The 109,805-nt window shown below is 70.7% G+C and carries 104 protein-coding genes, 1 tRNA gene and 1 pseudogene; 51 read left to right on the top strand and 55 right to left on the bottom strand.

Annotated features, from left to right (window positions below):
• Positions 1–220: 220 nt before the first annotated feature.
• Positions 221–751 carry a cytochrome P450 gene (locus ACYVOM_RS21930; RefSeq protein WP_460305323.1) on the bottom strand — a complete coding sequence of 177 codons (531 nt, stop codon included), beginning with the start codon at positions 749–751 and terminating at the stop codon, positions 221–223.
• On the opposite strand from ACYVOM_RS21930, the gene ACYVOM_RS21935 reads away from it, so the two are divergent.
• On the top strand, positions 741–1,178 hold the full coding sequence (locus ACYVOM_RS21935) for a C1 family peptidase (RefSeq protein ID WP_460305324.1): 438 nt from the start codon (positions 741–743) through the stop codon (positions 1,176–1,178). The two genes, ACYVOM_RS21930 and ACYVOM_RS21935, sit on opposite strands and share 11 nt — an antisense overlap.
• A gap of 5 nt (positions 1,179–1,183) precedes the next feature.
• Positions 1,184–2,020, top strand: coding sequence for a hypothetical protein (locus tag ACYVOM_RS21940; protein ID WP_460305325.1), 837 nt, complete (start codon positions 1,184–1,186; stop codon positions 2,018–2,020).
• On the opposite strand, the gene ACYVOM_RS21945 is transcribed toward ACYVOM_RS21940, so the two are convergent.
• Positions 2,021–2,689, bottom strand: a complete 669-nt coding sequence (locus ACYVOM_RS21945; protein WP_460305326.1) for a LuxR C-terminal-related transcriptional regulator — start codon at positions 2,687–2,689, stop codon at positions 2,021–2,023.
• A 454-nt stretch (positions 2,690–3,143) separates the two neighbouring features.
• Between ACYVOM_RS21945 and ACYVOM_RS21950 the strand changes: the two genes are divergently transcribed.
• Positions 3,144–3,860, top strand: a complete 717-nt coding sequence (locus ACYVOM_RS21950; RefSeq protein WP_460305327.1) for an AfsR/SARP family transcriptional regulator — start codon at positions 3,144–3,146, stop codon at positions 3,858–3,860.
• A gap of 393 nt (positions 3,861–4,253) precedes the next feature.
• Here the strand turns inward: ACYVOM_RS21950 and ACYVOM_RS21955 are convergent, their stop codons facing one another.
• The 3 genes from ACYVOM_RS21955 to ACYVOM_RS21965 form a co-directional block, all read right to left on the bottom strand.
• The gene (locus tag ACYVOM_RS21955; RefSeq protein WP_460305328.1) at positions 4,254–5,582 is read right to left on the bottom strand and encodes a vWA domain-containing protein; all 1,329 of its coding nucleotides are present in this window, start codon (positions 5,580–5,582) and stop codon (positions 4,254–4,256) included.
• Positions 5,579–6,862 carry an AAA family ATPase gene (locus tag ACYVOM_RS21960; RefSeq protein ID WP_460305329.1) on the bottom strand — a complete coding sequence of 428 codons (1,284 nt, stop codon included), beginning with the start codon at positions 6,860–6,862 and terminating at the stop codon, positions 5,579–5,581. The genes ACYVOM_RS21955 and ACYVOM_RS21960 overlap by 4 nt, the downstream gene beginning before the upstream one ends.
• Positions 6,863–6,952: 90 nt before the next feature.
• Positions 6,953–8,368, bottom strand: coding sequence for a hypothetical protein (locus tag ACYVOM_RS21965; protein WP_460305330.1), 1,416 nt, complete (start codon positions 8,366–8,368; stop codon positions 6,953–6,955).
• A 333-nt stretch (positions 8,369–8,701) separates the two neighbouring features.
• On the opposite strand from ACYVOM_RS21965, the gene ACYVOM_RS21970 reads away from it, so the two are divergent.
• Both ACYVOM_RS21970 and ACYVOM_RS21975 read left to right on the top strand, forming a co-directional pair.
• Positions 8,702–9,100 (top strand): hypothetical protein, encoded by a 399-nt coding sequence (locus tag ACYVOM_RS21970; protein ID WP_460305331.1) that lies wholly within the window; start codon positions 8,702–8,704, stop codon positions 9,098–9,100.
• On the top strand, positions 9,097–12,732 hold the full coding sequence (locus tag ACYVOM_RS21975) for a tetratricopeptide repeat protein (protein ID WP_460305332.1): 3,636 nt from the start codon (positions 9,097–9,099) through the stop codon (positions 12,730–12,732). The genes ACYVOM_RS21970 and ACYVOM_RS21975 overlap by 4 nt, the downstream gene beginning before the upstream one ends.
• Before the next feature lie 68 nt (positions 12,733–12,800).
• Here the strand turns inward: ACYVOM_RS21975 and ACYVOM_RS21980 are convergent, their stop codons facing one another.
• Positions 12,801–13,187 carry a hypothetical protein gene (locus ACYVOM_RS21980; protein WP_460305333.1) on the bottom strand — a complete coding sequence of 129 codons (387 nt, stop codon included), beginning with the start codon at positions 13,185–13,187 and terminating at the stop codon, positions 12,801–12,803.
• 42 nt (positions 13,188–13,229) lie between these two features.
• Here ACYVOM_RS21980 and ACYVOM_RS21985 point away from each other — a divergent pair, with 42 nt between their 5' ends.
• Entirely contained in the window at positions 13,230–14,213 is a 984-nt protein-coding gene (locus tag ACYVOM_RS21985) for a hypothetical protein (protein ID WP_460305334.1), read from the top strand.
• Positions 14,213–14,746: a hypothetical protein gene (locus ACYVOM_RS21990; protein WP_460305335.1), complete on the top strand. Its 534-nt coding sequence runs from the start codon at positions 14,213–14,215 to the stop codon at positions 14,744–14,746. The genes ACYVOM_RS21985 and ACYVOM_RS21990 overlap by 1 nt, the downstream gene beginning before the upstream one ends.
• 16 nt (positions 14,747–14,762) lie before the next feature.
• Here the strand turns inward: ACYVOM_RS21990 and ACYVOM_RS21995 are convergent, their stop codons facing one another.
• From ACYVOM_RS21995 to ACYVOM_RS22015, 5 genes are all read right to left on the bottom strand, one after another.
• Positions 14,763–17,765, bottom strand: a complete 3,003-nt coding sequence (locus ACYVOM_RS21995; RefSeq protein ID WP_460305336.1) for a hypothetical protein — start codon at positions 17,763–17,765, stop codon at positions 14,763–14,765.
• Positions 17,762–19,831, bottom strand: a complete 2,070-nt coding sequence (locus tag ACYVOM_RS22000) for an Hsp70 family protein (protein WP_460305337.1) — start codon at positions 19,829–19,831, stop codon at positions 17,762–17,764. Before ACYVOM_RS22000 ends, ACYVOM_RS21995 begins: the two co-directional genes overlap by 4 nt.
• Before the next feature lie 44 nt (positions 19,832–19,875).
• Complete coding sequence (locus ACYVOM_RS22005; RefSeq protein ID WP_460305338.1) at positions 19,876–21,552, bottom strand: Hsp70 family protein; 1,677 nt, start codon at positions 21,550–21,552, stop codon at positions 19,876–19,878.
• On the bottom strand, positions 21,549–22,142 hold the full coding sequence (locus ACYVOM_RS22010; protein WP_460305339.1) for a nucleotide exchange factor GrpE: 594 nt from the start codon (positions 22,140–22,142) through the stop codon (positions 21,549–21,551). The genes ACYVOM_RS22005 and ACYVOM_RS22010 overlap by 4 nt, the downstream gene beginning before the upstream one ends.
• 386 nt (positions 22,143–22,528) lie before the next feature.
• Entirely contained in the window at positions 22,529–24,058 is a 1,530-nt protein-coding gene (locus ACYVOM_RS22015; RefSeq protein WP_460305340.1) for an MDR family MFS transporter, read from the bottom strand.
• A 104-nt stretch (positions 24,059–24,162) separates the two neighbouring features.
• Between ACYVOM_RS22015 and ACYVOM_RS22020 the strand changes: the two genes are divergently transcribed.
• Entirely contained in the window at positions 24,163–24,912 is a 750-nt protein-coding gene (locus ACYVOM_RS22020) for a TetR/AcrR family transcriptional regulator (protein WP_460305341.1), read from the top strand.
• Between the two features lie 40 nt (positions 24,913–24,952).
• On the opposite strand, the gene ACYVOM_RS22025 is transcribed toward ACYVOM_RS22020, so the two are convergent.
• Entirely contained in the window at positions 24,953–26,008 is a 1,056-nt protein-coding gene (locus ACYVOM_RS22025) for an NAD(P)H-dependent amine dehydrogenase family protein (protein WP_460305342.1), read from the bottom strand.
• A gap of 293 nt (positions 26,009–26,301) precedes the next feature.
• Here ACYVOM_RS22025 and ACYVOM_RS22030 point away from each other — a divergent pair, with 293 nt between their 5' ends.
• Complete coding sequence (locus ACYVOM_RS22030; RefSeq protein ID WP_460305343.1) at positions 26,302–28,239, top strand: WD40 repeat domain-containing serine/threonine protein kinase; 1,938 nt, start codon at positions 26,302–26,304, stop codon at positions 28,237–28,239.
• A gap of 153 nt (positions 28,240–28,392) precedes the next feature.
• Here the strand turns inward: ACYVOM_RS22030 and ACYVOM_RS22035 are convergent, their stop codons facing one another.
• Positions 28,393–28,716 (bottom strand): hypothetical protein, encoded by a 324-nt coding sequence (locus ACYVOM_RS22035; protein ID WP_460305344.1) that lies wholly within the window; start codon positions 28,714–28,716, stop codon positions 28,393–28,395.
• Between the two features lie 357 nt (positions 28,717–29,073).
• On the opposite strand from ACYVOM_RS22035, the gene ACYVOM_RS22040 reads away from it, so the two are divergent.
• On the top strand, positions 29,074–30,474 hold the full coding sequence (locus tag ACYVOM_RS22040; RefSeq protein ID WP_460305345.1) for an FAD/NAD(P)-binding protein: 1,401 nt from the start codon (positions 29,074–29,076) through the stop codon (positions 30,472–30,474).
• Between the two features lie 15 nt (positions 30,475–30,489).
• On the opposite strand, the gene mftF is transcribed toward ACYVOM_RS22040, so the two are convergent.
• The 7 genes from mftF to mftA all read right to left on the bottom strand — a co-directional run bounded on the left by mftF (position 30,490) and on the right by mftA (position 37,202).
• Positions 30,490–31,962 (bottom strand): mycofactocin biosynthesis glycosyltransferase MftF, encoded by a 1,473-nt coding sequence (mftF, locus tag ACYVOM_RS22045; RefSeq protein ID WP_460305346.1) that lies wholly within the window; start codon positions 31,960–31,962, stop codon positions 30,490–30,492.
• A 243-nt stretch (positions 31,963–32,205) separates the two neighbouring features.
• A complete protein-coding gene (locus ACYVOM_RS22050; protein ID WP_460305347.1) occupies positions 32,206–33,321 on the bottom strand; it encodes an NDMA-dependent alcohol dehydrogenase in 1,116 nt (371 codons plus the stop codon).
• 189 nt (positions 33,322–33,510) lie between these two features.
• The gene (gene mftE / locus ACYVOM_RS22055; RefSeq protein WP_460305348.1) at positions 33,511–34,239 is read right to left on the bottom strand and encodes a mycofactocin biosynthesis peptidyl-dipeptidase MftE; all 729 of its coding nucleotides are present in this window, start codon (positions 34,237–34,239) and stop codon (positions 33,511–33,513) included.
• A 19-nt stretch (positions 34,240–34,258) separates the two neighbouring features.
• A complete protein-coding gene (mftD, locus tag ACYVOM_RS22060) occupies positions 34,259–35,449 on the bottom strand; it encodes a pre-mycofactocin synthase MftD (protein WP_460305349.1) in 1,191 nt (396 codons plus the stop codon).
• Positions 35,450–35,565: 116 nt separating this feature from the next.
• Positions 35,566–36,807, bottom strand: a complete 1,242-nt coding sequence (mftC, locus tag ACYVOM_RS22065) for a mycofactocin radical SAM maturase (RefSeq protein ID WP_460305350.1) — start codon at positions 36,805–36,807, stop codon at positions 35,566–35,568.
• Entirely contained in the window at positions 36,804–37,082 is a 279-nt protein-coding gene (mftB, locus tag ACYVOM_RS22070) for a mycofactocin biosynthesis chaperone MftB (protein WP_460305351.1), read from the bottom strand. Before mftB ends, mftC begins: the two co-directional genes overlap by 4 nt.
• Before the next feature lie 6 nt (positions 37,083–37,088).
• Entirely contained in the window at positions 37,089–37,202 is a 114-nt protein-coding gene (gene mftA, locus ACYVOM_RS22075; protein WP_460305352.1) for a mycofactocin precursor MftA, read from the bottom strand.
• A 129-nt stretch (positions 37,203–37,331) separates the two neighbouring features.
• Here mftA and mftG point away from each other — a divergent pair, with 129 nt between their 5' ends.
• Positions 37,332–38,858, top strand: a complete 1,527-nt coding sequence (mftG, locus tag ACYVOM_RS22080; RefSeq protein ID WP_460305353.1) for a mycofactocin dehydrogenase MftG — start codon at positions 37,332–37,334, stop codon at positions 38,856–38,858.
• Positions 38,859–39,066: 208 nt separating this feature from the next.
• On the opposite strand, the gene mftR is transcribed toward mftG, so the two are convergent.
• Positions 39,067–39,711, bottom strand: a complete 645-nt coding sequence (gene mftR / locus ACYVOM_RS22085) for a mycofactocin system transcriptional regulator (protein WP_460305354.1) — start codon at positions 39,709–39,711, stop codon at positions 39,067–39,069.
• Between the two features lie 249 nt (positions 39,712–39,960).
• On the opposite strand from mftR, the gene ACYVOM_RS22090 reads away from it, so the two are divergent.
• The 9 genes from ACYVOM_RS22090 to ACYVOM_RS22130 all read left to right on the top strand — a co-directional run bounded on the left by ACYVOM_RS22090 (position 39,961) and on the right by ACYVOM_RS22130 (position 50,697).
• Complete coding sequence (locus tag ACYVOM_RS22090) at positions 39,961–40,500, top strand: RNA polymerase sigma factor (RefSeq protein ID WP_460305355.1); 540 nt, start codon at positions 39,961–39,963, stop codon at positions 40,498–40,500.
• The gene (locus ACYVOM_RS22095; protein ID WP_460305356.1) at positions 40,497–41,675 is read left to right on the top strand and encodes a CU044_5270 family protein; all 1,179 of its coding nucleotides are present in this window, start codon (positions 40,497–40,499) and stop codon (positions 41,673–41,675) included. Before ACYVOM_RS22090 ends, ACYVOM_RS22095 begins: the two co-directional genes overlap by 4 nt.
• Before the next feature lie 632 nt (positions 41,676–42,307).
• Positions 42,308–42,919, top strand: a complete 612-nt coding sequence (locus ACYVOM_RS22100; RefSeq protein ID WP_460305357.1) for a fasciclin domain-containing protein — start codon at positions 42,308–42,310, stop codon at positions 42,917–42,919.
• Positions 42,920–42,963: 44 nt separating this feature from the next.
• Positions 42,964–44,436 carry a hypothetical protein gene (locus ACYVOM_RS22105; RefSeq protein WP_460305358.1) on the top strand — a complete coding sequence of 491 codons (1,473 nt, stop codon included), beginning with the start codon at positions 42,964–42,966 and terminating at the stop codon, positions 44,434–44,436.
• A gap of 267 nt (positions 44,437–44,703) precedes the next feature.
• The gene (locus tag ACYVOM_RS22110) at positions 44,704–46,284 is read left to right on the top strand and encodes an ABC transporter substrate-binding protein (protein ID WP_460305359.1); all 1,581 of its coding nucleotides are present in this window, start codon (positions 44,704–44,706) and stop codon (positions 46,282–46,284) included.
• Between the two features lie 611 nt (positions 46,285–46,895).
• Complete coding sequence (locus ACYVOM_RS22115) at positions 46,896–47,855, top strand: ABC transporter permease (protein ID WP_460305360.1); 960 nt, start codon at positions 46,896–46,898, stop codon at positions 47,853–47,855.
• A 247-nt stretch (positions 47,856–48,102) separates the two neighbouring features.
• Complete coding sequence (locus ACYVOM_RS22120) at positions 48,103–48,894, top strand: ABC transporter permease (RefSeq protein ID WP_460305361.1); 792 nt, start codon at positions 48,103–48,105, stop codon at positions 48,892–48,894.
• Entirely contained in the window at positions 48,891–50,009 is a 1,119-nt protein-coding gene (locus ACYVOM_RS22125; RefSeq protein ID WP_460305362.1) for an ABC transporter ATP-binding protein, read from the top strand. Before ACYVOM_RS22120 ends, ACYVOM_RS22125 begins: the two co-directional genes overlap by 4 nt.
• Positions 49,996–50,697, top strand: coding sequence for an ABC transporter ATP-binding protein (locus tag ACYVOM_RS22130; protein WP_460305363.1), 702 nt, complete (start codon positions 49,996–49,998; stop codon positions 50,695–50,697). Before ACYVOM_RS22125 ends, ACYVOM_RS22130 begins: the two co-directional genes overlap by 14 nt.
• Here the strand turns inward: ACYVOM_RS22130 and ACYVOM_RS22135 are convergent.
• Together ACYVOM_RS22135 and ACYVOM_RS22140 are read right to left on the bottom strand one after the other, a co-directional pair.
• Positions 50,605–51,861 (bottom strand): sensor histidine kinase, encoded by a 1,257-nt coding sequence (locus tag ACYVOM_RS22135; protein WP_460305364.1) that lies wholly within the window; start codon positions 51,859–51,861, stop codon positions 50,605–50,607. The two genes, ACYVOM_RS22130 and ACYVOM_RS22135, sit on opposite strands and share 93 nt — an antisense overlap.
• The gene (locus ACYVOM_RS22140) at positions 51,858–52,508 is read right to left on the bottom strand and encodes a response regulator transcription factor (protein WP_460305365.1); all 651 of its coding nucleotides are present in this window, start codon (positions 52,506–52,508) and stop codon (positions 51,858–51,860) included. Before ACYVOM_RS22140 ends, ACYVOM_RS22135 begins: the two co-directional genes overlap by 4 nt.
• Before the next feature lie 132 nt (positions 52,509–52,640).
• On the opposite strand from ACYVOM_RS22140, the gene ACYVOM_RS22145 reads away from it, so the two are divergent.
• The 7 genes from ACYVOM_RS22145 to ACYVOM_RS22175 all read left to right on the top strand — a co-directional run bounded on the left by ACYVOM_RS22145 (position 52,641) and on the right by ACYVOM_RS22175 (position 58,647).
• Positions 52,641–53,156, top strand: coding sequence for a hypothetical protein (locus tag ACYVOM_RS22145; protein ID WP_460305366.1), 516 nt, complete (start codon positions 52,641–52,643; stop codon positions 53,154–53,156).
• Positions 53,156–54,211, top strand: coding sequence for an efflux RND transporter periplasmic adaptor subunit (locus ACYVOM_RS22150; RefSeq protein ID WP_460305367.1), 1,056 nt, complete (start codon positions 53,156–53,158; stop codon positions 54,209–54,211). Before ACYVOM_RS22145 ends, ACYVOM_RS22150 begins: the two co-directional genes overlap by 1 nt.
• Complete coding sequence (locus tag ACYVOM_RS22155; protein WP_460305368.1) at positions 54,208–54,870, top strand: ABC transporter ATP-binding protein; 663 nt, start codon at positions 54,208–54,210, stop codon at positions 54,868–54,870. The genes ACYVOM_RS22150 and ACYVOM_RS22155 overlap by 4 nt, the downstream gene beginning before the upstream one ends.
• Complete coding sequence (locus ACYVOM_RS22160) at positions 54,867–56,066, top strand: ABC transporter permease (protein WP_460305369.1); 1,200 nt, start codon at positions 54,867–54,869, stop codon at positions 56,064–56,066. The genes ACYVOM_RS22155 and ACYVOM_RS22160 overlap by 4 nt, the downstream gene beginning before the upstream one ends.
• 118 nt (positions 56,067–56,184) lie before the next feature.
• The gene (gene ypfJ / locus ACYVOM_RS22165) at positions 56,185–57,063 is read left to right on the top strand and encodes a KPN_02809 family neutral zinc metallopeptidase (protein WP_460305370.1); all 879 of its coding nucleotides are present in this window, start codon (positions 56,185–56,187) and stop codon (positions 57,061–57,063) included.
• 49 nt (positions 57,064–57,112) lie between these two features.
• Positions 57,113–57,403, top strand: coding sequence for a type II toxin-antitoxin system VapB family antitoxin (locus tag ACYVOM_RS22170; protein WP_460305371.1), 291 nt, complete (start codon positions 57,113–57,115; stop codon positions 57,401–57,403).
• A gap of 137 nt (positions 57,404–57,540) precedes the next feature.
• Positions 57,541–58,647 (top strand): carboxypeptidase-like regulatory domain-containing protein, encoded by a 1,107-nt coding sequence (locus ACYVOM_RS22175; protein ID WP_460305372.1) that lies wholly within the window; start codon positions 57,541–57,543, stop codon positions 58,645–58,647.
• Between the two features lie 154 nt (positions 58,648–58,801).
• Here the strand turns inward: ACYVOM_RS22175 and ACYVOM_RS22180 are convergent, their stop codons facing one another.
• Positions 58,802–59,344 (bottom strand): hypothetical protein, encoded by a 543-nt coding sequence (locus ACYVOM_RS22180; RefSeq protein ID WP_460305373.1) that lies wholly within the window; start codon positions 59,342–59,344, stop codon positions 58,802–58,804.
• Positions 59,345–59,467: 123 nt separating this feature from the next.
• Positions 59,468–59,845, bottom strand: a complete 378-nt coding sequence (locus ACYVOM_RS22185; protein WP_460305374.1) for an ATP-binding protein — start codon at positions 59,843–59,845, stop codon at positions 59,468–59,470.
• Positions 59,846–60,053: 208 nt separating this feature from the next.
• On the opposite strand from ACYVOM_RS22185, the gene ACYVOM_RS22190 reads away from it, so the two are divergent.
• Positions 60,054–60,893: a helix-turn-helix domain-containing protein gene (locus tag ACYVOM_RS22190; protein WP_460305375.1), complete on the top strand. Its 840-nt coding sequence runs from the start codon at positions 60,054–60,056 to the stop codon at positions 60,891–60,893.
• Positions 60,894–60,904: 11 nt separating this feature from the next.
• Positions 60,905–61,090 carry a DUF397 domain-containing protein gene (locus tag ACYVOM_RS22195; RefSeq protein WP_460305376.1) on the top strand — a complete coding sequence of 62 codons (186 nt, stop codon included), beginning with the start codon at positions 60,905–60,907 and terminating at the stop codon, positions 61,088–61,090.
• A 63-nt stretch (positions 61,091–61,153) separates the two neighbouring features.
• Here the strand turns inward: ACYVOM_RS22195 and ACYVOM_RS22200 are convergent, their stop codons facing one another.
• The 5 genes from ACYVOM_RS22200 to ACYVOM_RS22220 form a co-directional block, all read right to left on the bottom strand.
• Positions 61,154–62,221, bottom strand: a complete 1,068-nt coding sequence (locus ACYVOM_RS22200; RefSeq protein ID WP_460305377.1) for a hypothetical protein — start codon at positions 62,219–62,221, stop codon at positions 61,154–61,156.
• A gap of 132 nt (positions 62,222–62,353) precedes the next feature.
• A tRNA-Ser gene (locus tag ACYVOM_RS22205) sits at positions 62,354–62,443 on the bottom strand.
• Between the two features lie 10 nt (positions 62,444–62,453).
• Positions 62,454–62,885: a nucleoside deaminase gene (locus ACYVOM_RS22210; RefSeq protein ID WP_460305424.1), complete on the bottom strand. Its 432-nt coding sequence runs from the start codon at positions 62,883–62,885 to the stop codon at positions 62,454–62,456.
• A gap of 25 nt (positions 62,886–62,910) precedes the next feature.
• Positions 62,911–63,369, bottom strand: coding sequence for a tRNA adenosine deaminase-associated protein (locus tag ACYVOM_RS22215; protein ID WP_460305378.1), 459 nt, complete (start codon positions 63,367–63,369; stop codon positions 62,911–62,913).
• Between the two features lie 20 nt (positions 63,370–63,389).
• Positions 63,390–63,878 (bottom strand): tRNA adenosine deaminase-associated protein, encoded by a 489-nt coding sequence (locus ACYVOM_RS22220; RefSeq protein WP_460305379.1) that lies wholly within the window; start codon positions 63,876–63,878, stop codon positions 63,390–63,392.
• A 316-nt stretch (positions 63,879–64,194) separates the two neighbouring features.
• Between ACYVOM_RS22220 and upp the strand changes: the two genes are divergently transcribed.
• From upp to ACYVOM_RS22245, 5 genes and pseudogenes are all read left to right on the top strand, one after another.
• Positions 64,195–64,830, top strand: coding sequence for a uracil phosphoribosyltransferase (gene upp / locus ACYVOM_RS22225; protein ID WP_460305380.1), 636 nt, complete (start codon positions 64,195–64,197; stop codon positions 64,828–64,830).
• Positions 64,831–64,987: 157 nt separating this feature from the next.
• On the top strand, positions 64,988–65,215 hold the full coding sequence (locus ACYVOM_RS22230) for a three-helix bundle dimerization domain-containing protein (RefSeq protein ID WP_123669672.1): 228 nt from the start codon (positions 64,988–64,990) through the stop codon (positions 65,213–65,215).
• Between the two features lie 89 nt (positions 65,216–65,304).
• Complete coding sequence (locus ACYVOM_RS22235) at positions 65,305–65,463, top strand: hypothetical protein (protein WP_460305381.1); 159 nt, start codon at positions 65,305–65,307, stop codon at positions 65,461–65,463.
• Positions 65,463–65,972, top strand: a pseudogene (locus ACYVOM_RS22240) (PH domain-containing protein); the annotation flags it as partial. The gene ACYVOM_RS22235 and the pseudogene ACYVOM_RS22240, both read left to right, overlap by 1 nt.
• 512 nt (positions 65,973–66,484) lie before the next feature.
• Positions 66,485–67,777, top strand: a complete 1,293-nt coding sequence (locus ACYVOM_RS22245; RefSeq protein ID WP_460305382.1) for a helix-turn-helix domain-containing protein — start codon at positions 66,485–66,487, stop codon at positions 67,775–67,777.
• A 3-nt stretch (positions 67,778–67,780) separates the two neighbouring features.
• Here ACYVOM_RS22245 and ACYVOM_RS22250 read toward each other — a convergent pair whose 3' ends face one another.
• From ACYVOM_RS22250 to dnaB, 6 genes are all read right to left on the bottom strand, one after another.
• Positions 67,781–68,419 (bottom strand): B3/B4 domain-containing protein, encoded by a 639-nt coding sequence (locus ACYVOM_RS22250; protein ID WP_460305383.1) that lies wholly within the window; start codon positions 68,417–68,419, stop codon positions 67,781–67,783.
• A gap of 4 nt (positions 68,420–68,423) precedes the next feature.
• Complete coding sequence (locus ACYVOM_RS22255; RefSeq protein ID WP_460305384.1) at positions 68,424–68,858, bottom strand: ATP-binding protein; 435 nt, start codon at positions 68,856–68,858, stop codon at positions 68,424–68,426.
• Positions 68,859–69,055: 197 nt separating this feature from the next.
• Positions 69,056–69,895: an aldo/keto reductase gene (locus ACYVOM_RS22260; RefSeq protein WP_460305385.1), complete on the bottom strand. Its 840-nt coding sequence runs from the start codon at positions 69,893–69,895 to the stop codon at positions 69,056–69,058.
• Between the two features lie 310 nt (positions 69,896–70,205).
• Complete coding sequence (locus tag ACYVOM_RS22265; protein ID WP_460305386.1) at positions 70,206–70,382, bottom strand: hypothetical protein; 177 nt, start codon at positions 70,380–70,382, stop codon at positions 70,206–70,208.
• A complete protein-coding gene (locus ACYVOM_RS22270; protein ID WP_460305387.1) occupies positions 70,360–70,740 on the bottom strand; it encodes a hypothetical protein in 381 nt (126 codons plus the stop codon). The genes ACYVOM_RS22265 and ACYVOM_RS22270 overlap by 23 nt, the downstream gene beginning before the upstream one ends.
• A 91-nt stretch (positions 70,741–70,831) precedes the next feature.
• On the bottom strand, positions 70,832–73,138 hold the full coding sequence (dnaB, locus tag ACYVOM_RS22275) for a replicative DNA helicase (protein WP_460305388.1): 2,307 nt from the start codon (positions 73,136–73,138) through the stop codon (positions 70,832–70,834).
• Positions 73,139–73,366: 228 nt separating this feature from the next.
• Here dnaB and ACYVOM_RS22280 point away from each other — a divergent pair, with 228 nt between their 5' ends.
• Complete coding sequence (locus tag ACYVOM_RS22280) at positions 73,367–74,695, top strand: MATE family efflux transporter (RefSeq protein WP_460305389.1); 1,329 nt, start codon at positions 73,367–73,369, stop codon at positions 74,693–74,695.
• Positions 74,696–74,762: 67 nt separating this feature from the next.
• Positions 74,763–74,951: a hypothetical protein gene (locus ACYVOM_RS22285; RefSeq protein WP_460305390.1), complete on the top strand. Its 189-nt coding sequence runs from the start codon at positions 74,763–74,765 to the stop codon at positions 74,949–74,951.
• A 9-nt stretch (positions 74,952–74,960) separates the two neighbouring features.
• On the opposite strand, the gene ACYVOM_RS22290 is transcribed toward ACYVOM_RS22285, so the two are convergent.
• The 6 genes from ACYVOM_RS22290 to ACYVOM_RS22315 all read right to left on the bottom strand — a co-directional run bounded on the left by ACYVOM_RS22290 (position 74,961) and on the right by ACYVOM_RS22315 (position 77,381).
• A complete protein-coding gene (locus ACYVOM_RS22290; RefSeq protein WP_460305391.1) occupies positions 74,961–75,209 on the bottom strand; it encodes a DUF4190 domain-containing protein in 249 nt (82 codons plus the stop codon).
• A 189-nt stretch (positions 75,210–75,398) separates the two neighbouring features.
• A complete protein-coding gene (rplI, locus tag ACYVOM_RS22295; RefSeq protein WP_460305392.1) occupies positions 75,399–75,839 on the bottom strand; it encodes a 50S ribosomal protein L9 in 441 nt (146 codons plus the stop codon).
• 16 nt (positions 75,840–75,855) lie between these two features.
• Complete coding sequence (rpsR, locus tag ACYVOM_RS22300; RefSeq protein ID WP_460305393.1) at positions 75,856–76,092, bottom strand: 30S ribosomal protein S18; 237 nt, start codon at positions 76,090–76,092, stop codon at positions 75,856–75,858.
• Between the two features lie 66 nt (positions 76,093–76,158).
• Complete coding sequence (locus ACYVOM_RS22305) at positions 76,159–76,728, bottom strand: single-stranded DNA-binding protein (RefSeq protein WP_460305394.1); 570 nt, start codon at positions 76,726–76,728, stop codon at positions 76,159–76,161.
• A gap of 44 nt (positions 76,729–76,772) precedes the next feature.
• A complete protein-coding gene (gene rpsF / locus ACYVOM_RS22310; RefSeq protein WP_460305395.1) occupies positions 76,773–77,063 on the bottom strand; it encodes a 30S ribosomal protein S6 in 291 nt (96 codons plus the stop codon).
• Between the two features lie 126 nt (positions 77,064–77,189).
• Positions 77,190–77,381 (bottom strand): hypothetical protein, encoded by a 192-nt coding sequence (locus tag ACYVOM_RS22315; RefSeq protein WP_460305396.1) that lies wholly within the window; start codon positions 77,379–77,381, stop codon positions 77,190–77,192.
• A gap of 91 nt (positions 77,382–77,472) precedes the next feature.
• Here ACYVOM_RS22315 and ACYVOM_RS22320 point away from each other — a divergent pair, with 91 nt between their 5' ends.
• Positions 77,473–78,258 carry a deoxyribonuclease IV gene (locus ACYVOM_RS22320; protein WP_460305397.1) on the top strand — a complete coding sequence of 262 codons (786 nt, stop codon included), beginning with the start codon at positions 77,473–77,475 and terminating at the stop codon, positions 78,256–78,258.
• Here ACYVOM_RS22320 and ACYVOM_RS22325 read toward each other — a convergent pair.
• From ACYVOM_RS22325 to ACYVOM_RS22335, 3 genes are read right to left on the bottom strand one after another with little or no spacing between them, the layout of a single operon-like run.
• Complete coding sequence (locus ACYVOM_RS22325; RefSeq protein ID WP_460305398.1) at positions 78,255–78,809, bottom strand: barstar family protein; 555 nt, start codon at positions 78,807–78,809, stop codon at positions 78,255–78,257. The genes ACYVOM_RS22320 and ACYVOM_RS22325 overlap by 4 nt on opposite strands.
• Positions 78,810–78,816: 7 nt before the next feature.
• A complete protein-coding gene (locus ACYVOM_RS22330) occupies positions 78,817–79,200 on the bottom strand; it encodes a guanyl-specific ribonuclease (RefSeq protein ID WP_460305399.1) in 384 nt (127 codons plus the stop codon).
• Positions 79,201–79,229: 29 nt separating this feature from the next.
• Positions 79,230–80,072 (bottom strand): D-alanyl-D-alanine carboxypeptidase family protein, encoded by an 843-nt coding sequence (locus ACYVOM_RS22335; RefSeq protein ID WP_460305400.1) that lies wholly within the window; start codon positions 80,070–80,072, stop codon positions 79,230–79,232.
• A 145-nt stretch (positions 80,073–80,217) separates the two neighbouring features.
• On the opposite strand from ACYVOM_RS22335, the gene ACYVOM_RS22340 reads away from it, so the two are divergent.
• The gene (locus ACYVOM_RS22340) at positions 80,218–81,108 is read left to right on the top strand and encodes a hypothetical protein (protein ID WP_460305401.1); all 891 of its coding nucleotides are present in this window, start codon (positions 80,218–80,220) and stop codon (positions 81,106–81,108) included.
• 94 nt (positions 81,109–81,202) lie between these two features.
• Here ACYVOM_RS22340 and ACYVOM_RS22345 read toward each other — a convergent pair whose 3' ends face one another.
• Both ACYVOM_RS22345 and ACYVOM_RS22350 read right to left on the bottom strand, forming a co-directional pair.
• A complete protein-coding gene (locus tag ACYVOM_RS22345) occupies positions 81,203–82,750 on the bottom strand; it encodes a hypothetical protein (RefSeq protein WP_460305402.1) in 1,548 nt (515 codons plus the stop codon).
• 151 nt (positions 82,751–82,901) lie between these two features.
• Entirely contained in the window at positions 82,902–85,790 is a 2,889-nt protein-coding gene (locus ACYVOM_RS22350; RefSeq protein ID WP_460305403.1) for a transglycosylase domain-containing protein, read from the bottom strand.
• A gap of 276 nt (positions 85,791–86,066) precedes the next feature.
• On the opposite strand from ACYVOM_RS22350, the gene ACYVOM_RS22355 reads away from it, so the two are divergent.
• On the top strand, positions 86,067–86,705 hold the full coding sequence (locus tag ACYVOM_RS22355) for a PadR family transcriptional regulator (RefSeq protein WP_460305404.1): 639 nt from the start codon (positions 86,067–86,069) through the stop codon (positions 86,703–86,705).
• Between the two features lie 52 nt (positions 86,706–86,757).
• Positions 86,758–87,837 carry an inositol-3-phosphate synthase gene (locus ACYVOM_RS22360; protein WP_123669651.1) on the top strand — a complete coding sequence of 360 codons (1,080 nt, stop codon included), beginning with the start codon at positions 86,758–86,760 and terminating at the stop codon, positions 87,835–87,837.
• A gap of 147 nt (positions 87,838–87,984) precedes the next feature.
• Here the strand turns inward: ACYVOM_RS22360 and ACYVOM_RS22365 are convergent, their stop codons facing one another.
• From ACYVOM_RS22365 to ACYVOM_RS22375, 3 genes are all read right to left on the bottom strand, one after another.
• Positions 87,985–88,947 (bottom strand): alpha/beta hydrolase, encoded by a 963-nt coding sequence (locus ACYVOM_RS22365; RefSeq protein ID WP_460305405.1) that lies wholly within the window; start codon positions 88,945–88,947, stop codon positions 87,985–87,987.
• Positions 88,948–88,980: 33 nt separating this feature from the next.
• Positions 88,981–89,694, bottom strand: coding sequence for an alpha/beta fold hydrolase (locus ACYVOM_RS22370; RefSeq protein ID WP_460305406.1), 714 nt, complete (start codon positions 89,692–89,694; stop codon positions 88,981–88,983).
• A gap of 108 nt (positions 89,695–89,802) precedes the next feature.
• Positions 89,803–90,765 (bottom strand): GlxA family transcriptional regulator, encoded by a 963-nt coding sequence (locus tag ACYVOM_RS22375; protein WP_460305407.1) that lies wholly within the window; start codon positions 90,763–90,765, stop codon positions 89,803–89,805.
• Positions 90,766–90,880: 115 nt separating this feature from the next.
• On the opposite strand from ACYVOM_RS22375, the gene ACYVOM_RS22380 reads away from it, so the two are divergent.
• Both ACYVOM_RS22380 and ACYVOM_RS22385 read left to right on the top strand, forming a co-directional pair.
• Complete coding sequence (locus ACYVOM_RS22380) at positions 90,881–91,108, top strand: hypothetical protein (protein WP_460305408.1); 228 nt, start codon at positions 90,881–90,883, stop codon at positions 91,106–91,108.
• Between the two features lie 176 nt (positions 91,109–91,284).
• Complete coding sequence (locus tag ACYVOM_RS22385; protein ID WP_460305409.1) at positions 91,285–92,511, top strand: MFS transporter; 1,227 nt, start codon at positions 91,285–91,287, stop codon at positions 92,509–92,511.
• Here the strand turns inward: ACYVOM_RS22385 and ACYVOM_RS22390 are convergent.
• Entirely contained in the window at positions 92,495–93,142 is a 648-nt protein-coding gene (locus tag ACYVOM_RS22390; protein ID WP_460305410.1) for a hypothetical protein, read from the bottom strand. The genes ACYVOM_RS22385 and ACYVOM_RS22390 overlap by 17 nt on opposite strands.
• 175 nt (positions 93,143–93,317) lie before the next feature.
• On the opposite strand from ACYVOM_RS22390, the gene ACYVOM_RS22395 reads away from it, so the two are divergent.
• Positions 93,318–94,583 carry an adenosylmethionine--8-amino-7-oxononanoate transaminase gene (locus ACYVOM_RS22395; RefSeq protein WP_460305411.1) on the top strand — a complete coding sequence of 422 codons (1,266 nt, stop codon included), beginning with the start codon at positions 93,318–93,320 and terminating at the stop codon, positions 94,581–94,583.
• A 22-nt stretch (positions 94,584–94,605) separates the two neighbouring features.
• On the opposite strand, the gene ACYVOM_RS22400 is transcribed toward ACYVOM_RS22395, so the two are convergent.
• Positions 94,606–96,030: a CCA tRNA nucleotidyltransferase gene (locus ACYVOM_RS22400; protein ID WP_460305412.1), complete on the bottom strand. Its 1,425-nt coding sequence runs from the start codon at positions 96,028–96,030 to the stop codon at positions 94,606–94,608.
• Positions 96,031–96,154: 124 nt separating this feature from the next.
• Here ACYVOM_RS22400 and ACYVOM_RS22405 point away from each other — a divergent pair, with 124 nt between their 5' ends.
• The 5 genes from ACYVOM_RS22405 (at position 96,155) to ACYVOM_RS22425 (ending at position 103,079) form a co-directional block, all read left to right on the top strand.
• Entirely contained in the window at positions 96,155–98,350 is a 2,196-nt protein-coding gene (locus ACYVOM_RS22405; protein WP_460305413.1) for a DUF6049 family protein, read from the top strand.
• Positions 98,325–100,016, top strand: a complete 1,692-nt coding sequence (gene murJ, locus ACYVOM_RS22410; protein ID WP_460305414.1) for a murein biosynthesis integral membrane protein MurJ — start codon at positions 98,325–98,327, stop codon at positions 100,014–100,016. Before ACYVOM_RS22405 ends, murJ begins: the two co-directional genes overlap by 26 nt.
• Before the next feature lie 86 nt (positions 100,017–100,102).
• On the top strand, positions 100,103–101,692 hold the full coding sequence (locus ACYVOM_RS22415) for a protein kinase family protein (RefSeq protein WP_460305415.1): 1,590 nt from the start codon (positions 100,103–100,105) through the stop codon (positions 101,690–101,692).
• Positions 101,692–102,372, top strand: coding sequence for an RNA polymerase sigma factor SigM (gene sigM / locus ACYVOM_RS22420; RefSeq protein WP_460305416.1), 681 nt, complete (start codon positions 101,692–101,694; stop codon positions 102,370–102,372). The genes ACYVOM_RS22415 and sigM overlap by 1 nt, the downstream gene beginning before the upstream one ends.
• On the top strand, positions 102,369–103,079 hold the full coding sequence (locus ACYVOM_RS22425) for a hypothetical protein (RefSeq protein WP_460305417.1): 711 nt from the start codon (positions 102,369–102,371) through the stop codon (positions 103,077–103,079). Before sigM ends, ACYVOM_RS22425 begins: the two co-directional genes overlap by 4 nt.
• 77 nt (positions 103,080–103,156) lie before the next feature.
• Here ACYVOM_RS22425 and ACYVOM_RS22430 read toward each other — a convergent pair whose 3' ends face one another.
• Positions 103,157–103,717, bottom strand: a complete 561-nt coding sequence (locus tag ACYVOM_RS22430; RefSeq protein WP_460305418.1) for a dienelactone hydrolase family protein — start codon at positions 103,715–103,717, stop codon at positions 103,157–103,159.
• Between the two features lie 130 nt (positions 103,718–103,847).
• Here ACYVOM_RS22430 and trxB point away from each other — a divergent pair, with 130 nt between their 5' ends.
• Both trxB and trxA read left to right on the top strand, forming a co-directional pair.
• A complete protein-coding gene (trxB, locus tag ACYVOM_RS22435) occupies positions 103,848–104,774 on the top strand; it encodes a thioredoxin-disulfide reductase (RefSeq protein WP_460305419.1) in 927 nt (308 codons plus the stop codon).
• Between the two features lie 3 nt (positions 104,775–104,777).
• Positions 104,778–105,092 carry a thioredoxin gene (gene trxA, locus ACYVOM_RS22440; protein ID WP_460305420.1) on the top strand — a complete coding sequence of 105 codons (315 nt, stop codon included), beginning with the start codon at positions 104,778–104,780 and terminating at the stop codon, positions 105,090–105,092.
• 218 nt (positions 105,093–105,310) lie between these two features.
• Here the strand turns inward: trxA and ACYVOM_RS22445 are convergent, their stop codons facing one another.
• Both ACYVOM_RS22445 and ACYVOM_RS22450 read right to left on the bottom strand, forming a co-directional pair.
• Complete coding sequence (locus ACYVOM_RS22445; RefSeq protein WP_460305421.1) at positions 105,311–106,429, bottom strand: hypothetical protein; 1,119 nt, start codon at positions 106,427–106,429, stop codon at positions 105,311–105,313.
• A 166-nt stretch (positions 106,430–106,595) separates the two neighbouring features.
• A complete protein-coding gene (locus tag ACYVOM_RS22450; protein ID WP_460305422.1) occupies positions 106,596–107,198 on the bottom strand; it encodes a GNAT family N-acetyltransferase in 603 nt (200 codons plus the stop codon).
• 184 nt (positions 107,199–107,382) lie between these two features.
• On the opposite strand from ACYVOM_RS22450, the gene ACYVOM_RS22455 reads away from it, so the two are divergent.
• The gene (locus ACYVOM_RS22455; protein WP_460305423.1) at positions 107,383–108,618 is read left to right on the top strand and encodes an aminotransferase-like domain-containing protein; all 1,236 of its coding nucleotides are present in this window, start codon (positions 107,383–107,385) and stop codon (positions 108,616–108,618) included.
• Positions 108,619–109,805 lie beyond the last annotated feature (1,187 nt).

The raw sequence follows: 109,805 nt of genomic DNA on the forward strand, positions 1-109,805 counted from the left end.
GAACCGGAAACCGCGGCCATGCTGTGATCAGCCCACCCGAACCAGGGATGAAAAAGGCTCACGGCATGAGCGGACGTCTCTCACGTCCGGAACCTTCCGGGGCGCGCCTCAGGGGTCAATACAGCGGGTCATTCGGGTCATTCGGGTCGTGGGCGGGTATCGGGCGGGAGATGTCTTTCCGAAGAAGAGGCGGCCATACGGGGCTGTCGGGGCGAGACCCTCACTGCCTCTCAAGTCGCACCGGCATCCGCGCGAACCCGCGTACTCCGTAACCGCCGCCTCGCTCGAACGGGGCGGCGGCGGCTATGCGCAGGCCGCGTCCGAGCAGACGCGCGAAGAACGTCCTGATGCTCAGGCGGGCGAGGTGCGCGCCGAGGCAGTAGTGCGGGCCTGCCGCGAATGACAGATGAGGGTTGTCGTGGCGTGTGAAGTCGAGCCTGTCGGGGTCGGTGAAGCGCTCCGGGTCGCGGTTCGCCGCGCCGAGCACCGTGATCACCATCTGACCGGGGCGAAGGTCCGCGCCAGCAAGCCGCACCGGGCTCAGGACGGTGCGCGCGTCGAACTGCAGAGGCGGGTCGAAGCGGATCAGCTCCTCGACCGCTGTGTCCAGATCCGTGCGACCGGTTCTCAGCAGTCCGGCGATCTCGTCCTGCCCGTCCGGTTCCGCCCTGAGGAGTGCCGAGACGCTGTTCGCCAGCTGGTTCGCCGTCGTGTCGATTCCTCCACCGAGAATGATCTGAGTGGTCGCCACGAGTTCGGTCGGAGACAGCGCGGTGTCGAGCGCCAGGCGGGTCAGCAGGTCCTTGCCCGGGCGGCGGCGACTGAGCAGGGAAGTCCCGGCCGAGGACTACCTCGCCGCGTTGAAGTCCCAGCTCGCGGTCGGCGTTCCCGTCATCATTGAGGTGGCATTGCACCTGTCGGTGGGGCGGTCGTTCAAGGACGGCGTCATCCCGCGTCCCCACCCGCGCGAGCGCCTACTCGGCGATCACGTGGCGCTTCTCGTCGGCTACGACGAGAATGTGAATTGCGGCCATGAGCGCACAGGTGCCTTCCGGGTGCGCAACAGTTGGGGCTGCACGTGGGGCGAGGACGGGTACGGGTGGCTTCCGTTCGATCACGTGCGCGAGGGCTGGGCTTTCGACAGCTGGATCGCCGTGGACAGCGACTGGAGAATGTGAGGCCGATGAAGGGACGCGGGAGCCGATTGCTGAAGTGGGTAGCCGCGCTGGTGGTCCTGGTGGAGGCGGTCCTCGTCTGGGGCGGTGTGGTGGACTTCGCGAAGGCAGCGGCGGTGGTGATCGCCGTCGAGGCGGCGCTGGCGCTCGTCGCCGCCGTCGGCGCGTGGCGCATCAGAGCCGAGTATCGCACCCGCCTGCCCGGTGCCCCCGACCGGTTCACGGCGTTCGTCGGTGCGATCAAAGCGGTGCTGCCGCATCCGCTGGGAGGGCTGCTGGCCTTCGAGCTCTCCCTCCAACGAGCTGTCCTCTTGTGGACACGCCGCCGCCGCGACGTTCCAGCGGACGCGGTCGGCATCGCCTACCACGGTCAGCTCGGCACCATGCTCGGCATCCTCGCGGGTGTGACGGTCGTCGAGGCCGTCGTCGTGCACCTGGCGTTGCCCTGGGAGACATTTCGCTGGATTCTGCTGGCCTTCTCATTGATCGGGTTGTGGTGGCTCGCCGCCTTCGCCATGTCTCTCGTGGTCTACCCGACCACGGTGGGGCCCGACTTGATGCGCATCAGGTTCTCCGCGTGGGTGGACATCCTGCTGCCGCTCGGTGAGATCGAGGATGTGGCAGTAGTCAACCGCTCGCGGTCCCAGCGGCGGACCGCGATGTTCCACGGTGATGCGCTCGTCGTGGAGGTGTTCAATTGCACGAACATCAAGGTGCTGCTTGCCACGCCGGTGACGGTGAAACTGCCCAAGGAAGGATCGCGGGACATCCGCGAAATCCACCTGTGGGCAGATGATCCGCGCGAGTGCGTGCGCCTGCTGAACGGTGTGTCCGATGCGCGCTGATCAGCGCGAATCGGGACCGGGACCGCTGCCGAGCAGCGGTCCAGGATCCTGCTCGGTGTAACGGCGCCCGATGTGGGCGAACACGGCAAGCTCCACCCTACTGTGGCAACCCAGCTTCCTCATCAGGCTCTGAACGTGTCCTTTCACCGTTGCCTCCGCGATGCCCCTGACCCGCGCGATCCTTGCGTTCGTCAGGGACTTCGCGACCATGTCGAGGACCTCAATCTCAACGGGAGTCAGGCGTCTCGTCCAGGGACGTCCGGTGCTCCCCGACGAAGGCCGCGCAAGCGCTCTGCAGAGTTCGGGCACCAGATGCGGCGACACCCATCCTGAACCCGCGGCTATCGAGCGGACCGCTGCTCCGAGCACGTTGTCGGAGTCATCGCGGTCGACGACAGCGTGGGCAGCGCGAGAGGCAAGCGCCTGAATGAGGTCGGCGCCGGCGTTCCTCAGGCGTTCAGGATCAACGACGACCACACAAGGCGCCGATGATCTTCCCGTCGAGCAACGCGATAGCCGAAAGTTATCCAAGCAAAATACGCCAATCTCGGAAGATGACAAATCGCAGTCTTCATCGTGCATCTTCACTGACCACCCGTTTCCTCCGATGGCCTTAGCGATACGGGTGGCGAGCACCTTCGAACCAATAGAGATGACGACGTCAGGCACCCATTGCCTCCTGTTGCCTCAGTAAGCGGCGATAGGCCTAAGACCTAACCACGTGACACCATAACGGATGCGAGAATCCATGTTCTGCCCATCTCGACCATCTCGGAAGCCGATGAACTTCTGCGGGAACCAGGCTCGTAGGGAGATCGTTGAGCATGCCCGACCCGCCGGGGTCCGAGCGGTTAAGAGCGGCACTCGTCAACCCTACGAAAGTAGGGCACGAGGCCAAAACCTTCGTTGGATCCATTAAATGGAATTAATTGATAATGTCACCCTATGCCTTGCGAGAGGACGGGGTGGAACCGAGTTGCGACGGCATAATAATGTTGCGAACGCACCGCATGCCGATACTCTATATTTTCAGGTTCTCGGGCCGGTTGAGGTCATCGACACCAGGTTGGGAGATCGAAGCAGTTCGCCAAAATGGACTTCTGAACACCGGGTGCGCGGGGTCTTGGCGGCGCTGGCGCTTCGCCCCAATACCTTTGTGACCTCCGCTGAGCTGGCCGACCTTCTCTGGGACGAGCCGCCGAAGCATTATCGGTCCAATATCCGCACCTATGTATCGCGGCTACGCCGCCATCTTGACCGGATCGACGGGGCAGAGGCCCGGATCGCTTCCTCAAGAGGAGGACCTCGGCAACATGGAGGCGCCGCCTACGCGCTGCGACTGAGGGAGCTCGAACTCGACGCGGACATCTTCGTTCGGTTCGTCACCCGGGCTCGTGCCGAAGCCAGGCGGTCCGACGTTGCGGCGGAGGAGCATTACCTCCGCGAGGCCCTCGGCCTATGGCGCGGTGTGGCGGGTGGGCCCGACGTCAGCGGTTCCCGCCGGCTCTTGTCCCAGCTCGACGCGTTCAACACTCTGCGCATCTCCGCTCAGGAGGATCTCTTGACCGCGCGCCTTCGGCAGGGCGAGCACGGTCTCCTCGTGCCGGAACTGCGAGCACTCCTTACCGAATACCCATACCGAGAGACCCTGTGGATACAGCTGATCTATGCCCATCACCGGTCTCGTGACGTGGAGACCGCCCTGTCGGTGTACCGCGAGCTGCAGGGGCTGCTGGACACCGAGTTGGGCGTCGAACCCGGGGAGCAGGTTCGACGCATGCATCATGCCGTGCTGGCCCGAGACGACAATGCGGCCACCCGAACGCTGCTTACCCGATAACCGTTACCGTTGTGCATAACGGTAGGAATGGGTGAGGGTGGCGCGCTGGCAGGGGTTGAGCTGGCACCGGTGCCCGTCTCACGAGATCCTCCACCCCATCACCCCTTCGCGGTTGCGGTTCCGGTTGCATTCGCAAGCGTTCAGAGGCGTTCAGGAGGGTCCACCGAGACAATGATCCCCAGGTCACCAGGGGTTCCGGCCGTCCATGAACACCAACGTGCAGACTTGGAAAGCGTGTTGGGTGCAAGCCCTCACGAGTTCGAATCTCGTATCCTCCGCCAAGTGCCTCGCCGGGCACTGAAACGAAGGCCCCGCGCGGGAAACCGCAGCTGGGGCCTTTGTTTGTTTCCGGCTGACAGCCCCGGCCCCTTGAAGGGGCCGGGGCTTCGTCGTCTAGGCGATGGTGACGACGCGGGCCCAAGGCGGCGGCCTGTCCGGGGTGTAGTCGGGGTCGTCCTCGTCCGTCGGGTCTGCCGGGCGCGGGAAGAGGCCCACCACGGTGCGGCAGGGGGGCTCCTCGGAGGGCCAGGGGGTCTGGCCGTCCGTCAGGGCGACGATCACGTCAGGGCGGGGCCGGGAGCGGAGCGCCCGGGTGAAACCCGAGCGCAGATCCGTGCCTCCGCCGCCGATCAGTTCGAGGTTCTCGGCTCGGCAGAGCGGGACGGCGATCCCGGCCGCCGCGTCGCAGGAGATCACCGACACCAGGTCGCGCCGGCCGCCCACCGCCCGCGAGATCGCCGCCACCTCCAGCAGGGCGCTGCCCAGTTCGGCGTCGCTCACTGAGCCGGAGGTGTCGATCACCACGCAGACCTGGGGTGACCTACGGCGCAGGCTCGGCAGGACCGCACCGGGGACGGCGGCTGCGCGCCGGGACGGACGCCGATAACTGTGGTCTTCTCCTGCCCCCGGGGCTCCCGCCGCCGAGCGGACCGCCGCCCCCAGCAGCTGCCGCCACGGCTGAGCCGGATGGAACGCCTCGTCCGCCCAGCGGCGCCAGCCTTCCGGCGCGTCGCCGGGCCGACCCTTGATCCCCTCGGCGACCCTGAAGCGCACCGCGTCCCGCTGCTGTCTGCTCAGACCGTGCGCCCCGTCGGGCCCCAGCTCCCACGGACGGTCCTGACCGTCGGCACCACTGCCGCAGTCCAGCCAGGCCAGGTCCGGGGTGAGCCCGGACAGAGAAGCCGTTCGCAGGTACTCCTCCATGAGCAACCCGCCGGGCAGCCGCAGCATCGACGGCAGGACCGCCCCCGCGGGCAGGGGAAGACCGTCACCGTAGATGTCGTCGTTGATCTCGAAGTCGGCGGCGATGTTCCGCCTCAGCCGCTCGCCCGGTCCGTACTCCCCCTGCTCTTTCGCGTACCGCTCCCCCCGCCCGTGATGGTCTCGCAGCAGATGGGACACCTCGTGCACCCAGACGCCCGCCAACTCCTCCACCGGGGTGCGCGCGACGAAGCCGGGGGAGACATAGCAGCGCCAGTGCGCGTCCACCGCCATCGTCGGCACCGAACGGTCCTCCACGACGTGCAGCGCGAAGAGCGCGCTCGCCAGGTAGGGACGGACCTTCACCGCGTGCAGTCGAGCGGCCAGCAACTTCTCCAGGTCCAGGGGGAGGCCGGGCGGCCCGTACGGCTCGCCGGGGCCGGTCGGGCGTCCCGGAACGGCGGCCCGCGCCCGGCGCGGCGGTGCAGGCCGGGCCGTCGGAGGCTTCGAGGTCTCCGTCATCGGCCCGCCCCCGCCGCACGCCCGACGTCGGCCGACCCCGTGGCCCGCCGGACCGACTGGTCCGCCCGCCGGGCGAGGCCGATCATTCCGGCCAGCCGTTCCACCGACTCCGGCACCTCCCAGTCGTCCCGCCGCAGCGAGGCCAGGACCGTCGCCGGGGCGACCAGCAGGTCCGCGGCGCCGGTCTCCAGCGCCCGAACCAGTACCGCCCAGCCCGCCTCCCAGCGCTCCCGCTGCGGCCGTGCGCCCACGGCGGCCACCACCGCCTCCAACGTCGCCTGGCGTAGATCTCCCCGGATCGGCAGCTCGGCGGATGCCGGATCGGCCAGCAGCGACTCAGGGTCCGGCAGCTCCATCCGGTCCAGATGGGCGAGGAGTTCGAGCCCCGGCCCGTCCCCCACCGCACCCCGTACCAGCAGCGCCAGCACCTCCCGCGAGACGGACGCCGCCGTGCCGAAGGCCAGCAGCGTCAGCGCGGCCTCCCAGCTCCGGGGTGAGGGCCAGGCGCCGCCGCGTCGTGTCTCGGTGCTCGGCAGCCGGTGGATGAGCGTCGGCCGCGCCTGCAGGAATCCGCAGACCGCGCGCCGGGCGTACGCCACAGCCTCCGGCAGCTTCTCCGGCACCAGTCGGGGCAACTGCGCCCGGGGCCAGACCCCGCCCAGCCCGCGCACCACGGTGTCCCGGTCGTGGACCCGGTACAGGTGCACGAACCGGTTGGCCAGCGGCGGGCTCAGCTCCCACCCGTCCGCCGCCGAGGCGCGCGGATTGGCGGCGGCGACGATCCGCACCGCGGGCGGCAGTCGCAGCACACCGACCCTCCGCTCCAGGACGACCCTGAGCAGCGCGGCCTGAACCGCAGGAGTGGCGGTGGAGAGTTCGTCCAGGAAGAGCAGTCCCCGTCCGGCGCGTACCAGGTCCACTGCCCACTGCGGCGGTGCCATGGGCACTCCTTGCGTCGCCGGGTCATCGCCGACGATGGGCAGCCCGGAGAAGTCCGTCGGCTCGTGGACGCTGGCGATCACCGTCGTCAGCGGCAGGTCGAGCGAGGCGGCGAGCTGCGTCAGCGCCGCGGTCTTGCCGATGCCCGGTTCGCCCCACAGCAGCACGGGCAGGTCTGCCGCCACAGCCAGGGTGAGCGCTTCGAGCTGCTCGTCGGGGCGCGTCTCGGTGGTGGTGGTTCGCAGCAGGGTCAGGAGGTCGTCGGCGACGCCGAGTCGCGGGTCGGTTCCGGAGGCGTCGGCGGTCAGGACCGGGGTGGGCTGGAGGGCACGGGAGATCATGGGCATCACCTTGGGGGTAGCGGAAGGGACGGCATGGCCGGCACCGGAGGGGCCATGCTCGTGCGGAATGGGTGGTGCGAGGCGGGACGGTTAACTTGCCCGTGCCGGGCCGGTACGGAGTCGCACCCGGCTGCGCCGTTCGGGGCGCGTCGCGGCGGGATGGACGGGGCGCAGCCCGGAGCGGAAGAGTCCGTGGTCGAGACGGCGGGCCGCAGCCGACTCCAGGGCCTCCCGTAGCGGCCCGTCGCGCAGGACCGCACCGGGACCGAGCATGCTCTCGACCACGGCCAGCGCCCCGGAGACATCGCCGTGGGCGAGCCGCTCCCGGACGGCGGGCAGCGCCTGCGGGTCGCGGTGCACCGCGTCGATCGCCCGAAGGCACGGCAGCGCGGGGCCGCCGAGCGCCACCAGCAGCTCTTCCCGGCGCAGCTCTGCCGCGTCGTGGTCGATCGCCGTCAGCACCCCGTCACGCAGCGCGATCCGGTGGACGTCGCCCCGGCACTCCACTCTGTGGGGGTCGCCGGGCAGCGGCTCAGGGCCAGGCGTGGATTCCGCTCCGGCCGCCGACAACGCCTCGGCCACGAGCGGATGCAGGCGATCGGCGGCGACCAGCCCGGCACGCAGCAACGCCAGATCCGGAAGAACCCGGACCGCCGCTTCCGGCAGCACCGGCAGCGCCGCGACCACCTGAGGCGGCAGCACCTCTCGAAGCGGTCGGAATGTCGGGACATGGCTGTCATCGGGGGCGACGAGTTCGAGCACCCTGCGGTCACGTGCGCCGAGCCGGACGGTGAAAGCCCCGCGAGTGCGGCCCTCCGCCCCCAGCAGCAGCTCGGCCTCGGCGGCCCACTGCGCCGACGCCCACGAGTGATCATCGACGTTGGAGGAATCGGGCTGCATCGAACCGTTCAGCCAAGCGGGCGGGTGCGGCCGGTCGGGAGGCGCCGGGACCGGCGCGGCGTCCGCACCGCAGCGCCGCCCCAGTTCACCGCACCGGCTGGAGTCCCAGAGATGCCGGTGCAGGTCGAGCCGAAAGCGCCGGGCGGGACGTGGGTGCGGATGGCGCCTCGGGACGTCGCCGCTCCCGCGCTCCTCCCAGAGCGCCAGGGACATCCGTTGGCCTGCGTCCGCCCAGGCCGGCGGTGTCCGCACCACGAGCTGCACCGGCATGGTGCCGGAACCGCCGTAACGGCTGAGGGAGATGGTCAGGCCTGGCCTGATCCGCCCGTCGGGAGCGATGCGGGGCATGTGCCAGCGGAGCAGATCCGGTGCCAGCCGACGCAGATCCGCTCTGAGGCGGGTGACGAACTCGGTGCCGTGGCGGTCGCGCACGGCGCGCAGATCGAGATCGATGTCGATCCGGGCGGCGGCGCAGGCCCCCGCCCAGTCACCGACCGCACGCCGTGCGGTCGCGGTTTCGATCATGGACAGTGGTACGGCGTACTCACGCACGCGCTGCCACATCAACACAGGGGCGGGAATCGTGTTCGCGAAGCGGGGTGCCATCAGCACTCACCTTGCGCGAACGATTCCCCCGATCCATACGAGGAGTTGTTCTTCATCCCGAACATCATAAGCACCTGAACGCGGATCTGTCAGTCCCGCCTTTTCGGGGACCAACTCAGCGACCGGAGGCTGGTGCCTCGGCCTCGAAGCTCCTGATGCCCCGGTGGATGCCGTCCGTGTGAACGGCATTCGGGATAAATGTCTGCTTCGGTGGGTCGATCGGGGCTGCCGCAAAGCGAGGAACTGTGGCGGGATGCCATGAAATGCCATGGGAACGACAGGCGTGTCGGTAGCGTCCAAGAGAGTGGTGGATTCACGACCTGAGGAGAGCCCATGGTGGCCGATCTCGTGACGGGGCTTGAGCCTTTCGTGGTGTCAGCGGTGGCCGCCTACGGTGGCGCCGTGCTCGCGCGCGGCCAGGAGATGGCGGCCGACGCGACGATCGGCGTGGGACGGCGCGCGCTGCAGCGCATCTTCGGCGAGCGCGAGGATTCCGAGCTTCCCGAGGCGCTCGCCGACCTCGCCGAGGACCCTGCGGACGAGGAGCGCCGCGCGGCGCTGCGGCTGCGGATCCGCAAGATCCTGGCCGCGGACGCCGACCTCGCGCAGGAGATCCAGGCGATGCTGCCGGTCCGGTCCGGCGAGCACGACGCGGCCGGCACCAGGTCGGTCGTCGCGCAGACGATCTCCGGCGTCGTCGTCACCGGCGACGGCAACCAGATCACGCGGTGACCTCTGCGGCGGCTTCGGGCGACAGGTCGATCGCGGTCGGCAGTCTCACCGGGACTGCCATCAGCGGCGACTACAACCGCGTCTACCGGTTCGACGCGGCGCTGCCCGACGTGCGGGACTTCGCCCCGGCCCAGGTGTGGAACGTCCGGCTGCGGCCGTCCAAGGTCTTCGTGGGACGCGAGGAGGCGCTGCGGGAGCTCTCCGACGTCATGTCGCTCGGCGCGGGCCTGGTCGGGCAGACGGTCGCCGGGCTGGGCGGGGTCGGCAAGACCGAGCTCGCGCTGCACTATGCCTCCCGCAACCGCGACCGGTACCGGTCGATCTGGTGGATCACCGCCGACAGCGGCGAGAACATCACCCAGGGCCTCATCGGGATCGCCGCGAGCCTGAACCCGACCCTGCGCTCGGTCGATCCCGACGCCGCCCGGCAGTGGGCGCTCAACTGGCTGATGGTTCACCGGGACTGGCTGCTGATCCTGGACAACGTCGAGGATCCGGACGCCGTGGCGGAGTTCCTCGGCGACGGCCACGGCGGCCGCGTCCTGGTCACCACGCGACGGGACGTCGACTGGATCCGGCGTGGGCTGCGCCCTGTCCGGCTGGAGACCCTCGGCCTGGACGACGCGGTCGACCTGCTCTGCGAGCGCACCGGGCGGAACGGGCGGCGCGACCGCGAAGCCGCCCGCCTCATCGCCCAGGCCCTCGGTCGCCTCCCGCTCGCGCTGGAGCAGGCGGCGGCCTACATCTCCTGCGCCGACGAGACCCTGGCCGACTACGCGGCGCGGCTGCACGGACGTTTCGGCGACCTGCTCGCCGAGGTCGCCCCCGACATCGCGCAGGAACGAGCCATCACCCGCGTCTGGGACATCACGCTGGACGCCTTGAGCGCCAGGGACAAGCGCGCGGTGGCGCTCCTGCACGTCCTTGCCTGGCTCGGCCCCGACCACCTGCCGCGCGACCTCGTCCTCGCCCATCTGAACGGCGACGAGATCTCGGCGAACCGGCTGCTGTCCCTGCTCAGGTCGTACAGCATGGTCACGGTCACCAAGACGACGGTCAACGTGCACCGGCTGGTGCAGGCGGTACTGCGGATCGGCGAGAGCGGCGAGCCGCTCACGGACACGGGCCTGACCTCCGCGGCCGCCTCGGCGATCCGCCTGCTGGAGGCCGCCCTGCCGGACGATCCGGTCGGCGACATGGCGGGCTGGGCGCGGTGGTGGGACCTGCTCCCCCATGTGGACGCGCTCGCCGACCACGTCGGCGACGGCAGCTCCGACTGGCCGTTCTGCCACCTGATGAACCAGGCCGGGCTCTTCGCGTCCGCGCAGGGCCTCTACCCGGTCTCCGCGAAGTTCTGCGAACTCGCGTTGTCCATCGGCAGGAAGGTGCTGGTCTCCGGGGACCCCGTGCTGTCCACCCTCCAGGGCAATCTGGGCGTCTCCTACCACGCGCTCGGCCGTCACCAGGAGGCCGAGGAACTGGAGCGGGACTCACTGGCACTGCTGGAGCGGGTGAGCGCGGCCGACGACGTGGCCCTGGTGATCCCGCTGACCAACCTCGCGAGCACGCTCAGTTCGCTCGGCCGCAACGACCAGGCCGTCGACCTCCAGACCCGCGCGCTGGCGATCGCCGAGAGCGACTCCGCGTGCCCCGACGAGTTGCGGGCCTGGGTGCTGGGGGGCCTGGCGACGCTCTACCGCGTGCTCGGGCAGGCCGCCGAAGCCGTCGGGCACCAGGAGCGGGCCCTGGCGCTGGTGCGGGCGGCGCGGGGCGGGGAGCACATCAGTGTGGCCTCCCACGCCACGGACCTCGCGACCACCTACCGCGATCTCTACCGGCTGGACGAGGCGCTCGCGCTGGCCGAGGAGGCGCTGGCCATCGCGGAGCGCAATCTGCGCCCCGACAACCCGGACCTCGCCGGCTACGTGGGCGGGGTCGCGCTGTGCCACGCGGCCCTGGACGACCACGCCCGGGCGCTGGAGCTCGAACTGCGCGCCATGGCCATCGCCGAGGAGGCGCTGGAGCCCGACCACCCGACCCTCGGGGCCAGGGCGCAGCACGTCGCGACCGCCTACCGCCGGCTCGGCATGCTCGACGAGGCGCTCTCGGCCGCGCAGCGCGCGCTGCGGATCACCGAGGCCTCCGACGGGCCCGACCACGAGAACGTCTCCTACCGCCTGAACGCCTTGGCCGCGATCCTCCGCAACAGGGGCGAGTACGAACTCGCCCTGCGCGCCGGACGCCGGGCGCAGTCGATCATCGAGCGGGTCTACGAGTTCCCGCATCCGGACGTCGCGGACATGCTGGTAGGGATCGCGCAGACGCTGAGCGCGCTCGGCCGATACCCCGAGGCGGCACCGCGCTTCCGCCGGGCGTACGAGATCGCGCGGCAGCTGTACGGTCCCCACCATCCCGAAGTCGCGGGCTACGCCACCCAGCTCGCCGACGCCTACGAGAAGCTCGACCTTCCCCGGCTGGACGACGCGCTCGCGTTCCGCACCGCCGCGTTGCAGGCCGCCGAGGCGACACACGGCGCCGACTCCCTCGACGTCGTCCTCCTCCTCACCGACCTGGCCGAGACGCACGCCCTGCGTTCCGAGGAGGACGAGGCGGCCGCCGCCGCGGAGCGCGCGGAGCGGATCGTGGAGGCCGCGGATCCCGGGCACCCCGACCTCCTGCTCTGCCTGGGCAGGCTCGCCCGCTGCCACACGGACGCGGGACGCCACGAGAAGGCGCTACCGCTGCGGCGGCGGGCCCTCGGCCTGGCCGAGGACAGGTACGGCCGGGACGATCCGCGCACAGCCGACGAACTCGGCGCTCTCGGCACCCTCTTCTACCGGTTGGGCAGATACGCGGCGGCGGCACCGCTGGAAGAGCGGGCGCTCGCGCTGACCCAGGCGCAGGGCGACGGCCATCCGGACCTGCCGCTGCGCCTGTCGAACCTCGCCGCCACCTATCTGGAACTGGACAGGCGCCTCGAAGCGGCGCCGCTCCTCGCCCACGAGCTCGCACTGCGCGAGGCCACCGAGGACGGAGCCGATCTCCTGCCCCTGCTGGACAAGATCATCGACGTCCACTACGACACCGCGGACCATGGGCTCGAGGCCGAGTACCGGCAGCGTTCCTACCGCATCGCCAGGAACCTGCACGGAACCGACGACCATCCCGACATCGTCTGGCGGCTCAGAGGCCTCGGGCACTGCCACTTCGTGATGTCCCGGTTCACGGAGTCCGCCGCTTTCGAGCGGCGGGCCCTCGCCTCGGCCGAGCGCGTCTACGGCATGGAGGACCCCCTTCTGGTGCCGTTCCTGCGGAACCTCGCCGCGAGCCTGCACCAGTTGGACGATTTCGCCGGCGCGCTGCTCCTGCTCCTGCGCGCGGTGCTCCTCCTTCAGGGCACCGGGACCGGCGATCCCGCCGAGGACGACGAGGAGACCGCCGACGTCCTGCGCCACCTCGCGGACGTGCTGCCCGGGATGCCGGATCTACTGGCGGGCCCGGAAGCCGAGCGCGCGAGAAGCCTCGCGGAGACGGCCTGGCAGGCCGCCGAACGGCTCCTGCCCGACGACGCGCTGACGGGGGCGATGCGCGACGCGCTCGACGACCCGGACACAATTTTCCGGATCGACTAATACATAGCGGAAATTTCTCGCTAGAGTAGACACCGGCGCCATTTTGCGCACCCCCGGAGGATCGTGTGTCATCTGACCAGTCCGCCTTCCCGCACATTTATGCGCTGGGAGCATTCGGCCCGAAAGCCGCGCATGAACTGACAGAGCTGCGGACGGAACTGCTCGCCATCGGCGCCCGCAGTGACGCCGATCGCCTCGCCGCCCTCGATACCGCAGCCGCCGAGCAGCGGGACCTCCCCCTTCTCCAGCAGCTCGTCAACACGGGAATTCAGCTGAGCGAGGCCGAAGACGTCCTCCAGGTCCCGGTCCGCCGCTTGGTCGGGCTGCGCAATGCGGTGGCGATCCTTCCGCTGATTCTCACCTGGTTCATGCTGGCCTGGGGAAGCTGGGCTTACCAGGCGCAGATCCACCGCAGTCCTGAACTCATCATCGAACCGTTCCTTGTCCTCTGGCAACGACGATTCGATACGTTCATCCCGACTTTCGCCGAAACAGCGGTGGGATCCTTCCTGCTCCTGTCGACCGTCCTCGTGCTCACGTTGGTCGGCCACCGCAGGGAGAGCGCGGCGAACCGCGAGCTGGCCCACCTGCACAGCCTCGCCGACAACGCGGTCAGCACGCTCAGCCTCGCGATCGAGAACAGCGACATCACGCCGCCGGACAACGCCAAGGAGTGGGCGGAGGCCGCCCAGCGCGTCCTCAGCGAGACCCAGACCCTCATCAAGACGGCGGTCTCCGATACCCAGAAGCTCGCCGAGACCAACGCGCGGATCGCCAAGGACGCCACCGAGACCCTCGAACGGCTCCAGCAGCACGCCGAGAGCCTTCTCGTCGAGATCGCCCGGGAAGCGGGCGAGGTGATCAAAGCGCTCGAACTCCAGGCCGAGCAGACCACCACCCGTGTGGGCTCCGAAGCCGTCGCGCTGCTCACGCAGACCGCCGACGCCCACCGCCAGGTCGTCGAGCAGCAGATGGTCCCGCTCTTCGACGGGTTCAAGACCTCCCTCGCCGAGTACCGCAAGGACCAGGCCGTCTACAGCGCGAGCGCGGCCTCCCTCTCGGGCGGCGTCAAGGATCTGACGACGGCGGCTTCCGGCCTGGCCTCCGGCGTCGAGTCCTACAGCGGGATCGGTTCCGACATCGACGCGAAGCTGGGGCTGATCGAGGCAGCGCAGACGAAGCTGTCCGCCGAGGTCGCCGTGCACGCCAAGGCCCTCTCCGGGACCTCGTCGAGCGTGCTCGAAGTGGTCAAGCTGGTGAGCGGGCCGATGCGCACCGACCTGGAGGGGCTCAGCCGCAGCGCCACCGACACCGCCGCCTCCCTTGAGGCGGCACTGCGCCAGCTCGGCCCGACCACCGCGGCACTCCAGGGCGTCTCCGCCGATGTGGGCGCGGCGGCCCGGGAGCTGCGGCTCGCCACGGCCGAACTCGCCCGGGTGACCGGCGGTTCGTGGCTGCGCCGGATGTTCGGCGGGCGCTGATGCCGCGTCGGCGCAGCCCCGCGCGCAAGGATCCCGGCAACGTCGTCTTCGGCACCATCGGCTGGCTGTTCGCCGACCTCATGGTCGCGCTCGCCATGGCGTTCCTCGTCGCGACGACCGTGGGCATGCCCGCGCCCGACCCTGAGCCGACCGCCGAGCCGACGCCCACCGAGACGCCGAGCCGGGTCCTCGGCCTGGAGAATCAGCCGGTCGAGATCCACGTGACCGTCAACTACCAGGGCCTGCTGAACGGCGGCGGACCGGCCCGTCACGCGCTGTTCCGCCAGGTCAGGGACGACAAGCGGCTGCAAGGACGCGAGGCCGGGCTCGTGCTCGCCTTCGGCGGCGCGGGCGGCAGCGAGGCCGGGATCCCCCGCGCCATGCGGATCGCGGCGAGCGCGAACGACGCGCTCAAGGACCTCGGCGTGGAACAGTCGTTCGTCTTCTCCACGACCACCGCGTTCACGCCGTACATCGGCTACGGTTCGGACCCCTCGGTGCTGGAGCTGGACATCTATCTGTTCAAGCAGTAGGAGACGACGGCACCGGTCAGACTGCGCCCTTGCGCAGCTCCACGCGCTCGGCGTCGGAGGGATCGGCCGTGAACAGCCTGTGGTGCAGGCCCGGGGAGCGCGGCAGGGCATACCGGGTTCGAACGGCCGCGCGGCTCGGCGGGAGCGCGAGCACGACCTCGCCGTCCGCCCGGGTCGCCGGTTCCCGATCAGGGCGGGCGACGAGCGTCAGCGCGGGCAGATCGAGCGGCGCGTCCGCGACCAGGACGAGTTCGGCCCTGCGCCTGGCGGCGGTCACTTCGTACCGGATCCCCTCCGCGGGACGGGCCGCGGCCGCGGAGACCCCGGAGGTCGCGAACTCGGTCTGCGCGTGCGCGACGGTCAGCGCCACCATGACGTGGAGTCGCGCGGTGTCCGCGGGGACACGGAGGAAGCAGCCCCCATGGGCCTCTCCTTCCGAACGCGGGACGACCTGGGTGTTCTGGCAAGCCATGATGTCGGCGATGGCGCCCTCCGCGCTCCAGCCGACGAGGGCCCGCCGGCCGCCCGACGGCCAGGTCCAGCCCAGCAGGGCCCGGTCCCCGTCGAACTCGACCGCCAGGCCCGCGACGTCGGGATCGGTGACGTACCGGCGGACCTTCCCGACATGGACGCGGCCGTCCACGATGAGGACGGGGACGTAGGTGAAGAAACGGTCGTCGGGCGACGTGACGAGGTCGACGAAGGGCGACGACGTCCCTGGCAGGATCCGGCCTCCCGGCTGGAAGCCCGCCTCGTCCGCGGCGTCGCCCTCGCGCAGTGATCCCGCCCCGCTCTGGGAGATGATCCGGACCACGCCCCGGTCGGGCTCCGGGACACGCAGCTCGACCCGGTGGCTGTAGAGGTAGGCCCCGGCCGCTCCGGTCACGGCGAGCGGCCCGGGCGGCGTCGGCCGACTGCGCGGCGAGATCTCGACCATTCGCCCTTGCGACCAGACGGGCGCTCCGCCGTACCCCGCGAACCGCGCGCGGGCGGTGTAGCGGTAGACGGCGCCGTTCACGAGATCCCTGTCGACGTGCCCCACTCCCTCCGAAGGCAGCCTGACGGGTGGATCCGCCGAGCCGACCCGCTCCCTGACGATCTCCATCCGGTCGCAGCGGCGCGGTGGTCGCCAACTCACCTCCACCTCCCCCTCGCCCGCCCGGCAGGTGAGCTCGGGGTCCGCGGTGACCAGCACGGGCGCGGCGACGGCGGGAGCGGAGAAGGCGCCGAAGCGGACGGCGAACACCGCGTACGTCAGGGGAACGCCGACCGACTCGTCGTCGGGCCTGTCGCGCCAGGACCCTCCGTCCGTCTTGGCGACCCGCCTCCGCCCCGGGAGGTCCTCGGGAGTGTTCGGAGGCTCCGGCCCGGTCCCGCGGACGATGACGTAGGAGACCCCCGACTCACCGGTCTCCGTCCACGTCACGAGGACGCCCGTCTCCACGTCCTCCGCGGCCGCGCGTGCGACGCGCGGCGGCTCCGGCGGGATCCGCATGAGATCGCTCCTGGCGGGAGCGTAGTCCTCGCACAGGCTCAGCGCCTCGGAGAGCAGGTCGACCCGCCGGACCCGGTCGAGGCCCGGGCGTCGGGCCTGCTCGCTGAGCCGCCGCACGCGGGCGAGGATCTCCTCTGCTCGGGCCAGCGACGCGTCCCGGTCCGGCAGCCCGACGGGCGCCGTCTGGAGCATCCTGCTGACCTCGACGAACCTGCGGGCCTCCGAAAGGACGGCGATGTCCGCGGCCAGACGGGAGAGCCGCTCGGCCCCCTGGGCCAGCCGGAGCCGCGCGTCCCTGAGCCGCGCCGCCAGCGGGTCGGCGCTGGTGGCGGGCAGCCTCCAGATCCGGGCGGCCCGGTCCAGCAGGGCCGCGGCCTCCTCCCCCCGCCCGGCGTCCGCCGCCTCGGCCGCCTCGGTCAGCAGGTCCTCGACCCGCTCCCGCAGCCCCACCGGGAACCCGCAGCGGCAGCCGCCGCGCCTCGGCTCGACGCGGCCGCACGCCGGACAGGGATCTCGCAGAGAGAAGGCGCAGTGGGCGCACACCGAAGCCTCGGGTTCGTTCAGCTCTCCGCACCGGGGGCAGTGCACGAGGCGGTCGACCTCCTCGGCTGCTTTCGGCCCGGGCAGCTCCAGAGCCCAACGCCGGGCCGTCAGGTCGTCGCGGAGGAAACCGAGCGCGAGGTCGAGGTCGCGCACGCCGCGCCGCTTCGCCTTGACCAGGAAGTCCTCGACCTGCGCGGCGGTCATCGCGCGGGCCGTGCCGAGCACCTCGGTGTACCAGGCGACGAGTTCGCGCAGGCTCTCCAGCCGCATGGAGGCATCGTGCCTGCGACGCCCCTCCTCGGTGGCGAAGTGCTTCTTGGCATGGCCGCTGAGGTCCTCGCGCGCCTTGACGGCAGGGTCCGACTTGTTCTTGCGCTGGTGCTCGCGCAGGTAGAGCCGCTCGGCGGCGGCGACGAGAACGGTGACCGGACTGCGCTCGGTGACGCTCTCGTCCACGGTCTTGAGCACCTCGTAGAGGCTGCTGAGCTGGGCGGTGCGCAGCAGTTCCCGCAACTGCCGTTCGGCGTGCTCGTCCAGGCGGTCGGCCGGGACCGCGGGACCCGGGTCCTTCACCTCGACGGCGTCCAGCCGCCGAGCGAGCGCGGGTGAGGAGGCGAGGACCTCGGCGAAGTCGTCACGCAGCCCGTCGCGCTCGGAGAGAAGGAGGTGGCCGCGCAGCTCAAGAAGGTCGAGCCTGTCCTTCAGCTCCCGCCGGGCCGCCTCCAGGGCGGCCCGCTTCTCCTTCTCCGCCCCCTTGCGCTCCGCCTCCCGTGCCTCGGCGTCACCCATCACCCGGGTGATCTCACGCAGAAGGTTCAGGTTGCGCTTCGCCTCGACCGTCCCCGCCAGGGTCTTCGGGCCCGTCGCCGCACGCGTCCAGGCGTTGCGCCGGGCGGCGAACGCGTGCTGGAAGGCCTCCTCGCTCCAACGCGCGGCGGGGTCGAGCTCCAACAGGAGGAAGAAGTTGACCCTCCCGGTCATTTCCCGGACTCGGTGATCTCACGGGCGATCGTGCCGAAGACCGCGCTCAGCTCGCCCTCGCGGGTGAAGAGCGCCTGCTCGTCGGAGGAGGCTATGGCCTGGAGGAACCTTCGGTCGGCGCCACCGAACCCGACCGCGACGACCTCGATCCCGGCGGCGTGGCAGGCCTTGGCCCGGGAGATCGCCTTCCCCTGGTGGCTCCAGACTCCGTCCGCCAGCACCACCGCGAACCTGCGGTGCTGATCCTTCTTGAGGAGCTCCCTGATCTTGTCGAAGGGGTCGGTGTCGTTGCCGTATCCGGTCGCGCCGACGCTGAGCCGGTGCACCGCCCTGTCGATGGACGCGCCGTTGTTCGTCGCCTTCAGCGCCACCTTGACCGAGTCCGAGAAGCCGATCAGGCCGACGGCGGTCGTCGTCAGGTCGAGTTGGCCGACGAACGTCCGGGCTGCGTCCTTGGCCGCCCTGAGCGGGCCTCCGGACATGCTCCCGGACAGGTCGAAGGCCAGGTAGACGGTCATCGGCTCACGTCCGGCGTCGGCCTCGGGCGGCAGCAGGAACCGGGCGGGGACGTCCTCGGGGAGCTGCTCCACCTTGACGTCCAGGCGGGTGCCGCTGGTCCGGTCCACGGCCTCGACGCCGACCAGCGCGTTGTCGTCGTAGGCGTAGGTGACATCGACGACGGTCTCGCGCCGCCCGCCCTTCTTCGGGAACCCGGTCACGAGGTAGCGCCCCAGGTAGGCGCAGTCCTCCACGTCCTCGGTCTCTCCCTGCGTGAGGAAGACCTCCATCTCGTCCGAGGCGTCGCCCTTGATCCGGAACTTGTACGGGCGGGTCGCCGCCGACGGGATCCGGGTGTTGCGCGGGAGCAGGACGCTGTTGACGTAGCGCGCGCCGTCCGCGCTCTCGGCGATCATGCCGAGGCTGTGCGCCACGACGTTGCCGACCTTGCGCGGCCCGCCGAGCCGCAGGATGGGCTCGGCCGCCGCGGCGCCGGGCAGCCGGAGGGTCTCCGCCTCGGCCTCCAGCAGCAGGGCCGCCTGCGCCGCCGCGCCGAGCGCGACCGCGTGATCGGGATGAATGCCCGCCATAGGCGGCTTGCCCGACATCTCCTCGATGAACTCGCGGATCATCGGCATCCGGGTCGAGCCGCCGACCGGCAGGACGCCCGCGACGTCCTCCCAGGCCGCGTCCGCCTCCTGGAGCAGCTTGCGGGTGAGGTGGCCGGTCATCTCCACGAGGTCCCGGGTCGCCGCGGCGAAGTCCTCGCGCGTCACCGCGGCCCGGATCGTCCGGCCCCCCAGAGCGACGCGCAGCTCCGCCGAGCGGCGCGCGGACAGCGTGTGCTTGATGCGCTCGGTCTCGACGAGCAGGACTCCCGGGTGGGCGGAGAGCAGCTCGCTCTCCTCTGTGGTGAGCCGCCGCATCACCTCTCCCGCGAGCCGGTCGTCCCAGTCCCGGCCGCCCAGTTCGTGATCGCCCTCGGCGGCGACCACCTGGAGGGTCTCGGCGCCGATCTCCACGAGGGAGATGTCGAAGGTGCCGCCGCCGAGGTCGTAGACGAGCACCCGGCGGGTCTCCTCAGCCGGCCGCAGCCCGTAGGCGAGCGCGGCGGCCGTCGGCTCGCTCATCAGCCGGAACACGTCCAGGCCCGCGAGCCGGCCCGCCCTGAGCGTCGCCTCCCGCTGCGGGTGGGTGAAGTACTCCGGCACCGTGATCACGGCCCGGCGCACAGGCACTCCCAGCGCTTCCTCGGCCTGCCGCTTGAGGTGCGCGAGGACCTCGGCCGACAGCTCCGGCGGCGTCCAGTCCCTCCCTCCGCCGGGGAAGGCGAAGGACGCGTCGCCCATCCAGCGCTTGAACAGGTGCGCGACCTCGCCGTCACCTTCGCCCTGAGCGGCCTTGGCCCCCGCCCCGACGACCGGGTCCCCCGAGGCGCCGAACCCGACGACGGACGGGGTCAGCGCCTCTCCCAGCGGATTCGGAATGATCTCCGGGACTCCGTCGCCGTTCACCCAGGCGACGGCCGAGTAGGTGGTGCCGAGGTCGATGCCGACGGCAGGTTCCATGGGGGATTCCCTCCTCAAGGCTGCGGACCGGACGCGCCGTCGCCCTAGCCGACGACGCGCAGAGCGCTCGCCCGGGTCCTGGCCTGCTCCTCCTCCTCGCCGGACAGCACCCGGTCGGTCTGGAAGAGCGCCTCGACGGTCCTGCCCCCTTCCGCGAGGTCCTTGCCGGTGATGTGCAGCCTGCCCTGGTGGTCGAGGCGGAACGTGACCTCGATCGGCGAGCCCGCGGGAAGGTTCTCGGTCATCTCCAGGACCGCCGTGGTCACCTCCTCGCCGAGGTCCAGGTCCCTGACGATCCCGTCCCTGGAGGTGTTCTCCATGATCTTGATCTCGACCTGGGCGAGTCGGTCGTCGCGGGTGCCGAACCTCCGCGTCGCCTCGGCCGGCAGCGCCTGCTGCGCCAGGACGAGGTTGGCGATGACCTCGCTGTCGTCGCGCGTCAGCGCGAGCACCCCGAAGCTGTGGCTCGCCACGTTGGTGACCTTCATCTGCGAGAACTTCTGCACCGTGCCGAGGCGCAGCCCCAGATCGTCGGCGACCGCCTCCTCCGCCGCCGCGCGCACCTCCGCGGTCGCGGCCGAGACGTCGACGTCCTCGCGCTTCTGCGCGGTGTCGCGGACGATCCGTTCGATGATCTTCTCGGCGATCTTCTCGTCCACTTCGAGCTTCTGGCCGTAGATCGCCGCGCCCTTCGCCACCGAGAAGTCGGGCTCGAACGACTCGATCTCGAAGCCGAACTCCTTGCGCAGCCGCGCGGTGACCTGCGGCATCTTGGTCGATCCGCCCACCAGCAGCAGCCGGTCGACCACCGGCGACCCCAGCTGCGCGGCGGTCTCGATGACGTTCTTGGTGAACGTGATCGTGTTCTCCAGGAGGGACGCGGTCAGTTCCTCGAACTTCTCGCGGCTGAGCGCCACCGCGGTCTGCTTGCCCTGGTGGACGACCTGGATCTTCGTCTGGGGAATGGCCGTCAGCGTCTTCTTGGCGCTCTCGGCGCGCACCCAGAGGTCCTGGAGCGTGTCCGGGGCGCTCATGATCTCCTCGGCGCCGTGCTCGGCCTCCCACAGAGCCGCGCAGTACTTGACGATCTCCTCGTCCCAGTCGCGCCCGCCGAGCTCGTCGTTGCCCCCGGTGGCGACGACGCGGATGGTGCCGCCCTTGACCTCGATGACCGTGATGTCGAAGGTGCCGCCGCCGAGGTCGTAGACGAGGACCGTCTGGTCGCCCTTGTCGAGCATCCCGTAGGTGATCGCGGCAGCCGTCGGCTCATTGATGATCTCGAGCACGTCGAGGCCCGCGATGCGCCCTGCCGCGGCCGTCGCCTCGCGCTGCGGCACGTCGAAGTAGGCGGGGCAGGTGATGACCACCTTGCCGGGACGGACCCCGTCGTTCTGCTCCGCGTCGCCGACGACCTTGCGCAGGATGTAGGAGGAGATCTCCTCGGGGGAGATCTCCTTGCCGAAGAACTCCCGGCGGAACCCGGGCTTGCCTATCTCCCGCTTGATCATCTCGACCACGTTGTCGGCTTCGAGGACCGCGGCGTTCTTGGCCTCGCGGCCCACCACCCGCGTGTCCTCGTCGTCGAAGAGCACGACCGAGGGCGTCGTGTTCTCCCCTTCGAGGTTCGAGACCACCACGGGCTTCCCGCTCGCCTCGTCCACATAGGAGATACAGGTGTAGGTGGTACCCAGGTCGATTCCGTACACGCGGTCGGCGGTCATCGGGGGGCTCCTTCCTGGGACGCGTCGGCGGGCGCGTCGGCTTCCGGTTCCACGGCGGACTGAACTCGGGTGAAGCGATAGGCGCTCACCCATTCCGGGCGCAGCACGCGGTCCCCGTCGGCGAACCCCGCGCGCAGCCGGACGGCGACCTTGCGGTCGAGCGCTTCGTCGGTGGTGTCGATCCGGCTGAGGACCCGCTGACGGGCCCTGTCCACCGCGTCCCCTTCGACGGTGAACCGCTGGACGCCGTTCCTTTCCAGGATCTGCTCGACCGAGTCCCGGAACATGGCGAGGTCCGTGGCAGGACCCGCCGGATCGGCGGCCTCGACGACCTGGAAGAGGTCGTCGTAGAGGGTGACGAGATCCAGGAGCACGGGGCGCAGGATGCTGCGGTGGAGGTCCTGCCGATGCCGGGCGAGCTCCTCGCTCATCGCCTCGACGTGCCGCTCCCGGACCTCGTCGTAGCGGATCTTGGCGTCGAAGACCTCCTGCAGCCTGCGCAGCTCCGCCACGACCTGTCCGAACTCCGCGGTCGGGTGCCCGGCCTCCGCCTCTCCACCGGCCTCCTCGGCAGAAGCATCCTCATTCATACAGTCCGTCCCGGATATCCGTTAAGTCCGTCTCGCACCCATGACTCAACTGACACTTCATCACAGATACTGAGAAATCCGCCCAGTCATCCGACACAAACCAACGATCAATACTTCTCCTATCGGGACGAACTCTCCTAATCTCGTCACAAGAAAGGCCAAGCCCCAAGCTCCGCTCAGTCCCAAGGGATCGATGCGGCACCTCGGTCGGTGCGGGTCGCGGAGATTCCGAATTCCGGGGCGTTGTCGCGTTCCGACCGGCAATCAGGGCGAGCCTCCAAAAGGCATACGCCTCTGCCATCGCCATCCTGCGATTTCGGGAGGATCCGGATTTCCCGACCCGCACGCGGTGATCGAGTCCAGCGCGCTTGAGGTGCTCGGTCGGGTCAGCGGGCGGGTTCCTTGGAGGTCTCCTCCGTGGCCTCGGGGTCCTTGGTCGGCTCCTGGTCAGGGGCCGCGGCCGGGGCGGGGAAGGAGCGGGGGATGAGGAGGATGGGGAGGATCGCGGCGGCGGCTATGGCCAAGGCCCACCAGTAGGTGTGGGTGAAGGCCGAGGTGAGGAGTTCGGCGACGGCGTGGGGGAGCTCGCCGGGGCCGGAGGAGAGGGTGCCGTCGCTGCCGGGGACGCGGTCGGTGATGGCGAGCTGGAGCAGGACGGCCATCGCGGCGACGCCCAGGGAACTGCCGACCCGCATGCCGATGTTGCTCGCGGCGGTCGCGGACGGGACCTGGGCGGGCGAGAGGGTGCGGTACATGCCGCCCATGAGGGCGGGCATCATCGAGCCGTGGCCGACGCCGATGAGCAGCAGGATGCCGAGCAGCACCGGGATCGGCGTGTCGTAGCCGATCTGGGTGTAGCAGAAGATGCCGAGCAGCACGACCGGCAGACCGGTGAGCGCGAGGCGGCGTGAGCCGAGCCGGTCCACGAGCCGCCCGGACAGCGCCATGGTGATCATCGCGCCGATGCCCATCGGGGCCGTCATGAGGCCGGACTTCAGCGGCGAGAAGCCGTGCACCACCTGGTAGTAGAGCGGGAAGAGCACCAGCATGCCGAAGAGCGCCGCGACGTAGATGAAGAACGCAAGGTTGACGACGCTGAACGTGCGGTCGCGGTAGAGCCGGACGTCGACGAGCGCCTTGTCGCCGCGCCGCGCCGCGTGCGCCACGAAGACGGCGACGAGCACGAGGCCGAGCAGCGCGCTGCCGAGGACCTTCAGGCTGACCAGTTCCTCGCCGTTGCCTGCTTCGGCCATGCCGTAGACGACGAGGGCGAGTCCGGGCGACAGCAGCAGGAGGCCGAGCCAGTCGAGTTTGGCGGCGGCGGCCTGGCGGACGTCGGGTTCCAGGAACCGGACGGCGGCGACGAGCGCGACGACGCAGAACGGCACGTTGATGAAGAACAGCCAGCGCCAGCTCAGGTGGTCCAGCAGGAAGCCGCCGAACACCGGGCCGAGGACGGGCGCGAGCATCGCCGGCACGGCGATGACCGCCATGACGCGGCCCATCCGGTGCGGGCCGGCCTTCTGCGCGAGCATCGTCTGCCCGATCGGCATGATCATGCCCGCGGCGAGGCCCTGCAGGACGCGGAAGACGATCAGGCTGGTGACGTCCCAGGCCAGTCCGCACAGCGCGGAAGCCGAGACGAACCCGATGAGCGACAGGATCCACATCCGCTTCGCCCCGAACCGGGCGACGGCCCAGCCCGTGATGGGGATGCTCATCGAGAGGGCGAGCGTGTAGCCGGTGAGCACCCATTGGATCGTCGTCAGGGAGGCTTCGAAGGCCTCCGCGAAGGACTTCACCGCGACGTTGACGATCGTGGTGTCGAGGATCGTCATGACCGCGCCCAGGAGCACGACGATGGCGAGCCTGCGGAGTTCGGGGTCGAGACCCTCGTCTTGTGTCTTTGTTGCCATGGAACGTCCTAAACGCATGAGGGGGTTTCGCAGGATGCTCTGGGGGGTGGCTTCGCTACACTGTAGCGCTTAGCGATACGCCGTACGAGATCTATCATGGTGACATGCGCTCGAACGTCGATCCCCCGGACACCGGGGCAGGGGCGGGCCCTGTGTGGACCCGCGGCCGCGCGCGCCAGCGCCGTCCGCTCTGCCGCGCCGACATCGTCCGGGCGGCCATGGAGATCGGCGACGCCGAAGGACTCGCCGCGGTGTCGATCCGCCGGATAGCCACGCACCTCGGCGCCCGCGCGATGAGCCTGTACAGCCACATCGACAAGAAGCAGGACCTCTTCGAGCTGATGATCGACGAGCTCCTCGCCGAGATCCTCATCCCCGACGGGGAGATGCCGAAGGACTGGCGCGCCGCGATCAGCGAGATCGCCCGCCGCGAGCGCGCGATGATGCTGCGGCACCCGTGGGCGGTCAAGCTCGTCAACCAGCACACCACGATCGGCCCGAACCGGCTGCGTCATCTGGAGCAGTCCCTGGAGGCACTGGACGAGCTGGGCCTCCCGGCGGAGAAGGCGGTCCAGATCGTGCACCACGTCGACGCCTACATGGTCGGCTGCGCCATGCGCGAGCTCACCGACCTCGAGATGTTCCGCCGCTACGGCGTCACCAAGGCCGACGCCAAGTCCGCCGCCCTCCCCTACCTCCGCGAACTCGTCGCCGAGGGCGACTTCCCCCGCCTGGCCCCCCTCATCGACCGGGCTCCCCACCACCCCGACCCCCAGGAGCGCTTCGAACGCGGCCTGTCCTGGCTCCTGGACGGCATAGAGCACACCTTCGCCCCCCGAACGAACAAGCCCTGAGAGGGCTGCGGGACGCGGCGTCCGCCGGGGGCGCGCGGCGTCAGGAGGTCAGGCGGGAGGATTGGGTGGGGAGGTCGGCGTAGGTGATGATGCCGGGGCGGGCGGCCACCACGTCGGAGATGGCGTTCACCGGGGGCATCGCGGTGATGACGGAGCCTATGGCGAGCATTTCCTCCAGGGACATGGCGGACATGTCCTGGGGAAGGACCTCGACGCGGAGGTTGACCTGCGGGTGGCCGCGGACCTCGATGAGGTAGGCCATGGCGACGTCCCAGGCCGGGTCCAGGTCGGGCGTGATGGTCCAGCGGACGCGGGCCGTCACGAGGTCGGCGCCCCCGCGGGCGCCGATCCAGCGGACGTCGAGGCCCGCGACGGTTCCGGCGGCGACGGTGCGGCCCGGGATGTCCAGGTCCTTGGCGGCGTGCGCGAAGGAGACCTCGCAGCGGATGTCGTCGAGGACCGCGCCGAGGAGTTCCGCGGTGGCCTCGACGGCGTCGGCGAAGGGCGCGGTCGCCTCCCGGACGGCGTCGGCGTGGCCGGGGTCGCCGGCGGGACGGCCCCAGCCGAGTCCGTCCTGGTTGGCGTCGGCCGCCCACAGCCCGATGTCGAACGACTCGAAGATCTCGACGTGGTCGACGGTGCGGCAGACCCCGGAGGCGACCGCGGCGAGCTGGTCGGCCCATCCGGGGTTGACGCCGCTGCCGAACAGGCTGGCTCCGCCCGTCAAGGCGGCCTCCTCCAGGGCGGCGCGCACGGCGGGGCCGTAAGCGCGACCGGTGAGGAACGACGCGGTGGTGACGACGTTGACACCGGCGCTCAGGAGCCGCGTCAGGTGATCGGTGTCGGGGTGGAGCGGCATGTAGAGGACGCAGTCGGGGGCCAGCGCGATGATCTCGTCGAGATCGCCGGTGGCGCGCACGCCGAGCGGGCGGCCGAGCCTCGCGAGTTCGCCGGCGTCCTTGCCCGCCTTGTCCTTGCTGTGCGCGAAGACGCCGACGAGTTCGAGGTCGGGGCGTTCGGCCACGGCGGCGAGCGCCTGCCGCGCGATGTTCCCGGTCGTCCACTGGACGACGCGGATGGGACGGCTCGCTGCCACGGTGCCTCCTTGCCCGGCCGGCGGGCCGTCCGACGGCGGGACCGCGAGCGTAGGATTTTTTTCTGACCACGGTCAACATTTCGGTGGCCCCTCTGACCACTGACTGGCCGGTAGCGGACGCGCCCTTGAAATTCCGACCCTGGTCAGCTTTCACGGCCCACGCGCAGGGCAGCGCCCCGCAAGTGACCGCAGGACGACCTTCAGCCCAAGAACCGGTGAACAGCCGATGAGGCTCTGGCCGAAGCCGTCCGGGCGACCCTAGGGTCGGGGGCGTCTCGGAGAGGGGGCCCGCGGTGGCGGAGATCGGCGGCTACCGTCTCGCCCGCCTGCTCGGCACGGGCGGGCAGGGCTCGGTCTACCTCGGCGAAGGCGACGCCGGGCTCGTCGCGGTGAAGGTGCTGCACGAAGGCTCCGCCAGAGACGGCGACGCGATGCGCCGCTTCCTTCGCGAGGCGGAGATAGCGCAAAGGGTGGCGCCGTTCTCCACCGCGAGGGTGCTCGGCGCGGGCGTGCACGAAGGCAGGCCGTACATCATCAGCGAGTACGTGCCGGGGCCTTCCCTCGACCTCCTCGTCCGCCAGGAGGGGCCGCGCACCGGCAGCGCCCTGCAACGTCTCGCCGCGACGACGCTCAGCGCGCTCGCCGCGATCCACAGGGCGGGGATCGTGCACCGGGACTTCAAGCCCGCCAACGTCATCCTCGGGCCCGAGGGCCCCGTCGTCATCGACTTCGGCATCGCCCGCGCCGTCGACCAGGCGGGGACGCGCACCGGCTCGCTCGGCACCCCCGCCTACATGGCGCCGGAGCAGTTCGGGCAGGGGGCCGTCGGGCAGGCCGCCGACGTGTTCGCGTGGGCAGGGACGATGGTCTTCGCCGCGACCGGGCACCGGCCCTTCCCCGGCGAGACCATGCCCGCGCTGCTGAACGCCGTCCTGAACGCCGCGCCGGACGTCTCCGGGGTGCCCGAGCCGCTGCTCGGCGCTGTCCTGCGCTGCCTCGACAAGGATCCGCGGGCGCGTCCTACGGCGGACGGGCTCTACGCGCTGTTCACCGGCCACTCGGCGCCTCCCGCGCCCCGGCCGGCTCCTGAGACGGTGCCCGTGGTGCCGCCGCCGATGGGTCCCCCCGAGACCGTCGCACTGCTTCCGCCGCGCCGCTCCCGCACCGTCGTCTGGCTCGCGCCTGTGGCCGTCGGGCTCGTCGCGGCGGCCGTTGCCGCGTTCGTCTTCTGGCCCGAAGGCACCGGCGGACCTTCCGAGGCGGGCACACCCTCCGTGTCCGTGTCAGCATTCGGCGCGCCGGTGGGCGCCCCACTCCTCGACCACGGCAACGACATCCGCGCCATCGCCGTCGGCACGGTCGACGGCGCCGCGGTGGCCGCCAGCGGCTCGGACGACCAGACCGTCCGGCTGTGGCGGCTGGGCGACGGGGCGGCCGAGAGCCGGGTGCTGAAGGGGCACACCGGCTGGGTGCGCGGGGTCGCGTTCGGCTCCCTGCAGAGCGCCCCGGTGGTCGTGAGCGCCTCCGACGACGACACGGTAAGGATCTGGGACGCCTCCGACGGCTCAGAACTCGGCGTCTTCACCGGACATACCGGCGACGTGAAGGCGGTCGCCGTAGGAGACGTCTCAAGGAAGGCCGTCGCGGTGAGCGGAGGCGCCGACGGCGTCCTGCGCGTCTGGAACCTCGCCGACCAGGTCGAGACGGCCCGGCTGTCCGGCCATGCCGGGACCATCTGGTCCGTCGCCCTGACCGAGCTCGACGGCGTCCCCGTCGCGGTCTCGGCGGGCGAGGACGGCACGGTGCGCGTCTGGGACCTCGGCACCGGCGCCCAGCGCGCTGTGCTCACCGGCCACAGCGGCCCGGTCCTCTCCGTCGCCGTGCTGCGCGTCGGCGGCCGTGCCCTGGCCGCCACCGGCGGCGACGACGGCACGATCCGGTTCTGGGACCTCGGAGCGGGTACCGAGGACGGCGGCCCGATCAACGCCGGAGAGGGCCCGATCTGGGCGGTGGCGGCGGGCACGTCCGGCGGCGCGCCCGTGGTGGTCTCCGGCGGCGAGGACCAGACCGTCCGCGTGTGGGACGCCGTGTCGCGCGCCGAGATCGGCGAACCGTTCGCCGGGCACACCGACCGCGTCTGGTCCGTCGCCTTCACCGACCGCACGGGCTCGCCGCTCGCGCTCAGCGGCTCCCGCGACAACACCCTGCGCGTGTGGAGCCTGGCGCGCTAGAGCGGGACGGGGCTCTGCCGGTCAGGGTGCCTTCGCCGCCGCGGCCGGCTGGCAGCGGGCCGGGTTGTCCAGGTTCGGTGCAGGGGTGGTGGCCGTGGGCGCGGACGATGTCGACGCCCTGCTCGTTGGTGAGGAAGCGCAGGAAGCCCGCGGTCAGCGAGGCGGCGGCCGGCCTGCCGAACGTGTAGGCGTACTCGGTCTCCCAGAAGGGGTAGGTGCCGGCCTCGGAGTCGTGCTCCCGGTCGACGAGCCGGATGGGAGGAAGCCTTCGCGGCCCGCGGCCGGGGCCCAGTCGTCGTACTCGCCGCCGTAGATCTCCCGGATGCGTTCGCGGTCGATCGTCTGGACCCCCAGGTCCGGGTGGCCGACGAGGGTGAACAGCGTGAAGGCGACGTGCCGCGGCACCGCGTTCGCGTGGGTCTCGACCTTCTCGCCGTCGGAGAAGGCGATCTGGTCGGGCCGGGCGAGGTCGTCCACTCCCGCGCCGCTGCCCTCGAAGGAGTAGGTGAAGCGCGCGTCGGGGCACAGGTCCGCGCTGCCTGGGCGCCCGTTCCGTCGCGTTCGAGGACCACGAGGACCTTGTAGTGGTCGGTCCGGTTCAGGGCGACCCGCGGTAGAATGAGTTCGCCGCCCTCGGCGGACAGGCCGGTGCGGAAGTAGCGGCGCAGGTTCTGGTTGCTCAGTTCGGTGACGAGCATCCCGGCGACGCGCCGCCCCGGGAAGGTGAAGGTGAGCCCCGCCGGTCCTCCGTCCGGATGGCAAGGCTAAGTCGATCCTCCGGCGGGACAGAGATTGTCTATCTATCCTCTGGGAAATATGGGTTATTCTCTGGTCATGAGCGAGAGCAGGCAGAACGCGGGTCCGGTGATCGTCATGGTCGGTGGGGGAGCGAGTGCGGCGCTCACCGCAATCCATCTCCTCCTCGGCGAACGGGAGGCCGAGCCCGCCCGGGTCGTCATCGTCGACCGGGAGGGAAGGCACGGCCTCGGCCAGGCCTACTCGACCACCGATCCCGCGCACCTGCTCAACGCGCCCGTCGCGAAGATGAGCGCGCTCGCCGAGGACCCCGACCATCTCCTGCGCTGGGCGCGCGCCCAAGGGATCACCGCCGAGGGCTCGGACTTCCTGCCCCGCCGTACGTACGGGCGGTATCTGCGCGACCTCCTCGACGAGGCCGGACGGCGTCGTCCCGGTCGGCTCACCGAGATCACCGGCGAAGTGACGGACGTCTCCCCCAGTGGCTCCCGCTGGAGGGTGTCCCTCGCGGACGGCGCCGTCTTCGACGCCGACGCCGTTGTCCTGTCCACAGGCAACCGGGCGCCTACGGCATGGCCGTGGGAGCCCGAAGGAGACCCCCGATACGTCGCCGACCCCTGGGCTCCCGGCGCGCTCGACCGGATCGACGCCTCCGGCGACGTCCTCGTCGTCGGGACCGGCCTCACCATGGTCGACCTCGCCACGACCCTGACCTCGCGCGACCCCGACCGGGTCGTCTACGCGGTGTCGCGCCACGGGCTGCTCCCCCGCCCGCACCGATGTCCCAGCCCGCCCGCGGTGCCGTTCAGCCCGCCCTCCGGCGACATCACCGTCGCCGACCTGCACCGGATCTACCACGAGGCGGTCGAGCGGGGCGACGGCGAGTGGCGCGGGGTCGTCGACGGGTTCCGCCCGCACGTCCCTGAGCTGTGGGGGCGCCTCAGCCTCCAGGAGAAGCAGCGGTTCCTCACGTTCTTCGCGCGCGGCTGGGAGGTGCGCCGGCACCGCGTCCCGCCGGCGTCCGTCGCCCGGATCGACGATCTGCGCGCCACCGGCAGGCTCCGCATCGTCAAGGGCTTCCTGGACGCCGTCACGGCAGGTCCGGACGGCCTGGCCGTCGCCGTCGACACCGACGGCCTCCGCCGCGAGTTCCCGGTCGGCTGGGTGGTCAACAGCACCGGACCGGCCGCCGACCCGCGCACCGACCCGCTCCTGCGCGGCCTCATCGACGCGGGCACCCTCGCCGCCGACCCCTTGGGCCTCGGCCTTTCCGCGGACGGTTGCGGCTGCCTCCTCGGGCCGGAGGGCGAATCCCGTCCGGGCCTGTACACGCTCGGCCCGACGCTGCGGGGCCTGCGCTACGAGACCACGGCCGTCCCGGAGATCCGCGCCCAGGCGGCGCACCTCGCGGCCGTGCACCTCGCCGAGTACGACGTGCCCGCCGTCCGTTCGTCCGCCGGACGGACCGTCACGACCTGAGCGGGGCCGCCGCCATCAACCGGGCTTCTTGCGCTCCGCGAACGGCATCCGTATGCGCGGCAGTAGGGGCGCGAGCGTACGCGCACGCCAGGCCGACGCCGTGACGCCCGAACCGTAGGAGACGTCCTCCACCAGGCGCAGGGCCGTGTACCGCACCGGGTCCACAGCCGGGCGCTCGGTGATCCACTCCAGGGCGATGGGGGCGAGCATCGCCGCGGAGGCCGCGCGCGCCAGGCGGCTTCTGGGCGATGCGGCCAGGCACGCGAGCCCGAGCGGCCACCACTCGCGCCGCAACGCGTGCCCCAAGGCGGCGGCGTCCGCCGTGACGCCCTTGGCGACGATGACGGTGCTCAGCTTCCAGTCGTCGGACGTGCCCTTCAACGACCGGCGAAGGAGGAACGTCGTAGCGGCGACGCTCACAGCCGCCGAGATGGGCCGCCCGTACGTCGCCAGGCCGAGCGTCGCAAGGTTCCAGGCGGAAGGACGGGCGGGGACGAGCCGTCCAGGGTGGCGGCTCTCAAGATCGGGTGCAGAGGTCCCGTACTCGTGCCTTCTCCTGGCCCAAGCCGTCGGGTCGAGCCTCGGCGTGTGCGCCACCCGCGCCTCCGGCTGGTACCTGACGTGCCAGCCGAGATCGGCGGTCCGCCAAATGAAGTCGACGTCCTCGCCCAGCCTGAGGTCCGCGTCGAACGCGGGGGCGCCGAGGGCCGCGTTGCGGACGAGGAGCGTCGCGCTCGGCACGAAGCCGAGCTTCGCGCCGGGCCTGACCAGCGCGGGCTTCGGGCCCATGTCCAGCGCCGACCGGGCCGCCTCGTAGCGCGCGAGCAGCCCGCCGTCGGCCGCGTCGGGCACGACCCGTGGGGCCACGACGGCGACCTTCGGGTCGGTGAAGTACGGCATGAGGACGTCCAGCCAGCCGGGCTCGGGGCGGCAGTCGGAGTCCACGAACGCGGTGAACGCGGTGCGGACGAGGCGCAGCCCGGTGTCGCGCGCGGCGGCCGGGCCCTGGTTCTCGGCGTGCCTGACGAGTCTTGCCCCGTAGGCCTCGGCGACGCGGCGCAGCGGCTCCGGATCGGGTGAGGCGTCGTCCACGACGATCACCGGAAGGCCGCGGACCGCCTTGAGCGTCCCTTCCAGCTCGTCCGGCCGACCGTAGGCGGGGACCACAACGGTGACGTCATGGGGGCCGGGCGCAGGCACCGGGATAGGGCGCGCGAAACCGTGATCCAGAAGCTGACGCGCCAGAGCGCGCCCCAACGGCGAGCGGAAGACGACCCCCTGCCTACCCGCCGCGCGCAACTCGGCGAGCAGCGGCACCGCGGCGGCGCCCATGCGAACGACCTTCCACGGCGAGCCTCCTGTCGCCACCCTGTCGCCGGACCACAGGGACGTGCCTTGGTCCAGCGCGATGCCGAAACCCTCCGGGAGGGCTGCTTCGGCCCCGGAAGGCGGCCGGCTCGGTTCGGCGGGCAAAGGCGGGTTCGTCATCGGAGATCCTGAGGAGATGGGAGAGGGACCGCGACCCATCCCGCCGCGGTCCCCGGGGAGAGCGGTGTCCCGTGTGCCTCCCCGCCCGGGGCGACGGGCGGGAAGGCACACGTTCGACCGCCGTCCGCCGGACGGACGCGGCGCGCCCGTCCGGCGGTCGACGCCCGGCAGGTTACCGCCGAAGGATCATCGTGGACCGTGCTTCTCCACGAGGATTCCGGACGGATCGGCCGGGAGGGCGGATCAGGACTGGAAGTCGATCACGCCGCGGATGTTCACGCCCGCGTGCATGTCGGCGTAGGCCTGGTTGATGTCCTCCAGCCGGTACCGGCGGGTGACCAGTTCGTCCAGCTTGAGGGCGCCCTGGACGTACATCTCCAGGAGCTGCGGGACCGCGGCGCGCGGGGAGTGCATGCCGTACAGGACGCCCTGGATGCGCTTCTCGCTCATGGCGATGTCCATGAGGTTGAGCGGCACGTCCACGGTGTCCGCGGGACCCTGGGCGGTGACGACGACGGTGCCGCCCTTGCTGATCGTGGTGAAGGCGTCGCCGACGTTCTGGCCGTTGATGATGCCGACGGTCACGATCGCGGAGTCGGCGCCCTGCCCGTTGGTGATGCTCCGGGCGAACTCGCCGGCCTCGTGGATGTCGGCGAACGCCTCCGTGGCGCCGAGCTTCAGCGCCGTCTCGCGCTTGAACTCGACCGGGTCGACCGCGATGATGCGGCCCGCGCCCGCGTGCTTGGCGCCCTGGACCGCGTTGATCCCGATGCCGCCGATGCCCATGACGATCACGACGTCGCCGGGCTTGACCTGGCCGCCGTTCACCGAGGAGCCCCAACCGGTCGGGACACCGCAGGCGACGAGGCACGCCACGTTCAGCGGCACGTCCTCGCGGATCTTGATGACCGACAGCTGGTCGTAGACCTGCCAGTTCGCGAAGGTGCCGAGCAGGCCGCCGGTGGCGACGTCCTTGCCGTCGTAGTGCATGCGGAAGGTGCCGTCCATCTGGCTGCCTTCGAGCATCTTGGCGCCGTTGTCGCACAGCACCTGGATGCCCTTGGCGCACCACTTGCACCGGCCGCAGGCGGGGACGAAGGAGGTGATGACGTGGTCGCCCTCCTTCAGGTCGGTGACGCCGGGGCCGACCTGGCGGACGATGCCGGAGCCCTCGTGGCCGCCGCAGAACGGCAGGTGGGCGACCGGGATGTCGTTGACGGCCATGTGGTCGTCGGAGTGGCACAGGCCGGTGGACACCATCTCCACCAGCACCTCGCCGAATCCGGGCTCGTCGAGTTCGACGTCCCGGACCTGCCACTTGCCTGGCTGCTCCAGCAGCATGGCGGCGCGTGCCTTCATTTCCATCTCCTTCGATGAGTTCTCTTCGGCGGACGTGCATCCGCCGAAGAGCGGGGGGAACCTCGGAACCCGTGCGTCCGAGGCCCTGTCTCCGCGGCGCGCCTTCGCGGGCGGCCCCTCCGTCAGCGGGGGCGGGACGGGGTCTGCCGTTCGAGGGCATGCCGAAGAGAAGTCTTGGCGGGGGCTGGATCAGGGGCCGTGCGGCTCAAGGAGGCGGCCCCGCTTGTCGGCGCGGCCTTCCCGGACCCGTCGGACGACCGCGGCGACCATCTGCGCGACGATGCGCTCGCCGGCCTCGGCCGTCGCGCCGGTCGGGTCGCCGAGCACGCCGGACGGCGAGACCGCGCGCACTCCGCCCGCGAGCAGTTCGGGCATCAGCTCCACGAGCGGCCGGGTGTCGCCCGCGACGGCGTCGGCGAGCCGCACCTTCCCGGGGTCGAGGTGCAGCATCACCGACGTCTCGGTGAAACCCGCGTGCGGATCGGCGCCGGGCGCACCGCAGGGCGCCCAGGCGACGTCGTGGCCTTCGACGCGCATCTGGGCGAGCGCGTCGTCCAGCGTGGGAACGTTCCCGCCGTGCCCGTTGACGAACACGACGCGCCCGGCCCACAGGGCGAGCGACCGGACGGTCTCGACGATCACCGCGCGCAGCGCCGTGTGGCCGATGGAGACCGTCCCGGGGAAGCCGGCGTGTTCGCCGCTTGCTCCGAACGCGATCGCCGGAGCGACCAGGACGGGGCCGGGCAGCTCACGCGCGGCGCGGACGGCCACCGCCTCGGCGATCACGGTGTCGGTCGAGAGCGGCAGGTGCGGCCCGTGCTGCTCGGTCGCGCCGACCGGGACGAGCACGAGCGCGCCGTCGGGAATCCCCGGCCACACCGCGCCGCCTAGCGCGCGGGTGGCCGGGTCGTCGTCCATCTCGGTGTCCCGCGCCGGATCAGGACTCGGCGAGCCCGGAACCGCCGAGGGTCACCTTGAAGTCGCGCGGGATGTGCAGGTCGGCGGGCGACAGGTCCTTGACCGAGGAGTGGCCGAGGCCGAGGACCGCGGAGTCGAGACCGCCGCGCAGGATGTCGAGGACGTTCTCCACGCCGGCGGTGCCGTTCGCGGCGAGGCCCCACAGGTAGGCGCGGCCGATGAGGACGGCCCGCGCGCCGAGGGCGAGGGCCTTGGCGACGTCGCCGCCACGCCGCACGCCGCCGTCGAGGAGGACCTCGATCTGGTCGCCGACGGCGTCGGCGACGCTCGGCAGCAGGCGGATCGTCGCCGGGGTGGTGTCGAGGTTGTTGCCGCCGTGGTTGGACACGGAGATCGCGGTGACGCCCGCGTCGACCGCGCGCTTGGCGTCGTCCACCCGGGTCACGCCCTTGAGCAGGAAGGGGCCGCCCCACTCCTTGCGCATCCACTCGACGTCCTCCCAGCTGGGGGGAGGGGTCTGCATCCACTCGTAGTAGGCGCCGAAGAACGTCGGGGCCTGGCCGCCGGGAGGCTGGAGGTTGGGGGCGGTGAGGTCCGGGATCTTGCCGGTCTTGCCGAAGCGCCACAGCCAGCCGGGCCGGTTGACGACCTTCGGGGCCAGCTTGACCATGGTCTTGAGGTCGATCTTCTCGGGGATCTGGGGGCTGCCCCAGTCGCGGCCGTTGGAGAACGACCAGTCGAGGGTCGCGATGAGGGCCTTCGCGCCGGCCTCCTTCGCGCGCTCCATGCGCTGCACCATCGCCTCGCGGCTGCCGGTCCAGTACATCTGGTAGAAGACGTTCTGGTTGACCGCGCAGACGTCCTCGACCGAGCGGCTCGCGAACGAGGACAGGCCCATGATGATGCCCCGGTTGGCGGCGGCACGGGCGACGGCCACCTCGCCCTCGGGGTCGACGGCCTGCACGCCGGTCGGCGAGATCAGCACGGGGAACGACGACTCCACGCCCATGATCGTGGTGCTCAGGTCACGTTCGTTCTTGTGGCCCGCGACCTTCGGCGCGAACCCGAGCTGCGCGAACGCGTCGAGGTTGTCGTCGATCGTGCGGCCGCGCTCGGACCCGGCGACGAGCGCGCCGTAGACCATGCCGGGGAGCCGCTTCTTGGCCCGGCGCTGCGCTTCGGCGACCGTTTCGAACCAGGCGTTGCCCATGGGTGTTTCTCCTTGCCGAGAGCGCGGCGGCAGGGGTGGGGCTGCCGTGCTCGAAAAAAGATGTGGGGTGTGGCGGCGGGCGCTCTCGGGGGTGCCAAGCGCCCGCCCGGTGGGTGTCAGAGGGTGAGACCGGCCAAGGGGTTCTCTTCGCACGCGCTCACGGGGCGGCGGTCGGGCTCGGGGCGGGTCAGCGAGAGCTTCACCGGGACCGGGCGGGAGCGCGGCTTGGCCTTGCGCGAGTGGTCGGCGGACGGCTTGGGGATCTCCGAGCGGTCCTCGGGGCGGCCGGCCAGGAGCTGTTCGCCGTGGCCGACGACGCACTCCGGGTCGGGCCCGTCCAGCGGAAGGCCGGTGAAGAACTTCGCGGCCATGCAGCCGCCCTTGCAGGTGCTGTAGTGCGAGCAGGAGCTGCACGCCCCGCCCGTCTGCGGCTCCCGAAGGTCCTGGAACAGGCCGGACTCGCGCCACACTTCGGCGAAGCCGCCGGGCTGCCTCACGTTGCCGGCGAGGAACTCGTCATGGATGGCGAACGGGCAGGCGTAGACGTCGCCGATCGGGTCGATCAGGCAGACGACGCGCCCTGCGCCGCACAGGTTGAGGCCGGGAAGCGCCTGGCCGTAAGCCGACAGGTGGAAGAACGAGTCTCCGGTGAGCACCTTGTCGCCGTTGGCGATCAGCCAGTCGTACAGCTCGCGCTGCTGGCCGGGCAGGGGGTGCAGCTCGTCCCACACGTCGGCGCCGCGGCCGGAGGGACGAAGGCGGGTCAGCCGGAGCTGGGCGCCGTACTTGTCGGCGATCGCCTTGAAGTCGTCCATCTGCGGGATGTTGTGGCGGGTGCAGACGACGGACAGCTTGAAGTTCTTCATGCCGGCGTCGGAGAGGTTCTGCATGGCGCGGATCGCGGTGGCGTAGGAGCCGGGGCCGCGCACCGCGTCGTTCACCTCGGGGGTGGCGCCGTCGAGCGAGATCTGGACGTCGACATAGTCGTTGGCGGCCAGACGACGGGCGGCCTCGGGGGTGATGCGCACGCCGTTGGTGGAGAACTTCACGCCGACGTGGTGGGCCGTGGCGTAGTCCAGCAGCTCCCAGAAGTCCGAGCGCACCGTGGGCTCACCGCCGCCGATGTTCACGTAGAACACCTGCATGCGCTCCAGCTCGTCGATGACGGCCTTGCACTCGTCGGTGGTCAGCTCGCGCGGGTCGCGTCGGCCGGAGCTGGAAAGGCAGTGCTCGCAGGCCAGGTTGCAGGCGTAGGTCAGTTCCCAGGTCAGGCAGATCGGCGCGTCGAGACCGAGCTCGAACAGGTCGACCAGCCGCGGCCCGGGGGCGGGCGCGGCCCGCTCGGGGGTGATGGTCATGGGGTGGTCCTTTCGACGACCATCGCCGAGCCGACGAGGGCGCCGAGCGCCGCGCCGAACCGGGGCAGGTCGGTTTCGGGTACTCCGGCCGCCGTGCACGCGGCCCGTGCGGAGGGCGAGTCCTTGAGGGACTGCACGACCTCCAGAAGCACGCGGTCCTTGAGGAACGACAGCTTGCGGGTCCCGAAGTGGTACAGGAGCGCGCCGAAGGGTTCCGGCCGCACCGAGACCTGCGGGTGCAGGTCCCAGGCGCGGTCGAGGTCGAGAGCGGGCATGACGGCCTAGTAGACGCCGCACATGCCGTCGATCGAGACTTCCTCGATCAGCGACTCGACGAGTTCCACATCCTGGTTCTCGTTCATGGCACCTCCTGTTTCGGGTATGCGGAATCCCACCTGCGGGTGAGACGCCCCTCACGCTATCGGGACATGTCGGATACTAGTTACATCGAGTGCCAAAAGAAAGGGGTCACTTGCGATGAAGAGCGGTTCACCTGCGGAATCACCGCGCGAGGGGGCTCGCCGGTGAGCCGGCCGGACGTCGTCGTCGTGGGCGCCGGAGCAAGCGGCTCCGCCCTTGCGGCCCGTCTCAGCGAGGACCCTTCGCGCACCGTCCTTGTCCTCGAATCCGGCCCTGTGCCTGGTGATTTGTCCGGTTTCCCGGATCGGCTGCTCGACGCCCGGCTCGTCCCCGGAGCCCAAGCGGACGACCCCGCCGTCAGCACCCACCTCGTGCGGCTCACCCCCGGCCAGGCCTACGTGGCCACACGCGGCCGGTACCTCGGCGGCTCCACGACCGTCAACGGCGGGTACTTCATCCGGGCGCGCGAAGCGGACTTCACCCGATGGGCCGCCGCCGCCGGAGACGACCTGTGGTCCTACGAGCGCGTCCTACCGGTGCTCCGCCGGATGGAGAACGACCTCGACCTCGGCGCCGGGCCCCTGCACGGAGGCGACGGGCCCGCCCCCGTCCGCCGTACGCCGCCGGACCACCCCGCCGCAGCGGCGTTCCGCAAGGCGGCCCGCGCGCTCGGGTACCCGGAGGAGGCCGACAAGAACGCGCAGGAAGCGCCCGGATTCGGGGCAGTGCCCTCCAACTCCGTGGACGGGCGGCGGATCAACATGGGGATCGCCTACCTGCTCGGCGCGCTCGCCCGGCCGAACCTCACGGTCCTGGGCGGGAGCACGGTCCGGTCCGTCGTCCTCTCGGGCGGGCGGGCCGCGGGCGTCGTCGTCGAACGCGGGGGGCGCGCGGAGGTCGTCGAGGCGGGCGAGGTCGTCCTTTGCGCGGGAGCCTTCGCCACCCCGCACCTGCTGCACCTTTCGGGCATCGGACCCGCGCGCGACCTGGAGCGCGCGGGCATCCCCGTCGCCTTGGACCTGCCCGCCGTCGGGGCCGCGCTGAGCGACCACCCTCAGGTCGCGCTGGAATGGACGCCACGAAGGGAACTGCCCGAACCGTCGCAGACGTGGCTCGGCGGGGCACTGCATCTGACCTCGTCCGGCGGCGCGGAAGCCGGGGATCTGGAGGTCCTCCAGTCGCTCGTCCCGCTCGCCGGACTCGTCGGCGGGACCGTGGCGGTGCCCGGAGCGCCCCTGGCATTCCTCGCCTCCGTGCAGACCCCCAGGCGGACCGGCAGGCTGCGCACCGAATCCGCCGACCCGCGCGTAACGCCCCGGATCGACTACGGCTACCTGGAGACCGAGGCCGACCGGCGCGCCCTGCGCGACGTCGTACGGGCCGTCGCCTCGATCGTCGCCACGGACGCGTTCAGCGAGGTCTCCTCCGGCCTCGTAGAACCCGCCGCCCTGGACGACGACACAGCCCTCGACCTCTGGATCTCCACCCGCCTCGGTACCTCCCAGCACACCTGCGGAACCGTCCCCATGGGCACCTCCGCCGACTCCGCCGCGGACTCCCAGGGCCGCGTCCACGGGCTGAGCGCCCTACGCGTCGCCGACACCTCCCTCCTCCCCACCGCCCCCCTCCGCGGCCCCGCCAACACCGCGGTCCTCACCGGCGAGATCATCGCCGCCGCCATGCGCGAGTAGGCCTGGCCGCCGAGGGCCGCAGCTCCGGCGGCCCTCGGCGGCCCCGAAGATCCGGGCGATACCGCGGGCCGGGCTGCTCTCAGGACGCGGGGCCCGCAGCGGCGATGCCCTCGCAAATCCCGGTAGGGCGGTGTTCAGCGCGCCGCGCCGCGCTTGGGGCGCCGGTTCGGGCCGCAGACGCCTTCGAGGAACCCGCGCGGGGCAGTGTTCAGCGCGTCGGGCCGCCCTCAGAGGCGGGGTCGGCGGCGGCGATGCCTTCGGCGATCCGGCGCAGCGAGGCGTCGAGAAGGGCCGTCAGGTCTTCGGCGGCGTCCACCGACAGCCAGTACTCGTACGCGGAGATGGACGCGGCCAGCACGGCGTAGCCGGCGAGCAGAGGGAGCATCGCGGTGGGCGGCTGCCCTGTGCGCGCCGCGACGAACGCCGCGACGATCTCCCGCCAGGCGGCGTAGCGGAGGGTCGCGTCGGCCTGGAGGGTGGGCACCCGCAGGATCAGCTCCATGCGCTGGCGGTGCCACGGCACTTCCTGCGGGTCGTACCGGTTGAACGCCACGACCGCCTCGCGGACCGCCTCCATCATCGGCGCGCCGGGATCGGCGTCGTCCAGGAGGGTGCGCAGCCTTTCGAGCTGGCCTTCGAAGTCGCCCCACACCAGATCGGTCTTGGAGGCGAAGTAGCGGAAGAACGTGCGCCGCCCGATCCCCGCGGCCGCCGCGATGTCGTCGACGGTGGTCTCGTCGAAGCCCCGCCGCGCGAACAGCTCGAACGCGAGCCGCTCCAGGGCCGCCCGCGAGGTGACCCGCGGCCTCCCCAAGGCCGCCCGGCTCGTCCGCTTGGCGCTGTCCGTCTGCACCTCCCCAGGGTTTCACGTCCCGTCGCCCGCCGCGAAACGCACGCCGCCCCGTCTCCCGATCCTCCGGCGCGCCCGGTCCGGACGCGGCCGCGAGCACCGGCGGCAAATTCCCTGGAGTGGCATTTCCGGGACATCTTCCCTGGTCAGGATCATGAAGTGGTCGGGTTTTGGGAAATCGGCGGTAACGATGGGCGGTGCGGGACCACTTCCCTGTGAATGCGAAACGGACCCGAGGAGGGAGGTGAACGCGTGAGCGAGAACGAGAAGCGGTTCTCGGCGATCTACGACGAGTGCCGCGGGCATGTCTGGGCTTACGCCATCAGCCGGGGCGGGCGGCGTGTCGTGGAGGAGGTGGTCAGCGAGACCTTCACCGTCGCATGGCGGCGTCTCGCCGATGTGCCCGATCCCCCGCTGCCCTGGCTGCTGGGCGTCGCCCGCAATGTGCTGCGCGAGGGATACCGCGCCGAGATCCGGCGGGAGGAGTTCGTCGCGGAACTGCGCGAGCGGACCGCACCCCCACAGAGCGACGTCGCCGATGACGTCGCCGAGCGCATGACCGCGCTGCGCGCCCTGGCCGAACTGCCCGAGGACGAGCGCGAGTTGCTCGTGCTCGTCGCCTGGCACGGCCTGTCGCCACGCGAGGCCGCGAAGGTGGTCGGCTGCTCGGCCGCCACGCTGCGCGTCCGCCTGCACCGGGCGCGCCGCCGCCTCCAGCAGGCGATGGAACGGCCCGCCGACCCACGTCCCGTCCGCCCCCGCGTGGGGATGATCCGCGAGGAGATGCCATGAGCCACGAGTCCCTGCGCCTGCTCCACCAGGCGCGTCCCGCCGACCTCGACCCCGGTCTGCCCGTCTCCGAGGAGACCCGGCGGGCCGAACTCGCCGCCGCGATGGCCGCCGCCGCGCCCTCCACCGAGGCGGAGGGCGCGCGGCGGCCCGCCACCCGGTCAGTCCGGCTGGGCTGGGGCGCCGGCCTGGTCGGCGTGCTCGCCGCGGCGGCGGTCGCCGTGGGCGTCGTGCCCGCCGTGGTCCCGGCCGACGGCGGCACCGGCCCATCGCGCCCGGCCGCGCCCGCGGCGCCCGGCACCGTCGCCCTCGACGCCGAGACCGTGCTGCTCGCCGCCGCGCACGGCGCGGCAGGCGCCCCGGAGGAGACGGGCGACTACTGGAAGCGGGTCGCGGTCTCCCGCTCCTACTCCCGAGCGGGCCAGGGCGCCTCCGCCTACACCGTCGTGACCACGGTCCAGGACGAGACCTGGACCCCCAACGTCACCGACGGCCGCCAGTGGTACAGCCGGCACGATCTCGGCACCGTCCCGGCCTCCCCGCAGGATGAGGAGGCCTGGCGCGCCCAGGGCTCCCCCTCCTCCATCGAGGTCGACATCGCGCGCGGCAAGAAGGGCGCGGGCGGCCTCGTCCGCCTGGAGACCGGCCCAAGCCCGGCCGAGACCGGAAGCGCGCCGCTCGTCGACGGCGACAAGGTCTTCTGGCTCGGCCGCAACGTGTCCATGCGGGATCTGCGGGAGCTCCCCGCCGACCCGGCGAAGCTGCGCGCCTCCCTGCTGCGGTTCTACACCGGCTCCGACACCGAGGCGTCGAGCGTGCCGATGGAGCGGGACGCCTGGCTGTTCCGCGTCGTGTCGGGGATGGTCACCGACATGCCGCTGCGCCCCAAGACCATGTCCGCCGCCTTCACTCTTCTGTCCGGTCTGAAGGGCGTCACGGCCCTCGGCGAGGTGAAGGACCCCGAAGGACGCCCCGCCGTGGCCGTCTCCGCTGTGGAGAAGACCCCGAACGGCGTCCTCGAACACCGCATCTACCTGGACCGCGCCCAAGGCCGAGCCCTCGCCTCGGAGATCCTCGTCAAGCAGCCCGCCGGCCTGAACGCCGCCCTCCCCGCGGGCTTCCCCCTCTCGTCCACCACCATCATCTCCACCACCTGGACCCCCACCCACACCTCCTGATCCCCGAAACCCCGGGCGCGCCCTTCCCCTCCTCGTGCCCGGGGCCTCGCGGGCCGGCACACGCTTCCTTTCCACCACCCGACACGACCCGGGAGGCGACCCGCACAGGAGGACGACCAAGGCGCAGACCTCGCACAAGGCCGACCCCGGGGACGGCCCACACGGAACCCCACCCTGATGCGGCCCACACGTGGAGGACGACCCGCAGCCCGCACGAGAACCCAACCCTGGTGGCAGCCCACAGAGAACGAACCCCGGGGGCGGGCCCATACGAGAAACCGACCACGGCCTGCACGGGAGCAAGGCCGGGGAAGTCGGTCCGCACGGGAGCCGGACCGGAGGCAGGCCAGAGGGGAGAGCAAGCCCACCGGAGAGCGCGGTCTGCGCGGGGCCAGACCGTGGGGGAAGGTCTGCACGGAGGCCAGGCCGGGGAGGGAGGTGGGGAGAGGGGGGTCGGCTGGGGCGGGGTGCGATCGGGAGGAAGAGGTCAGTGGGTCGGGGTGGAGCGTGCCTGTGGAGTTTCCGGGTGGATCGCCGGGTGCGGGTGTGAAGGGAGGAAAGGGCGGGAACGGGCTTGATCATCGGCCGAGCCGACAGCGGGGAAGGCCGGAGACGGGCGATTCGGGGGGATCATGAAACTTGGTGTGCTGGCGGCGGGCGCCGTCATGCTGGCGGGTGTCGCGGGGTGCGGCGGGCAGGCCCAGGAGGCCGCGGGCAAGGGGGAGAAGGCCGCGACGAGCCAGGCTCCCGCGGCGGTCGCGGTGCCGGCCGAGGCCCTGCCGCAGACCTTCGGCACCGGGTGCGCCGCGCTCCAGGGGGCCACGGGCGCGAGCCTCACCGCGATGGCGGCCCGGCCCGTGGTGACGGCGCTGGCCGACAGCCCGGAGCTGGCCTCGTTCGCCTCGGCGGTGCGCAAGGCCGGAATGGTCGAGACCCTCGACACCGCGCCGGAGATCACGGTGTTCGCGCCGAGCAACGCCGCTTGGTCCACGGTCAAGAAGTCCGACATGGACGACGGCATGGTCCTCACCGGCATCCTCATGAACCTCATCGTCGAGGGCAGGCACGGGCCCGAGGACCTGGGCTCGGGCGAGCTGGAGACGCTGCGCGGCACCACCCTGAAGGTCGGAGGCGCGAACGGCGCCTACGACATCAGTGGCGCGAAGGTCCTCTGTGGCAACATCAGGACGGGCAACGCCACGGTCCACGTGATCGACAAGGTCCTGCTCCCGCCGGAGGAGTGACCGGGTCCGGTGGTCCGGCCGGGACCAGACCGCGAGGAGGGCGTATGGACATCGGTTCGCTGGAGGAGCAGGTCGGGTTCCTCGTGGGTCTGGGCACCCGTCCGACGGGCTCGGCGGCCCACCGGGCGCTGGTGGAGGACGTGGCGGCCCGGTGGGCGGCGTTCGGTCTCGAAGTGCACCGGGACCGGCACGCCTTCACCCGCTGGGAGGCGCCGGAGGGTTCCGTCCGCCTTGAGGTGGACGGGCGCGGCATCGCGGTCTCCGCGCCGTACCCCTACTCCGGGACGACGGGCCCGGAGGGGGTCTCCGGGCGGCTGCACCTGCTCGACGGCCTGGTCCGGCACTGGCGCCGGGCGCGCGGCGGGATCGCGGTGGTCGAGGTGCCGCACCGCGAGGTGCCCTTCGATCTGCTCGTCGGCGGCTGGGAGGACGGCGACACCGCGCGTCCCCCGGTCGCCAACCCCGTGGTCACCGCCACGCTCTTCGGCCCGTCGCTGGCCGCCGCCCGCAAGGCGGGGGTGCTCGGGGTGATCGCGGTATGGCGCGGCCTGTCCCCGGGCAACGCCCAAGGCCAGTACCTGCCCTTCACCTTCCCCTACCGCGATCTGCCCGCCGTCTGGGTGGCGGGCGAGGCGGGCGACCGCGTCCTGGCCGCCGCGAAGGCGGGCGCCGAAGGCCGGCTCGTCCTCGACGCGGTCCTCACCGAGCACGCCGAGGCCGAGACCCTATGGGCGGTCTCCGAACCCGCCCCCCTCCCGTCGTCTTCGGCGGACTCGGACGGGCCGGGCAGGGGGGCCGCGATGGAGGCCGAGGAGTCGGTGCTCATCGTGTCGCACAGCGACGGGGTCAACGCGGTCGAGGAGAACGGGCATATCGGGCTTGTCGAGATGGTGCGGGACGCCGTGTCCCGGCCGCACCGGCGGCGTCTCGTGTTCGTGCTGACCTCGGGCCACCTGCGCATTCCCGCGGTGACCGCGCACGGGCAGGCGACGACGGCCTGGCTGGAGGCCCATCCGGAACTGTGGAAGGGCGGTCCGGGCCGGTCCCGCGCCGTGGCGGGCCTCGTCGTTGAGCATCTGGGCGCCCGCGAGTTCGCCGACGACCCCGCGACGGGCGGCTACGGCCCGACCGGCGCCCTGGAGCCCGAACTCCTCTACGCGACGACCCGGCAGCTCCGCGACCTCGCCCTGGCGGAGTGGACGGGCCCGGCACCGGCCCCGACGGAGGTCTGCGCGCCGGGTCCGCTCGTCCACTTCGGCGAGGGCGAACCCCTCTACGAGCACCGCATCCCCGCGGTCTGCCTCGTCACCGCCCCCCAGTACCTCCTCGCCGAGACCCCGCACGACGCCTCCCTCACCGACCTCCCCTCCCTCCAACGCCAGATCGAGTCCTTCATCCGGCTCCAACGCCACCTCGACGCCCTCCCCTCCTTCACCCCCGTCCCCCGCCCGTCCCGCCTGCGCAAACTCCTCGCAGCCCTCCGCGCCGCCCGAGTGGCCCTGACCCCACCCCCCTGACCCCAACGTCACATCCACATACCCGACTTCGCCCGCAACGGCACCGTCTGCGCCATCTCAAGACGCGACGCCGCACCCTCGGCGCGCGGGCTCGTTCGCATGGCGTCGGCTGTGTTGCGGGGGGATCTATGTTTCACGTGAAACCGTGGGGAATCGCGGTCTCGCAACGGGGATAGGTGCCTGACTGGGCAGGTTTGGTGTCCTATGCTGTGGCCTCATAGCTATTGCGAGGTTATCGCAATAACGAGTGAGAGGCGGGACCTTCGGGTGCATCTGTGGAAGACGGGGACGGTCGCGGTCGCGGCGTCCATGCTGCTGGTCGGCCTCGCCGCCTGCTCATCCTCCGCGCCCTCCGGCGCCGCCGATGCGTCGCTCACGATCGGGGTCTCCTACGAGCCGGAGAGCCTGAGCCCGCTGCTCGGCTACGGCAAGGACGGCAACTCCAAGATCTTCGACGGCCTCCTCCAGCGGAACCAGCAGATGAAGCTGGAACCCGCGCTCGCGACCGAACTGCCCGAGGTCTCCGACGACGGCCTGACGTACACCTACCGGCTCCGCGAAGGCGTCACCTTCAGCGACGGCAAGCCGTTCACCGCCGCCGACGTCGTCTTCACCTACACCACGATCCTCGACGAGAAGACCAACAACGCCTACGCGAGTGAACTCGCCGCGATCGAGAAGGTCGAGGCCAGCGGCTCACACCGGGTGGTCTTCACGCTGAAGTACCCGTACACCCCGTTCGTCGAGCGGACCGTCCTGCCGATCGCGTCCGCGCAGGACGCGGGCGGGCAGGACCCGAACACCGGCTCCTACAATTCCGCGCCCATCGGAACCGGCCCGTACACGCTCGCGTCCTGGCGCAAAGGCGAGAAGCTGACGCTCAAGGCGAACCCCGACTACTGGGGCGGCGCGCCGGAGATCACCGATGTCACGGTCGCGTTCATCGCCGACGACGACGTCCGCGCGACCCGGCTGCGCGCGGGCGAACTCGACGGGGCCGCCCTTCCGCCGTCGGTCGCCGAGCCGTTCCGCGACCTCGACGGCATGACCGTGCTCAACGCCGAGTCCGTCGACTACCGCGCGGTCACCCTGCCGACCGGCAATCCCGTGACGGGCGACAAGGCGATCCGGCAGGCCCTCAACCTCGCCGTCGACCGGGACCTCATGGTCGAGTCGATCCTGAAGGGGGCCGGCCGCCCCGCCTACGGCGCGATCCCCGACGACAGCACATGGTTCCTGCAGGGCGCCAAGCCCACCCGCGACGAGGCGAAGGCCGCCCGGATCCTCGAAGACGCGGGATGGAGGCTCGGCGATGACGGCGTCCGGGAGAAGGACGGGCGGCGCGCGTCGTTCACGCTCTGGTACTTCTCCGGCGACAAACTCCGCCAGGACCACGCGCTCGCCTACGCCTCGGACGCCAAGAGGATCGGGATCGAGGCGAAGGTGCAGGCGGGCACCCGCGAGGTCGTGCAGCCGCTGCTCGGTGCGGACGCGATGCTCGCGGGCGGCGGCAACGGGTTCGACCCCGACTTCGACCTCTACCCGGCGCTGTACTCCGGCCTCGGCGGCGACGGCTGGAACAACATGCCGCACTACGCCGACGAGTCCGTCGACCAGGCCCTGGAGCTCGGCCGCGAGAGCAGCGACGAGACGGAGCGCAAGGTCGCCTACGACACCGTCCAGGAGCGGTTCGCCGACGATCCGAGCTACACGTTCCTCACCTTCATCGATCACGTGTACGTCATGGCCGACGGCTACACCGGCCTCTCCACGCAGGTCGAGCCGCACGACCACGGCCTGGCCGGCGGCCCCTGGTGGAACCTCCAGGACTGGTCCCTCCCCCAGTGACCCCGCCACCCGACCCCGGCCTCCCCCGACCCCCCGACGCCGACGACTCCGCAGCGAGCACCCGCACCGACTCCCCCGACCCGCCCCCGCACACCCTTCCCGCGAACGCCGACGCCGCCCCCGGCCCGCGCCCGGATTCGACCGAACCCCCGACCACGCAAACCCAGAGCCAGGTACCCGCCGAAGCCCCATTCGACCCGCACCGGGGCCCCGTCGAGCACCCGGCCGAGCAGAGGCCAAGCCGGGTGCCGACCGACGCCGCCCATGTTCCACACCAGAACCCCGTCGGGAGCCCCGCCGACGCGAACCCGAGCCAGGAACCGATCGAAGCCGCCCGCGATCCGCGCCAGGACCCCGCCGAGGGCCCGGCAGGGAAGAAGCCGAGCCAGGAACCGCACGATCCGTGCCAAGGTTCCATCCAGGGCCCGGTCAGGAAGATGCCGAGCCAGGTACCGACCGAAGCCACGCACGATCCACGCCAGACTTCCGTCAGGGGCTCTGCCGGGAAGATGCCGAGCCAGGGGCCGGCCGAAGCCGCCCGCGGTTCGCGCCGGGGGCCCGTCAAGGGCTCGGCTCGGGGAGGGCGGGGGCTGGCGGGGCCGCTGGGGCGGTTGGTCGGGAGGCGGCTGGTCGCGGCGGTGCCTGTGCTGGGGGCGGTGACGTTCGGGGTGTTCGCGCTCGCCGCGGTCTCCCCGTTCGATCCCGTGCAGCAGTACCTGGGGTCGGCGGGGCTCGCCGCGTCCCAGGAGACCCTCGACCAGGTGGCCCGCAACCTCGGCGTCGATGTGCCGTTCTGGCATCAGTGGTGGAACTGGCTCACCTCCGCTTTCACCGGTGATCTCGGCGTGTCCAGCACGTACCGCCAGCCCGTGTCCGAGGTGCTCGGCGCCCGGCTGGGCTGGACCGCGCTGCTGTGCGCGGTCGGGCTCGCGCTCGCCGTCGCCGTCTCGGTGGCGCTGGGCGTCGCGGCGGCGCGGCGTCCCGGCGGCCTGATCGACCGCGCGGCGACGTCGCTGGCCTACACGTTGGAGGCCGCTCCGTCCTTCTGGGTCGGGCTGCTCGCGATCTGGCTGTTCGCGCTGCGGCTCGGCTGGCTTCCCGCGGGCGGCCTCACCGACCCGGGCAGCGACGAGACGACGTTCGGCGGGGTCGCCGAACACCTGGTCCTGCCCGCTGTCGTGCTCGCGATCTCCCAAATGCCATGGTTCCTGCTCTATGTCCGCCAAGGGGTGTCCGACGCGCTCGCCGAGGACCCCGTGCGCGGTGCGCGCGCCCGGGGGCTGCGCGAGCGCACCGTGCTGTTCGGCCACGCGCTGCGCTCCGGCCTCCTGCCGGTCCTCGCCCTGATCGGCACCCGGACGCCCGAGGTGATCACGGGAGTGCTGCTCATCGAGACGGTGTTCAGCTGGCCCGGCCTCGCCTCGGCCACCTCCGAGGCGGCGATGGCCGCGGACTTCCCGCTGCTCGCCTCGGTGACCACCCTCGCCGCCGCGGCCGTCCTCCTCGGCAACCTCCTCTCCGACATCCTCTACGGCCTCGCCGACCCCCGCGTCTCCCTGGAGGACCTGTGACCTCCCACCCGGCCCCCACCGTTCCCGCGACCACCCGACACGACCAAGCGCCACCCCCGGCCGCCCGCCGTCCCGGTGCGCGCCCGGGTGCTCGGAAGGCGTGCCCGTGAGCGGGGCACCCACGCGGAGCGCGCCCGCGAGGAACGCGCGGGCCGCCGCGAAGGACGCTGTCAGGAGTGCCCGGAATGGGCGCCCGGGGCGGCGCGGCGAGGCGGGCCGGCATGCGGTGCGGTTCCGGGTGTCCGCCGTGCTGGTGTTGCTGATCGCGCTGGCCGTGCTGTGCGTGCCGGTGCTCTTCCCGCTGGACCAGCAGGCCGTGGATCTGCGCAGCACCCTCCAGCCGCCCTCGTGGCGGCACCCCTTCGGGACCGACGGCAACGGCAGGGACGTACTGCTGCGCTGCGTGTACGGGCTGCGCGTCTCGCTGTTGGTCGGGCTGGTCGCGGCGTTCGGCGCGGCGGTGATCGGCACCGCCGTGGGCGCGACCGCGGGCCTGTTCGGCGGGCGGGCGGACCGGCTGGTGATGCGCGTGGTCGACACGTTCTCGGCCGTGCCGCACCTGATGCTCGGCATCTTCATCGTCGCGCTGTTCCGCCCCGGGGTCTGGCCGGTGGTCATGTCGATCGGGCTGACGCACTGGCTGTCGACGACCCGGATCGTCCGCGCGGAGGTGCTGTCGCTGCGCTCGCGCCCGTTCGTGGACGCGGCGATCTCCGGCGGGGCCTCCCGGCTGCGGGTGGCGACCCGGCACCTCGTCCCGGCCGTACTGCCGCAGGCGGGCCTGGCGGCGGTGCTGCTGGTGCCGCACGCGATCTGGCACGAGACCGCGCTGTCGTTCCTCGGCCTCGGCCTGCCCTCCCACCAGGCGAGCCTCGGCAACATGATCTCCGACGCGCGCGGCACGCTCCTTGCGGGCGACTGGTGGCCGACGCTCTTTCCCGGGCTCTTCATCATCGTGCCCACCCTCGCGATCGCCGGGCTCGCGGGCGCCTGGCGGGAGCGCCTGAACCCGCGCCGCCGATCGGAGCTGATGCTGTGACCCCGCCCGACCCCTCGCGCACCGCGCGCCCTGCCGACGGCATCGCGCCGCAGGGCTCCGGCGAGGCGCGGCCGCTGTTGGAGGTCCGCGGTCTTTCTGTCAGGTTCGCCGTCCGGCGGGAGAAGGCGTGGCGGGAGGTCTCCGCGGTCTCCGATGCGGCGTTCGATCTCGCTCCCGGCGAGTGCCTCGCGCTGGTCGGCGAGAGCGGGTGCGGGAAGTCCGTGCTGGCCTCTGCGCTGCTCGGCCTGCTGCCCGGCAACGCCGGCGTCGCGGGCAGCGCGCGTCTGGACGACGGCCTCGACCTGCTGGGCGCCTCCGAATCCGTGCTCGCGGGAAGTGTCCGCGGGCGGCGCGTCGGCCTGATCCCGCAGAGCCCGGCGAACCATCTGACGCCCGTCCGCACGATCCGCTCCCAGCTCGCCGAGACGATCCGGGAGCTCACCCCCGAGGCCGACAGGCGGGCCGCCGTCCTTGCGGCCGCCGAACGCGCCCTCTTCCCCGCCGACCACCTCGATCTGTACCCGCACGAGCTGTCCGGCGGCCTCGCCCAGCGGGCGGCCGCCGCGCTCGCCCTCGTCGCCGACGCGCCCCTGCTGCTGGCCGACGAGCCGACGACGGGATTGGACCGCGACCTGATCGATCGGATGGCCGCCGAGTTGCGCGGACTCGTCGACGCGGGCCGTTCCCTGCTCCTCATCACGCATGATCTGACGGCCGCCGAGCAGGTGGCCGACAGGGTGGCCGTGATGTACGCCGGACGGATCGTGGAGATCGCCGACGCGGCCGCGTTCTTCGGCTCCCCCGGCCCCCGGCACCCGTATGCGCGGGGTCTTCTCGACGCCCTGCCGACCCGGGCGTTCACTCCCGTGCCCGGCATGCCGCCCGCCCTGGACGACCTGCCGCCGGGCTGCGCCTTCGCCGCCCGCTGCCCTGCCGCGACCTCTGTGTGCACCACCGAAATCCCCCTCCTCACCCACCGCGACCACCGCCCGGCCTGCCATCACCCGGCCGGTTCCCACACACTGCCACGCCCCACTGACATTCCGTCACGCCCCGAAGAGAATTCCGGTTCGTCCGCATATGCCGTCGGGGAGTCGACCGATGCCGTCCGCTAAGACCACCACGTCAAGCGCGCTAGAGCTCCGCTCGATCACCGCCGGGTATCCGGGCCGTCCCCCTGTCGTCCGGGGCGTCTCGCTGACGATCGGGGCCGGCGAGTCGGCCGCCCTGCTCGGCCCGAGCGGCTGCGGCAAGTCCACGCTCGCCAGGGTGGCCGCGCTCCTCCACCGCCCGGCCTCCGGCGAGGTCGTCCTGTCGGGCGCGCCCGCGACGGGTTGGCGCTACCGGGCCTCGCGCGCCCAGCGGACGTCCGTGGGCCTGGTCTTCCAGCAGCCCCGCACGGCGGCCGACCCCCGGCTGTCCCTCGCCGATCTCATCGCCGAGCCGCTGCGGGCGTCGAAGGCCGTCAGTCGCGGTGACCGCGCGGCCGTGGAGCGGAAGGTCCGGCCCCTCGCCGAGCGGGTCGGGCTCACCCCCGACCTCCTGGTGCGCCGTCCCCACGAGGTCAGCGACGGCCAACTCCAGCGGGCCTGCGTCGCGCGCGCGCTCGTCCTCGGCCCCTCCCTGCTCATCTGCGACGAGATGACGGCCATGCTCGACGCCTCGACGACGGCCGCTCTCGTCTCCGTCGTCGAGGAGTACCGGGCGGAGTCAGGCGCGGCCCTCCTTGCCGTGGGCCACGACCGTCCGCTCCTCGCCCGCTGGTGCTCCCGGGTCCACGACTACGCCTCGCTCGGCGGCTGATCCGCGCAGCGCCCCCGGGACGGGCGGGAACACCACGGTGTGGACGAGCCCGCCGGACCCGCCCGGCACCGTTCGCAGCCTGGCCCCGTGCGCCTGGACGAGGGACCTCACGATCGAAAGCCCGAGCCCCGCCCCGGGTGCGTGCAGGCGACTCTTGTTACGCCGATGGAAGGGCGTGAACAGAGCGGGGATCTCATACGCGGGTACGACAGGCCCCGTGTTGGAGACGCTCAGGTAAGCCGCGCCCTCCGGCCCCGTCCCCGTGACGACCTCTACCCGCCCGCCCTCCGGCAGGTTGTGGCGGACGGCGTTCTCCACGAGGTTCTGGACGAGCCGTTCCAGCAGCACCGCGTCCCCGATCGCGGGCGCCTCGTCCAGCCGCACCTCAAGGCCGACCCCTTCACGCGGAACGCACACGGCGACGTGCTCGGCGATGTCGGCGACGTCGAGGTAGGCCCGCTCGGCGATCTCGGCGTCGGAGCGGGCGAGCAGCAGCAGTCCCTCGATGAGCCTTTCGTGCCGCGCGTTGATCTCCAGGAGGGTCTCGCCGAGCTGGCGCACCTCGGCTGAGGCGTTCCGCCGGTGCACGGCGACCTCAAGGAGCGCCCGGTTGAGGGTGAGCGGGGTGCGCAGCTCGTGTGAGGCGTCGGCGATGAAACGGCGCTGGCCGTCGAAGGAGGCGTCGAGCCTTTCGAGCATGAGGTCGAAGGTGTCGGCGAGTTCGGCCACTTCATCGCGCGGCCCGGTGAGCCCGATCCGCTCGTGCAGGCCGCGGTCGGCGGCGGGAGCGTGGGCGATGCGCCGCGCGGTCTCGGTGACCCGCTGGAGTGGTTGCAGGACCCGTCCGGCGAGCAGCCACCCGAACGCGACGGCGGCGGTCCCGACGATGACGAGGGCGATCGCCCCCTGGGTCAGCAGGGACCCCAGGACGTCGTTCTGAGCCGCCTGGAGCTGCCTGAACTCCTGGACCTGGGGCACCATGCCGCCCGCACCGTCGGTCAGGAATCCGCTCTTCGTGATCACCTTCTGGTCTCTGGGCAGATTCGCCGCGACCAGGGCATAGGTGACGACCAGGAGGACGACTCCGGCGAGCACGAAGAGCCCGCCGAACACCGCGGTGAGCCGCATCCGGATCGTCATGCGCGCGTGCAGCGGAGACCTCATGGGATCCGGTACCCCGCTCCCGGCTCTGTGAAGATCACGGCGGGTTCGCCGAGTTTGCGGCGGAGTTTGAGCACCGCGACGCGGACCGCCCCCGTGAAGGGGTCGGCGTGCTCGTCCCACGCCTTCTCCAGCAGCCTCTCGGCGGAGACGACGCCGCCGTCGGCGCGCAGCAGCTCGGCGAGTACGGCGAACTCCTTGCGGGACAGCGCGACATACCGCCCGTCCCGGAAGACTTCACGACGGTGCGGGTCGAGCCGGATCCCGGCCCGTTCCAGGACGGGCGGGCGGTCGCCGCCGCCCCGTCTGCCGAGCGCGGTGACGCGGGCGGCGAGTTCGGCGAAGGCGAAGGGCTTCGTCAGGTAGTCGTCGGCGCCGAGCGCGAGGCCGGCGACCCGGGCGGGCACGTCGGCCGCGGCGGTCAGCATGAGCACGCGTGCGGCTCCGGGGGCCAGGGCGCGGCAGACGTCGTCGCCGTGCACGACGGGAAGGTCGCGGTCCAGCACCACGACGTCGTAGTCGTGCACGCCGATCCGCTCCAGTGCCGCGCCGCCGTCGCTCGCGATGTCGACGGCGTGGGCGTCGCCGCGCAGCCATTCGGCGACGGCGTCGGCGAGCAGGGGTTCGTCCTCCACCACAAGGATGCGCATGGCCCATCGATACCGGCGCGGCCGTTGCCTCGGCGTTAAGGCGTTCGGAAACCGCCGGGTAACGCCCGGCTCGATCTACTGCGCTGCGGAAGGCCGGGAGGTTCCCGGCCGGAAGGGCAGAAGATGCGCCTGATGACGGGCTTCGCACTCGGCCTCCTCATGTTCGGTGCCGCGGCCTGCGGCGCCGAGGAGTCCCCCGGAATCGCGACGGCCGGGGGCACGCCGACGTCGACGGCGTCCGCCGCCGCGCAGGAAGGTTCGCCCGTGGCCTACGCGGCCTGCATGCGGGAGCACGGCGTGCCGATGGAGGACCCCGAGACCGACGCCGAGGGCCACGTCAACATCAAGCTGACGATCCCCAAGGGCATGGACAAGGCCAAGGTCGACGCGGCGCAGGAGGAGTGCCGCAAGCTCATGCCGAGCGGCGGCACGATGGGCAAGCCGGACGCGGAGCGGCTGGAGCGGACGCGGGAGATGGCCCGCTGCATGCGTGAGAACGGGGTGCCCGGCTTCCCCGACCCGAACGCCGAGGGCGGCATCGCCATCACTCCGGACAGCGGAGTGAACCCGGACGATCCCGCGTTCAAGGCCGCGCAGGAGAAGTGCGAGCCGGCCGACGCCGGTCCGCGGGTCGAGGAGAAGAACTGATGCGGCGGCTGCTGCTCGCCGTGGGAGCCGTCCTCGCCGTGTCGGGCGCGGTGGCGGCTTCGGCCGCCGCGCTGGGCGCGCGCGGTGGCGAGTCCCCCGAAAGCGAGAGCGTGCTTCCGCCCGCGACGGCGGCGGTCGTCCGGCAGACCCTGCGCGACACGCAGGACGAGTCCGGCACGCTCGGCCATGGCGACGACATCAACGTGGCGTCCGGCCTGTCGGGCACCTTGACGGGAACGGCGAAGTCCGGAAGCACGGTACGCAGGGGCGGGACCCTGTACCGGGTCGATGACGACCCTGTCGTTCTCCTCTACGGCAGCCTGCCCGCCTACCGTGTCCTGTCTTCGGGTTCGTCCGGACGCGATGTCCTCCAGTTCGAGAAGAACCTGTGGGCTTTGGGCTACCGGGGCTTCACGGTCGACAAGGAGTTCACCTCCGCGACGGCTTCGGCGGTCCGGGACTGGCAGGACGACCTGGGCCTGGAGGAGACCGGGACGCTCGATCCGGCCCGCGTCCACTACGCCGACGGGGCTTCCCGGGTCCGTTCCGTCCAGGCCGACAAGGGCGATGTCGTCCGGCCCGGCTCGGAGGTCCTCGCGCTGACGGGCCGGGAGCGAGCCGTCACCGTCTCCCTCTCGGTGGACGACCAGCGCCTGGCCAAGAAGGGCGCGAAGGTCGGCATCACCCTTCCCGACGACAAGACGACGACGGGACGGATCACCGACGTCGAGACGGTGGTGACCCCGGCCGAGGACGAGCGTTCGGATCCGGAGACGGGGCTGGAGGTGACGATCGCCTTGGACGAGCCGAAGGATGTGGGTTCCCTCAATGAGGCGTCCGTGACGGTCGCCTTCACCGCGGAGGTACGCGAGAACGTCTTGGCCGTCCCGGTAGGCGCTCTCCTTGCCCTCGCGGAAGGCGGCTACGGAGTGGAGGTCGTGGAAGGCGGCCGTACCGAGGTCGTCGCTGTGGAGACGGGAATGTTCGCGGGCGGACTCGTCGAGGTGACCTCCTCCGGCCTGGCCGAAGGCGACGTCGTGGGGGTGCCCGAATGACGCAGGTCGTGGAGCTCGTCGGGGTGAGCAAGGTGTACAGCGGAGGTGTGGCGGCCGTCCGTGACGTCTCCCTGTCGATCGGCCAGGACGAGTTCGTAGGCATCGTCGGGCCTTCGGGCTCGGGCAAGTCCACGATGCTGAACCTGATGGGCACGCTCGACAGGCCGTCCGAAGGGATCGTGCGTGTCGCCGGGCAGGAGGTGTCCCGCTTGTCTGACGGGAGGCTCTCGGCCCTGCGGGCGCACCGGATCGGCTTCGTCTTCCAGCAGTTCCATCTGACCGCGGGCCGCTCCGCGCTCGACAACGTCGCCGACGGGCTCCTGTACGCGGGGGTCCCGCTGCGCGAGCGGCTGGCGCGAGCGGAGCGGGCGCTGGTCCGGGTGGGACTCGGTGCGCGGCTGCGGCACCGGCCGGCGGAGCTGTCGGGCGGGGAGCGGCAGCGGGTGGCGATCGCCCGCGCGGTCGTCGGCGATCCGGCGCTCCTGCTGGCCGATGAGCCGACCGGCAACCTCGATTCGGTGTCCGGCGCGGGCGTGATGGAGGTCCTGCGCGAGCTGCACGCGGCGGGGACGGCGGTCGTGGTGATCACGCACGACCAGGAGATCGCCGCGGAGCTGCCGCGCCGGTTCGCGATGCGGGACGGAGGGCTGGTCCCGTGACCGTCGAGTCCCCGCCGCCGTCGCGGCTGCTCCCCCGGGACGTGCTGCGCACGGGTGCGGTCGGCCTGCGCTCCCGCAAGATGCGCGCTTTCCTTAGCGCGCTGGGCATCGCCCTCGGGATCGCCGCGATGGTCTCGGTGCTCGGGGTCTCCTCGTCGGGCCGGGCCGAGGTCGACCGGGCGCTCGCCGCGCTCGGCACGGACCTGCTGACCGCCGCGCCGGGCCAGACGATGTTCGGCGAGACCGCCGTGCTGCCCGAGGAGTCGGTGGCGATGGTCTCCCGGATCGGCCCGGTCCGCAGGGTCGCGGCGACCGGGATCGTCCCGGACTCCAAGGCCTACCGATCGGACCGCATCCCCGAGGCACAGAGCGGCGGCCTGTCCGTCCAGGCGGCCCATCTCGACCTGCCCGGCACGGTGAGCGCCCGCGTCGCGGCGGGGACGTGGCTGAACGCGGCCACGGCTCGGTATCCGGCGACGGTGCTGGGCGCGGACGCGGCGCGGCGGCTCGGGATCGGCGCCCCGGGCGGCCGGGTGCTGCTCGGCGGCGAGTGGTTCACGGTCGTCGGCGTGCTCGCGCCGGTCGAGCTGGCTCCGGAGCTGGACTCCGCGGCGCTCGTCGGTTGGCCCGCGGCACGGGAGCGGCTGGGGTTCGACGGCCGTCCGACGTCCGTCTACACCAGGACGGGCGACGCGCATGTGGAGGACGTCCGCGCGGTGCTGGCGGCGACGGCGAACCCGGAGGCGCCCGGTGAGGTCGACGTGTCCCGCCCGTCGGACGCGCTGGCGGCCCGGCAGGCCACGGACCGCGCCTTCACCGGGCTCCTACTCGGGCTGGGCGCCGTCGCGCTGCTGGTCGGCGGGGTCGGCGTGGCCAACACGATGATCATCTCGGTGTTGGAGCGTCGGGCGGAGATCGGGCTTCGCCGCGCGCTGGGTGCGACCCGTAGGCATGTCCTCGCCCAGTTCCTCACCGAGTCGCTGCTGCTGTCGGCGCTGGGCGGGGTGGGCGGGACGCTGCTGTCGACGGCGATCACCGCCGCCTACGCGGTCTCGCGGGGCTGGCCGGTCGCCATCCCGCTGTGGTCGCTGCCCGCCGCGCTGGGCGTGACGCTGCTGATCGGCGCGCTCGCGGGGCTCTACCCGGCGACGCGGGCGGCCCGCCTCTCCCCCACGGCGGCCCTCAGCGCCCCCTAAGGAGATACGCCAGAACGCCCGGCCGCCCTCGCGCGGTCGGGCGTTTTGCTGCCTATTTCGGGATAGCCAGATGTTTTACAGGGCTTATCACGACACTTCTATGGCTATCTGAAATTGCGTGGACTTCAATGACGACGTGCGGCTGGACCCGTCCCAGGTCGAGGTGAACCGGGGAGGGGGGCGGGGCCGGAACGTGGCGATGGGCGGCGGCCTTATCGGCATCCTCGGTCTGCTCGCGGCGATCTTCTTCGGGACGAACCCATTCGAGCAGGGACAGTATGCCCAGCAGCCACAGCAGGCGCCGCAGGAGGTCCAGGAGGCGAGCGACGTCCAGAAGAAGTGCCTGACGGGCGTCGACGCCGAGCAGGGAGGCGACTGCCTCGTGGTGGGCGTCGTCAACAGCATCCAGGACTACTGGGCGAAGGTGTTCGCCAACAGCGGCCTCACCTACACGCAGGCCAAGACCCAGCTCTTCGAAGGCGGCACACAGACGGCCTGCGGTTACGCGACGGCAGAGGTGGGTCCCTTCTACTGCCCCGCCGACCAGAAGGTGTACCTGGACCTCACCTTCTTCGACGACCTGCAGGCCAAGTACGGCGCCGAGGGCGGAGACGCCGCCAAGGCCTACGTGATCGGCCACGAGTACGGGCACCACGTACAGAATCTCCTGGGTGTGATGAACAAGGTCCAGCAAGGCACGTCGGGGGCTTCCAGTCCCGCGGTGCGGATGGAGCTCCAGGCCGACTGCTACGCGGGCGTCTGGATGCGCAACGCCGTCCAGACCGGATATCTGGCGCAGATCACTCAGCGGGATCTCGACCAGGCGCTGAGCGCGGCGCAGGCCGTCGGCGACGACCGGATCCAGTCCCGCTCGCAGGGCTACGTCCGCCCTGACGCCTTCACGCACGGCACCTCCGCGCAGCGGACGAAATGGTTGACCGAGGGGTATTCCTCCGGTGATCCGTCGCGTTGCAATACGTTCAAGGGCTCGATCTAGGAGCGTGCACTGATGACCGCCCTACAGCCCGAGCCCTAGACTCCGATCCGTGATCTTCAAAGCGGTGGGCGACGGACGCCCCTACCCCGACCACGGACTCCAGCCTCGGGACTGGGCCAAGATCCCCCCGCGCCAGATCCGCCTGGACGAGCTCACCACCACCAAGCGCGAACTCGACCTCCACTCCCTCTTGGCCAAGGACTCCACCTTCTACGGCGACCTCTTCCCCCACGTCGTCCACTGGCAAGGCGACTTCTACCTCGAAGACGGCCTTCACCGGGCCCTCCGCGCCGCCCTCCACCAGCGCACCGTCCTCCACGCCCGCGTCCTGGACCTCTGACACCCTTAGGCGCTTATGGCATGAAAGGGCGAGGGCGCGTCCCGAGGGACGATCTGTATACTCGCCGGATCTTTGATCACTTGCATATGGATGCCCCCCCTGTGTCGCGTCTTGTGGTTTCTTGCTGCTCGCTGCTGGTGTCCGTCGCGCTTCTCTCGGGTGTGCCCGCCTCGGCCGAGTCGGGCGGGCGGGCGCCTGCGGGCGTCCTGAGCCTTGAGGTGTCCCCCACCCGCCTGGCCGCGCATAGCGAGCCGCTCTGGCCGGATCCCGAGTTGACGCTGTCCGGCTCCTTGGAGAGCCCGGACGGCGTCCCGATGCCCGGTGAGAAGGTCGTGCTCGCCGTCAGCGGCGCGACCGGCTCCGTGCGGCGCGACACGGTGACGACCGACACGAAGGGCGCCTTCCAGATCAGCTGGACCGAAGTCTTCCGGAGCTATCTCACCGCGTCGGCGACCTGGCAGGCGGCGGACGGGACGGAGCTGGTCGCGAAGAAGAGGATCCCGGTCGACTTCCTCGACCTCAAGATGCTCTACGACCAATACGGCGGTCTCCGCGTGTCCATGGGGTACTTCCTCGAACAGGGCCCGGATATCAACGAGTTCCTGCTCCAGCGCTCCTTCGACGGGGTGCGCTGGACGGACTACAAGACCAACCGGGACAAGGACGGGATGTCGATGACATGGGAGCTGCCCGCTCCCCGCTCGGCCTACTGGCGGCTGGTCTCGATCGACGACGGCCAGACGTCCCCCGTCGCCAGCAAGGTCTTCGACCTGCGCAGGTGGAGCACGTACTTCGCTCAGCCCAAGATCAGCCTGCGCAGGGCCGCCTATGGGAAGACCGTGAAGGTCTCCGGCAAGATGGGCGCCTGGTCGAGCCTGACGAAGAAGGGCCCGGCCGCCGGACGGAGCGTCTGGCTGCTCATGGACTGCGCAGGCCCCCGCAAGATCTACCGCGTGGCCAAGACGCGCACCGACAAGGCCGGCCGCTACTCCTTCAAGACGAAGGCCTTCTGCACGGGCGACTACTACGTCTCCTACGGCACGGCCGAGGGCTCGGTACAGGCATCGCCCGCTTACCGTTCGGGCGAGTTCGCGTCGTACTCCCTGCCCGTTCGGCTCGCGGCGACGGCGGTCCCGGCGAACGCCAAGCCGTTGGGCAAGCTCATGAAGCTCTGGACGAAGATGCCGTCCCGCAGCGTCATCCGCTCCTACGGCCGTTTCCCCGACACCTACGGTGCTCGCTGACGGCGTCAAAGGCGGGGTGGGCGGTTCCCGTAGGAGGCGGGGCCGCCTCGGCGGTCGATGTAGGCGTTGAGTTGGGCGCTCTCGGCTTCGGTGAGCGGGGCCGTGACTCGCCGCCGACGTACCAGCGGATGGGCATGGGGCTCCTTTCGCGAGGTCAGGCGGCGCGCCAGAAGCGGACGCGGTCGCCCAGGCGGGTGAGGAGGCCGGGTCGCGGCGGCGCGACCGGGACGGGGCGTGGGCCCGGCGCGGGGCGCGGATCGGCCGGGGCCTGCGGTGGGGACGCGCGGAACTGCTGCCGCGGCGCGGGCGGGGCCGGGCGGCGGCTGCGCAGGAGGCCCCAGAGTGCGTGGCCGAGGTGTTCGAGGGTGTCGGCGGTGACCCAGTCGTCGCGTCCGTTGACATGGACTAGCGCACGCCAGACCTGGGTGGAATTGCCCCAGAAGATGGTCGCCACTTCGGGGAAGGCGGCCAGGAGGGTGGGGATGTCGGGGGGTTGCGGGGTGGTCCGGCCTGGACGGAGCAGGTGGGCGGGGATCCGGTCGGTGGCGGTCCAGGAGCCGGAGCCGGTGACGGTCATGTGGGGGCGGGCGGTCGCCACGGGCCGGTCTCCCTCGTGGGGGACGGGGTGTGCCGCGATCCCGTCCGGGATGGTGATGCCGCACGTGGGCACGGGCCTGGTCTCGCTACGATCGTGCATAAGTCAGGACTGTCTTCCTGGCCGAGGCCCCGGGGCTCCCGCTGTTGCCGCAGCGGGCCGGGGCCGTTCTCGTTGGTGAGGGCGCGGCGGGCGGGGGTCGTGGGAAGGCCCGCCCACCGCGCGCTAGGCGGACGCCTTGGCGTCGATCTCGAACCAGACCGTGGTGCCGCGCCCGTCGAAGCCGGGGGCGTGGCCCCAGGAGCGGGCGAGCGCGTCGAGGAGGAAGAGGCCGCGGCCGTCTTCGTCGTCGTCCGAGGCGGTGCGGCACTCCGGGACGCCGCCACCCTCGTCGGTGACCTCCACGCGCAGGCCGCTCGGGCTCCGCAGCAGCGCGACCCGGACGATCCCGGTGGCGCCCCCGTGCTTGAGCGCGTTCGTCGCGAGCTCCGAGGTGAGGAGCCGCAACGTGTCGATCTCCTCAGGCTCGGCGAGCCGACCGGCGAGGTGCGCCGCCCAGTCCCGCGCCCGCGCCGGCATCCGCAGATCAGGCTTGAGCCGCATGTAGCCGATGAGACTGGCTCGCGGGCGTCTGGCCTGTGTCTTTCGCGATTCCTCGTTCATGGCGGTCCACCGTTGCGTAGCTTGCAGTAGTCGGATGTAACGAGATAGTGCACGTTGTTATCCCTGTGGTCTAGGGATATCAACAAACTGCTTGCCTCAATCCGACCGACTGAAGCTGCAAATCTGGACGAACCGTGAGGATTGCGCCATGACGACGCCGACCTACATCCCGTCCGTGCGGGCCCGACGGCTCGCGCGGATCCTCAAGGACGCCCGAGAAACGGCCAATCTCAGCCAGACGGCCGTAGCTGGACGTTTCGGCTGGTCACAGCAAAAACTGTCGTACATCGAGTCGGCGCGGAACAAAGTGAGCGAAGGCGACGTCGGCAATCTTCTCGACGTCTACGGCGTCGAAAGCCCCGACCGCGACGCGATCCTGACCCTCGCCCGCGAAGCCGACCAGCGGAACTGGTGGACCGACTTCACCGGCGTACTGACGGGGCCCTACGTCGCGCTGGAGGATGAGGCGTCCGAAATCGGCGTTTGGATGCCCTCTCTCATTCCCGGGCTACTCCAGACCCCGGAGTACGCGAGGGCGATCATGAGCACCGCCGGACTCACGGAATTGGAGCTTGAGCAGCGGCTGCGCGCCCGCATGGCACGCCAGACGATCCTGTCCCGCCCCAACCCGCCGCGCTTCCACGCCATCATCGACGAGTCGGTGCTGGAACGTCCGATCGGCGGCCACGCGGTCATGCGCGCCCAACTGCTCCGCGTCGCGAGCGAGGCCGAACGGCCGATGGTCACGGTCCAGGTGCTCCCCAGATCGACCGGCGCCCACCTGGGACTCGACGGCCCGTGCACACTCTTCCATTTCGCCTCCGAACTGGACCCGGACGTCGCATACGTCGAAGGTTTCATGGGGACCGTGTACGTTGAGCAACCACGAAAGGTCACCGCCTGTAGTGTGGCGCTTGAGCAGCTGAGCAAGATCGCTCTGTCACCGAACGAATCGGCGGAACTGATCAGGACCGCCGCCCACCCTTAGAGGTCCAGGCCATGAACCCTTTGAACTGGCGCAAGAGCAGCTACAGCACCGCCACAGGCAACGACTGCGTGGAACTCGCGGAGATGCGTGGCCGCGTCGGGATTCGCGACAGCAAGAACCCCGATGGCGCAGCCCTTGATGTGACCCGTCGCCAGTTCGGACGCCTCGCCTCCCGAATCCGGGCGAACCAGATCTGAACGAGCGCTTCGGCCCCCGGCAACACGACTGCCGGGGGCCTTTCCGTGTGTTCCCCCGTGCGGTCAGGAGGTCGGCGCGCGGTAGGGGGAGCCGGTCACGCTCAGCCGGATGCGCCTCGTCTCGGAGGCGAAGCGGCCCTTGCGGCCCGGGTAGACGGCGATGACCTCTCCTGTGCAGATCGCCTTCTCGGTCTTGGAGAAGCGGCCGTGGGCGTCGGTGCGGGCGAAACTGTAGTCGGAGTACCACTCCTTCCCTTCGCCCGTCTTGTCGCAGGTGAAGTAGAAGCGCAAGTTCTGGTGGCGGACGCCGCGCTTGGTGTTCCGGCCCGTGTACTCCCAGAGGCGTCCGCTGAGCGTGATCTTCTGCTTGTACCGCACCTTCGTCGGCGTGATCTTCCATCCTGTGAAGTAGGTGGCCCACCTCCACGTCTTCACGACCTCGCCGGCCGTCCTCTTGAAGACGCCGTCGCCAGGGTAGAGCCAGCGCCAGTAGCCCGAACGGCCGTGATCGAAGCGCTTGAGCCACAGCCCGCTGGACGTGGCGGGCTTCAGGTCGGTGGTCTTCACCGTCTTCCAGGTGCCCGCCTTCCCGCTCCGAGAGAACTGCAGGCGGAACTGGGCGCGCATCTTCTTGCCGCCGGCCTGGCTCGTCTTCGCCGATCCGCGGGCGACGATCCGCCCCCACTCGTCCATCCGGACCGTGGTACCGGTGATCTCCAGCCGCGGGCCCGGGGGCGGGGCGTCCAGGGGGACTTCGGCCGTCGCGGAGATCTTCTCGGCATGCACGGTCGCGGTGGCCCGGAACGTCACCGGGTCCGGGCCCTCGTAGGGCAGGGTGAACGTCACCGAGTACAGGCCGTCGCTCCTGGTGGAGAACGAGCGGCTGATCTTCTCTTTCACGCTCGGGTGGGACATGGTCACCGTGACCTGTACGCCCGGCCACGGAAAGAAGTAACCGTCGGTGCTCGCCTCGACGAGCCCGGAGACCGTGACCTCCTCGCCCTTGGCGGGCTTCACGGGAGACACCGCGATGCTCAGCCGCGCGGCGTCCTCGGCCGCGGCGGCGGGGACTTGAACCAGTGCCAGGAGGACCGCGGCGGCGGCTCCGAACACCGAAAACTTGCGCAACACAGGCAGCACTCTTCTCACCGGGGGGCAAACGGGATCCTAGCCATAAAGATCACGGATCACACGGGAGAAGGGTCCAGAAAACGGCGAAAGGGCCCCGAGTCGTGCATCACTGCACGTCAGAGCCCTTTCGGGTGGCGGTGGTGGAGGGATTTGAACCCTCGGATGAGTTGCCCCATCACGCGCTTTCGAGGCGCGCGCCCTCGGCCACTAGGCGACACCACCGCGGGAGAGCTTACCCGAGTCTGCGGCCAGAGAAGAACTGGGTAAGGAGGTATCCCGCCTCTTCGGCCAGGATTCCGGTGATCACCTCGGGGTTGTGGTTCAAACGGCGGTCCCTGACGACGTCCCAGAGGGACCCGACGGCTCCCGCCTTCAGATCCACCGCGCCGTAGACGATCCGGCCCACACGGGACAGCACCGCCGCGCCCGCGCACATCGTGCAAGGCTCCAGGGTCACCACGAGAGAGCATCCAGTCAGCCGCCATGCGCCGACGGCCTCAGCGGCACGGCGCAGGGCGAGGATCTCGGCGTGCCCCGTCGGATCCCCGGTGAGCTCCCGCTCGTTGTGCGCCCGGGACAGGATCTCGCCCTCGGGGCCGACGACCACCGCGCCGATAGGCACGTCCGGGCCCGCCGCGCGGGCCTCGTCGAGGGCCTCGCGCATCCAGCCTTCGAAGACGGCCAGGAGATCAACCACGCAAGGAGTCGAGTTCGTCGGCGAAGCCGGCCTTCTCGGCGATCTCCTCGATCGCGTCCGTCGGAACCGCGCGGTCGGCGAGGCCCAGCAGCCGGTCCTCGCCCGTGCCCAGGTCGGCGAGCACCGTCGGATCGCCCACGGGATCGCCGTCAGCCTTCGCCTCCAGGCCGTCCGTCGCCAACTCCAGCAGCAGCTCGCCCAACCCGCCGACCTTGGCCGCCGACGCGTCCGAGACGAAGACCCGCGGATCCTCTTCCCCGTCGAGGCGCACGACACCGAACCAGGCGTCGTTGTCCTCCACCAGAAGCACCACGAGCTCCCCGGACGCCTCAAGGGACGCCTCGCGGAGCAGGTCTGTCACGTCCTCGGGCTGCTCGCTCATCCCGACGTCGGCCTCGGTGGCGATCCAGCCGGATTCCGTCTGGGCGAAGACTGCGGCGAAATAGGGCACAGACCTATTGTGACCTGCCGTCACACCAGGCTGTCGAGGGCCCGCTCCAGAGGAATCGCAAAGCCGAGCTTCTCGCCGATGGACAGGAGCATCTCGTCCGGATAGGCGTCGAGGTCGCCGGAGATCGCGCCGAGTTCCATCTCGTCGAGGCCGAGGTCCGCGAAGATCGACATGTCGCCGACGGGCAGGACCTGGTCGAGGTCGTCGTCCTCGTCCGGGAGGTCGATGTCGAGGTACTCCAGCACCTGGCGGGCCAGCGGCCAGTCCAGCGACGCCGTCACATCCGACAGGAACACCAGAACCTCGGCGCCCAGGATGCGGATCGCGACGAAGAAGTCATCACCGACCGCCACAAGGCCGATCGTGCCTCCGATGCCCGGCATCTGCCGAAGCGCATGGATCAGTCCGTCGAGGTCCTCGGAGAGCGCCACCGGGAGGAGTTCGGTCTCCCACTTGGACTCCTCGCGGAAGACCACAACGGCGAAATCGGTCGTGTCGGTGTCCGTCATCCCTCACCCGCCGCAGAGTGCTGTGCCACCCGAATGCTCCCAGACACGAGGCCGCGGTGCGGCGTGAGCGAGTTATTTACTGCGAGAACACTACTCGGCCCGATACGTCCTCCTGCGAAGGGTCGCATGTATCTGAGCGCGCTTGGACCGGCGGGGGGTGACCCGGCGGCGCAACTCTCGGGCCTCGGCCAGATCGCGCAGGAACGCCGCCCTCCGGCGCAGCCTCTCCCGAATCTCCTCAGGGCTCCAGTCAGTGCCTTCCATGCGGTTTTCCTTCCCAGGGAAGGAAGGGTCATCCCTGTTAGCGTGGCCACTCATGGAGATCCTTGCCGTGCACCATCCGCTGGTGGCGCACAAGCTGACCGCGCTGCGCGACGTGAACACCGACTCCCCGACGTTCCGGCGGCTGGCCGACGAACTCGTCACCCTTCTCGCCTACGAGGCGACCCGGGACGTGCGGGTGTCGCCGATCACCGTCGACACCCCCTTGCAGCCCGCCCAGGGGGTCCGCCTTTCGCGGCCCGTTCCGCTCGTCGTGCCGATCCTGCGCGCGGGCCTCGGCATGCTGGACGGAATGACCCGGTTGATCCCGACAGCCGAGGTGGGCTTCCTCGGCATGGTCCGCGACGAGGACTCGTTGAAGGCCCAGACCTATGCGACCCGGCTGCCCGACGACCTCTCCGGACGCCAGTGCTATGTGCTCGACCCCATGCTCGCCACCGGCGGCACCCTTGTGGCGGCGATCCAACTGCTCTTCGACCGCGGAGCCCGGGACGTCACGGCCATCACCCTGCTCGCCGCGCCCGAGGGCATCGCCGCGGTGGAGCGGGCGTTCCCATCGGAGACGCCCATCCGGATCGTGACCGCGGCGGTCGACGAGCGGCTGAACGAGAACGGGTACATCATCCCCGGCTTGGGCGACGCGGGAGACCGCCTGTACGGGGTCGTCTGACGATCGGCCTTCGAGCCGGTTCGGGTGCCCTGGCGGAAAGGTTCGGCGGCCGTCACCCCGGGGTAACTATGAGTCACGGAGAGTAGTTCTCTCCTCTCGCCGTCCCGGCCCGCCGAGGGTATCCGCCGGGTCGGCGGGCGAGGCAAGGGACCCGTCGATGGCTCTCGAACAGCAGGCATACGAAGAGGTCACCGAAAGGCTGCGCAAGGAGTTCGCGGCCGTCCATCCCGCGCGGACCGTCACCAGATGCGTCACGGTGGCACTGCACGGGGCACGCGACGTCATCGGGTCGGACGAGCCGGAACTCGTCGAGAAGATAGCGCGCCGCCACCTGCGCGTCCTGGCGATCGTCGCGGCCGAGAGGAGCCCGCGGATCGGCACCTGAAAACCGTCGAATCGCCTGTGGGCTAAGGGCTTGCGAGGGGTATGACCGCTACTGTGGTGTGGCCGGTCAGCTCCTCGGGAGGCGGGTTCGTGATCAGTGGGAAGCACCTGCTGTGGGTCGGCGGCGCGTTCGCCGTGATCTACGCACTCCAGTCGCCGGCCGGCGCGGCCACGCTCATCAACGGTGCGGCCTCCGGCATCGCCGGTGTCGCCGGCTCGATCGCTACCTTCCTGAACGGACTCGGCTGATGCGGCTCGTGACCCCGGGCGACTCCGCGCCCACCTCCATCACCCGGTACCTGCTGCCTCAGGAGCAGCAGGTCATCGTCGTGCGCAAACATCCCGCGATGCTGATGACGCCCGTGCTGTTCGTGCTCGGCGGGCTCATCGTCGCGGGACTGCTGTCCAACACCGTGAGCGGCGGCGACGACTCCGGCCTCGTCGTCAGCGGGATCTGGTGGCTCTGGCTCATCCTGCTCGCCTGGTTCGTGTGGAAAGTCGCTGAATGGTCGGTCGCCTACTTCGTCATCACCAACCAGCGCATGCTGCTGTCGGGCGGACTCATCACCCGTGACGTCGCCATGATGCCGCTGTCGAAGGTGACGGACATGAAGTACGAGCGCTCCCCCGCCGGAAGGCTCCTCGGCTACGGGATGTTCATCGCCGAGTCCGCCGGCCAGGACCAGGCGCTGCGCAAAGTCAACTTCCTGCCTTACCCCGACCACCTTTACACCGAGGTCTGCCAGATGATCTTCCCGGGGGGCAAGCCCACCCCGTTGGAAGACCGGCTTCGCGACATGATCGACGCCATCCCGAAGATGCGCACCGAACTCGCCGCCGCCGTCACCACCGGCACCGACAGCGACCTCGACGAGCGGCGCCTCAAGCTCGAAGGCGTCCAGGCGCAACTCGACCAGCTCGTCGCCGAGAGCGGCGAATGGCACCGGCAGGCCGCCGAGATCCACCGACAGCTCGCCGAACGGATGCCTCCGGGCGAAACACCGGAACTGTGACCCGCTGAGGCAGTGGCCCGTACCCGGACGGTACGGGCCACTGCCATATCCACGGGTTTGACCGCCTCCGCGACAGCGATCCTGACCCGCTATGTCACAGGTGAGATACGGCCCGGCTCAGGGAGCACTCCTGCGGTTACGCTGGCGAATGCACGGAGCCGGTTTTATTCGCGTCTCAGCGTGAAGGCCCCGTGCGTACGATTACCGACACCCCCGCCGCGTCGAATCGCGTCGCTTCCCCCGTTGAGAGAGTCGTCATGCCGGGTCCTGGCAGTGTTGGAGAACGCGTCCGTGATCTGCGGCTGACCCGCCGCATGTCGCAGGCACAACTGGCCGGGCACGACCTTTCCGACAGCTATATCTCACTCATAGAGTCAGGCAAGCGCACGCCGACCCCCGCCGTGCTCAAGCTCCTGTCGGAACGGCTCGGCTGCACTCCCGAGTACCTGTCGGAAGGCATCGAGCCCGAGCAGCGCGCGCACATCGAGGTGCTCGCGCGGCACTGCGAGCTCGCCCTGCACGCCGGGCGCCCCGAAGACGCCCTGGCCGGCTTCGACGAGGTCATCGGCGCCGACGACAACCCGGAACTCACGCTGCGCGCCCGCTGGGGCCGCGCCCGCGCGCTGGAGCGGCTCGGCCGCGCCACCGAGGCCATCGCCGGGTTCGAGGAGCTGCGCGAACTCGCCGAACGCGACGCCGGACGCACGAGCTGGCTCCCGTCCGTCATCGCGCTGACCCGGTGCTACCACGCCGTCGGGGACCTCGGCCAGGCCGTCTCGCTCGGCGAGCGCGCGCTGGCCCGGCTCACCGGCCTCGGCCTCACCACCGGACCCGACCTCGCCGAGGTCGCGCGGGTGCTGCTGCTCGCGCACCTCGACCGCGCCGACGGCGCGCGGGCGCGCGAGCTCACCACGCTGCTGCCCGACGACTCCGACGTCGCCGACGCGTACTACCAGGCGAGCCGGCGCGCGCTCGCCGAAAGCGCCCTCGGCGACGCCATCTACCTGGCCGAGCAGGCCCTCTCCGCGGCGGCCACCCGCGGACGCGACTCCTCGCGCGCCCGCCTGCGCGTCGCGGGCGCCCGCGCCCTCGTCCGCGGCGACGGCCAGGACAACCTGCGCGCCCTCGAACTGCTGACGGCCGCCGCCCCCGACCTCGACGGCGACGAGGCCACCGCGTGCGTCATCGAGTCCGCGCGGGCCCTCGTCCAGCTCGACAGGCTCGACGAGGCCGTCACGACCCTGCGCCGCACCCTCGGCGCCCTTCCTCGGCAGCTCGATCCGATCGCCGTCCAGGCCCAGCTCGTCCTGGCGTCCGCGCAGCTCGCGCAGAACGACCGCGAAGAGGCGCTGGCGGTCCTGCGGACCACCGCCGCACAGCTGGAGCGGCTCCCTGCCTCTCGGCACACCGCTTCGCTGTCCCGCGAACTGGGCGACCTCTTCGACGCCGCGGGCGACGGACCCTCCGCGACGAACGCCTACCGGCGGGCCCTGGAATCGGTCGGGCTCCGGCCGACCCAGCGGGCCACCCAGGCGTTCGCCGAGCACTGAGCGCTAGGCGATCAGCCGGCCCTCGATCTCCACGTCCGGCGAGATGGCGCGCAGCCGCGTCGCCAGCGCCTCGCCCGCCGCGTGCAGGCGCTCCAGCGGGTACGGCGCCAGGCGCTCCAGCAGGAACAGCGCGTCGCGCGTGTCCTCGGTGATGCGGGTGCGCGCGCACTGCCGCCAGTTCCAGCGCCGACAGGTGACGCCGATGTCGTCGCGCCACACGACCTCGCCGGCGACCGGCGGCTCGTCCTCGCCGAACGTCTCGGTGCCGTCCGCGACGGTGAGGACGGCGGCGCCCGCGTAGTGGTCGAGGTCCTCACCGCCGATCGGCAGCGCGTACTCGACGCTGACGGCGTTGTAGGCGTCCACGACCCGGCTGATCGAAGGCAGCGCGTCGGCGCGGCGCAGCAGCGCGTCCACCGACGGACGGGTGCGGCTCGGCTTCGCGCCGAACGCCCTGTAGGCATCTCGCCAGGCGAGCACGTGCGCGTCGTCCGGGTCGGCTTCCCGGGCGGCGGCGGTGAGCCAGGCCTCGGACTCCGCGTCGCCCGGACCGTTCACCAGGCCGCGGGCGGTCATGGCCAGCACCGCGAAGTCCGGCCGCAGCGCGCGGACCGCCTCGCCGACGACGATCTTCTCCAGCATGTGATCAGTATGCAGGGCTCAGCACACCCGCCTCCGGCTGGCGACGGTGCGCCGCGTCCTCGGGCGCGTCGCCCACGTCGAACCACACGCGGGTGCCGCGCGGATCGCGGGTGATGCCCCAGCGGGACGCGCACGCGTCGAGGAGTTCGCTGCCCCGCCCCTCGGTGGCCTGCGCGCCGACCCGGCAGAAGCATGGGACGGTCTGCGCGCCCGCGTCGGAGACGACGACCCGCGCCCACGTGTCGGTGCGGCTGACGGTGACCGTGACGAACCCGCCGGGCTCGCCGCTGCCGGTATGCTCCACCGCGTTCGTCACCGTCTCGCTGACCAGGAGGATCGCGTCCTCCCTGCCCGCGTGCTCCAGACCCAGCGCCCGGCCGACGAAACTGCGGGCCCGACGCACCTGGTCGGCCCTGCCTGGGAAACGCACGCTGCTCACTTGTGCGGCCATACTTGCCCCCACTTCGAACTACGGCGAGTAATCACCCGATGTCCGATCGTCTCGCCGATGACCGCCGCGCGCAACCGATTCCGTTGTTTCCCCAGGGTGTGCGCGAGTCGTTCGGTCGAATGAGGCAGCTCCGTCACTGGAGTTCGGTGACTGTGCGTGTTCGATTTTGAGAGTCTCGGGCGGAGTCAGACGACGGCGTCGAGGGTGCCGAGCTGCTCTGGCGTGAGTTCGAGATCGGCGGCGGCGAGATTGTCGGCGAGATGCTCGGCCGAGGAGGTGCCCGGGGTCGCGATGAGCACCGGCGAGCGGTGCAGCAGCCAGGCGAGGGCGACCTGGGCCGGGGTCGCGCCGTGGGCGCGCGCGATGTCGGTGACGATCCTGTTCCCCGCCGCCTTCGCGGCCGCGTCGCCCGTGCAGGGCAGGAAGGCGATACGGCGCTCCTCGCACAGTTCCAGCAGCGTGGTGGCGGTGCGGTCGAACAGGTGGAAGCGCTGGCGCACCGACACGATCTCGGTGATCTCGAGCGCGGCGCGCAGCTGCGCGGCGGAGACGCCGTCCAACCCGATGTGCCGGATCTTCCCCTGCTCGCGCAGTTCGACGAGCGCGCCGAGCTGCTCGGTCAGCGGGACCTGCGGGTCGATCCGGCTCAGCGTGAACAGGTCGATCGTGTCGAGCTTCAGCCGCGCGAGGCTGCCCTCGCAGGCGGCGCGCAGCGCCTGCGGCCTTCCGTCGATGTGCCACTCCGTCGCCGACGTGCGGGTGACGCCGCCCTTCGTCGCCACGATCAGGCCGAGCGGGTACGGGTGCAGTGCCTCGGCCACGATCTCCTCGGCGAGCCCTGGGCCGAAGTCGCCCGCGGTGTCGATGAGATCGACGCCGGAATCGACGGCGCGGCGCAGCAGCGCCATCGCGTCCGCACGCTCGCCGCGGGGGCCGAAGTGGCCGTCGCCGACGAACCGGGCGGTGCCGAAACCGAGCCGGTGCACCGGAAGATCACTGCCGATGAAGAACATCCCGAACGACATGACGGCGACTTTACCCCGGTCCCCGACATCCCGCGTCGCATCAGTAAGCCGGGAGTCATCCCAGCTCAGCGCATCAAGCACTGCGATAACTGACAATTCACAGCATTCGCGAAGCGGTTTTTCCTTCCTTGCCCCCATATGAGCAGCACGGCGCGCACAGCGACACTGTTCGCGCGGCCGGTTCCGCCGGCAGGTGTCGGGGAGACACCGTTCCGGTGTCGTGTGGTGCGGTCACACGACACCGGAACCGCCGCACTCGAACCGGACCGCGGAGATCTCACCCTCCGCGTCGGTCGGCCCGAACGCCCGTTCACGCTTCGGCGGCTTCCGCGCGCCGAGGCAGGCCGAGCGCACGGGAGAGGGCCGCGACGACCGCCTCTGCCTGATCGGGCAGCTCACGGGCGGCCCGGTCCTCGACCAGGACGAGGAAATCGGCAAGATCCCGTTCGGCTCTTGGCGACGGGTCATGCCCGAAGCCGACCGGCACGCCCTCGTCGAGTGCTCGCCGCCAGTCCTCGCGCTCGCCCAGCCACGCACAGCACCCCGGCAGGATGACGACGCCGTTCTCGGTGTCGACGACCCGGGATCCCGCCGTAGGCCACGAGGTCGTCCGAGGTGAGCAGCCCGTGCAGAAACGCCCCGACCGGCTCCTGCGGCCGCGGCGGATCCCCCGGGGCGGGCGCCACGTTGTTCGTGTCCGCGATCTGCATGACCACCATGCCGACCTCGGGCGCGCCGAGGCCCCGGTCGAGCACGAAGAAGCCGAGCTCGTCGACCTCCGCCACCGGCCACAGGCCGAAGCCACGAAACCGGGCGACCTCCAGAGCTGCTCGCATCTCGAGCACGCGCCCAGCCTCTCCCGTAGCCGCCTTCGGGGCGACCCGCTTTCCCGCCGGGCACCCGAGTCGGCCCGCGGATCCGGCCCGAGGGCTCGGATCAGCCCGTCGCCATGTCGACGAAGCGGCTGTAGTGGCCCTGGAACGCCACGGTCACCGTCGCCGTAGGGCCGTTGCGGTGCTTGGCCACGATGAGGTCGGCCTCACCCGCCCGTGGCGACTCCTTCTCGTAGGCGTCCTCGCGATGCAGCAGGATCACCATGTCCGCGTCCTGCTCGATGGATCCCGATTCACGCAGGTCGGAGACCATGGGGCGTTTGTCGGTGCGCTGCTCGGGGCCTCGGTTGAGCTGGGAGAGAGCGATGACGGGGACCTGGAGCTCCTTGGCGAGGAGCTTCAGCGAGCGGGAGAACTCCGAGACCTCGACCTGGCGGCTTTCGACGCGTTTGCCCGACGACATCAGCTGGAGGTAGTCGATGACGACGAGGCGCAGATCGTGCTGCTGCTTGAGGCGGCGGCACTTCGCGCGGATCTCCATCATCGACATGTTGGGCGAGTCGTCGATGAACAGGGGCGCTTCGGCGACCTCGCTCATCCGGCGGGCGAGGCGCGTCCAGTCGTCGTCGTTCATGGTGCCGGAGCGCATCGCGTGCAGCGCCACGCGTGCCTCGGCCGACAGCAGGCGCATCGTGATCTCGTTGCGGCCCATCTCCAGGCTGAAGAAGGCCGAGGTCAGGCTGTGCTTGATGGACGCGGCGCGCACGAAGTCGAGCGCGAGCGTCGAGTTGTGCGTCGCGACCATGCGGCGCCCCGCCAGGTACAGCCGGTCGGCCGCGTCGACCTGCACGCATTTCACCGGCCGCGACGGCACGGGCCGCACCGCGACGATCCGGCGCGCCGTGGGCGCGGGCGGCGCGTCGCGCAAGGCCTCCTTGTGCGCTCGCTGCTTCACCGGGTCGCCGAAGACCTCGGCATCGCTCGCGAACCGGATGTCCAGCCGCCCCGCCTCGCCGGACTGACGGGTCTGGCAGCGGAGCCCGAGGCCGACGAGGAGTTCGACGACGCTTCCGGCGAATCCCTCGGGCAGCCCGCCGATCCCGATCGCGCCGTCGGCCTCCGGTGTCCCGGCGGCGTCGAGCAGGCCCGCGAGCAGTTCCCTGCGCTGCGCCCGCGACCCGCGCAGGTATCCGGCCGGCACCGCGCAGGCCGACGCGGGCTCGTCCACACTCTGTGGACGAGCAGCGGAAGCGAGCAGCGATCCATCGGCGAGGAGGTCGTCGAGGAAGGGGGATGGCGCCGCCTCCGCGAGGGCCCCTTCGACGCGCATGGCCGCCTCGTCGGCAAGGCCGACGCCTGTGGACGCCGAGGCGAGCAGGGCGCCGAGCGCGTAAGGCGGAATGGGAAGAGACGATTCCGGCAGGTCGAGGGGGGCGTGCAGGGCGACCGCGTGGTTCGGCGTGCCGTCGGAGGCCAGCACGGACGCGGCCATCTCGGCGGTGGTGCGCACCGCCTCGGCATCGGCGGCGTCGCGGATCGTCCACAGGTGCTCGGCGTCGGCGACGATCCGCGCGCCGTCGCAGAACTCGACCTCGAAGCAGGGGCGGCCCTCCATCACCTCACTCACCGCGGTGACGGCGACGGGGCGGCCGTCGGAGCCGAGCAGGAGATCGCCGGGGGCCGCGGCGCGCATGGTGGTCCAGCCCGCGGGGGTCGGGAGCGGGGTGTCGAGATCCAGCGCCTTGCCCATCGCGGGACGGGCGGCGATGACGATCATCTGACCGCCGTGCAGGCCGTTGGTGAGGGCGTCGAGATCGGTGAAGCCGGTGGGCACGCCGACCATCGAGCCATCGCGGCTGCCGATCGCCTCGATCTCATCGAGCGCGGCGGGCATGATGTCGCTGAGCTGGAGGTAGTCCTCGCCGGAGCGCTTGTCGGCGATCGCGTACACCTCGGCCTGTGCCTGGTCGAGCAGATCGTCGGCGTCCGCGCCGGCGGTGTAGCCGAGCTGGACGATGCGGGTGCCGGCCTCGACCAGGCGGCGCAGCACCGAGCGCTCCTGGACGATCTTGGCGTAGTACCCGGCGTTCGCGGCGGTGGGCACCGAGTTGATGAGCGTGAACAGGTACGGTGCGCCGCCGGTGCGGGTGTGCTCGCCGCGCTTGGTCAGCTCGGCCCCGACGGTGACGGCGTCGGCGGGCTCGCCGCGGCCGTACAGATCGAGGATGACGTCGTAGATGACCTGGTGCGCGGGACGGTAGAAGTCGCCCGAGCGCAGTTCCTCCACGACGTCGGAGATGGCGTCCTGCGACAGCATCATGCCGCCCAGCACGCACTGCTCGGCGTTGAGGTCGTGCGGTGGGACCCGCTCGAACTCCGACTCCTGCCTGGGGATCTCGGCGATGCTCACCCCGCACACCTCCGCTCTCCGGGCAGACCCGCCCCACAGTTCTAACCCGACCGTCTGACATTCTCGGACCGAAGCCCGAGGACTCCAACTCAGGCCTGTGGATAACCCTGTGGATGACCTGTGCAGAGAGCCTCCCAGCCTGTGGATAACCTGTGGACAACGTGGGGACAACCGCGTTGCCAGATCACGAAATGAGGCGCTGAGCTGCGGAAGCACGATCCACACCCTGTGGATGAAGAAAACCGTGGAGAAAACCTCGGCGACCGGCGCGGCGACGGCCTCAACAGGGAGATCCTCAGGCTGGCGATCCCGGCGTTCTTCGCACTCGTCGCCGAGCCGCTCTTCCTGCTCAGCGACGCCATGATCGTGGGAAGGCTCGGCACCGCGCAACAGGCCGGGCTGACGATCGCCGGACAGGCCATGGCGACGGTCGTCGGATGCTGTGTCTTCCTCGCCTACGCCACGACGGCCGCCGTCGCCCGGCAGGTCGGCGCGGGACGGCTGCGGGAGGCGACCCGCCAAGGCGTCGACGGCATCTGGCTCGCGCTCCTCCTCGGCGCCTTCATTGTCCTCGCGGGTGTCCCCCTTGCCCCGGCCATAGTCGGCTTCCTCGGCGAGAACCCCTACGCGACCGAATACCTGCGCGTCGCCCTTCTGGGCGCTCCCGGCATGCTGGTGGTCCTCGCCGGGACGGGCGTCCTGCGCGGCCTCCAGAACGGGCGCTTCCCCTTGGCCGTCTCGGTGGCCATGTTCGCGGCGAACCTCGTGCTCAACGTGCTGTTCGTGCTCGTGCTCGACTGGGGCATCGTCGGCTCCGCGTGGGGCACCGCCACCGCGCAGACCGCGGGCGGACTCGTCTACCTGGGCGCGGTCGCCTCCCTCGCGCGGCGGCACCGGGCGGGCCTGCGGCCCCACCTCGGCGGGCTGCGCGCCGCCGCGACCTCCGGCTTCGCCCTCGTCATCCGCACGGTGACGCTCCAGGCGACACTCGTGCTGTCCACCAGGGCGGCCGCGCACCAAGGCCCGGACGTGGCCGCCGCCTACGGCGTCAGCTCCCGCGTCTGGATGCTGTCGTCGTTCCTGCTCGACGCGGTGGCCATCGCCGGGCAGTCGCTGCTGGGGCGTCATCTGGGGGCCGGAGACGTCACCAAGGCGCGCGCGGTGACGCGCCGCATGCTCTGGTGGGGACTGGGCGCCGCGTGCGCTTTCGGCGCGGTGCTCCTGGCCACCCGCACCGCGATCCCGCCTCTGTTCGACGCCTCCCCCGAGGTGGCCTCGCTGCTGACGAGCGCGCTGGTGGTCGTCGCGCTCATCCAGCCGCTCGGCGGGCTCGTCTTCGTGCTGGACGGCGTCCTCATCGGCGCGGGCGACATGCGCTACCTCGCCTGGGCGGGTGTGGTGACCTTCGCGGCTTTCGCGCCCGCGGTGTGGCTGGCCGCGGACCACGGGATCGTCGCACTGTGGCTCTCCCTCGGCTGGTGGATGCTGATCCGGCTCGCCACCCTGGGCCTGCGCGCCCGCTCGGGACGCTGGCTGGTGACGGGGGCCGTCCGCTGAGAGCCTCCCCCCACCCCCGATTCGAAAACATGCTCGAATTGTCGGTGGGGCGCGCTAGACTTCGAACATGCGTTCACCACACGGGGAGAGGCTGGCCCGGCTCAGCCAGGCGATCGACGAACTGTCGGCGCACGGCCTGGCCGGCCTGCCACCGGATCTGCTCGCCGAGCGCGTCGAGCACATCTTCGCACTGGTGGAAGGCATCGACCCGGAGTCGGCCCGGCGGCGCACCCGCCGTGCCGTCATCGAGAACTGAGCGGGGGCATCACCCGCCGATCGGCTCGGAGGCCACCCACAGACTGCCTTGGAGGAGCAGCGAGAGGATGCCGAAGAGCAGCGCCGCGTACCCGAGCACCAGCCCGGCACGGGCGAGGCCGCGGCCCCGCTCGTCCCGTTGCTTGATCTGACGCAGCGCGAGATGGCCGAACACCACGGCCAACAGACTGCCGATCCACCACGCCCAGACGATTGCGCAGACGAGAGCCGCGACGGCATAGGGGTTGAAACGTCGCATCGGACCAGTCTCGCCGTCCTCCGCGCAGGAGACCAGACCCGAACGCGGATCCGTCTCCTTCCGCTCACCGCCGACCGTCCGAACGGCGCCGCTTCACCGCCCGGCGTGCAGCGCGCGTTGGGCGGGAGGACCCGGGAACGAACAAGGCCCGCATCCGGAGGGATGCGGGCCTTGTGCGGCGTTTCAGCGTCAGGCGACGGTCAGGCTGACCGTTCCGCCGACCTCCGGGTGGAGGCGGACGGTGACCTGGTGGGCGCCCACGGTCTTGATCGGGTTACCGATCTCGATGCGGCGCTTGTCGAGGTCCGGCCCGCCGGCGGCCTTGACGGCCTCGGCGATGTCACCGGCGGTCACGGCGCCGAAGAGGCGACCGCTCTTGCCGGCCTGGGCCTTGACGACGACCTTGAGGCCCTTGAGGGAGTCGGCGACTTCCTTGGCCTGGTCGAGGGTCGCGATCTCGCGGGCGGCGCGCGCCTTCTTGATCACGGCGATCTGCTTCTCGGCGCCCTTGGTCCACTGGATCGCGAACTGGCGGGGCACGAGGTAGTTGCGGCCGTAGCCGTCCTTGACCTCGACGACGTCGCCCGGCGCACCGAGGCCGGCCACCTGCTGGGTGAGGATGAGCTTCATTTTGTTCGTCCCCTTCCTAGCGAGCGGTCGAGGTGTACGGGAGCAGCGCCATTTCGCGCGCGTTCTTGATCGCCGTGGCGACGTCACGCTGGTGCTGGGTGCAGTTGCCCGTCACCCGGCGAGCGCGGATCTTGCCGCGGTCGGAGATGAACTTGCGGAGAAGAAGCGTGTCCTTGTAGTCCACGTAGGAGATCTTCTCCTGGCAGAACAGACAGACCTTCTTCTTCGGCTTACGGGGCGGTGGCTTGGCCATCGTGGTGCTCCTAAGTTCAGAGCCCTGCTGACGCAGGAATGGACATCATGGACAGAATACTTCGATTTAGAACGGGGGCTCGTCGGAGTAGCCGCCGGACGGGGCGCTGGTGGCCCAGGGGTCGTCAGCGGGCTGGCCCTGGCCGCCGGAGGGGTAGTTGCCCCCGCCGCCGCCCTGGTAACCGCCGCCGCCACCCTGCTGGTAGCCGCCGCCGCCTCCGCCGCCCTGGTAGCCGCCTCCGCCGCCGCCGAAACCGCCACCACCCTGACGGGAGGTCTTGGTCACCTTGGCCGAGGCGTTCTTCAGGGACGGGCCGACCTCGTCGGCCTCGATCTCGTAGACGGTGCGCTTCTCGCCCTCGCGCGTCTCATAAGAGCGCTGCTTGAGGCGGCCCTGGACGATCACGCGCATACCGCGCTGGAGGCTCTCCGCGCAGTTCTCCGCCGCCTGACGCCAGACGTTGACCGTGAGGAAGAGGCTTTCGCCGTCCTTCCACTCGTTGGTCGCCTTGTCCAGGAAACGCGGCGTGGACGCGACCCGGAAGGACGCGACGGCCTGCCCGGACGCGGTGAACCGCAGGTTCGGGTCCTCGACGAGGTTGCCGACGAGAGTGATCGTGGTGTCGCCTGCTGCCATGGGTTAACGCTCCCGCCTGGAGTGTGGGGCCGGTCGCCGGAGGACTAGTGGACCTCGGGACGCAGGACCTTGGTGCGCAGCACCGACTCGCTCAGGTTGAGCTGGCGGTCCAGCTCCTTGACCAGCGCGGGCTCCGCGGTGAGGTCGACGACCGTGTAGATGCCTTCGGACTTCTTCTGGATGTCGTAGGACAGACGCCGACGGCCCCAGACCTCGACCTTCTCGACCGAGCCGCCGCCGGTCTTGACGACGTTCAGGAACTGGTCGACGGTGGGGGTGATCGCGCGGTCGTCGAGCGACGGGTCGAGGATCACCATGACTTCGTAGCGACGCATGAGGTCCCTACCTCCTCTGGACTGATGCGGTCACGGCGTGTCCGTGACAGGAGGGCTAGCTGCCTGCCCGTCTGTACCCTGCGCACAGTACGGGACTGGACCACACTACCAGCGCGTCGCACGTCGTCATGCCGCGTTCGCGCGCCGCCTGTCCAGCTCGGCCATGAGGTCGAACATGCGGGCGCGCATACGGGCCGTCTGGGTGGTCAGGGTGGAGAGTTCGTCGATCAACGCGTGGTCGTCGAATTGGGCGAACTCGTTCACGCCCTGCCCGGCTGGGCGCGGTGCCGCCGTTGGGGTCGCCGTCTCCTCTACCATCCGGTCCTCCTATCGAAGTCGTGTTCGACTCTAGCCTCTGCCGGTGACAAAACGGGGTCCAAGCTGTGGACTCGCCGATAATCTGGCTTGTATGCGCATCGGAGCCCACGTCAGAGCACTCGATCCGATCGAGGCCGCGGCCGAGGTCGGGGCCGAGGTCGTCCAGATCTTCATCGGTGACCCGCAGAGCTTCAAGGCCCCCGTGGCCCCCGAAGGACTGGCCGCGGCGATCGCGGCCTCGGACGTCGAGGTCTTCGTCCACGCGCCGTACCGGATCAACGTGGCGACGACCAACAACCGGATCCGCATCCCCAGCCGCAAGCTGCTCCAGCAGCACCTGCACGCGGCCGCCGGGATCGGCGCCAAGGGCCTGATCGTGCACGGCGGCCACCTCGGCGACACCGACGACCCGCAGGTCGGTTTCGACAACTGGCGCAAGGTCTTCGAGCGCCTCGAATGCCCGATTCCGGTGCTCATCGAGAACACCGCGGGCGGCGGCAACGCCATGGCGCGCCGGTTCGACCGGATCGCCCAGCTGTGGGACACCCTTGACGGTGTCGCGGGCATGGCCGAGAACGTCGGCTTCTGCCTGGACACCTGCCACGCGCACGCCGGCGGGGAGGCCTTGGTCGACGCCGTCACCCGGATCAAGGGGATCACCGGCCGGATCGATCTGATCCACTGCAACGACAGCCGCGACGCGTTCGACTCCGGCGCCGACAGGCACGCCAACCTTCGCAAGGGCCAGATCGACCCGGATCTGATCCTCGCCGTCTGCCGGGAGGCCGCGGCCCCGATCGTCGTCGAGACGCCGGGCGAGGGCCAGGCCGAGGACATCGCCTGGCTGCGCGAGTCCCTGGCGCCCGCGGAGGACTAGCCGTCGATCTCCGAGAGGCCGGGCAGTTCCCCCAGACCCGCCGGAAGCAGGACGTACATCGGGGTGTCGCTCTCGGCCCAGGCCTCGACGGCGTCGGCGAAGACTTCCAGGGCGGTGGTGAAGGCGTCGGGCTCGCCCGCCGACAGCTCCCGCCAGCCCGGCCAGACGATCAGGTAGCCGGCCTGCGCGGGCAGCCATTCCATGTCGGTGAGCAGGTCGTAGAAGGCGTCCCAGCTCTGGCTGTTGTAGAAGTCCGGGAACTCCAGGACTTCCCCTGCGAGTGCCAAGAACGTGTCCTTGTCTTCGGCGGGCCCCAGGCCGAAGACCTCCCATCCCGCGTCTTCCGCGGCGATGAGCCACGGCGGCATCTCCACGTCGGCATGGCCGCCTCCGATGGCCAGCGGTAGCGCGAGCCGCCCTTCGGGGGTCCTCGTGGGGGCCGCTGGAGACGGCGCCTTGCGCACCGTGCGGAAAAGATCCTCCGGGTCGATCGCCCAGCGGTAGACGCCGGGCACCGCTTGGCCGGCGATCACGTCTTCGAACCCCTGCATGCCTTCCTCAACCGGTGATCCGCAGGAATGTGCGGTAGTGATCGGGCGAGTAGTAGCGTTCTCCGCCCTCGCCCACAGCGATCCGCCGCGGACCCCGGCCGTGCTGGCCGGGTGCGGCGACAGTGAACTCCCGATAGTACCCACGGGGATGCGCCGGCAGGATCTTCTCCCGGTTGAGGAAGACCGACCCGTCCCGGCGGTAGGGGAAGGGCCCGCCTGCGGCGATGAGCGTCAGGGTCCGCTGGGCGGCGTCGGGCAGATCCGCGAACTCGATCGTCTGATGCGCGGTCGTCTGCGCCGCGATGCGGACCGAGGTCGTCGAGGGCGTCCCGCACGCCGCGCCGGCCAGCAGCAGGAGAACGGGGAGGATCGCGCGCATCGCTGTGATCACGCTGCGTGATCATAGGGCGGCGGGTCGGGTCAGGTGCCGAAACCCCAGTTCAGCAGGCGGGTGGCGTCGGTGAAGCGGCGGCTCGCGGTCGGCGCGCCGAGGATGACGCCGATCTGGGTCTCCTTCCCGCGCTGGGCCGCGAACAGAAGGCAGTACCCGGCCTTGGACGTGTAGCCGGTCTTGATGCCCAGACCGCCCTCGTACTTGCCGATCAGGGTGTTGGTGTTCTTCCAGGTGTAGGAACGGCCGTTCAGGCTGCGCACCGTGATCTTCTTGGTGGCGATGACCTTCTTCAGCGTCGGGAAGCGCAGCGCGTAGCGGCCGAGCTTCACCTGGGAGGCCGCCGTCGAATACGTCGAGGTCTGCGACGGGTAGGGCAGGCCGTCGAAGTTGGCGTACTTGGTGTCCTTCAGACCGAGGCGTTTGACCTCGGCGTTCATCTTCTTGACGAATCCGTCGTAGCCGGGGCCGTAGGTGTCGGCGAGGGCGGCCGCCGCGTCGGCGCCGGACTCCAGGAGGGTGCCGTAGATCAGGTCGCGGACCTTGACACGGTCACCGACGACGAGACGGGCCTCGGTCGCGCCCCACTTGTCGCCGTACGTGGTGTATTTGCGCTTGATCTTGATGGCGCGGTCGAGGTTCGTCTCGTTGCGGAGCACGACGATGACCGTCATCACCTTGGTGAGGCTCGCGATCGGCCGCTTCGCGCCGGCGTTGGACTTCCAGATCGTCTTGCCGTTGAGGCTGAGCTGGCCCGCCTCCGCCTTGATCTGGGACGGCGGCTTGGTCCCCGACGGGGCGGCGGCGGCCGGGGCTGCGGGGACGACAACGAGGGCCGTACCGGCGGCCACGGCGGCGATCAGCTTGCGCACGACGCTCCCGGATCTTTCGGTTCAGGACGGTCGCCACCTTGTCAGCCGCACCGAAGCCACGCAAACCCCACGGGCCGCGAAAGAAGTTATCCACAGCTTTGGTCGCTGTCCGCTATGTGAACATCATGGAGCGCATGATCGGGGCATGACACAGACCACGTTGTTCTCGGCGCCCGGATCGCGCTTCGTGTTCGTCAGCCTGCCCGGGCGGGGGCCGCTGGCCGAACGGGCACGGCGGCTCTCCCGCGCGGAGCCCGGAGCGGTCTTCCGGCTCCGCACCGCCGCCCACTTGTGGGGGCTCGAAGTGCCTCGCACCACCGAGGACGCGGCCCCGCTGGACGTGGCGCTGCCCGGCCCACAGGGCGCTCCCCTGCCTCCGCCCGACATCGAAGAGAAGGACGGCCTGCTCCTCACGTCGCTGGAGCGGACCGCGTTCGACTGCGCACGGGAACTCCCGCGGTACGACGCGCTCGCCATCGCCGACCAGGCGCTGGCCCGGGGCGTTCCCCGCGCGTCCCTGGCGGCGCGGGCGCGGCGGTCGCACGGGCCGGGCACGGCGCAGGCCGTCGCGGTCATCGGGATGGCTGATCCAGGGGCGGAGTCCCCGGGCGAGTCGCTCGTGCGCGGAGTCGTCATAGACACGGGCTTCCCCAGGCCGTCGTGCCAGGTACCCGCCCTGCCCACCCGCTACCGCCTCGACCTCGGCCACACCGACTACCGCTGCGCCCTCGAATACGACGGCGTCGCCTTCCACACCGGCCCCGCCAACCGCGCCCACGACACCCTCCGCCACACCGTCCTCGCCCAAGCCGGCTGGCGCGTCCTCCCCGTCACCGCCGAATTCCGCACCACCCCGGCACCCTTACCTGGACGCATGGCTCACCATCCTCCAGAACTCCGGCTGGACCCCCATCCCCGAAGACCTCTCCCGCATCTCCACCCGCCTGACCCGCCTGGGCCGCCGCCCCGACCCCTGGAGCTGACTCGTGAACGCCACGCTCCCTCCCCTCCGACGCGGCGGTGCCGCACGGGCTGAGTTCGGAGGGGGTCATGCGCGCGGCGGGGCGGCGGGCTGGCGGCCGAGGCGGAACCAGGGCGGGTTCAGCTGGGTGGGAGGCGGGTGGGGTAGGTCATCCGGTCCATTGGCCTTGGGTGAAGGAGGCGGTGAAGGCGGCCATGAGGGGGAGCGAGAGTGCCAGGTAGAGGCCTAGTAGCCAGCGGTGGCGGGTGAAGAGGTGGCCCAGGAGGATCCAGAGGGGGAACCAGAGGAGGGTGGCTCGGCCGATGGAGAGGTAGAAGCTGGAGGTCATGAAGGCGGCGAGCTGCGTGGAGACGTAGACGAACTCGGGCCACTGGCGCTGGTAGAGCAGCCAGGCGACGAGCAGGACGCCGACGGCGGCCGCGACGATCTCGACACGGAACGCGTTCGTCCACTCCGACTCGACCTCGAAGGCGTTGACCCAGGTCGTCTTGAAGGACTCCCACGGCATGACCGTCTGGCGGTTCCAGCCCTTCTCCTGGGCATGCTGCCAGGCCATCATGTCGCCGGTCTTGTACCAGAGGTAGCCCATGTAGGCGCCGATCGAGACGAACGGAGCCACAAGGAAGGGGGCTTTGCGCCAGTTGCCTGCTTTGCGACCGGTCGGGCCGACCAGGAACTCGACGATCATGGCGAGCGCGAGGAACAGCCCGGTGATGCGGACCACCGAAGAGGCCGCGGCCAGCAGCGCGGCGTACTCCCAGCGGCCCTTCTTGGCGAGCAGCCAGGCGGGGAGCGCGAGGGCCAGGAACAGCGCCTCGGAGTAGGCCGCGAACAGGAACACCGCGCACGGGCTGGTGATGATCGCCAGCACGGCGAGGAAGCCGGGGCTGCCCCACCAGGTCGCCGGCTGCTCCACCGCGCCCGCGCGCAGGTCGGCGTCGGGGGGTGCCGTCGCGCCCAGGCCGCGCCTCGCAAGCCCCGCGGCGTCGGAAGGGCGCACGCCCACGCCGACCGAGCCGAACTCCGACGCCCGCGCGATCACCCGCTGCGAAGGGTTGGTCGGCGGGATCTCCGAGGAGCGCTCGGGAGCTCCGGGTTCGGCGCGGCCAACGGCGGCGGGCTCCGAGGAACCCTCAGGAGGGTCCGTCGGGAAGCGCTCTCGGTTGGGGCCGTCGGCCGGCGCGGAGGGGCGCCTGGAAGCGTCGGTCGGGAAGCGCTTGAGAGCGGGGCCGCCGGACGTGGATGCGGGATGCTTGGAGGGGTCCGTAGAGAAGCGGTCGAGGGTGGGGGTGCGGCCTCGGGTGAGGAATCCGGGGGCCGAGGAGGGCAGGAGGGCCAGGCGGGCCAGCGCGATGGCGATGACGGGGCCGGCGATGAAGGAGACGAGGAGGCCGGCGGCCCGGTAGTCCGCGACGACGAGGCCCACGAGGCGGATCGCCAAGGGGTAGCCGGGGAAGAAGGCGGGCCAGCTTTCGGGGTCGTAGAAGCCCGGGGGGCCTCCGTCGTAGCCGTACAGGGCGAGCCAGTGGAACCTGTCGGCGTCCCAGCGGTTCCAGCGCGTCAGGTAGTCCGGCCAGGGTCCGTCGTGCGGGATCACCCTGATCACGACGATCGAGAACCAGGCGACCGCGAGGGCGGCGGTCAGCCATGCGCCCGCCGAGGCCCGGTCGACCGCCCGGGGGATCAGCCTCTTCATACTGAGGCGTTCTACCACGTCCGCCCTGTGCTCCCGGTAAACACCGGGAAACCCCCGCATCGCCCGGAGCCACCCCCCGGCGGGAAAAGGGGAAGGGCCCGTGCGGTGCACGGGCCCTTCCGAGGTCGGGGCTTCAGAGGCGATTCAGAGGCTAGGGAGTGATCTCCCGGTTGTTGCCTTGGCCTTGGCCTTGCCCCGGGCCTTGGCCCTGCGGGTTGGGGTTGTTCGGGTCGTTGTCGTCGGGATCCTGATCCGCGGTGACGCCGTCGCCGTCGTTGTCGGTCTGGGCCGGGTCGCCCTGGGCCGCGCAGGTCGGGTAGTCGCCGTGGGCGAAGCAGAACCAGTCCGGCGGGTTGTTCTCGGTGCCGGGCGGAGGCTTGTTCGCGTCACAGGCGGGCGGGAGCTGGCCGACGTTGCAGCCGGGCAGGTCGCCCTGGTCCCCGCCGTTGCCGTCGCCGTTACCGTTGCCGTGGCACTGGTTCATGATCTGCGCGATCGGATCGCACTTGTCGGTCTTGGTCTTCGTCGGCTTCGGCGTGTCCCACTTCTTCGTCTCACCCGAGTAGGTGGGCACGGGGAACGCCTCGATGTCCTTGCCGGCCAAGGCCTTGTCCATGAAGGCCTTCCAGATCCGCGCCGGGTAGTGGCCACCGTAGGCGTAGGTGCTCTGGATGTAGTCCTCGAGCGTCTTGCTGTTCTTGTTGAAGACCGTGGCGGCTGCGGCGTACTGCGGGGTGTAGCCGACGAACCAGGTGGCGGCGCCGCCGTCGGTGGTGCCGGTCTTGCCCGCGGCGGGCTGGCCGTTGGCGAGCTGCGCCTCCGTGCCGGTGCCGCCGGTGACGACGGCCCGCATCGCCTCGGTGGCCTGGGCGGCCTGGTCCTCGGTGAGGACCTGCTTGCCCTTCTTGTCCCAGGGCAGCTTCAGCTCGTTGCCGTCAGGACCGATGATCTTGGTGATGACATGCGGGGTCACCGCGGTGCCGCCGTTGGCGAACGCGGCGTAGCCCGCCGCCTGGTAGATCGCCGGGACGTTGGAGACGCCCAGCGAGGTGCTCGCGTTCTTGGGGTCCATGTCGTCGGTGGGCAGGCCGAAGTCCTTGGCCTCGGCGATCACCTTGTCCAAGCCGACCTTGAGGCCGAGCTTGACGAACGAGGTGTTGTTGGAGTCCCGGGTCGCGTCGACGAGGCTGATCGCCTGGCCGCCGCCGTGCTCGCTGCGCATCCAGTAGTTCTGCGTGCCGCAGGAGTTCTCGTCCTTGGCGCCCGGGACGACGTCGCCTGTGGTCGGGTCGAGGCAGATGGGGCTGCGGCCCTCGATGAGGGACTTGACGTTGTAGCCCTCGGAGAGCGCCGTCGCCAGGACATAGGGCTTGAAGGACGAACCGATCTGCGGCCGCTCGTACAGGGCCGCGTCGGACATGTCACGGTCCGGGTCCCCGCCGTAGAACGCGACGATCGCGCCGTCCTTCGGGTTCACCACGACCAGGCCCGACCTGACGATCTTCTGCTCTTTCTTGCTCAGGTCCGGATCCGGTCCGTACTCCTTGACGGCCGACTTGGCGTAGCCCATCAGCTTCTTGTTAAGGCTGGTGTAGATCTTGTAACCACCGGAGGTGGTGACCGCGGTCTCGTCGAAGTTGGGGATCTGGCCGAGCTCGTTGAGCACCCGGCTCAGCACGTAGTCCTGCTGGCTGCTCGACTGCTTGCCCGAGGTCTTCTTGACCTTCGGGAACTTCATCGTGTCGCGCTTGGACTTCTCCAGCCAGCCCTCGGACACCATGCCGTCGAGGACGTAGTTCCACCGGTACTCGAGGGCGGTGAAGCAGTCCTGGGTCCGGTCGCTGGTCGTCGGGCAGAAGTAGCTGGGCTGCTGGATCATCGCCGCGAGCATGGCGCCCTCTTCGACGGTGGCCTTGTCGATGGGCTTCCAGAAGTACGCCTTCGACGCCGCCTGGATCCCGTTCGTGTTGGGTCCGAACGCGATCGTGTTCAGGTAGTTCTTCATGATCTCGTCTTTGGAGTACTTCCCTTCCAGTTTGAAGGAAGCGAAGATCTCCTTGACCTTGCGGGTGATACTGCGGTCAGTGCTGAGGGTCGCCAGCCGGTTGCGCGCCAGCTGCTGGGTGATCGTCGAGCCGCCCTCGACGCTGCCGCCGCTCAGGGTCTTGAGCGCGGCGCGGCTCATACCCTTGATCGAGATGGCGAGGTCGCCCTCGAACCCGCGCTGCTCCGCCGACATGACTGCCTGCCGGACATGGATCGGCACGACATTGAGTTCGACGTCCTCCCGGTTGGCGGCCATGTTGAACATGACCTCTTCCTTGCCCTTCTTGACGTCCCAATAGACCGTGGTGCGCTGGTAGTCGGTGCCTAGTTTGTTTCCGTTCACCAGGTCCGGAGTCGGGGTCGAGGCGTACCCGATACCAACGAGCCCGATCATCGCGACGAGGCCGACCGCGCAGACCCCGGCGACGACCTTCCAGCTCGGAACGTACTTCTTCCAGCCTTCTTTTTTCTTCTTGGCCTTGCCCCGCCGACCGCGGCCGCTCCGGCCCTCCTGGTCGACGTCGACGCCGGGCGGGTTGTCGACCTGGATCGGGCCGCCGTCCAGGATGGTGGCGGCCGGATCGGCGCCGTAGCCGTCGTAGCCCTCCTGGTGGGCGGCGTAAGGCTGGTCCCCGTAGCCCTGGTCGCCATAGGCCTGGTCCCCGTAGCCCTGGGCGCCGTAACCCTGGTCACCGTAGGCCTGGCCGTGGTCGGCGTAATGCTGGTCGTCGTGATGCGCGCCGTAGGCCGCGCCGCCGGAGACGTCGTAGGACGTCCGGTCGTCGTAGCCCTGCTGCGCGTAGCCGTTCTGCTGGGCGTAGCCGTCCTGGTCGCCGTACTCGTCGTACGCACCGTACTGGTTCGGTGGCGCAGAGTTTCCGTACTGGGACTCGCGGAAGATCTGTTCGCGCCCCTGCGGCGGCGCCGGCCGGAACCAGTCGTCCTCCGGCAGGTCCCCTGAGGGGCCACCGGAACCATACGGCGGATTACTCACACGACCTCTTCAGCTGGGGTGCTGGGCCGGGGGACCCAGCACGTCGGCACTGCCGGGGCCGGTCTGGCGGGGGGCAAAGCCCAGCAGCGTCAGGTGTCTAACGGGTCATCGTACCGACGGGGTCCGGTCCCCCGGTGCGGTATGGCCCACACCGTTCCTTCACCTTCGCGAGGAATGCGACGGCTTGCGGAGTTGGTTAACACTACGTATCTTTGCGATGTATCGAAGCGATACATTCACACGATACATCTGGCTGAGCTACCGCGGAGGGGAAGCATGGCGGGCAAGAAGGGCGGCGTGTTGGAACTCGCCGTGCTCGGCCTGCTCAACGAGTCCCCGATGCACGGGTACGAGCTGCGCAAGCGGCTCAACACCCTGCTCGGCATGTTCCGGGCGTTCTCCTACGGCACGCTGTACCCCTGCCTCAAGCAGCTCCTCGCACAGGGGCTGATCACCGAGCAGGAGGACGAGCAGCCACTGGCGACGCTCCAGAGCAAACGGGCAAAGATCGTCTACAAGCTGACGGCCGAGGGCAAGGAGCATCTGCAGAAGCTCCTCACCGAGGCCGGCCCCGCGGCGTGGGAGGACGAAGGGTTCGGCGTTCATTTCGCCTTCTTCGCCCAGACCCGGGCCGACGTGCGACTGCGGATCCTCGAAGGCCGGCGCAGCCGGCTGGAGGAACGCCTCGACCACGTCCGCACGGCGCTCACCCGCACCCGGGAGCGGTTCGACAGCTACACGCTGGAACTCCAGAACCACGGGCTCGAATCCGTCGAGCGCGAGGTCAGGTGGCTGAACGAGCTGATCGGGCGGGAGCACGCGCGAGCGGCCGACGAACGTCAGCGGGCAGACGAGACAGACGTAAACGACGAATTCGAACAGGACGCTCCCCGTCGGGGGACGTCTCCCTCATAAGAGCCTGGGGATCTTCCCCAGACCCGGTGAGATAGAGAAAAGGAGCAACCGGATGGGTTCGGTGCGCGTAGCCATCGTTGGAGTGGGCAACTGCGCCTCTTCGCTCGTCCAGGGTGTCGAGTTCTACAAGGACGCGGCGCCCGATCAGCGGGTCCCCGGGCTGATGCACGTTCAGTTCGGCGACTACCACGTGGGCGACGTGGAGTTCGTGGCGGCGTTCGACGTGGATGCGAAGAAGGTCGGTCAGGACCTCGCGCACGCCATCCACGCGAGCGAGAACAACACGATCAAGTTCGCTGATGTCCCGCCGACCGGCGTCACCGTTCAGCGCGGACACACCTTCGACGGCCTGGGCGAGTACTACCTCGACATGGTCGAGGAGTCCGACGCGACCCCGGTCGACGTCGTCCAGGCGCTCAAGGACGCCAAGGTCGACGTCCTGGTCTCCTACCTTCCGGTGGGCTCGGAAGAGGCCGACCGCTTCTACGCGCAGGCCTGCCTCGACGCCAAGGTGGCGTTCGTGAACGCCCTGCCGGTGTTCATCGCCTCGGACCCCGAGTGGGCCCAGAAGTTCGTGGACGCGGGCGTCCCGATCGTCGGCGACGACATCAAGTCCCAGGTCGGCGCGACCATCACGCACCGCGTGATGGCCAAGCTGTTCGAGGACCGCGGCGTCGAGCTGCTGCGCACGTACCAGCTCAACTTCGGCGGCAACATGGACTTCATGAACATGCTGGAGCGCAAGCGCCTGCAGTCCAAGAAGATCTCCAAGACCCAGTCGGTCACCTCGCAGATCCCGCACGAGATGGCCAAGGCCGACGTGCACATCGGCCCGTCGGACCACGTGCCGTGGCTGGACGACCGCAAGTGGGCGTACGTCCGCCTGGAGGGCAAGTCCTTCGGCGACACCCCGCTGAACCTGGAGTACAAGCTGGAGGTCTGGGACTCCCCCAACTCCGCCGGTGTCATCATCGACGCCGTCCGCGCCGCGAAGATCGCCAAGGACCGCGGCATCGGCGGCCCGATCCTGTCGGCCAGCTCCTACTTCATGAAGTCCCCGCCGGAGCAGTACAACGACGACGAGGCCCGTCTCGCCGTCGAGGCGTTCATCCGCGGTGACGTCGAGCGCTGACCCCGCTCGTTCCGTTTCGGGACACGACGAAGGCCCGGCAGGCATCACGCCTGCCGGGCCTTCGGCTTTTGTGCTCTTGAATCGATCGACAGCCTGAGGCGTTCCGGAGGGGGAGCGGCCCCCGAGTCCGCTCCCCTTCCTCGGAACTCAGGAGTGGAGCGCGTCCTTCAGCGTCGTCGCGGCAAGGGCGACGGCGGCCTTCGCGGCCTGCGTGTCGTGCAGCGAGTTCACCATGACGAAGTCGTGCACGATGCCGGTGAAGCGGACCGCCGTCACCGGGACGCCCGCCCGGCGCAGGTTCGCCGCGTACGCCTCTCCCTCGTCGCGCAGGACGTCGGCCTCGGCGGTGATGACGAGCGCCGGGGGCAGGCCGGCGAGCTGGTCGGCGGTCGCGCGCAGCGGCGAGACGGTGATCTGGGCGCGGTCGGCCTCGCTGGTCGTGTACTGGTCCCAGAACCAGCGCATGCCGTCGAGGGTGAGGAAGTAGCCCTCGGCGAACTCCTCGTACGACGCGGTGTCGAAGGCCGCGTTCGTCACGGGGTAGAAGAGGACCTGCTGGACGAACGCAAGGTCGCCGCGCTCCTTGGCCATGAGCGTCAGGGCGATGGCCATGTTGCCGCCGACGGAGTCGCCCGCGAGCGCGATCCGGGAGCCGTCCAGGTCCTTCGAGGCGCCCTCGGCCGCCACCCACTGGGCGACGCGGTAGGACTGCTCGTTCGCCACCGGGTAGCGGACGTCGGGCGAGCGGTCGTACTCGGGGAACACGACGGCGGCGTGCGCGCCGATCGCGAGGTCCCGGACGAGCCTGTCATGGGTGTGCGCGTCGCCGAACACCCAGCCGGCGCCGTGCGTGTAGACGATGACGGGCAGCACGCCCTCGGCGCCCTTCGGCCGGACGATCCGGGCCCGCACCGAGCCCGTCGGCCCGCCCTCGACGGTGATCCACTCCTCGTCGATCTCGGGCTTGAAGATGGGGGCGTCCTGCACGCCGTCGACGGCCTTGCGGCCTTCCTCGGGGGCGAGCTGGTACAGGAACGGCGGCTCGGAGGTCGCGTCGACGAACTCCTGGGCGGCCTGCTCCAGCGCGAGTCCGCGGGGGTTTCCTGCCATGGTGGTGATGCCTTTCTGCAGAGACGGGGAGGGTCAGCCGAGGTCGGTGACGGCGGCTTCGACGAATGCGACGAGCTCGGCGGGATGGGTCTGCATGACCAGGTGCGGAGCGTCCAGCTCCAGGACCTCGCGCAGGCCCGCGCGCTGGTAGCCGAACCGTTCGACGTCGGGGTTGATGGTCTTGTCGGCGGCCGACACGACGCCCCATGCGGGCTTCACCCGCCAGGCCGCCGCGCTCGCGGGCTCGCCGAACGCGAACGCCGACAGGGGCCGTTGGGAGACGGCGAAGACGCGCGCCGTGTCCGGGTCCACCCCTTCGGCGAAGACCGCCGGGAACGCAGAGATCCGCACCGACACGTCGGTTCCCGGCTCGCCGCCCTCGACGGGGTAAGGCGCGTAGACGAGGTTCGCCGCCAGTTCCGAGTCCGGGAACCCGCCCTGGAGCTGCCCGAGGCTCTCGCCCTCCTCCAGTGCGTACCCCGAGACGTACACGAGCCCGACGACGTTCTCCGCCATCCCCGCGACGGTGATGACGGCCCCTCCGTAGGAGTGCCCGACGAGCAGGACGGGACCGTCGATCTGCTCGGCGACGGACCGGATGTAGGCGGCGTCCCCGGACAGGCTGCGGTTGGCGACAGGCGGCACGCGCACGTCGTATCCGCGGTCCAGCAGCCGGAGCGCCACCGGCGCCCAGCTCCCGGCGTCGGCGAACGCCCCGTGCACGAGGACGATGGTCGGCTTGCTCAACTTTTCCCCCCAAGATTGACTACTTCCAGTCTTGGGCGGTGAGGGGTTCCAGCGCCCCGCTCCACGGGCCACATATGCCCCTAAAGAGGACATGCAGCGCGCGGTGATTCAGGCCGGGCGGAGGGCCGAGCGGAAGCGCTGCTGGTACTTGCGCGGGGAGATGCCGAGGCGGGCGACGAAGGCGCGCCGCATGGCCTCGCTGCCGCCGTAGCCCGCCGCGATGGCCGCCTCGGTGACGGTCAGGCCCGCGTCGAGTTTGTCGCGGGCCACCGAGAACCGGACGAAGGCGACGTATTCGGCGGGCGAACTCTCCAGCTCGGCCCGGAACAGCCGCGTCAGATGCCGGACGCTCACGCCCGCCCGCGCCGCGAGCTCCCGCACCGTGTACGGATGCGCCGGCTCCGCCCAGACGAGGTCGGCGACCGCCCGGACCAGCGGCGTGCGCGGCGCGGGCCCGCTCAGCGACGCCGAGAACTGCGACTGCCCGCCGGCCCGCTGCATGTAGACCAGGAGGGACTGGGCGACGGCCCGGGCCGCGTCCGCGCCGTGGTCCTCCTCGACCAGCGCCAGCGCGAGATCGACGCCCGCCGCGACACCCGCGGACGTGTAGGTGGCCCCGTCGCGCACGAAGATCGAATCCGGCTCGACCCGCACCTTCGGGTACCGCCGCTCCAGGTCCCGGGTGAACTTCCAATGGGTGGTCGCGCGTTTCCCGTCCAGGAGGCCCAGGCCCGCCAGGACGAACGCGCCGCTGCAGATGGAGGTGAGGCGCCGGGTGTTCTTGGCGAGGGCTTCCGCCGCCCCGAGCACCTCGGGGGTGACGAACACGTCGGGCGGCAGTTCGCTGCCGGGGATCACCACGGTGTCGAACCGACCTGCCTCGTGCGCGGCGCAGGACACGGTGACCCGCGCCCCGATCGAGGTGGAGACGTCCTGCCCGTCGGCTGAGACGAGCACCACGTCATAGGCGTCGAGCGACTGGTTCGCCTCCACGAAGACCTCCGCGGGCCCCGCGAAGTCCAGCATCTTGACCCCGTCGAACACCAGCAGACCGATGCGTCGGCGCCTCATCCCCGGCAAATCCCCTACCTCGTGCTCAACCCGAACCCCGAGGCTATCCGACCTATCTGTCCTGTTCGCTCGCGCGACGGCGTCAGGCGCCCGTCGCGACCCCGCGGTCGAGGGCGTGGCGCGCGGCAGCCTCCCGCAGGATCTCCGCCGCCCCCGAGCCCACCAGCTCTTCGCCGGCGCCTTCCACGCCGCCGGCGACCTGGACCGGACCCGCCACCACCTCCGCCAGGCAGGCCGGACCGACCCCGACCACCTCGCCTGGCTCTACTCCCCCGCCCCCGACCTCCTCTTCCGCCTGGCCCGCCGCCACGCCCGAGTCCGCACCATCACCCCCTCAGCCTGACCCCGCGTGCTCACGCCGCCTCCGCGGAGTGGTGCCCGGTGGGTCACCGCGGACGGCCTTGAGCGGCTCGGGCACGAGGGCTGCCGCTGGCGCGGTGACATGCCCCCGATCTTCGTCGGAGCACCGGCGTCGAGCGGGGCGGCGGCGGCTCGGGCCGGCTTGCGTAGAGTGATCGGGTGGGGTTTCGGGAAGTGTGGCGGGAACGCGGGTTTCGGTGGCTTTACGGGGCTCGGCTCACGTCGCAGTTCGCGGACGGGCTGGTGCAGGTGGGGCTGGCGGCTTATGTGCTGTCGCCGGAGAACGAGGCGACCGCGGGGAAGGTCGCCGTCGCGTTCGCGGTGATGCTGCTGCCCTACTCGGTGCTGGGGCCGTTCGCAGGGGTGTTCCTGGATCGGTGGCGGCGGCAGGTGGTGCTGGTCCGGACGCCGTTGGTGCGGGCCGTCTGCGTGCTGGGGATGGCGTGGTTGATCTCGGCGCTGGACGACAGCGATCTCTACCTCGTCGCGGCGCTGGTGGTGCTGGGGGTGAACCGGTTCTTCCTGTCGGCGCTGTCCGCCTCGCTGCCGCACGTGGTGCGGGAAGGGGAGCTGCTGCTCGCGAACACGGTCTCGGTGACGTCGGGGACGGTGGCGGCGTTCGTGGGCGCGGGGGCCGGGTTCGCGGTGGCGCAGGCGGGGACGACGGCGGTGCTCGCGACGGCGGCCGGCTGCTACGTCGCGGCGTCGTTCGTGGCGCGGATGCTGCCGCGGGACGGACTCGGGCCGGACGGAACGAGCGGGGAGACGCTTCGGAACGTGGTCTCCGGGATGGTCGAGGGGGCGAGGTACCTCGCGCGGCGGCGGCCCGCGGCGCTGGCGCTCGGGGCGATCGCGACACACCGGTTCCTGTACGGGATCTGGCTGCTGATGACGCTGCTGCTGTACCGGCACCACTTCCCGACCGGGTTCGGCGGGGTCGCGGTGATCACGACGGTGTCCGGGGCCGGCTACCTGCTCGGCGCGGTGATCACGCCGCCGGCCGCCCGCCGGTTCGGGAAGGACGCGTGGATCTCGGCGATGCTGCTCGCGGCGGCCGTCTCCCTCCTCGTGCTCGCGGTGCCGTTGCGGGAACCGCTGTACGTCGCGGGCGGGTTCGCGCTGGGGGTGGCCGCGCAGGGGATCAAGGTGTGCGTGGACACCGTGCTGCAGGAGAGCGTCGCCGACGAGTTCCGCGGAAGGGTCTTCGCCGCCTACGACATGTTCTTCAACGCCACCTTTGTGGCGGCCGCCTGCGTCGGAGCCTTCACGCTTCCCGTGGACGGGCGTTCCTACGGCGTCCTGGGTGCGGTGATAGCCGCCTATGCCGCTGCGGCCGTTGTCTATCGGGTGCTGACGCGGCGGGTGCCCGTCACGGAGCCGTCGTGAGCGAAGGGGCGTTCACGGCGGTGCCCGCATAGCGGACCTGGAGCCTTCCGGAGCGCTTCGCGAAGGTGTATTTGCCCTTAGTCCCCGTGGTGGCCGTCTCGACGAGCTTCCAGGCGGCCCCGGTCCACTTGTAGAGGCGCACCTTCTGGCCCGCGTAGGGCGCGAAGCCGCCGGTCTCGCCGAGCCTGCGCAGCACCCCGCCGATACTCGCCGCACGCCCGGCCGAGGCCGCGGCCGAGAGCGTCGTGCGCCGTTTCACGTGGAACACCACGCGCGCCGCCTTCTTCTCCCCGCCCGCGTTGCTCCGGACGAACAGCGCGCCCGTCCACTTTCCGGGCGCGTCGAACCGGTTGAAGGAGACCTCCCCGCTCCACCGGTCCGACCCGGACCGCCGGACGAGGTCGATGAGCGACCGCGAGCCGTCGGGCCCGGTCAGTTCGAGGTCCATCGCCCGCACGGAGGCCCCCGCGCCCCGTGCGGTGAAGGTCGTCCACACCCCGGCCCCCCGCTCGCCGACGACGACGGTCGGGACCGAGGACTCAAGGGTGATCGCCGCGGCCGAGGCGGGCGCGGCGAAGAGCGAGGATGCGGCGAGGGCCGCGACGGTCAGCGCCGGGACGGTGTAGCGCATGGTCCACTCCGGAGGGGGGAGAGCAAGAGGAGCTTTCTCGATCAAGTTAGAGCTGACAAACCGTCTACTTATGCCTTCCGGCAGGTGAGGCGGCTCACGTCCGACGAATAAGTGCTTGCTTACGCAGTTCAAGCTACCCGTGGGTAATACAGATCACGGCAGTACTGTGACCCACGTGACCCCCGAAGAACTCCAGGCCTACGACCGCGAGCACGTCTGGCACCCCTACGCCCCGATGCCGGCGTCCGTGAGTTCGCACGCCGTGGCCGAGGCCCATGGCGTCCGCCTCCATCTGGAGGACGGAAGGGTGCTCATCGACGGCATGTCCTCTTGGTGGGCGGCCATCCACGGCTACGACCACCCCGTGCTCAACGCCGCGATCACCGGCCAGCTCGGGAAGATGGCCCACGTCATGTTCGGCGGCCTCACCCACCGCCCGGCCGTCGAGCTCGCCGAGCGCCTCGTGAACCTCTCCCCCGAGGGCCTCACCAAGGTCTTCTTCGCCGACTCAGGCTCCGTCGCGGTCGAGGTCGCCATCAAGATGGCGCTCCAGTACTGGCGCGCCCAGGGCGAGAACCGCCCAAGGCTGCTCACCGTACGAGGCGGCTACCACGGCGACACCTTCGGCGACATGGCCGTCTGCGACCCCGTCAACGGCATGCACCACATGTTCCAGGACGTCCTGCCCCTGCACGTCTTCGCGCCCGAGCCCCCCGCCGAGCCGGACGACGACTACCGCGACGGCCTGGCCCGGCTGGTGGCCGAGCACTCCCATGAACTCGCCGCGATCATCGCCGAACCCGTCGTCCAGGGCGCGGGCGGGATGCGCTTCTACGACCCGGCCCATCTCCGCGCCCTCCGCGACCTCGCCGACGAGCACGGCCTCCTGCTCATCCTCGACGAGATCGCCACCGGCTTCGGCCGATCCGGCGCCTTCTGGGGCGCCGACCACGCCGGCGTCTCCCCCGACATCATGTGCGTCGGCAAAGCCCTCACCGGCGGCTACCTGACGATGGCCGCGACCCTCACCACCGACCGCGTCGCCGCGGGGATCAGCGCCTCCGGCGAGGCCCCCCTCATGCACGGCCCGACCTTCATGGCCAACCCGCTGGCCGCCGCCGTCGCCGGAGCGTCCCTGGACCTCCTCGCGGCCCGCGACTGGCACGTTGAGGTCCAGGCGATCGAAAAGGTCCTCTCCGACGGCCTCAGCGGCGTCCGCGGCCTGCCCGGCGTCGCCGACGTCCGGATCAAGGGCGCGATCGGCGTCATCGAGACCGTGCAGCCCGTCGACGTCCAGCGCATCCAGGACACGGTGATGGCCCACGGCGTCTGGCTCCGCCCGTTCGGCCGCCTCATCTACACGATGCCGCCCTACGTCTGCACCGAGGACGAGACCGCCCGCATCGCCGAGGCGATGACGGCCGCCGCCAAGACCCTCTGAGAACCCTCCGGCCCGAGACGCTCTAGAGGACGCCCTCTTCACGCGCCCAAGCCAGGAGGGCCTCCTTGGCCGTCTCCTTGTCCTGCGGCCCCTTGTCGAGGCGGAGGTCCATGAGGAACTTGTACGCCTTGCCCACGAGCGGCCCCGGCGTGATCCCCAGGACCTCCTGGATCTCGGTGCCGTCGAGGTCGGGCCGGATCCTGCCGAGCTCCTCCTCCTCGGCGAGCCGCGCGATCCGCTCCTCCAGCGCGTCGTAGGTGCGGGCGAGGCGGTCGGCCTTGCGGCGGTTGCGGGTGGTGCAGTCGGCGCGGGTCAGCTTGTGCAGGCGCGGCAGCAGGTGCCCGGCGTCGCGCACGTAGCGGCGCACCGCCGAGTCCGTCCACTCGCCTTCGCCGTACCCGTGGAAGCGCAGGTGCAGCTCGACCAGCCGGGAGACGTCGGTGACGACCTCCTTGGGGTACTTCAGCGCGAGCAGCCGCTTCTTGGTCATCTTCGCGCCGACGACCTCGTGGTGGTGGAACGAGACCCGCCCGCCGTCGAGGTGGGCGCGGGTGCGCGGCTTGCCGATGTCGTGCAGCAGCGCGGCGAGGCGCAGCACGAGGTCGGGACCGTCCTCCTCCTGCGCGATCGCCTGGTCGAGCACGATCATCGAGTGCTCGTAGACGTCCTTGTGCCTGTGGTGCTCGTCGATCTCCAGGCGCAGCGCGGGCAGTTCCGGCAGGACGTGCGCGGCGAGGCCCGAGACGTCGAGGACGGCGAGGCCCGCGCGCGGGTGCGCCCCGCACAGCAGCTTCGACAGCTCCGCCTGCACCCGCTCGGCCGAGACGATCTCGATCCGGTCGGCCATCTCCTTCATCGCGGCCATCACCTCGGGCGCGACGGTGAAGCCGAGCTGGGAGGCGAACCGGGCGGCGCGCAGCATCCGCAGGGGGTCGTCGCTGAAGGAGTCCTCGGGACGGCCCGGGGTGCGCAGCCGCTTCGCCTTGAGGTCCTCAAGGCCGCCGAACGGGTCGACGAACTCCTTGGACGGCAGCCGGGCCGCCATCGCGTTGACGGCGAAGTCGCGCCGCTTCAGGTCCGCGACGAGCGAGGTGCCGTACGACACATCGGGCTTGCGGGACTTCGGGTCGTAGGTCTCGCTGCGGTAGGTGGTGACCTCCATCAGGTGGTCGCCCTTGCGCAGGCCGACCGTGCCGAACTCGATCCCGATCGTCCAGACGGCGTCGGCCCAGCCGTCGATCACCTCGAGGATCCGGTTCGGGTGCGCGTCGGTGGTGAAGTCGAGGTCGGTCACCGGGCGGCGCAGCAGGGCGTCGCGGACCGGCCCTCCGACCAGCGCCAGCTCGTGCCCGGCGGCGGCGAAGAGCCGCCCGAGCTGCTCGGCCTCCGCGGGGATCACCCGCGCGAGCAGGGTGGCCAGGGCCTTGCGCTGTTCCTCAGTCGACACGACCGGCAAGCCTACGGTGCTATCCCGACCCTCTCCAAACCTGTTACCGGTGGTCGGCACGTCCGGAGTCTCCCGTTAGGGCCACTACCATCGGGCGGGTGACACGGCGGGGAACGAAGCCTCAGTGAGGAAACGACTCACGGCTGCCCTCGGGGCAGTCCTGTTCATGATGACCGCGGGGTTCGCCCCCGTGGCGGCGACCCCCGCCCAGGCGAAGGCGCCGGGCAGGAACCAGGTCTCGATCATCCTGGAGAACGTGACGCCGAGCGTCCTCGGCGCGAAGACCAAGACGCTGAAGATCAAGGGCAAGATCGTCAATTCCGGTTCCACCGCGCTCACCGGGGTCCAGGTCTCCGCCCAGTACGGGGCGCGCCTCACCACCCGCGCCCAGCTCGGCGAGTTCGCCGCGGGCGGCGCCGGCACCGCGACCGCCGCGTTCGACACCTCCCGCGGCCCCTTCGACCTCCCCGCGAACGGCTCCCAGCGGTTCACCCTCACCGGCGACGCCACCCGCCTCACCGGCATCGCGCCCGGCGACCTGTCGGTGTACCCCCTGGCGATCACCGCCTCCGACGCCGAAGGCCCCCTGGACGCCGAGGCCCGCACCTTCGTGAACTACGTGCCCAAGGACGCCAAGAAGACGATCAAGCCGACCAGGGTCGCGTTCGTCTGGCCGCTGATCGACACCCCGCGCCGCACCACCGACGCCGAGTTCACCGACGACGGCCTCGCCTCCTCCCTCGACCCCGACGACGGCACGGACGGCAGGCTGAACGCCCTCCTCGACGCCGCCGACTCCGGATCGACGGCCAACGCGGGCGCGGTCACCCTCGCGATCGACCCGGCCCTCGTCACCGACGTCGAGGCGATGCAGCGGGACTACCAGGTCGTCAAGCGGACCGACAACGGCGACGGCGGCACCGACGCCGCGGTCGAGAACAAGCCGTCCAACGGGGACGCCAAGAACTGGCTCAGCAGGCTCCGCGCCTACGTGGACGAGGACCGCCAGTTCTTCCTCACCCCCTACGCCGACGTCGACAGCGTCTCCCTGGTCAACAAGAAGATGGCCCAGGGCTCCGTCAACCTCCTCAAGGCGGCCTACAGCGACAAGAAGCGCGCGACGGACATCCTGAACGCCGAGGAGACGTACAAGAATCTGGCCTGGCCCGGCAACGGCACGATCAACCAGGCGACGATCGACCGGCTCGTCCGCCTCGGCGACAAGGGCAGCAGCCAGTTCCTGCTCACCAGCGACCAACTCCAGGCCGTCGCGGGCCTGAGCCACACCCCGAGCGCCGCGCACACCGTCGAGACCTCGGGCGGCAAGGTCAAGCCCGCGCTGGCGTTCGACGAGACCATCCAGCAGGTGATCAGCGGCAACACCCGCGCCGAGGGCGGCGCGCTCAGCGCACGCCAGCGCTACCTCGCCGAGACCGCCATGATGACGGCCGAGGCGCCCAGCCAGCCCCGGACCCTCATCGTCGTCCCGGACCGCCGCTGGAACCCCGACCCGGGGTTCGCGAAGTTCCTCCTGAACCACAAGGACGCCAGGTCGGGCTGGCTGAAGCCCACGCCGCTCGGGGTCGTCGCCCAGCAGAGGACGGAAGAGCGCCAGCTCGTCACCTACCCGGACCGGGACGCCGAGTTCAGCCGCACCTACCTCGACGACGTCAAGGCGATGTACAACAAGTCCACCGCCTTCGCGAACCTCTTCGCCGAGGCCGACACCTCCCTGCTGCGCGCCCCGATGCGGGCCTCCTCGAACGCCTGGCGCGGTGGCGGCGCCCGCAAGGAGGCCGCCTACGGCTTCCTCGACGCCACCGAGAAGGCCGTCGACGCCGAGGTCGGCAAGATCAACCTGGCCAGCGAGGAGGTCAAGCAGCTCGCCGGATCGTCGGGGATGCTGCGGTTCACCGTGGTGAACGAGCTGACCGAGGGCCAGGTCACCGTCAGGATCGAGATCTCCGCCGAGCACAAGGGCGAGCTGGTGTTCCCCGACTCGTCGGACCCGCAGGTGTTCACCGACACCCGGCCGGTCGACGCGGGCCAGAAGGACACCTTCATGGTCGCGGTCAAGCTGCCGACCGGCGGCTCGATCAACAACAAGATCCCGGTGAAGGTCCGCATTCTCAACGAGGCCGGGCAGGAGATCAACTCCAGCACCCTCGACGTCAGTACGACCGGAGTCTCCGCAGTCGGCCTCTTCATCACCATTGGCGCGCTCGGCGTGCTGGTGGTCGGCGTAGGCTTCCGGGGGATGCGCGCGCGGCGGCGGCGCAAGGAGGAGGAGGCTCGTGACGACGGAGCAGCAGCCGGCTGAGCAGACGCAGGAGCCCCAGGCGGAGAAGCCGGTGAGCTCCAGCATCATGCGTTCGGGCGCGCTCATGGCGCTCGGCACGATCGCCTCCCGGATCACCGGGTTCGTCCGCAGCGCGGTGATCATCATCGCGCTCGGCAACGGCATCCTCGGCTCGATCTACAACCTCGCCAACACCATTCCGAACATCATCTACGACCTGCTGTTCGGCGGCATCCTCGGCTCGATCATCGTGCCGATGATCGTCCAGGCGAAGAAGAAGGACCGCAAGTACGGCGAGCGGTACGAGCAGCGGTTCTTCACCGTCGCGATGCTCGGCCTGGCCGTGATCACCGGGATCGCCGTGCTCGGCGCGCCGCTGATCATGCGCGCGTACGGCGGCGCCGAACTCCAGGGCGAGGACCTCAGCCTCGCGGTGCTGTTCGCCATGTTCTTCCTCCCGCAGATCTTCTTCTACGGGGTCGGCGCGTTCGCCGGGGCCATCCTCAACACCCGCGACTCCTTCGCCGCCCCGATGTGGGCGCCGGTGCTCAACAACGTCGTCGTCATCGCCGTCGGCGTCGCGTTCCTCGTCGTCCAGGGCGGCGGGCCGCCCACCGCGGCCAACCTCACCGACGCCGAGTTCCTGCTGCTGGCGATCGGCACCACCGGCGGCATCGTGCTCCAGACCCTCGTGCTGTGGCCCGCGCTGCGCCGCACCGGCTTCCGCTGGCGGCCCCGCCTCGACTTCCAGAAGGGCGAACTCGGCCAGGTCGGCAAGGCCGCCGGATGGACGCTGCTGTACGTCGTGCTCATCCAGATCGGCTTCCTGATCGTCACCCGGCTCAACACCACGGCCGGGTTCATGGCCGAGGAGGAAGGGCTGTCGGGCGCCTACGGCTACGCGTCCTACGCGACCGCCTACCAGTTCTTCCAGCTCCCGTACGCGATCGTCGCCGTCTCGGTGATCACCGCGCTGCTGCCCCGGATGAGCGCGCACGCCGCCGACGGCGACACCGACGCCGTCCGGGACGACTTCTCCTCGGGCCTGCGGCTGTCCTCGGTGCTGATCATCCCCGGCGCCGCCTACATGCTGGCGCTGGCGCCCGACATCGTCCAGGCGCTCTTCGCGCACGGCAACACCAGCGCCGCCGACGCCGCGGTGATCGGCCGGATCATGCAGGTCTTCGCGATCGCGCTCGTCCCGTTCTCGATCTACCAGCTGATGCTGCGCGTCTTCTACGCCCACCGGGACACCCGCACCCCCGCGCTCCTGGCGTTCGTCACGGTCGCGGTGAACGTCGGCACCGCCCTCGCCGCGTTCAACCTGCTGCCGACCGAGGACATCGTCGTCGGCATCGCCGGCGCGTTCGTGGTGACCAACGCCGTGGGCGTCATCGTCTGCGCGCTGGTCCTGCGCCGCCGCCTCGGCCGGATCGACGCGGGCCGGATCATCGCCGCGCACGTCAAGATGCTCGCCGCGGCGGGCCCGATGGCCGCGTTCGCGGTCGGCTGCCACGTCCTCATCGAAAAATGGGCCGGAAGCGGACTTATCCCATCCCTGGCCACACTGGTCGCAGGCGGCCTCGGTGGTGGCATTCTTTACCTTGTCGCCGCGAAGGTGCTCCGCATCCCCGAGGTCGACACGATGGTAAGGACGCTCAGCGCCCGAATTCCGGGACTGCGCTAACCTCTCGGCCCTACTACGATGTCAGGCACCATGGGATTCGACGATGTGCGGCGCAGTGACCGGCCGAAGATCCGGCGGGGATCGTCATGAGCACTTCAGTCATTGAACCCGGGAACCGGCTCGCGGGGCGCTACCGCCTCGAAGAGCAGGTCAGCGAAGCGGGCGGCTCCACCCTCTGGAAGGCGATCGACGAGATCCTCGCCCGGGCCGTCTGCGTCCGGACCTTCGCGCCGGACTTCCCGCGCGCGGCCGAGGTCGTCACCGCCGCCCGCAGCGCCTCCCGGTTGACGGACCCGCGACTCACCCAGGTCTTCGACGCCGACGACACCGGCGAGCTCGCCTATGTCGTCAGCGAATGGGTGAGTGGCGACACCCTCGAGGACATGATCGCCAAGGACGGGCCGCTCGCGCCCGGCCGCGCGGCCCGCTTCGTCTCCGAGGCCGCCGAGGCGCTGGCGTCGGCCCACCAGGCCGGGATTTCCCATCTGTGCCTCACGGCCCGCGATCTCGTGTGGACCACCGGCGGCACCGTCAAGCTCACCGGGCTCGGCGTCGAGGCCGTGCTGAACGGCGTCACGACCTCGGACCCGGCCCGGCTCGACGCCCTCGGACTCGGCCAGATGCTGTACGCGGCCCTCACCGGCCGGTGGCCCGGCGCCGCCGCGGAGTCGTCCCTGCCGATCGCGCCGGAGACCGACGGCGAGTTCGCCGCTCCCGGCACGCTGCGCGAGGACCTGCCCGCAGCGGTCGAGGCGATCGTGTGCCGCGCCATGGAGATCGGCGCCCCCGACTCCCCGCTGACCACGCCTGCCGAGGTCGCCCAGGCCCTCACCGGCGTGCCGCGCACCCCGCTGCCGCTGTTCGCCGGGCTCCAGTCCGGCCCGCCGCCCGCGGTGATCAACCGGACCCGGCCCGAGCCCAAGCCGGAGCCGCGGACCGTTCCCGCGCCGCGCCCCAACGCCACCCTGCCGACCCCGCAGCGCACCGCCCGGATGCCGGCCGCCCCTCCGCCTCCACCCGCCCCCACCGACGCTCCCAGGCCCGGCACGGGCGAGCCCAAGCCCGTCAACCGTCCGCTCATCGGCGGTGCCATCGCCGCCGCCGCCGCGGTGATCGCGCTGGCCGTCTGGGGATTCACCGGCGGGGACACCCCGAAGACGCAGCCGACGTCCGGCTCCTCCACTGAGGCGTCCGCGCCCTCCGAGGCCGGCTCCGGCGGCGCCAAGCTGGCGATCACCGGCGCCGAGGGCCTCCAGCAGGTCAAGCCCGGCCAGGACGGCCACAGGGACGAGTCCGTCGAGGCTCCGGCCAACGCCGCCAAGGTCGTCGATGGCAAACCTGGTACCTACTGGGAGACCCAGCAGTACCACGACACGATCTTCGGCAACTACCTCGACGGTGTGGGCGTCCGGCTCACCCTCGGCGAAGGCGGCGAGATCGGGCGGGTCACCCTCAACGTCCCGGGCACCAGCGCGGGCGCCCGCTACACCGTCTACATCGGCGACTCCCCCGACCGCGCCTCCCTCAACGAGGCCGCGACGGGCACCCTCGTCGGCGGCAAGAACGAGATCAAGGTCGACGAGGCGTCCGGCAAGTACGTCATCCTGTGGTTCCCCCAAGGCCCCCCCTCCGGCAAGCTCCGGGTCGGCGAGGCCTCGGTCTACGGAGCGTCCTGATGGCCCTCTTCGGACGTGGAAGGCCCGAGCAGCCGCCCAGCGACAAGGAACTGCTCCGCCGTCACGCCCAGGGCGACCCGCACGCCTTCGGCGAGATCGTCGCCCGGCACCGCGACCGGATGTGGGCCGTCGCCCTGCGCACCCTGGGCGACCCCGAGGAGGCCGCCGACGCCCTCCAGGACGCCTTCCTGTCGGCCTACCGGGCCGCCGGCCGCTTCCGGGGCGAGTCTGCCGTCACGACCTGGCTGCACCGGATCGTGGTGAACGCCTGCCTCGACCGGGTCCGCCGCCGTGCCGTCCGCCCGACCGTCAACCTCCCCGACGCCGAGACCCTCGACGCGCTCTCCCCCAAGAACAACGACCCCACGTCGGCGCACGAGTTGTCCCTCGACATCACCGACGCCCTCGCCCACCTGCCCTTCGAGCAGCGGGCCGCACTCGTCCTCGTCGACATGATGGGCTACTCCGTCGACGACGCCGCCTCCGTCCTCGAAGTGCCGCCCGGCACCGTCAAGAGCAGGTGCGCCCGCGGACGGGCACGACTCGTGCCGCATCTCCGGCATCTACGGAACCGTCGCGGAGGCAACCGCGTCGAACCCTCGAACGTTGGTACTGACGTTCCCGCCGTTCCACGGCAGGGTGGCTCACCAGTGCTCGAAGAAGGAGGGGGCGCGTCATGACGGTCCGGCACTACGACCTCGACGTGCTCGCGGATCTCGCCGAAGGCCTGCTCGACGACGAGACCACGACGGCCGTCCGCGGCCACCTGGAGGCATGCGCGCGGTGCGCGTCCCAGGTCCCGGACCCGACAGAGATGAACGACGTGACCAGGGTGCTGGCGGCGGCTCCACTGCCGCCGCTGCCCACGAGCCTGGTGGCGAGACTCGACGCGGCGCTGCTGGCCGAGGCGACACGCGGGGCCCCCGCCCACGTCGTCGACCTCGCGGAACGGCGCCGGATGAAGGCGTCGCGCATGGCGAGGCTCGTCTCGGTGGCGGCCGCCGCGGTGGTGGTCTCCGGCGTGGGGGCCCTCGCCATCGCGAACGGCGCCTTCGACGACACCGACGCGCGCGACCTGCAGAATGTCGCGACCCCGCCGACGCCTGCGCGGACCGCGGAGAGCGTCGACGCGAGCGGGCGGGACTACTCCGCGAAGGACCTGGACGGGTCGATCGCGGGCACAGTCCGCGTCAAGGGGGAGGCCGTGCGGCCTCTCACCGATGATCAGCGGGCCTGTCTGAACAAGACCGTCCCGGCGGACGAGTCGATCCTGTTCGTCGACGTCGCGAAGTACGAGGGCACCCCGGCGATGATCATCTACGCGGGGGGCGCGGTCTACGTCACCGGGTCGACCTGCGACCTGATCGCGCACACCCCCGCGGGCTGACCGCCCGCGGCCGACCCCTGGCCTACCTCATGGCCGTGCGCTGTTTCACGTGAAACAGCGCACGGCTTGTCGCGGGATCAGCCGACCTCGTCGAGGAAGTCCAAGGCGATCGCCCAAGCCTGCTCGGCGTAATGGGCGTCGTAGTCCGGCAGACCGGAGTCGGTGAACAGGTGCCCGGCGCCCTGGTAGCGGAAGATCTCCACGTCCGCGCCGGCCCGGCGCATCTCCAGGTACCAGGAGTTCAGCCAGTCGGCGGTCTCGTGCGGGTCGGGATCGGCGACGTGGAGCTGCACCGGCAGCTCCGTCTCGGCGTCCTCGGCGAGGTCCGACGTGCCGTGGATCAGCAGTAGGCCCTTCGCCCGCTCATCGGCCAGGCCGACGGTCTGGGCGAGCGCCGCGCCGAGCGAGAAACCCGCGTACACCAGCCCCTCGGCCGAATGCGGGGCCGATTCCTTCACCGCCCGGCTGAGGAGTTCGTCACGGCCTACCTCGGCCAGGATCTCCTGGCCCTCCTCCCAGCTCTGCGCGGTACGGCCCGCGAAAAGATCGGGGACATGCACGACATGCCCCGCCTCGCGTAGCCGTTCGGCTGCCTCTTCGACAGCCGGACGCAAACCGTAGACGGAGTGAAACAACATCAGTGCGGCCACATCTCTACCCTAAGGGTCTACAGGGCCCTCACCCAGCAGGGAATGAGCGGGCCTTAGGATTCGTTGTCGCCCGCGAGAACGCCGAGCGGGCGCCTTTGCCGAGGAAGAGGGAGCAGAAGTGACCACCGACATCCGCGAAGTGATCATCATCGGGTCCGGCCCCGCCGGATACACGGCGGCGATCTACGCGGCACGAGCGGACCTCAAGCCCCTCGTCTTCGAAGGATCCATCAGTGCCGGTGGCGCCCTCATGAACACCACCGAGGTCGAGAACTTCCCGGGCTTCCCCGACGGGATCATGGGCCCCGACCTCATGGACAACCTCCGCAAGCAGGCCGAACGCTTCGGCGCCGAACTCGTCACCGACGACGTCACCGAAGTCGACCTCACCGGGCACCCGAAGGTCGTCAAGGTCGGCGAGGAGTACCACTACGCCAAGGCCGTCATCGTCGCGACCGGATCCGGTTACCGCGAACTCGGCCTGCCCAACGAGAAGCGGCTGTCCGGACGCGGCGTGTCGTGGTGCGCCACCTGCGACGGCTTCTTCTTCCGCGACCAGAACATCGCCGTCGTCGGCGGCGGCGACACCGCCCTCGAAGAGGCGATCTTCCTCACCAAGTTCGCGCACGTCACCGTCATCCACCGCCGCGACACCCTGCGCGCCAGCAAGATCATGCAGGAGCGCGCCTTCGCCAACGAGAAGATCACCTTCCTCTGGGACAGCGAAGTCATCGACATCCTCGGCGAGGACAAGGTGAAGGCCGTTCGCGTCCGCAACACCCAGAACGGCGAAGAGGGCACCCTCGACGTCACCGGCCTCTTCATCGCGATCGGCCACGACCCGCGCAGCGAACTGTTCAAGGGCCAGCTCGACACCGACGACGAGGGCTACCTCACCGTCGAGCACCCGACCACCAAGACCAAGCTCGCCGGGGTTTTCGCCTGCGGCGATGTCGTGGACCATGTCTACCGCCAGGCCATCACGGCCGCGGCGAGCGGCTGCTCGGCCGCCATCGACGCCGAGCGCTACCTTCAGGAGGGCTGAACCATGCAGGCAGTGACCGACAACACCTTCGAAGCCGAAGTTCTCCAGAGCGACAAGCCCGTCCTCGTGGACTTCTGGGCCGAGTGGTGCGGCCCGTGCCGGATGGTCGCCCCGATCCTCGAGGAGATCTCCAAGGAGCACGGAGAGAAGATCTCCATCGTGAAGCTCAACATCGACGAGAACCCGACCATCACGAACAAGTACGGGATCATGCAGATCCCGACGATGTACGTGTACCAGGGTGGCGAGGTCGTCAAGCAGATCATGGGCGCCAAGCCGAAGGCGGCGCTGCTGCGGGAGCTCGGCGAGTTCCTGTAGGGCTTCCTCGGGGCTTCTGGCCCTGGGTCGGTCTGCTTCGGGGCGCTTCTGGGCCCGCGCGGAGGTTCTCCGTGCGGGCCTTTTCCTTTTTGCCCGCGGGTGGTGGCGAGGCGAGTCTTCTGGGGCTGTTGGACGTTGATCGGCCCCGCACGGAAGGGGGGTGTGGGGCCGAGGGGGATGGTGCGGGTGCGTCAGATGGTTCGGGTCTGGGTTTCGGGTCAGGCGGCGGGGGCGGCAGGGGCAACGGGAACGGCGGGCTCCGGGTCCGGGTCCGGGGCGGGGGCGCCGGGGAGGTCGGCCTCGAACTCGCACCACGGGGACCACACACCCGCCGCGACGTCGTCACGGGCCTGGAGGCGCCAGCTGTAGACCTGGCCGTCGACGAACGGGGCGTCACCCGCGGAGAACGCGAAGGTGCGCTTCTCGTTCGGGTCGGAGAACTGCATTCCGGACAGCACCGCCTTGAGGTCGGCCTCCGGTACGGCCACCGCGGCCGCAGCGGGCTTGAACTGGGCGCGCAGGCCGATGAATCCCCCGTCCGCGTCGGACGCCGTCCCGCCGAACGTGCCCGTCGCGACGTTGATCACCGGACGGGTCGCACCGGCGCCGCACGCGATCGCCGCGCCCCCGGCCGGCGTGAACGACGCGTTCTCGACGCCGGTCGGCACGTTGGCCCCCGGGTCCGCGCCGACGCCGCCGCCCACCTCGTCGCTGCTGGCCCGGATGACGAGCCGGGCCTTGTTCGCGAACTTTACGAATCCCTTGGCGGACTTCTCGTTGGCGGCCGACAGCCGGAGCGTCATCGTCTCGCCGCCCTTCTGCAGGATGCCCGCCGCGGCCTTCGTGATCGTCAGCTCCAGCGACTTCGAAGCACAGGCCGCCTTGACGGTCCCGAGCTTCTTCACCGTCTTCGGCTGGTTCTTCCACGTCGTCTTCTTGCCGATCCCGCCCGTCAGGTGGACGGTCACCTTCGGCGTCCCGCCCTTGCGGCACGGGTTCGGCGACAGCACCGGCACCACGAGCTTCACCGACTTCAGGTGGTCCTCGTAGGCGGCGTCCTCCAGCGTCATCCGGAAGTACGCGCGGTTGACCGATCCCGCGGTCTTGCCGACGGGCGCCGTCGTCTTCTTGTTGTAGAAGGCGGTCTTCGGCTGCTTGCTCGACACCCGCGCCCAGGCGACCTTGTTCCCGTTCGCGGCGCGGGCCGCTACGGCGGGCTCGGACGCGGCGGGTGCGGAGGGCTCCTCCGGCTCCGGTCCGAGGAGCGCGTGAGCGACGGGGAACGCCGAGACGGCGACGGCCACCGAAGCGGCGACGGCAAGGAGACGTGCTTTCACGAAGGGGGGCCTCTCGACACACAGGGGGAATGCGCCGGAGCCTAGCGGTCCCCGCCCACGCACGCCACGGCCTCCGCGACGGCCTCGCGCGCCTCTCCCGAAGCACGTGACCGATTTATTCCCGCAGTCCTGTTTGCCCTGATTTTTTCGAGGCCCTGAGATGGCCTCAGACGGGCCGCAAGGCACCCTCTGGGGTCATTGATCCAAGGAGACGCTCAAGGGCCACCTCGACGTCCTCACGCCACGACAGGGCCGATCGCAGATCGAGCCTCAGTCGCGGAAAGCGATGATGCGGACGAATCGTTTTAAATCCGACAGCGAGCAGGTAATCCGCGGGCACCATACAGCCACCCTCTTCTGCCTTCAGATCCCCGAACGCCTCAATGGCCTTCACACCCCGACGCGTCAAATCCTTCGCGACGCTCTGCACGAGCATCCGGCCGAGACCGCCGCCCGCGAACTCCGGAATGATGTGCGCGTTCATCAGCAGCACCGCGTCCGCCGAAACCGGGCTCGTCGGGAACGCCACCGACCGCGGCACGTACAGCGGCGGCGCGTACTGCACGAAACCCGCCGGAACGTTGTCGACATAAACGAGCTTGCCGCAACTCCCCCACTCCAGCAGTGTCGCCGAAACCCAGGCCTCTTTCTCCAGTCCCGGGTCGCCGACCGCGTCGGCCCGCTGGCGGCTCACCGGATCGAGCTCCCAGAAAACGCAGGTACGGCAGCGCCGCGGCAGTTCATCGAGGTTGTCAAGCGTGATGTTCACTACGCGACGCGACACCGGCACCGCACCTTCCCCTCGGTGACTGGTTCGAACGAGCCACCCCAAGGCCCCCCGAAGGCCAACCGGAATAGCCCATCCGGCATCGTATCCAATACCGCCCGGCGGGAACCTCAGCCCGTGCCGTACGGTGGGGTATCGGCCATCGCGCCCTTTCAGGAGGCAGACCATGGAGACCACACGCAGCGACTCGCATCTCAACCGTTACGCCGCCCGTGCCCAGGGCATGGTGGCGTCGGAGATCCGAGCTCTGTTCGCAGTGGCCTCTCGCCCCGAGATCGTCTCGCTCGCCGGCGGCATGCCTTTCGTCAACGCCCTCCCGCTCGACGCGGTCGGCGCGATGCTCCAGCACCTCATCACCACCAAGGGCGGCGAGGCGCTCCAGTACGGCTCCGCCCAAGGCGACCCGGAACTCCGCGAACGCATCTGCGACGTGATGGCCCTCGAAGGCATCACCGCCTCCCCCGAGGACGTCACCGTCACCGTCGGGTCCCAGCAGGCGCTCGACCTCCTCACCAAGATCTTCGTCGACCCGGGCGACGTCGTCCTCGCCGAGTCCCCCTCGTACGTCGGCGCCCTCGGCACCTTCGCCGCCTACCAGGCCGAGACCGTCCACGTCCCGATGGACGGCTACGGCCTCATCCCCGAGGCGCTCCGCGAGACCCTCGTCCGGCTGCGCGCCGAGAACCGCCGCGTGAAGTTCCTCTACACGATCCCGACGTTCCAGAACCCCGCGGGCGTCACCCTGTCGGTATCGCGCAGGGCCGAGGTCCTCGCCATCGCCGAGGAGTTCGACCTCCTCATCATCGAGGACAACCCGTACGGCCTGCTCTCGTTCGACGCCGCGCCGCCCCGCCCGCTGCGCGCCGACGAGTCCGAACGCGTCATCTACCTCGGCTCGTTCTCCAAGACGTTCTCCAGCGGCATGCGCGTCGGCTGGGCCCTCGCCCCGCACGCCGTCCGCGCGAAACTCGTCCTCGCCGCCGAGTCGGCGATCCTGTCGCACAGCAACCTCACCCAGCTCGCCGTCCGCGAGTTCCTCGCCACCCACCCGTGGCGCGACCAGGTGAAGTCCTTCGTCGAGCTGTACCGCGAACGCCGCGACACCATGCTCACCGCCCTCGACGAGTTCATGCCCGAAGGCACCACCTGGACCCGCCCCGCCGGCGGCTTCTTCGTCTGGTTGACCCTCCCCGAAGGCCTCGACTCCAAGGCCATGTCCCCCCTGGCCCTCGCCAACCGGGTCGCCTACGTCCCCGGCACCGGCTTCTACTCCGACGGCACCGGCCACCGCCACATGCGCATCTCCTACTGCTACCCCGAACCCGCCCGCATCCGCGAAGGCGTCCAACGCCTGGCCTCCGTCATCAACCAGGAACTGGACCTCCGCAACACCTTCGCCTAGTTCCCACCCCCACCCCGAAGCCGCCCGGCCACCGACCCCGGGCGGCTTCCCCTTTCCCAGCCCCACCTCACACCCAGCCCGTGCGGGTCCCAGAGCGGCCGAGTAGCGGGCCACCCCCCGGCGCCTGGACCCCCTGCCGCCCGGAACCCCCCGGCCACCTTGCAGTCACGACCCTGCCGCTCTACTCAAACGGCGCACACCTCGGAAAGCCGCGAAGCCTCAGTGCTGACTACTTCCGTGTCCTCTCACGTCGGCCGGTCCCCTCGGGACCGGCCGCCTCCTAAAACCCGAAAGTATTCAGCGCCCAACCTTCCCCACTTTCCAGCTCCTCTCCCGAGCAGCACCGTCAGATCCGCACCTGCAAGGTGGCCCGCGGGGTGACGAGACCTCCCCCCGAATCCACCCACCCCACCACGACACCACCGCACCGGTCCTCTGTTTCACGTGAAACAGCTCCCCTCAAACGGGCACCGTACCCGCCCGGCAGGACACAGAAGAGATCCGCGAAGGCCTCCAGCTCGCTGCCAAAGGCGCCATCGCACGCCGACCCACCCCTCGCGTTGCCGCCCGTGCAGCAGGCCAGCAATCGCGCACCCCACCGAGCACCCCACCGAGCACCCCACCGAGCACCCCACCGCGAAAAGGCTCTCATCCCCGGCTGCTGTTTCACGTGAAACAGCAGCCGGCACTCCGCACTCGGCAGCCATATCACGACGTTGAGGACTCCCCTCGGGACTTCATCGCCACCGGGGACCGCACGCACAGCGGCCTTTGCGCCCGATGCATCCTGGAGCAGACCGGTCCTCGTTCAAAGTCCCTTCTTCCGGCGCGCGGAACAGGTCCGCCACCTCCGAACGCATGCCGCCCCGCGCACCTGGGCGTCCACTGTGGCGGCATCGCCGACCGACTACGAGTCCGAACGATGGGCGCACGCACCACGTCGGGCGCAGGCTGCCCCGTTCACGTGCGCCACCGCACCCGCCAGCCAGGCTCCCAGCACCGCCGAAGGCGCTATCCAGGTCTCCGTTTCACGTGAAACACAGCTCCACCGCCCAACCACAAGGCTTCTCCCCGCGCCGCCAAGCGAGCACCTCGGGTTCTTCCGCCCACAGGTACTCGGCCAATTTCCCCGCTCCCCGCTCCCCGCTCCCCGCTCCCCGCTCCCCGCTCCCCGCTCCCCGCTCCCC

Source organism: Actinocorallia aurea, assembly GCF_054783995.1.

What these genes read in the sequence shown, in the direction of transcription:
- ACYVOM_RS21940 (WP_460305325.1), top strand. Translation starts at nt 1,184, where the DNA reads ATGAAGGGACGCGGGAGCCGATTGCTGAAGTGGGTAGCCGCGCTGGTG.
- ACYVOM_RS21955 (WP_460305328.1), bottom strand. Translation starts at nt 5,582, where the DNA reads ATGACGGAGACCTCGAAGCCTCCGACGGCCCGGCCTGCACCGCCGCGC.
- ACYVOM_RS21960 (WP_460305329.1), bottom strand. Translation starts at nt 6,862, where the DNA reads ATGATCTCCCGTGCCCTCCAGCCCACCCCGGTCCTGACCGCCGACGCC.
- ACYVOM_RS21965 (WP_460305330.1), bottom strand. Translation starts at nt 8,368, where the DNA reads ATGGCACCCCGCTTCGCGAACACGATTCCCGCCCCTGTGTTGATGTGG.
- ACYVOM_RS21970 (WP_460305331.1), top strand. Translation starts at nt 8,702, where the DNA reads ATGGTGGCCGATCTCGTGACGGGGCTTGAGCCTTTCGTGGTGTCAGCG.
- ACYVOM_RS21990 (WP_460305335.1), top strand. Translation starts at nt 14,213, where the DNA reads ATGCCGCGTCGGCGCAGCCCCGCGCGCAAGGATCCCGGCAACGTCGTC.
- ACYVOM_RS21995 (WP_460305336.1), bottom strand. Translation starts at nt 17,765, where the DNA reads ATGACCGGGAGGGTCAACTTCTTCCTCCTGTTGGAGCTCGACCCCGCC.
- ACYVOM_RS22000 (WP_460305337.1), bottom strand. Translation starts at nt 19,831, where the DNA reads ATGGAACCTGCCGTCGGCATCGACCTCGGCACCACCTACTCGGCCGTC.
- ACYVOM_RS22005 (WP_460305338.1), bottom strand. Translation starts at nt 21,552, where the DNA reads ATGACCGCCGACCGCGTGTACGGAATCGACCTGGGTACCACCTACACC.
- ACYVOM_RS22010 (WP_460305339.1), bottom strand. Translation starts at nt 22,142, where the DNA reads ATGAATGAGGATGCTTCTGCCGAGGAGGCCGGTGGAGAGGCGGAGGCC.
- ACYVOM_RS22015 (WP_460305340.1), bottom strand. Translation starts at nt 24,058, where the DNA reads ATGGCAACAAAGACACAAGACGAGGGTCTCGACCCCGAACTCCGCAGG.
- ACYVOM_RS22020 (WP_460305341.1), top strand. Translation starts at nt 24,163, where the DNA reads ATGCGCTCGAACGTCGATCCCCCGGACACCGGGGCAGGGGCGGGCCCT.
- ACYVOM_RS22040 (WP_460305345.1), top strand. Translation starts at nt 29,074, where the DNA reads ATGAGCGAGAGCAGGCAGAACGCGGGTCCGGTGATCGTCATGGTCGGT.
- mftF (WP_460305346.1), bottom strand. Translation starts at nt 31,962, where the DNA reads ATGACGAACCCGCCTTTGCCCGCCGAACCGAGCCGGCCGCCTTCCGGG.
- ACYVOM_RS22050 (WP_460305347.1), bottom strand. Translation starts at nt 33,321, where the DNA reads ATGAAGGCACGCGCCGCCATGCTGCTGGAGCAGCCAGGCAAGTGGCAG.
- mftE (WP_460305348.1), bottom strand. Translation starts at nt 34,239, where the DNA reads ATGGACGACGACCCGGCCACCCGCGCGCTAGGCGGCGCGGTGTGGCCG.
- mftD (WP_460305349.1), bottom strand. Translation starts at nt 35,449, where the DNA reads ATGGGCAACGCCTGGTTCGAAACGGTCGCCGAAGCGCAGCGCCGGGCC.
- mftC (WP_460305350.1), bottom strand. Translation starts at nt 36,807, where the DNA reads ATGACCATCACCCCCGAGCGGGCCGCGCCCGCCCCCGGGCCGCGGCTG.
- mftB (WP_460305351.1), bottom strand. Translation starts at nt 37,082, where the DNA reads ATGCCCGCTCTCGACCTCGACCGCGCCTGGGACCTGCACCCGCAGGTC.
- ACYVOM_RS22095 (WP_460305356.1), top strand. Translation starts at nt 40,497, where the DNA reads ATGAGCCACGAGTCCCTGCGCCTGCTCCACCAGGCGCGTCCCGCCGAC.
- ACYVOM_RS22100 (WP_460305357.1), top strand. Translation starts at nt 42,308, where the DNA reads ATGAAACTTGGTGTGCTGGCGGCGGGCGCCGTCATGCTGGCGGGTGTC.
- ACYVOM_RS22105 (WP_460305358.1), top strand. Translation starts at nt 42,964, where the DNA reads ATGGACATCGGTTCGCTGGAGGAGCAGGTCGGGTTCCTCGTGGGTCTG.
- ACYVOM_RS22130 (WP_460305363.1), top strand. Translation starts at nt 49,996, where the DNA reads ATGCCGTCCGCTAAGACCACCACGTCAAGCGCGCTAGAGCTCCGCTCG.
- ACYVOM_RS22135 (WP_460305364.1), bottom strand. Translation starts at nt 51,861, where the DNA reads ATGAGGTCTCCGCTGCACGCGCGCATGACGATCCGGATGCGGCTCACC.
- ACYVOM_RS22140 (WP_460305365.1), bottom strand. Translation starts at nt 52,508, where the DNA reads ATGCGCATCCTTGTGGTGGAGGACGAACCCCTGCTCGCCGACGCCGTC.
- ACYVOM_RS22145 (WP_460305366.1), top strand. Translation starts at nt 52,641, where the DNA reads ATGACGGGCTTCGCACTCGGCCTCCTCATGTTCGGTGCCGCGGCCTGC.
- ACYVOM_RS22150 (WP_460305367.1), top strand. Translation starts at nt 53,156, where the DNA reads ATGCGGCGGCTGCTGCTCGCCGTGGGAGCCGTCCTCGCCGTGTCGGGC.
- ACYVOM_RS22155 (WP_460305368.1), top strand. Translation starts at nt 54,208, where the DNA reads ATGACGCAGGTCGTGGAGCTCGTCGGGGTGAGCAAGGTGTACAGCGGA.
- ACYVOM_RS22180 (WP_460305373.1), bottom strand. Translation starts at nt 59,344, where the DNA reads ATGCACGATCGTAGCGAGACCAGGCCCGTGCCCACGTGCGGCATCACC.
- ACYVOM_RS22185 (WP_460305374.1), bottom strand. Translation starts at nt 59,845, where the DNA reads ATGCGGCTCAAGCCTGATCTGCGGATGCCGGCGCGGGCGCGGGACTGG.
- ACYVOM_RS22190 (WP_460305375.1), top strand. Translation starts at nt 60,054, where the DNA reads ATGACGACGCCGACCTACATCCCGTCCGTGCGGGCCCGACGGCTCGCG.
- ACYVOM_RS22195 (WP_460305376.1), top strand. Translation starts at nt 60,905, where the DNA reads ATGAACCCTTTGAACTGGCGCAAGAGCAGCTACAGCACCGCCACAGGC.
- ACYVOM_RS22210 (WP_460305424.1), bottom strand. Translation starts at nt 62,885, where the DNA reads ATGCGCGAGGCCCTCGACGAGGCCCGCGCGGCGGGCCCGGACGTGCCT.
- ACYVOM_RS22220 (WP_460305379.1), bottom strand. Translation starts at nt 63,878, where the DNA reads ATGACGGACACCGACACGACCGATTTCGCCGTTGTGGTCTTCCGCGAG.
- upp (WP_460305380.1), top strand. Translation starts at nt 64,195, where the DNA reads ATGGAGATCCTTGCCGTGCACCATCCGCTGGTGGCGCACAAGCTGACC.
- ACYVOM_RS22230 (WP_123669672.1), top strand. Translation starts at nt 64,988, where the DNA reads ATGGCTCTCGAACAGCAGGCATACGAAGAGGTCACCGAAAGGCTGCGC.
- ACYVOM_RS22245 (WP_460305382.1), top strand. Translation starts at nt 66,485, where the DNA reads ATGCCGGGTCCTGGCAGTGTTGGAGAACGCGTCCGTGATCTGCGGCTG.
- ACYVOM_RS22250 (WP_460305383.1), bottom strand. Translation starts at nt 68,419, where the DNA reads ATGCTGGAGAAGATCGTCGTCGGCGAGGCGGTCCGCGCGCTGCGGCCG.
- ACYVOM_RS22260 (WP_460305385.1), bottom strand. Translation starts at nt 69,895, where the DNA reads ATGTCGTTCGGGATGTTCTTCATCGGCAGTGATCTTCCGGTGCACCGG.
- ACYVOM_RS22285 (WP_460305390.1), top strand. Translation starts at nt 74,763, where the DNA reads ATGCGTTCACCACACGGGGAGAGGCTGGCCCGGCTCAGCCAGGCGATC.
- ACYVOM_RS22290 (WP_460305391.1), bottom strand. Translation starts at nt 75,209, where the DNA reads ATGCGACGTTTCAACCCCTATGCCGTCGCGGCTCTCGTCTGCGCAATC.
- rplI (WP_460305392.1), bottom strand. Translation starts at nt 75,839, where the DNA reads ATGAAGCTCATCCTCACCCAGCAGGTGGCCGGCCTCGGTGCGCCGGGC.
- rpsR (WP_460305393.1), bottom strand. Translation starts at nt 76,092, where the DNA reads ATGGCCAAGCCACCGCCCCGTAAGCCGAAGAAGAAGGTCTGTCTGTTC.
- ACYVOM_RS22305 (WP_460305394.1), bottom strand. Translation starts at nt 76,728, where the DNA reads ATGGCAGCAGGCGACACCACGATCACTCTCGTCGGCAACCTCGTCGAG.
- rpsF (WP_460305395.1), bottom strand. Translation starts at nt 77,063, where the DNA reads ATGCGTCGCTACGAAGTCATGGTGATCCTCGACCCGTCGCTCGACGAC.
- ACYVOM_RS22315 (WP_460305396.1), bottom strand. Translation starts at nt 77,381, where the DNA reads ATGGTAGAGGAGACGGCGACCCCAACGGCGGCACCGCGCCCAGCCGGG.
- ACYVOM_RS22320 (WP_460305397.1), top strand. Translation starts at nt 77,473, where the DNA reads ATGCGCATCGGAGCCCACGTCAGAGCACTCGATCCGATCGAGGCCGCG.
- ACYVOM_RS22325 (WP_460305398.1), bottom strand. Translation starts at nt 78,809, where the DNA reads ATGCAGGGGTTCGAAGACGTGATCGCCGGCCAAGCGGTGCCCGGCGTC.
- ACYVOM_RS22340 (WP_460305401.1), top strand. Translation starts at nt 80,218, where the DNA reads ATGACACAGACCACGTTGTTCTCGGCGCCCGGATCGCGCTTCGTGTTC.
- ACYVOM_RS22345 (WP_460305402.1), bottom strand. Translation starts at nt 82,750, where the DNA reads ATGAAGAGGCTGATCCCCCGGGCGGTCGACCGGGCCTCGGCGGGCGCA.
- ACYVOM_RS22355 (WP_460305404.1), top strand. Translation starts at nt 86,067, where the DNA reads ATGGCGGGCAAGAAGGGCGGCGTGTTGGAACTCGCCGTGCTCGGCCTG.
- ACYVOM_RS22360 (WP_123669651.1), top strand. Translation starts at nt 86,758, where the DNA reads ATGGGTTCGGTGCGCGTAGCCATCGTTGGAGTGGGCAACTGCGCCTCT.
- ACYVOM_RS22365 (WP_460305405.1), bottom strand. Translation starts at nt 88,947, where the DNA reads ATGGCAGGAAACCCCCGCGGACTCGCGCTGGAGCAGGCCGCCCAGGAG.
- ACYVOM_RS22375 (WP_460305407.1), bottom strand. Translation starts at nt 90,765, where the DNA reads ATGAGGCGCCGACGCATCGGTCTGCTGGTGTTCGACGGGGTCAAGATG.
- ACYVOM_RS22390 (WP_460305410.1), bottom strand. Translation starts at nt 93,142, where the DNA reads ATGCGCTACACCGTCCCGGCGCTGACCGTCGCGGCCCTCGCCGCATCC.
- ACYVOM_RS22415 (WP_460305415.1), top strand. Translation starts at nt 100,103, where the DNA reads ATGAGCACTTCAGTCATTGAACCCGGGAACCGGCTCGCGGGGCGCTAC.
- sigM (WP_460305416.1), top strand. Translation starts at nt 101,692, where the DNA reads ATGGCCCTCTTCGGACGTGGAAGGCCCGAGCAGCCGCCCAGCGACAAG.
- ACYVOM_RS22425 (WP_460305417.1), top strand. Translation starts at nt 102,369, where the DNA reads ATGACGGTCCGGCACTACGACCTCGACGTGCTCGCGGATCTCGCCGAA.
- ACYVOM_RS22430 (WP_460305418.1), bottom strand. Translation starts at nt 103,717, where the DNA reads ATGTTGTTTCACTCCGTCTACGGTTTGCGTCCGGCTGTCGAAGAGGCA.
- trxA (WP_460305420.1), top strand. Translation starts at nt 104,778, where the DNA reads ATGCAGGCAGTGACCGACAACACCTTCGAAGCCGAAGTTCTCCAGAGC.
- ACYVOM_RS22455 (WP_460305423.1), top strand. Translation starts at nt 107,383, where the DNA reads ATGGAGACCACACGCAGCGACTCGCATCTCAACCGTTACGCCGCCCGT.